General features: G+C 66.6%; 105 protein-coding genes and 1 rRNA gene (1 of these 106 only partly in view). 60 read left to right on the forward strand and 46 right to left on the reverse strand.

Annotated features, from left to right (window positions below):
* The first annotated feature begins 1 nt into the window (after position 1).
* Positions 2-116, forward strand: a 5S ribosomal RNA gene (gene rrf / locus AC5P98_RS16540).
* A gap of 314 nt (positions 117-430) precedes the next feature.
* On the opposite strand, the gene AC5P98_RS16545 is transcribed toward rrf, so the two are convergent.
* Positions 431-2,140 (reverse strand): M28 family metallopeptidase, encoded by a 1,710-nt coding sequence (locus tag AC5P98_RS16545; protein WP_049408406.1) that lies wholly within the window; start codon positions 2,138-2,140, stop codon positions 431-433.
* A gap of 86 nt (positions 2,141-2,226) precedes the next feature.
* Complete coding sequence (locus AC5P98_RS16550) at positions 2,227-2,889, reverse strand: DUF4097 family beta strand repeat-containing protein (protein WP_014645682.1); 663 nt, start codon at positions 2,887-2,889, stop codon at positions 2,227-2,229.
* 176 nt (positions 2,890-3,065) lie between these two features.
* Here AC5P98_RS16550 and AC5P98_RS16555 point away from each other — a divergent pair, with 176 nt between their 5' ends.
* Both AC5P98_RS16555 and AC5P98_RS16560 read left to right on the forward strand, forming a co-directional pair.
* Positions 3,066-4,286 (forward strand): murein hydrolase activator EnvC family protein, encoded by a 1,221-nt coding sequence (locus AC5P98_RS16555; protein ID WP_257473507.1) that lies wholly within the window; start codon positions 3,066-3,068, stop codon positions 4,284-4,286.
* Between the two features lie 108 nt (positions 4,287-4,394).
* Positions 4,395-5,831 (forward strand): S41 family peptidase, encoded by a 1,437-nt coding sequence (locus AC5P98_RS16560; protein ID WP_049408403.1) that lies wholly within the window; start codon positions 4,395-4,397, stop codon positions 5,829-5,831.
* Between the two features lie 83 nt (positions 5,832-5,914).
* On the opposite strand, the gene AC5P98_RS16565 is transcribed toward AC5P98_RS16560, so the two are convergent.
* Positions 5,915-6,607, reverse strand: coding sequence for a rhomboid family intramembrane serine protease (locus AC5P98_RS16565; RefSeq protein WP_005414994.1), 693 nt, complete (start codon positions 6,605-6,607; stop codon positions 5,915-5,917).
* Between the two features lie 227 nt (positions 6,608-6,834).
* Here AC5P98_RS16565 and AC5P98_RS16570 point away from each other — a divergent pair, with 227 nt between their 5' ends.
* The 3 genes from AC5P98_RS16570 to AC5P98_RS16580 all read left to right on the forward strand — a co-directional run bounded on the left by AC5P98_RS16570 (position 6,835) and on the right by AC5P98_RS16580 (position 10,035).
* Positions 6,835-8,262 (forward strand): outer membrane protein transport protein, encoded by a 1,428-nt coding sequence (locus AC5P98_RS16570; protein ID WP_049419231.1) that lies wholly within the window; start codon positions 6,835-6,837, stop codon positions 8,260-8,262.
* 113 nt (positions 8,263-8,375) lie between these two features.
* On the forward strand, positions 8,376-8,975 hold the full coding sequence (pnuC, locus tag AC5P98_RS16575; protein WP_049408399.1) for a nicotinamide riboside transporter PnuC: 600 nt from the start codon (positions 8,376-8,378) through the stop codon (positions 8,973-8,975).
* Positions 8,962-10,035 carry an AAA family ATPase gene (locus AC5P98_RS16580; protein ID WP_049408397.1) on the forward strand — a complete coding sequence of 358 codons (1,074 nt, stop codon included), beginning with the start codon at positions 8,962-8,964 and terminating at the stop codon, positions 10,033-10,035. The genes pnuC and AC5P98_RS16580 overlap by 14 nt, the downstream gene beginning before the upstream one ends.
* Before the next feature lie 89 nt (positions 10,036-10,124).
* Here the strand turns inward: AC5P98_RS16580 and putA are convergent, their stop codons facing one another.
* Entirely contained in the window at positions 10,125-13,343 is a 3,219-nt protein-coding gene (putA, locus tag AC5P98_RS16585; RefSeq protein ID WP_014645688.1) for a bifunctional proline dehydrogenase/L-glutamate gamma-semialdehyde dehydrogenase PutA, read from the reverse strand.
* Positions 13,344-13,617: 274 nt separating this feature from the next.
* Between putA and AC5P98_RS16590 the strand changes: the two genes are divergently transcribed.
* Genes AC5P98_RS16590 through AC5P98_RS16615 form a run of 6 tightly spaced genes read left to right on the forward strand, consistent with a single transcriptional unit; the run spans position 13,618 to position 18,411 of the window.
* Positions 13,618-14,094: a DUF2244 domain-containing protein gene (locus AC5P98_RS16590; RefSeq protein WP_004153894.1), complete on the forward strand. Its 477-nt coding sequence runs from the start codon at positions 13,618-13,620 to the stop codon at positions 14,092-14,094.
* A gap of 11 nt (positions 14,095-14,105) precedes the next feature.
* Complete coding sequence (gene coxB / locus AC5P98_RS16595) at positions 14,106-15,059, forward strand: cytochrome c oxidase subunit II (protein ID WP_049408390.1); 954 nt, start codon at positions 14,106-14,108, stop codon at positions 15,057-15,059.
* Between the two features lie 59 nt (positions 15,060-15,118).
* Positions 15,119-16,726, forward strand: a complete 1,608-nt coding sequence (gene ctaD, locus AC5P98_RS16600; protein WP_004153896.1) for a cytochrome c oxidase subunit I — start codon at positions 15,119-15,121, stop codon at positions 16,724-16,726.
* Between the two features lie 8 nt (positions 16,727-16,734).
* A complete protein-coding gene (locus tag AC5P98_RS16605) occupies positions 16,735-16,935 on the forward strand; it encodes a hypothetical protein (protein ID WP_049408388.1) in 201 nt (66 codons plus the stop codon).
* Positions 16,932-17,522 carry a cytochrome c oxidase assembly protein gene (locus tag AC5P98_RS16610; protein ID WP_049408386.1) on the forward strand — a complete coding sequence of 197 codons (591 nt, stop codon included), beginning with the start codon at positions 16,932-16,934 and terminating at the stop codon, positions 17,520-17,522. The genes AC5P98_RS16605 and AC5P98_RS16610 overlap by 4 nt, the downstream gene beginning before the upstream one ends.
* Before the next feature lie 13 nt (positions 17,523-17,535).
* Positions 17,536-18,411, forward strand: a complete 876-nt coding sequence (locus tag AC5P98_RS16615) for a cytochrome c oxidase subunit 3 (protein WP_014035726.1) — start codon at positions 17,536-17,538, stop codon at positions 18,409-18,411.
* A 20-nt stretch (positions 18,412-18,431) separates the two neighbouring features.
* Here the strand turns inward: AC5P98_RS16615 and AC5P98_RS16620 are convergent, their stop codons facing one another.
* Positions 18,432-18,650, reverse strand: a complete 219-nt coding sequence (locus AC5P98_RS16620; protein WP_005412025.1) for a twin transmembrane helix small protein — start codon at positions 18,648-18,650, stop codon at positions 18,432-18,434.
* A 57-nt stretch (positions 18,651-18,707) separates the two neighbouring features.
* Between AC5P98_RS16620 and AC5P98_RS16625 the strand changes: the two genes are divergently transcribed.
* From AC5P98_RS16625 to AC5P98_RS16645, 5 genes are all read left to right on the forward strand, one after another.
* A complete protein-coding gene (locus AC5P98_RS16625) occupies positions 18,708-19,424 on the forward strand; it encodes an SURF1 family protein (protein WP_032957758.1) in 717 nt (238 codons plus the stop codon).
* 109 nt (positions 19,425-19,533) lie between these two features.
* Positions 19,534-20,103, forward strand: coding sequence for a redox-active disulfide-containing membrane protein (locus AC5P98_RS16630; RefSeq protein ID WP_032957760.1), 570 nt, complete (start codon positions 19,534-19,536; stop codon positions 20,101-20,103).
* 10 nt (positions 20,104-20,113) lie between these two features.
* A complete protein-coding gene (locus AC5P98_RS16635) occupies positions 20,114-21,277 on the forward strand; it encodes a COX15/CtaA family protein (protein WP_041863006.1) in 1,164 nt (387 codons plus the stop codon).
* A 4-nt stretch (positions 21,278-21,281) separates the two neighbouring features.
* On the forward strand, positions 21,282-22,175 hold the full coding sequence (gene cyoE, locus AC5P98_RS16640; RefSeq protein ID WP_049408383.1) for a heme o synthase: 894 nt from the start codon (positions 21,282-21,284) through the stop codon (positions 22,173-22,175).
* Positions 22,176-22,311: 136 nt separating this feature from the next.
* Positions 22,312-23,121: a TraB/GumN family protein gene (locus AC5P98_RS16645; protein WP_049408381.1), complete on the forward strand. Its 810-nt coding sequence runs from the start codon at positions 22,312-22,314 to the stop codon at positions 23,119-23,121.
* A 30-nt stretch (positions 23,122-23,151) separates the two neighbouring features.
* Here the strand turns inward: AC5P98_RS16645 and AC5P98_RS16650 are convergent, their stop codons facing one another.
* From AC5P98_RS16650 to rpsU, 6 genes are all read right to left on the reverse strand, one after another.
* Complete coding sequence (locus AC5P98_RS16650; protein ID WP_049408380.1) at positions 23,152-24,123, reverse strand: bile acid:sodium symporter family protein; 972 nt, start codon at positions 24,121-24,123, stop codon at positions 23,152-23,154.
* A gap of 28 nt (positions 24,124-24,151) precedes the next feature.
* Positions 24,152-24,652 carry a protein tyrosine phosphatase family protein gene (locus AC5P98_RS16655; protein ID WP_049408378.1) on the reverse strand — a complete coding sequence of 167 codons (501 nt, stop codon included), beginning with the start codon at positions 24,650-24,652 and terminating at the stop codon, positions 24,152-24,154.
* A 27-nt stretch (positions 24,653-24,679) separates the two neighbouring features.
* Positions 24,680-26,419, reverse strand: coding sequence for a DNA primase (gene dnaG, locus AC5P98_RS16660; protein WP_032957772.1), 1,740 nt, complete (start codon positions 26,417-26,419; stop codon positions 24,680-24,682).
* Positions 26,420-26,480: 61 nt separating this feature from the next.
* Positions 26,481-27,401, reverse strand: a complete 921-nt coding sequence (locus AC5P98_RS16665) for a YihY/virulence factor BrkB family protein (protein ID WP_032957774.1) — start codon at positions 27,399-27,401, stop codon at positions 26,481-26,483.
* A gap of 105 nt (positions 27,402-27,506) precedes the next feature.
* Positions 27,507-27,950, reverse strand: coding sequence for a GatB/YqeY domain-containing protein (locus AC5P98_RS16670; protein WP_014645703.1), 444 nt, complete (start codon positions 27,948-27,950; stop codon positions 27,507-27,509).
* Positions 27,951-28,083: 133 nt separating this feature from the next.
* On the reverse strand, positions 28,084-28,299 hold the full coding sequence (gene rpsU / locus AC5P98_RS16675; RefSeq protein WP_002808376.1) for a 30S ribosomal protein S21: 216 nt from the start codon (positions 28,297-28,299) through the stop codon (positions 28,084-28,086).
* A 166-nt stretch (positions 28,300-28,465) separates the two neighbouring features.
* Here rpsU and tsaD point away from each other — a divergent pair, with 166 nt between their 5' ends.
* Positions 28,466-29,491, forward strand: a complete 1,026-nt coding sequence (gene tsaD, locus AC5P98_RS16680; protein ID WP_049408373.1) for a tRNA (adenosine(37)-N6)-threonylcarbamoyltransferase complex transferase subunit TsaD — start codon at positions 28,466-28,468, stop codon at positions 29,489-29,491.
* 33 nt (positions 29,492-29,524) lie between these two features.
* Here tsaD and AC5P98_RS16685 read toward each other — a convergent pair whose 3' ends face one another.
* Positions 29,525-30,190 carry a hypothetical protein gene (locus AC5P98_RS16685; protein ID WP_041863013.1) on the reverse strand — a complete coding sequence of 222 codons (666 nt, stop codon included), beginning with the start codon at positions 30,188-30,190 and terminating at the stop codon, positions 29,525-29,527.
* 357 nt (positions 30,191-30,547) lie between these two features.
* Between AC5P98_RS16685 and folB the strand changes: the two genes are divergently transcribed.
* From folB to AC5P98_RS16705, 4 genes are all read left to right on the forward strand, one after another.
* A complete protein-coding gene (gene folB / locus AC5P98_RS16690; protein WP_005407807.1) occupies positions 30,548-30,901 on the forward strand; it encodes a dihydroneopterin aldolase in 354 nt (117 codons plus the stop codon).
* Positions 30,902-30,963: 62 nt separating this feature from the next.
* Positions 30,964-32,235 carry a mechanosensitive ion channel family protein gene (locus tag AC5P98_RS16695; RefSeq protein ID WP_046428231.1) on the forward strand — a complete coding sequence of 424 codons (1,272 nt, stop codon included), beginning with the start codon at positions 30,964-30,966 and terminating at the stop codon, positions 32,233-32,235.
* 128 nt (positions 32,236-32,363) lie between these two features.
* Complete coding sequence (locus tag AC5P98_RS16700; protein ID WP_049408371.1) at positions 32,364-34,538, forward strand: glycoside hydrolase family 3 N-terminal domain-containing protein; 2,175 nt, start codon at positions 32,364-32,366, stop codon at positions 34,536-34,538.
* A 128-nt stretch (positions 34,539-34,666) separates the two neighbouring features.
* On the forward strand, positions 34,667-35,218 hold the full coding sequence (locus AC5P98_RS16705; protein WP_049408369.1) for a hypothetical protein: 552 nt from the start codon (positions 34,667-34,669) through the stop codon (positions 35,216-35,218).
* Between the two features lie 110 nt (positions 35,219-35,328).
* On the opposite strand, the gene AC5P98_RS16710 is transcribed toward AC5P98_RS16705, so the two are convergent.
* Complete coding sequence (locus tag AC5P98_RS16710) at positions 35,329-36,495, reverse strand: PQQ-dependent sugar dehydrogenase (RefSeq protein ID WP_049408367.1); 1,167 nt, start codon at positions 36,493-36,495, stop codon at positions 35,329-35,331.
* Positions 36,496-36,663: 168 nt separating this feature from the next.
* Between AC5P98_RS16710 and yiaA the strand changes: the two genes are divergently transcribed.
* The gene (gene yiaA, locus AC5P98_RS16715) at positions 36,664-37,116 is read left to right on the forward strand and encodes an inner membrane protein YiaA (protein ID WP_014645710.1); all 453 of its coding nucleotides are present in this window, start codon (positions 36,664-36,666) and stop codon (positions 37,114-37,116) included.
* Between the two features lie 107 nt (positions 37,117-37,223).
* Here yiaA and AC5P98_RS16720 read toward each other — a convergent pair whose 3' ends face one another.
* From AC5P98_RS16720 to AC5P98_RS16745, 6 genes are all read right to left on the reverse strand, one after another.
* Positions 37,224-37,547, reverse strand: a complete 324-nt coding sequence (locus tag AC5P98_RS16720; protein ID WP_495230119.1) for a hypothetical protein — start codon at positions 37,545-37,547, stop codon at positions 37,224-37,226.
* A gap of 110 nt (positions 37,548-37,657) precedes the next feature.
* Positions 37,658-38,959, reverse strand: coding sequence for an APC family permease (locus tag AC5P98_RS16725; RefSeq protein ID WP_049408363.1), 1,302 nt, complete (start codon positions 38,957-38,959; stop codon positions 37,658-37,660).
* Entirely contained in the window at positions 38,956-39,717 is a 762-nt protein-coding gene (locus AC5P98_RS16730; RefSeq protein ID WP_049408409.1) for a L,D-transpeptidase family protein, read from the reverse strand. The genes AC5P98_RS16725 and AC5P98_RS16730 overlap by 4 nt, the downstream gene beginning before the upstream one ends.
* Before the next feature lie 15 nt (positions 39,718-39,732).
* Positions 39,733-40,581 carry a MurR/RpiR family transcriptional regulator gene (locus AC5P98_RS16735; protein WP_032957791.1) on the reverse strand — a complete coding sequence of 283 codons (849 nt, stop codon included), beginning with the start codon at positions 40,579-40,581 and terminating at the stop codon, positions 39,733-39,735.
* 514 nt (positions 40,582-41,095) lie between these two features.
* Positions 41,096-42,190 (reverse strand): dipeptide epimerase, encoded by a 1,095-nt coding sequence (locus AC5P98_RS16740; RefSeq protein WP_014645715.1) that lies wholly within the window; start codon positions 42,188-42,190, stop codon positions 41,096-41,098.
* Positions 42,187-43,626 carry a C40 family peptidase gene (locus tag AC5P98_RS16745; protein ID WP_049405525.1) on the reverse strand — a complete coding sequence of 480 codons (1,440 nt, stop codon included), beginning with the start codon at positions 43,624-43,626 and terminating at the stop codon, positions 42,187-42,189. The genes AC5P98_RS16740 and AC5P98_RS16745 overlap by 4 nt, the downstream gene beginning before the upstream one ends.
* A gap of 132 nt (positions 43,627-43,758) precedes the next feature.
* Here AC5P98_RS16745 and AC5P98_RS16750 point away from each other — a divergent pair, with 132 nt between their 5' ends.
* The 9 genes from AC5P98_RS16750 to hglS all read left to right on the forward strand — a co-directional run bounded on the left by AC5P98_RS16750 (position 43,759) and on the right by hglS (position 54,788).
* Positions 43,759-45,231, forward strand: a complete 1,473-nt coding sequence (locus AC5P98_RS16750; protein WP_049405524.1) for a transglutaminase-like domain-containing protein — start codon at positions 43,759-43,761, stop codon at positions 45,229-45,231.
* A 51-nt stretch (positions 45,232-45,282) separates the two neighbouring features.
* A complete protein-coding gene (locus tag AC5P98_RS16755; protein ID WP_049405521.1) occupies positions 45,283-48,282 on the forward strand; it encodes a TonB-dependent receptor in 3,000 nt (999 codons plus the stop codon).
* Complete coding sequence (locus AC5P98_RS16760; RefSeq protein ID WP_049405519.1) at positions 48,270-49,856, forward strand: serine hydrolase; 1,587 nt, start codon at positions 48,270-48,272, stop codon at positions 49,854-49,856. Before AC5P98_RS16755 ends, AC5P98_RS16760 begins: the two co-directional genes overlap by 13 nt.
* Positions 49,789-50,502 carry a M15 family metallopeptidase gene (locus AC5P98_RS16765; RefSeq protein ID WP_041863017.1) on the forward strand — a complete coding sequence of 238 codons (714 nt, stop codon included), beginning with the start codon at positions 49,789-49,791 and terminating at the stop codon, positions 50,500-50,502. The genes AC5P98_RS16760 and AC5P98_RS16765 overlap by 68 nt, the downstream gene beginning before the upstream one ends.
* 378 nt (positions 50,503-50,880) lie before the next feature.
* Positions 50,881-51,252 (forward strand): hypothetical protein, encoded by a 372-nt coding sequence (locus tag AC5P98_RS16770; protein ID WP_049405516.1) that lies wholly within the window; start codon positions 50,881-50,883, stop codon positions 51,250-51,252.
* Between the two features lie 232 nt (positions 51,253-51,484).
* A complete protein-coding gene (locus AC5P98_RS16775) occupies positions 51,485-51,895 on the forward strand; it encodes an EF-hand domain-containing protein (protein ID WP_014035758.1) in 411 nt (136 codons plus the stop codon).
* Positions 51,896-51,990: 95 nt separating this feature from the next.
* Positions 51,991-52,743 (forward strand): HAD family hydrolase, encoded by a 753-nt coding sequence (locus tag AC5P98_RS16780; protein ID WP_049397778.1) that lies wholly within the window; start codon positions 51,991-51,993, stop codon positions 52,741-52,743.
* A gap of 31 nt (positions 52,744-52,774) precedes the next feature.
* A complete protein-coding gene (locus tag AC5P98_RS16785; RefSeq protein WP_049405514.1) occupies positions 52,775-53,263 on the forward strand; it encodes a hypothetical protein in 489 nt (162 codons plus the stop codon).
* Positions 53,264-53,423: 160 nt separating this feature from the next.
* On the forward strand, positions 53,424-54,788 hold the full coding sequence (gene hglS, locus AC5P98_RS16790; protein WP_049405512.1) for a 2-oxoadipate dioxygenase/decarboxylase HglS: 1,365 nt from the start codon (positions 53,424-53,426) through the stop codon (positions 54,786-54,788).
* A gap of 110 nt (positions 54,789-54,898) precedes the next feature.
* On the opposite strand, the gene scpC is transcribed toward hglS, so the two are convergent.
* Positions 54,899-56,413 (reverse strand): succinyl-CoA:acetate CoA-transferase ScpC, encoded by a 1,515-nt coding sequence (gene scpC / locus AC5P98_RS16795; protein WP_032960979.1) that lies wholly within the window; start codon positions 56,411-56,413, stop codon positions 54,899-54,901.
* Between the two features lie 386 nt (positions 56,414-56,799).
* Here scpC and glnE point away from each other — a divergent pair, with 386 nt between their 5' ends.
* A complete protein-coding gene (glnE, locus tag AC5P98_RS16800) occupies positions 56,800-59,595 on the forward strand; it encodes a bifunctional [glutamate--ammonia ligase]-adenylyl-L-tyrosine phosphorylase/[glutamate--ammonia-ligase] adenylyltransferase (RefSeq protein ID WP_049405508.1) in 2,796 nt (931 codons plus the stop codon).
* 171 nt (positions 59,596-59,766) lie between these two features.
* Here the strand turns inward: glnE and AC5P98_RS16805 are convergent, their stop codons facing one another.
* From AC5P98_RS16805 to AC5P98_RS16825, 5 genes are all read right to left on the reverse strand, one after another.
* Positions 59,767-60,327, reverse strand: coding sequence for a queuosine precursor transporter (locus AC5P98_RS16805; protein WP_049405506.1), 561 nt, complete (start codon positions 60,325-60,327; stop codon positions 59,767-59,769).
* A gap of 75 nt (positions 60,328-60,402) precedes the next feature.
* On the reverse strand, positions 60,403-60,918 hold the full coding sequence (locus tag AC5P98_RS16810; protein WP_049405504.1) for a hypothetical protein: 516 nt from the start codon (positions 60,916-60,918) through the stop codon (positions 60,403-60,405).
* A 31-nt stretch (positions 60,919-60,949) separates the two neighbouring features.
* Positions 60,950-61,453, reverse strand: a complete 504-nt coding sequence (locus AC5P98_RS16815; RefSeq protein ID WP_049405502.1) for a hypothetical protein — start codon at positions 61,451-61,453, stop codon at positions 60,950-60,952.
* 19 nt (positions 61,454-61,472) lie between these two features.
* Positions 61,473-62,324, reverse strand: coding sequence for a DUF2145 domain-containing protein (locus AC5P98_RS16820; RefSeq protein WP_032960988.1), 852 nt, complete (start codon positions 62,322-62,324; stop codon positions 61,473-61,475).
* Between the two features lie 161 nt (positions 62,325-62,485).
* A complete protein-coding gene (locus tag AC5P98_RS16825; protein WP_049405498.1) occupies positions 62,486-63,445 on the reverse strand; it encodes a mitochondrial fission ELM1 family protein in 960 nt (319 codons plus the stop codon).
* A 126-nt stretch (positions 63,446-63,571) separates the two neighbouring features.
* Between AC5P98_RS16825 and AC5P98_RS16830 the strand changes: the two genes are divergently transcribed.
* Positions 63,572-64,162 (forward strand): malonic semialdehyde reductase, encoded by a 591-nt coding sequence (locus AC5P98_RS16830; protein WP_049405496.1) that lies wholly within the window; start codon positions 63,572-63,574, stop codon positions 64,160-64,162.
* An 86-nt stretch (positions 64,163-64,248) separates the two neighbouring features.
* Positions 64,249-64,956 (forward strand): YceI family protein, encoded by a 708-nt coding sequence (locus AC5P98_RS16835; protein WP_005415047.1) that lies wholly within the window; start codon positions 64,249-64,251, stop codon positions 64,954-64,956.
* A gap of 157 nt (positions 64,957-65,113) precedes the next feature.
* Here AC5P98_RS16835 and AC5P98_RS16840 read toward each other — a convergent pair whose 3' ends face one another.
* On the reverse strand, positions 65,114-65,515 hold the full coding sequence (locus tag AC5P98_RS16840; RefSeq protein WP_014645734.1) for a hypothetical protein: 402 nt from the start codon (positions 65,513-65,515) through the stop codon (positions 65,114-65,116).
* Between the two features lie 209 nt (positions 65,516-65,724).
* On the opposite strand from AC5P98_RS16840, the gene AC5P98_RS16845 reads away from it, so the two are divergent.
* Positions 65,725-66,558 (forward strand): hypothetical protein, encoded by an 834-nt coding sequence (locus AC5P98_RS16845; RefSeq protein WP_049405494.1) that lies wholly within the window; start codon positions 65,725-65,727, stop codon positions 66,556-66,558.
* 161 nt (positions 66,559-66,719) lie between these two features.
* Here the strand turns inward: AC5P98_RS16845 and AC5P98_RS16850 are convergent, their stop codons facing one another.
* Positions 66,720-67,517, reverse strand: coding sequence for a siderophore-interacting protein (locus tag AC5P98_RS16850; protein WP_049405492.1), 798 nt, complete (start codon positions 67,515-67,517; stop codon positions 66,720-66,722).
* A 60-nt stretch (positions 67,518-67,577) separates the two neighbouring features.
* Positions 67,578-68,138 carry a PadR family transcriptional regulator gene (locus AC5P98_RS16855; RefSeq protein WP_049405490.1) on the reverse strand — a complete coding sequence of 187 codons (561 nt, stop codon included), beginning with the start codon at positions 68,136-68,138 and terminating at the stop codon, positions 67,578-67,580.
* A gap of 545 nt (positions 68,139-68,683) precedes the next feature.
* Here AC5P98_RS16855 and aceE point away from each other — a divergent pair.
* The 3 genes from aceE to AC5P98_RS16870 all read left to right on the forward strand — a co-directional run bounded on the left by aceE (position 68,684) and on the right by AC5P98_RS16870 (position 73,742).
* The gene (gene aceE, locus AC5P98_RS16860) at positions 68,684-71,371 is read left to right on the forward strand and encodes a pyruvate dehydrogenase (acetyl-transferring), homodimeric type (protein WP_012478970.1); all 2,688 of its coding nucleotides are present in this window, start codon (positions 68,684-68,686) and stop codon (positions 71,369-71,371) included.
* 72 nt (positions 71,372-71,443) lie between these two features.
* Positions 71,444-72,826 carry an AAA family ATPase gene (locus AC5P98_RS16865; protein WP_108242554.1) on the forward strand — a complete coding sequence of 461 codons (1,383 nt, stop codon included), beginning with the start codon at positions 71,444-71,446 and terminating at the stop codon, positions 72,824-72,826.
* On the forward strand, positions 72,816-73,742 hold the full coding sequence (locus AC5P98_RS16870; RefSeq protein ID WP_141098904.1) for a hypothetical protein: 927 nt from the start codon (positions 72,816-72,818) through the stop codon (positions 73,740-73,742). The genes AC5P98_RS16865 and AC5P98_RS16870 overlap by 11 nt, the downstream gene beginning before the upstream one ends.
* A 43-nt stretch (positions 73,743-73,785) precedes the next feature.
* On the opposite strand, the gene AC5P98_RS16875 is transcribed toward AC5P98_RS16870, so the two are convergent.
* Positions 73,786-73,974: a hypothetical protein gene (locus tag AC5P98_RS16875; RefSeq protein WP_141098905.1), complete on the reverse strand. Its 189-nt coding sequence runs from the start codon at positions 73,972-73,974 to the stop codon at positions 73,786-73,788.
* Positions 73,975-74,222: 248 nt separating this feature from the next.
* Between AC5P98_RS16875 and AC5P98_RS16880 the strand changes: the two genes are divergently transcribed.
* Positions 74,223-74,390 (forward strand): hypothetical protein, encoded by a 168-nt coding sequence (locus AC5P98_RS16880; protein WP_154583311.1) that lies wholly within the window; start codon positions 74,223-74,225, stop codon positions 74,388-74,390.
* Positions 74,391-74,625: 235 nt separating this feature from the next.
* On the opposite strand, the gene AC5P98_RS16885 is transcribed toward AC5P98_RS16880, so the two are convergent.
* The 4 genes from AC5P98_RS16885 to AC5P98_RS16900 all read right to left on the reverse strand — a co-directional run bounded on the left by AC5P98_RS16885 (position 74,626) and on the right by AC5P98_RS16900 (position 78,005).
* A complete protein-coding gene (locus AC5P98_RS16885) occupies positions 74,626-74,994 on the reverse strand; it encodes a hypothetical protein (protein ID WP_032961012.1) in 369 nt (122 codons plus the stop codon).
* Between the two features lie 487 nt (positions 74,995-75,481).
* Positions 75,482-75,697 carry a hypothetical protein gene (locus tag AC5P98_RS16890; RefSeq protein WP_172412071.1) on the reverse strand — a complete coding sequence of 72 codons (216 nt, stop codon included), beginning with the start codon at positions 75,695-75,697 and terminating at the stop codon, positions 75,482-75,484.
* A 91-nt stretch (positions 75,698-75,788) separates the two neighbouring features.
* Positions 75,789-77,114 (reverse strand): XVIPCD domain-containing protein, encoded by a 1,326-nt coding sequence (locus tag AC5P98_RS16895; protein WP_032961016.1) that lies wholly within the window; start codon positions 77,112-77,114, stop codon positions 75,789-75,791.
* A gap of 21 nt (positions 77,115-77,135) precedes the next feature.
* Positions 77,136-78,005 (reverse strand): hypothetical protein, encoded by an 870-nt coding sequence (locus tag AC5P98_RS16900; protein ID WP_049406951.1) that lies wholly within the window; start codon positions 78,003-78,005, stop codon positions 77,136-77,138.
* A 215-nt stretch (positions 78,006-78,220) separates the two neighbouring features.
* Here AC5P98_RS16900 and AC5P98_RS16905 point away from each other — a divergent pair, with 215 nt between their 5' ends.
* The 3 genes from AC5P98_RS16905 (at position 78,221) to AC5P98_RS16915 (ending at position 81,665) form a co-directional block, all read left to right on the forward strand.
* A complete protein-coding gene (locus tag AC5P98_RS16905; RefSeq protein ID WP_032961020.1) occupies positions 78,221-79,147 on the forward strand; it encodes an XVIPCD domain-containing protein in 927 nt (308 codons plus the stop codon).
* Between the two features lie 190 nt (positions 79,148-79,337).
* Positions 79,338-80,309, forward strand: coding sequence for a DUF3427 domain-containing protein (locus tag AC5P98_RS16910; protein ID WP_080354535.1), 972 nt, complete (start codon positions 79,338-79,340; stop codon positions 80,307-80,309).
* Positions 80,310-80,519: 210 nt separating this feature from the next.
* Positions 80,520-81,665, forward strand: a complete 1,146-nt coding sequence (locus tag AC5P98_RS16915) for a YncE family protein (protein WP_032960173.1) — start codon at positions 80,520-80,522, stop codon at positions 81,663-81,665.
* Between the two features lie 50 nt (positions 81,666-81,715).
* Here AC5P98_RS16915 and AC5P98_RS16920 read toward each other — a convergent pair whose 3' ends face one another.
* From AC5P98_RS16920 to AC5P98_RS16930, 3 genes are all read right to left on the reverse strand, one after another.
* Entirely contained in the window at positions 81,716-82,777 is a 1,062-nt protein-coding gene (locus AC5P98_RS16920) for an MrcB family domain-containing protein (RefSeq protein WP_141098906.1), read from the reverse strand.
* A gap of 294 nt (positions 82,778-83,071) precedes the next feature.
* Positions 83,072-83,464 carry an XVIPCD domain-containing protein gene (locus AC5P98_RS16925; protein WP_049406956.1) on the reverse strand — a complete coding sequence of 131 codons (393 nt, stop codon included), beginning with the start codon at positions 83,462-83,464 and terminating at the stop codon, positions 83,072-83,074.
* Between the two features lie 75 nt (positions 83,465-83,539).
* Positions 83,540-84,019, reverse strand: a complete 480-nt coding sequence (locus AC5P98_RS16930) for a nuclear transport factor 2 family protein (protein WP_049406946.1) — start codon at positions 84,017-84,019, stop codon at positions 83,540-83,542.
* Between the two features lie 221 nt (positions 84,020-84,240).
* Between AC5P98_RS16930 and AC5P98_RS16935 the strand changes: the two genes are divergently transcribed.
* Positions 84,241-85,053, forward strand: coding sequence for an alpha/beta fold hydrolase (locus tag AC5P98_RS16935; RefSeq protein WP_049406943.1), 813 nt, complete (start codon positions 84,241-84,243; stop codon positions 85,051-85,053).
* A gap of 293 nt (positions 85,054-85,346) precedes the next feature.
* Here AC5P98_RS16935 and AC5P98_RS16940 read toward each other — a convergent pair whose 3' ends face one another.
* A complete protein-coding gene (locus AC5P98_RS16940; protein WP_049406942.1) occupies positions 85,347-86,027 on the reverse strand; it encodes a hypothetical protein in 681 nt (226 codons plus the stop codon).
* Positions 86,028-86,165: 138 nt separating this feature from the next.
* On the opposite strand from AC5P98_RS16940, the gene AC5P98_RS16945 reads away from it, so the two are divergent.
* Both AC5P98_RS16945 and AC5P98_RS16950 read left to right on the forward strand, forming a co-directional pair.
* Positions 86,166-86,810, forward strand: a complete 645-nt coding sequence (locus tag AC5P98_RS16945; RefSeq protein WP_014645753.1) for a hypothetical protein — start codon at positions 86,166-86,168, stop codon at positions 86,808-86,810.
* Positions 86,811-86,874: 64 nt separating this feature from the next.
* Positions 86,875-87,843 carry a polysaccharide deacetylase family protein gene (locus AC5P98_RS16950; protein ID WP_049406939.1) on the forward strand — a complete coding sequence of 323 codons (969 nt, stop codon included), beginning with the start codon at positions 86,875-86,877 and terminating at the stop codon, positions 87,841-87,843.
* Positions 87,844-87,846: 3 nt separating this feature from the next.
* Here AC5P98_RS16950 and AC5P98_RS16955 read toward each other — a convergent pair whose 3' ends face one another.
* Both AC5P98_RS16955 and AC5P98_RS16960 read right to left on the reverse strand, forming a co-directional pair.
* Positions 87,847-88,767: a class I SAM-dependent methyltransferase gene (locus AC5P98_RS16955; RefSeq protein ID WP_306813912.1), complete on the reverse strand. Its 921-nt coding sequence runs from the start codon at positions 88,765-88,767 to the stop codon at positions 87,847-87,849.
* 65 nt (positions 88,768-88,832) lie between these two features.
* Positions 88,833-89,249 carry a hypothetical protein gene (locus AC5P98_RS16960; protein ID WP_049406933.1) on the reverse strand — a complete coding sequence of 139 codons (417 nt, stop codon included), beginning with the start codon at positions 89,247-89,249 and terminating at the stop codon, positions 88,833-88,835.
* Positions 89,250-89,339: 90 nt separating this feature from the next.
* Here AC5P98_RS16960 and AC5P98_RS16965 point away from each other — a divergent pair, with 90 nt between their 5' ends.
* Positions 89,340-89,624 carry a hypothetical protein gene (locus AC5P98_RS16965; RefSeq protein ID WP_032961769.1) on the forward strand — a complete coding sequence of 95 codons (285 nt, stop codon included), beginning with the start codon at positions 89,340-89,342 and terminating at the stop codon, positions 89,622-89,624.
* An 88-nt stretch (positions 89,625-89,712) separates the two neighbouring features.
* Here AC5P98_RS16965 and dmeF read toward each other — a convergent pair whose 3' ends face one another.
* Complete coding sequence (dmeF, locus tag AC5P98_RS16970; RefSeq protein WP_049418877.1) at positions 89,713-90,675, reverse strand: CDF family Co(II)/Ni(II) efflux transporter DmeF; 963 nt, start codon at positions 90,673-90,675, stop codon at positions 89,713-89,715.
* Positions 90,676-90,723: 48 nt separating this feature from the next.
* On the opposite strand from dmeF, the gene AC5P98_RS16975 reads away from it, so the two are divergent.
* Positions 90,724-91,008, forward strand: coding sequence for a metal-sensing transcriptional repressor (locus tag AC5P98_RS16975; RefSeq protein ID WP_021204443.1), 285 nt, complete (start codon positions 90,724-90,726; stop codon positions 91,006-91,008).
* Between the two features lie 76 nt (positions 91,009-91,084).
* Here the strand turns inward: AC5P98_RS16975 and AC5P98_RS16980 are convergent, their stop codons facing one another.
* The gene (locus AC5P98_RS16980; RefSeq protein ID WP_014645760.1) at positions 91,085-91,456 is read right to left on the reverse strand and encodes a MerC domain-containing protein; all 372 of its coding nucleotides are present in this window, start codon (positions 91,454-91,456) and stop codon (positions 91,085-91,087) included.
* A 69-nt stretch (positions 91,457-91,525) separates the two neighbouring features.
* Here AC5P98_RS16980 and AC5P98_RS16985 point away from each other — a divergent pair, with 69 nt between their 5' ends.
* A complete protein-coding gene (locus tag AC5P98_RS16985) occupies positions 91,526-92,851 on the forward strand; it encodes a GTP-binding protein (protein ID WP_049406924.1) in 1,326 nt (441 codons plus the stop codon).
* Between the two features lie 186 nt (positions 92,852-93,037).
* Here the strand turns inward: AC5P98_RS16985 and AC5P98_RS16990 are convergent, their stop codons facing one another.
* A complete protein-coding gene (locus tag AC5P98_RS16990) occupies positions 93,038-94,645 on the reverse strand; it encodes an ATP-binding cassette domain-containing protein (protein WP_049406921.1) in 1,608 nt (535 codons plus the stop codon).
* A gap of 212 nt (positions 94,646-94,857) precedes the next feature.
* Positions 94,858-95,757, reverse strand: a complete 900-nt coding sequence (locus AC5P98_RS16995; RefSeq protein ID WP_049406919.1) for a LysR family transcriptional regulator — start codon at positions 95,755-95,757, stop codon at positions 94,858-94,860.
* Positions 95,758-95,987: 230 nt separating this feature from the next.
* Here AC5P98_RS16995 and AC5P98_RS17000 point away from each other — a divergent pair, with 230 nt between their 5' ends.
* The gene (locus AC5P98_RS17000; RefSeq protein WP_049406916.1) at positions 95,988-97,166 is read left to right on the forward strand and encodes a serine hydrolase domain-containing protein; all 1,179 of its coding nucleotides are present in this window, start codon (positions 95,988-95,990) and stop codon (positions 97,164-97,166) included.
* Positions 97,163-98,347 carry an MFS transporter gene (locus AC5P98_RS17005; protein WP_049406914.1) on the forward strand — a complete coding sequence of 395 codons (1,185 nt, stop codon included), beginning with the start codon at positions 97,163-97,165 and terminating at the stop codon, positions 98,345-98,347. The genes AC5P98_RS17000 and AC5P98_RS17005 overlap by 4 nt, the downstream gene beginning before the upstream one ends.
* A 218-nt stretch (positions 98,348-98,565) precedes the next feature.
* Here the strand turns inward: AC5P98_RS17005 and AC5P98_RS17010 are convergent, their stop codons facing one another.
* On the reverse strand, positions 98,566-100,182 hold the full coding sequence (locus AC5P98_RS17010) for an EAL domain-containing protein (protein ID WP_495230120.1): 1,617 nt from the start codon (positions 100,180-100,182) through the stop codon (positions 98,566-98,568).
* 230 nt (positions 100,183-100,412) lie between these two features.
* Here AC5P98_RS17010 and cycA point away from each other — a divergent pair, with 230 nt between their 5' ends.
* Entirely contained in the window at positions 100,413-101,786 is a 1,374-nt protein-coding gene (gene cycA / locus AC5P98_RS17015) for a D-serine/D-alanine/glycine transporter (protein ID WP_032962245.1), read from the forward strand.
* Between the two features lie 162 nt (positions 101,787-101,948).
* The gene (locus tag AC5P98_RS17020; protein ID WP_049406906.1) at positions 101,949-102,725 is read left to right on the forward strand and encodes a lytic transglycosylase domain-containing protein; all 777 of its coding nucleotides are present in this window, start codon (positions 101,949-101,951) and stop codon (positions 102,723-102,725) included.
* Positions 102,726-102,822: 97 nt separating this feature from the next.
* Here AC5P98_RS17020 and AC5P98_RS17025 read toward each other — a convergent pair whose 3' ends face one another.
* Positions 102,823-104,343: a hypothetical protein gene (locus AC5P98_RS17025; RefSeq protein ID WP_049406903.1), complete on the reverse strand. Its 1,521-nt coding sequence runs from the start codon at positions 104,341-104,343 to the stop codon at positions 102,823-102,825.
* A 165-nt stretch (positions 104,344-104,508) separates the two neighbouring features.
* Here AC5P98_RS17025 and AC5P98_RS17030 point away from each other — a divergent pair, with 165 nt between their 5' ends.
* Positions 104,509-106,590 (forward strand): NHL repeat-containing protein, encoded by a 2,082-nt coding sequence (locus tag AC5P98_RS17030; protein ID WP_049406900.1) that lies wholly within the window; start codon positions 104,509-104,511, stop codon positions 106,588-106,590.
* Here AC5P98_RS17030 and AC5P98_RS17035 read toward each other — a convergent pair.
* Positions 106,568-106,975, reverse strand: a complete 408-nt coding sequence (locus AC5P98_RS17035) for a YciI family protein (protein WP_012479004.1) — start codon at positions 106,973-106,975, stop codon at positions 106,568-106,570. The genes AC5P98_RS17030 and AC5P98_RS17035 overlap by 23 nt on opposite strands.
* 712 nt (positions 106,976-107,687) lie before the next feature.
* On the opposite strand from AC5P98_RS17035, the gene AC5P98_RS17040 reads away from it, so the two are divergent.
* From AC5P98_RS17040 to AC5P98_RS17065, 6 genes are all read left to right on the forward strand, one after another.
* A complete protein-coding gene (locus AC5P98_RS17040; RefSeq protein ID WP_014645771.1) occupies positions 107,688-108,101 on the forward strand; it encodes a YciI family protein in 414 nt (137 codons plus the stop codon).
* Between the two features lie 67 nt (positions 108,102-108,168).
* The gene (locus AC5P98_RS17045; RefSeq protein ID WP_032959273.1) at positions 108,169-108,591 is read left to right on the forward strand and encodes a VOC family protein; all 423 of its coding nucleotides are present in this window, start codon (positions 108,169-108,171) and stop codon (positions 108,589-108,591) included.
* A gap of 36 nt (positions 108,592-108,627) precedes the next feature.
* Entirely contained in the window at positions 108,628-109,038 is a 411-nt protein-coding gene (locus AC5P98_RS17050) for a VOC family protein (RefSeq protein WP_014645773.1), read from the forward strand.
* 23 nt (positions 109,039-109,061) lie between these two features.
* Entirely contained in the window at positions 109,062-109,418 is a 357-nt protein-coding gene (locus AC5P98_RS17055; RefSeq protein ID WP_014645774.1) for a DUF1428 domain-containing protein, read from the forward strand.
* 45 nt (positions 109,419-109,463) lie between these two features.
* The gene (locus AC5P98_RS17060; RefSeq protein WP_049408538.1) at positions 109,464-110,726 is read left to right on the forward strand and encodes an RNA polymerase sigma factor; all 1,263 of its coding nucleotides are present in this window, start codon (positions 109,464-109,466) and stop codon (positions 110,724-110,726) included.
* 106 nt (positions 110,727-110,832) lie between these two features.
* On the forward strand, positions 110,833-111,813 hold the 5' portion of the coding sequence (locus AC5P98_RS17065) for a hypothetical protein (RefSeq protein WP_049408539.1). 216 nt of this gene lie beyond the right edge of the window; only the first 981 of its 1,197 coding nucleotides appear in the window; its start codon is at positions 110,833-110,835; the stop codon falls past the right edge of the window.

Below are 111,813 nucleotides of genomic sequence, written 5' to 3' on the forward strand. Positions count from 1 at the left end.
CCCTGGTGAAATTAGCGCTGTGGAACCACCCGATCCCATCCCGAACTCGGAAGTGAAACGCAGCTGCGCCGATGGTAGTGTGGCTCAAGCCATGCGAGAGTAGGTCATCGCCAGGGTTTACACCCAAAACCCCGCTGCTCATGCAGCGGGGTTTTTCTTTGTGCGCAGGAAATCCCGGTAGTGCCGGCCGCTGGCCGGCAATCCGATGGCGTTGCATTGCCCGGTAGATCCACGCCATGCGTAAGTGCTCCGCGAGGGGCATGGCGCCAACCAGGGTTGGCCGCTACCAATCGATTGCCGGCCAGCGGCCGGCGCTATCGGCAGATCCACACCAACCGTGGATGAGCCGCCGACGGTACGCAAAAGAAAAGCGGCGCCCCGTGGGGCGCCGCTCTGCTCTCAACAGTGCTCAGTCGAGCATGGCCCGACTTTACTTGGCCGGGACCTTGTCCTTCATCATCGCGTCGCGGGCTGCCTTGAACGGATTGCCTGCATACCAGTTCGGCCAACGATCGCCACCGGCCAGTTCCTTGCCCACGCCGTACATCAGCTGCAGGTCTTCGACGGTGCCGTCCAGCTTCCAGGTGGCGGCGTCGAACTCGTCCTTCGGGCCGTGGTAACGGTTGGCGCCGTAGTCCGCCGCCGCCTTGCGGCCCGCTTCCACGCCACCCTCGCGCAGGTCTTCGCCGCCATCGGCGTACAGGGCCGGCACACCCGCTTTTGCGAAGTTGAAGTGATCGGAGCGGAAGTAGAAGCCGCTCTGTACCGAGGTCTCACCGTGCAGGGTGCGGTCCTGGGCGGCGGCCAGCGGCTTGAGGATGTCCTCCAGCTCCGAGCTGCCGAAGCCGGTGACGGTCACGTCCTTGGCACGGCCGGCCACCGACATCGCATCGATGTTGATCACACCGGCGATCTTGTCCAGCGGGAAGGTCGGGTGGGCGACGTAGTACTTGGAACCCAGCAGGCCGGACTCTTCCAGGGTCACCGCCAGGAACACCACCGAACGCTCCGGCTTCGGCTCCTGGTGGGCCATGGCTTCGGCCACTTCGAGAATGCCAGCCACGCCGGTGGCGTTGTCGACCGCGCCGTTGTAGATGTTGTCGCCGGTCTCACCCTCATGCTTGCCCAGGTGGTCCCAGTGCGCCATGTACAGGACGGCCTCGTCAGCGCGCTTGCTGCCCGGCAGCACGCCGACCACGTTGCGCGACTGCTTCTGTGCGATCTGGCTCTTCAGGTCGACCGCAGCGGTGGCCTTCAGCGGCACTGGCTTGAAACCGCGCTTGCTGGCGTCCTTGTAGGCCTGGGCGAGGTCCAGGCCGGCACCGGCGAACAGCGCCTTGGCCGCGTCGGCGCTCAGCCAGCCCTGTACCGGGATGCGCGCTTCCGGGTCATCCTTGGCGGGCAGGTCGTACTGCGGGCCAGCCCAGGAATTCTTCACCACGTCCCAGCCGTAGGACGCGCCGGCGGTGTCGTGCACGATCAGCGCGGCGGCGGCGCCCTTGCGGGCGGCCTCCTCGAACTTGTAGGTCCAGCGGCCGTAGTAGGTCATGCGCTTGCCGTCGAACAGCTTCGCGTCGTCGACGTGGAAGCCCGGGTCGTTGACGAACATCACGACCGTCTTGCCCTTCCAGTCCTGACCGGCGTAGTCGTTCCACTTCTGCTCCGGCGCATCGACGCCATAGCCGACGAACACCAGGTCGCTGGCATCGACCTTCACCTCGGCCTGGCCGGTACGGGTGCCGACCACCATGTCGGTGCCGAACTTCAGTTCGGTGGTCTTGCCGCCCTGGGTGATCTTCAGCACGGTCGATTCATCGGCCGTGGTCTCGGTCATCGGCACATCCTGGAACCAGCTGTCGCCGTTGCCGGGCTGCAGGCCGATGCGCTGCATCTGGTCGCGGATGTAGTTGACCGTCAGTTCTTCGCCCTTGCTGCCCGGGGCGCGGCCTTCGAACTCATCCGAAGCCAGGGTCTTGACCATCTCGGCGAAGTCGCCGGCGTTGATCTCCGGTGAGAACTGATGGGCGGCCGGCTTCGCGGCAGCGGTATCGGTGGGCGGCGTGGCAGCCGGCGTGGATTCGCCTTTGCAGGCACTGAGCGCGGCCGCGGCGGCCAGGCACAGGAGGAGTTTGCGGGGCATCGTCGATTCCTGGAGAACAAAGGGCGGTCGCATCTCATGCGCGACCGGTAAACGCGAGTATCACCGAAGCGGCGGGTGCGACGGGTTCAGTCGGCCGGCGCGGTTTCGGTATCGAACGGGATCGGCTCGGCCCCGGTGACCGGGCCGATGCGTGCGGTGCGATGCACGTACAGCACCACCTCGCGCTCGAACTGCAGCGGCCCACTGACGACCGCGTTGGGGCCGATGATCACGCGCGGCTTGCGGCTGGCGGTGAGCGAGACACTGAAGTTCGGCTTGCGCACATGCACGCCGCCGTTGACCTGCGAACCGATGCCGACGGTGATGTCACCGTTGACGGTCTCGACGTCTTTGCCGACGCGGCTCTCGACCAGGCCGATGCCGCCGTTCACGGTCTCGACGCCGCCTTCGATCTGGCTGCCGCGATCAGTGAAGATGCTGCCGTTGACGGTGCTGACGCCACCGCTGGCGATCACTTCGCGACCCAGGCGGACACCGCCGTTGACCGTTTCGATCTTGCCGGTGCGTGCGCGGTCGGCAACCTTCACCCCGCCGTTGACGGTGTCGATGCTTCCGGTCTCGACGCCTTCGCCGACGCGGATGCCGCCGTTGACGGTGTCCAGCTTGCCGTAGCGTTGGCCGGGTTCGGCGCTGATGCTGCCGTTGACCTTGCTGATGTTCTCCTGGGCGCAGACCGGCCCGGTGACCAGCAGTACGCCCAACAGCAGCGGAATGGATAGAGTTTTCATGGGGACCTCGATGGATGTGCGGCTGGCAGGCCGCGTGCGGAGATGTCACCATTCCCCGGTACCCCCCGCAACTGCCTGAAGTCACTGGAAAGCCCTTGCGCGACAACGCCTTCCCATCACGCCGACATCACATCGCCGCCGTACGCGGCGGGCGCTGGCTGCTGCTGGGGCTGGCTATGGCGCTGGCCCTGCCCCTGCCGGGTGCTGCGCAGACCACCCGCGAGACCGAGCGCAAGCTGCAGAAGCTGCGTACCGAGCTGAAGGGCGTGGCGCAGGAGCGACGGCAGATCGAAGGGCAGCGTGGCCAGGCATCGCAACAGCTGCGCGAGGCCGACGAGAAGGTGGCACGCACCGGCCGTGCGCTTGCGCAGACCGAAGCGGCGCTGCGCGAGCAGGCCCAGGCCCTGGCCCAGGCCGAGCAGCGCCGCAGCAGCCTGCAAACCAACCTGGCCCAGCAGCACCGCGAACTGGCCGGCCTGCTGCGCGCGGCGTATCAGCTTGGCAATCACGCACCGCTGAAGCTGCTGTTGTCGCAGGACACGGTGGCCGATGCCAATCGCGCCCTGGCCTACCATCGTTACCTGCAGCGCGAACGAGCGCAGCGCATCACCACGCTCACCGCCGACCTGAAGGAACTGGAAGCGCTGCAGGCGCAGATCGCCGAGCGCAAGCAGAAGCTGCAGGGGGCGCAGCAGGACCAGAAGCAGCAGGCAGCGGCGCTGGCGGCCGACCGCCGTGACCGCGCGCAGACCGTGGCCTCGCTCGACGAACGCTTCAAGGACCGGCGCGAGAAGGAACAGGCACTGGGCCAGGATGCCAAGGCGCTGGAAACGCTGCTGGCCAATCTGCGTGCCGCTGCCGCACGGGCCGAAGCCGAGCGTCGCGCGGCGGCACGTCGAGCTGCTGCCGAAAAGGCCGCTGCCGAGCGGGCCGCACGCCAGGCGGCCGCACAGGGCCGGCCACCGCCGCCGGCAACCAAGGTTCCACCTGCGGTGGCGTCGGCACCGGCACCGAAGGTCGGCGGCCTGGGTTGGCCGTTGTCCGGCAACCTGCTGGCCCGCTATGGCGGCAAGCTGCCCGATGGCCGTACCAGCAGCGGCGTGCTGATCGGCGCGCCGGCCGGCAGCACCGTCACGGCCGTGGCCGACGGCACCGTGGTGTTCTCCGACTGGATGACCGGCTACGGCATGATCCTGATCGTCGACCACGGCAATGGCTACATGAGCCTGTATGCCCACAACGACACCCTGCTGAAGGATGCCGGCGCACGGGTCAGCCGCGGTGATGCGGTGGCCAAGGTCGGCAATTCCGGTGGCCAGGGCGTCACCGCGCTGTACTTCGAGCTGCGCCGTGGCGGGCAGCCGGTCAACCCGGACAGCTGGCTGCAGCGGCGCTGAATCCAGGCCTGCCGGATGCGGGTTGGATTCAACGGGAATTTAGCTGTGCTTCGCGCATAATCGGTGCATGTGCCTTGGGCACGATGCCAACGTCGACAGGAGTGATCCATGCGCGCAGCCCGTACCGCCACCCTCTTGCTGGCCCTGTTGCCAGCGCTGTCCTGGGCGCAGCAGACCGCGCCCGCCCCGAGCCAGGAAACCAGCGGGCAGGCAGCGAACAGCGAGGAGGCGGTGACCTCGAAGGTGCCGCTGGAGGACATCCGCCGTTTCGTGGCCGTGTACAACGCGGTGCGCGCCGCCTATGTCGATCCGGTCGATGACAAGAAGCTGATGCAGTCGGCCGTGCGTGGCCTGCTGCTCGACCTTGATCCGCACAGCACCTACTTCAACAAGGAAGACGCGCAGGCCTTCGACGAGCAGGCCAATGGTGCCTACGAGGGCATCGGCGTGGAGCTGCAGCAGCAGCCGGACAACGCCAGCATGAAGGTGATCGCGCCGATCGACGACACCCCGGCGGCCAAGGCCGGCATCCTCGCTGGTGACCTGATCATCGCCATCGACGGCAAGCCGATCAGTGCGATCGATGCCAGCGAGCCGCTGCGCGGCCCGGCCGGCAGCAAGGTGGTGCTGACCATCGTGCGCGAAGGCAAGCCCAAGCCGTTCGACGTGAGCCTCACCCGCCAGACCATCCGCGTGACCAGCGTGCGCAGCCGCCTGCTGGAACCCGGCTATGGCTACATCCGCCTGAGCACCTTCCAGGCCGATACCGGTTCGGACTTCCAGAAGCACGTGCAGCAGCTGCAGAAGCAGTCCGGTGGCCAGCTCAAGGGCCTGGTGCTGGACCTGCGCAGCAACCCGGGTGGCCTGCTGACCGCTGCCGTGCAGGTGGCCGATGATCTGCTCGACAAGGGCAACATCGTCAGCACCCGTGGCCGCATCAGCATCAGCGATGCACGATTCGACGCGACCCCGGGCGACCTGCTGAAGGGCGCACCGGTGGTCGTGCTGGCCGATGCCGGTTCGGCCAGTGCATCGGAAGTCCTGGCCGGCGCGCTGCGCGACAACAAGCGCGCGCGCGTGGTCGGCAGCCGCACCTTCGGCAAGGGCTCGGTGCAGACGGTGCTGCCGCTGGACAATGGCGATTCGGTGAAGCTGACCACCGCGCGCTATTACACGCCCAGCGGCAAGTCGATCCAGGCCACCGGTATCGTGCCGGACGTCGAACTGAAGCCCGCCGCCACGCCGGCCGAGGATGCACTGCCAGCCAGCCTGAGCGACTACAGCGAAGCGACCCTGCCGGGCCATCTGCGCGGCGATGACGAAGGCACGGAGGGCTACCACGCCGGTGCGGTGCTGCCGGGCGATGGCCCGATCAACGACGCGCTGGCCGAGCTGAAGAACCCAGGCTCGGTGGCCGCACGGTTGAAGGCCGAGGCCGCCAAGGCGGATGCGGCCAAGGCCGCGAAGGCCGCTGCGGCAAAGCCGGAAGCAAAGCCGGAAGCAAAGCCGGAAGCAAAGCCCGAACCCGTCCCGGCCAAGCCTTGATTTTGTAGAGTCGAGCCATGCTCGACTGATCTACGAACGAGCGGGTGAGCGTGGAGCCGGCCAGCGGCCGGCACTATCAGGGGTCAGAATCCGTGCCGCTTGCGCAGGCGGCGCGCGATCGCGGCGCGCACGTACACGCCATACACCACGCCGAACACGAAGCCGCCGATGTGCGCCCACCAGGCCACCATGCCGAAGCTGGGGCCGATATGGGCGAACACCACCTGCAGCGCGGCCCAGACGCCGATCAGCAGGTAGGCCGGGGCGCGCACGAACTCCAGGAACAGGCCCAGCGGGATCACCACGCCCAGCCGGGCACCGGGGAACAGGGCCAGATAGGCGCCGATCAGCGCCGACACCGCGCCGCTGGCGCCGATGATGATCTGGTCCGGGCTGCCCATGGTGTAGATCGCCACCAGGTTGGACACCGCGCCGCCTACCAGGAACAGCAGCAGCAACCGCCAGGGTCCCAGCACCCGCTCGGCGGGGAGGCCGAAGATCAGCAGGAACACCAGGTTGCCCAGCAGGTGCGACCAGTCGGCGTGCAGGAACAGCGCAGTGAACAGGCGCAGCACGCTGCCGTCCTGCAGGGTCGCCCACCAGTCCAGCGGACGGGTCAGGCCGGTGGACAGGGCGCCCCAGTCCAGCCAGAGACTGCCGCGGGCATCGTCCGGGCGCGAGATCGACCACAGGAATGCCAGCCACAATGACGCGAACAGCACGGGCGTGGCCCAGCGCAGGGCCGCCTTCTTGCGCGACGGGAGGGAGACGAACATGCCAATAGCCTAGCGTGCGGCCACGTTCGGTGGGGACGGTCCTGTTCAGCTTTTGAGACGAAAAAACCGCCTGCGCTGTTATTGTTTCATTAACAGCTCTGGGTAATACTCGCATACGGCGTCGTATGTCGGGAGGGGAATCCGGCGCGCTCCGAAGGGCTTCAGGGCCGGTCGGGCGCAGGCGCACTCAGAGCACCATCACCGCTTACCGGAGAGAGAGAACTACGATGCAAACCGCTTCCACCATTGCCCGACTGACCCTGCTGGCCGTCGGCGTTGCCGGTGCGCTGGCCGCTGCCGATGCCAATGCTGCCGCCTTCCAGCTGAAGGAAAACAGCGCCAAGGGCCTGGGCCGCGCGTTCGCCGGCTCCACCTCGACCGAAGGTGACGCCTCGGTCATCGCCACCAACCCGGCCTCCATGCGCCTGCTCGACGGCACCCTGGTCCAGGGCGACGTCAGCGCCATCAGCTTCGGCGCCAAGTTCCGCGGCCAGGGCAAGTACGCCAACGGCGCGCCGATTTCCGGTGGCAACGGCGGCGACGCCGGCATGATCGCCCCGGTTCCGGCCGCGTACTTCCACGTGCCGTTCGGCGAGAACGACAACATGCACTTCGGTGCTTCGCTGACCGTGCCGTTCGGCTTCAAGACCGAATACGACCGCGACTGGGTCGGCCGCTACAACGGCGTCAAGACCGAGCTGCAGGCCATCGACCTGGGCGTGGCGTTCTCCTATGACGTCAACCCGTACCTGTCGTTCGGTGCGTCGGTGTTCGCCGAGCGCCTGAACGTCGACCTGACCAGTGCTGTCGACACCGGCACCGCGATCAACGCCACTGCCCAGCGCACCGCTGCGGCGCGTGTGTTGGCTGCCGGCGGCACCGCAGCCCAGGCTGCGGCGGCCTCGCAGGCCGCTGCACGCCAGGCCGCCCAGCTCGGCTTCTCGCCGGGCACCGCCGATGGCTACCTGCGCATCAAGGGCGATGAAGTGTCGGTCGGCTACACCCTGGGCATGACGGTCACCCCGGTGGAAGGCACCAACATCGCGTTCAGCTACCGCTCGAAGGTCGAGCACAAGATCACCGACGGCAAGGCCGATTTCACCATCCCGCAGAATGCGGCGGCCTTCCTGGCCACTGCTGCCCCGGGTACCTTCATCGACAGCAACGGTCGCGCGACCATCACCCTGCCGGCCAGCGCCACCGTGGGCTTCACCCACCGTGTGAACGACCAGTGGCAGATCATGGCTGAAGTCACGCGCACCGCGTGGAGCAAGTTCGACCAGGTCGTCGTCGATTACGACTCCAACCAGCCGGACAGCGTGCTGCCGTTCCACTACCGTGACACCACCTTCGCGTCGATCGGTACCGATTTCCGCGTGAACGACAAGCTGACCCTGCGCGGCGGCCTGGCCTATGACCAGACCCCGACCACCGATGCCCACCGCGACGTGCGCGTGCCGGACACCACCCGCAAGTGGCTGTCGCTGGGCATGACCTACGCCGCTTCGGACAAGATGGAATACAGCGTGGGCTACACCCACCTGTTCACCAAGGATCCGAACATCACCTCGACCTCGGCCACCGGCAACACCGTGACCGGCAAGTACAAGGTCAGCGGCGACGTGCTGGCGGCTTCGATGCAGTACAAGTTCTGATTCGGGCGATTGCCTGAAGCAGTACGAAGGAGGCCCCGCGCAAGCGGGGCCTTTCTTTTTGTGGGGACGGGCCGGGGCGTCCACGCAGCGCACGGATCCACGACAATAGCGACATGAACCTGTCCGATCCGAACTTCCAGCTGGAGCTGGCTGCCAACATCGCCGTCGCCGGCTCGATCCTGCTGGCCGGCCGCAACAACGTGCACACCTGGTGGCTGGGCATCGTCGGCTGCGCCTTGTTTGCTGCCGTGTTCGAACGATCGCATCTGTATGCGGACATGGTGCTGCAGTTCTTCTTCATCGCCATCAGCGTGCTGGGCTGGTGGCAGTGGCTGCGTGGTGACCATGGCGCGCCGTTGCCGATCACTTCATTGCGGCCGCGCGCCTGGGCCTGGCTGGCGCCGCTGGCGGTAGTGGCCACGTTCGGCTACGGCTGGATGCTGACCCGCCTGACCAATGCCTATGCGCCGTACATCGATTCGGCGGTGCTGGTGTTGAGTGTGATCGCGCAGATCCTGATGATGCGACGCAAGCTGGAATCGTGGTGGCTATGGCTGCTGGTGAACACCGTTGCGGTGCCGCTCTACTACAGCCGAGGCCTGCACCTGACCTCGATCCTGTATGTGGGCTTCTGGATCAACGCGCTGGTGGCCTTGCGCCATTGGCGGCACCTGATGCGGGACGAGGCCAGGGCAGCCGATGCCGCTGCCTGAGCGCGTTGCACGCGGCCTGGTGGTGGGCAAGTTCTGCCCGCTGCATCTCGGCCATGAACGACTGATCGACTTCGCCGCCACGCGCTGCCAGCGGCTGCTGGTGATCGGCTGGTCGCGGCCGGGCTTTGCCGGCTACAGCGCTGCGCGCCGCGAGCGCTGGCTGCGTGCGCGTTTCCCGCAGGCCACGGTAGCGGTTCTTGACGACGCGCGACTGGCCGCATTGTGCACGCAGCATGGCTTGCCGGTGCGAGCGCTGCCGCAGGACAGTGATGACGAACAGGTGCAGCGTGACTTTACCGCCTGGCTGTGCCTGAACCTGTTCGGTGGGCCGGTGCAGGCGGTGTACACCGGTGAGGACTACGGTGACGGCTTCGCGCAGGCACTGGCCACGCACTTCGGTGCGCCGGTACGCCATGAGCGGCTCGAACGCGCATTGGACGTCGGGCAGGCCTGCGGCACCCAGCTGCGCAGCGATCCGCATGCGCATCGCCATGGGCTCGCACCGCAGGTGTATGCCGACCATGTACAGCGCGTGGCCTTCATCGGTGGCGAGTCCAGCGGCAAGACCACGCTGGCCCGCGTGCTGGCCGAGCGTCTGCAGACCGTCTGGGTGCCGGAGTATGGCCGCACGCTGTGGGAGCAGCGAGGCGGAGAGCTGACGCCGGGCGACCTGCTGCGCATCGCAATGACACAGCCACAGCACGAAGACGAGGCTGTGCGGCGTGCGCATCGCTGGCTGTTCTGCGATACCACGCCGCTGGTGACGCTGGGCTACAGCGGCTGGATGTTTGGCACGGCGCCGCAGCCGCTGCGGCAAGCGGCACGACGACGCTACGACCTGCTGTTCCTGTGCGCGCCGGATATTCCGTTTGACCAGGATGGCACGCGCGTGGGCAAAGCCTTCCGGACGCAGCAGCATGCGTGGTACCTGGAGCAGCTGCAGGCAGAGGGTGTCGAGCATGTGCTGCTGGAAGGCGATCTGGAGACGCGCATCGCACGCGTGCAGGGCGAGTTGGCGAAGCGGGCGGACAATCGGTTCAGTGTGGCCCAGCCTCTGTAGAGCCGAGCCCATGCTCGGCTCAGCAGGAACCCAAAGCACAAAAAACCCCGCGTTCGCGGGGTTTTTTGTTTACTGCATCAAGCAGGCGATCAGTCGCCCAGGGTCAGCAGCGAGGCGTTGCCGCCGGCGGCGGTGGTGTTCACCGTCACCGTCTTCTCGGTAGCGAAGCGCAGCAGGTAGTGCGGGCCGCCGGCCTTCGGGCCGGTGCCGGACAGGCCCTGGCCGCCGAACGGCTGCACGCCGACCACCGCGCCGATCTGGTTGCGGTTGACGTAGACGTTGCCGACGTGGACGCCGTTGCTGATGCGATCAACGGTCTCGTCGATGCGCGAATGCACGCCCAGGGTCAGGCCGTAGCCGGTGGCATTGATCTGGTCGATCACCGCGTCGAGCTGGTCGCCCTTCCAGCGGATCACGTGCAGGACCGGCCCGAAGATTTCCTTGTGCAGCTGGCCCAGGTCCTTCAGTTCATACGCGCGCGGTGCGAAGAAGGTGCCATTGGCCGCTTCGGCGGACAGCTCGGCGGCCGCGATCAGGCGCGCTTCGCGGTCCATGCGCTCGGCGTGGTCCTGCAGGATCTTCAGCGCGTCGGCGTCGATCACCGGGCCGACGTCGGTGGACAGCAGGCCCGGGTTGCCGACCTTCAGTTCCTTCATCGCGCCGGCCAGCATGGTCATCACCTTGTCGGCGATGTCGTCCTGCACGAACAGCACGCGCGCGGCCGAGCAACGCTGGCCGGCGGAGGTGAAGGCCGAACCGATCGCGTCCTTGACCAGCTGTTCCGGCAGCGCCGAGGAGTCGGCGATGAAGGCATTCTGGCCGCCGGTCTCGGCGATCAGCACACCGATGGCGGCGTCACGCGCGGCCATGGCGCGGTTGATCGCACGTGCGGTGTCGGTGGAGCCGGTGAAGGCCACGCCGGCCACGCGCGGGTCGGCGGTCAGTGCGGCACCGACGGTGGCGCCGTCGCCCGGCAGGTACTGCACCACCTCGGCCGGCACGCCAGCTTCGTGCAGCAGCTTCACCGCGTAGTAGCCGATCAGGTTGGTCTGTTCGGCCGGCTTGGCGATGACGCTGTTGCCGGCGGCCAGTGCAGCAGCGACCTGGCCCAGGAAGATCGCCAGCGGGAAGTTCCACGGGCTGATGCAGACGAACACGCCGCGGCCGTGCAGCTGCAGCTCGTTGGACTCACCGGTCGGGCTGGGCAGCTTCTCGGCGTGGCTGAACTGCTCGCGCGCCTGCTTGGCGTAGTAGCGCAGGAAGTCCACGGCTTCGCGCACTTCGGCGATGCTGTCGGGCAGGCTCTTGCCGGCTTCCTTCACGCACAGCGCCATGAACTCCGGCATGCGCGCTTCCAGCTGGTCGGCGGCGTGCTCGAGGATGGCGGCGCGGCTGGCGGCCGGGGTGCGGTTCCAGGCCGGCTGCGCGGCTACGGCATTCGCCAGCGCCTTCTGCACGGTGGCGGCATCGGCGGCCAGCCACTGGCCGACCACTTCGCGGGTGTCGGCCGGGTTGGTCACCGGCAGCGAGGCGCCGGCCGGGTTCGCACCCGGTACCAGCGGGGCGGCCTGCCACGGCTTCACGGCCGCGTTGAGCTGCTCGGCGAGGGCGCGCAGTTCGTTGTCGTTGGCGAGGTTGGCGCCCATGGAGTTCTTCCTGTCGTGGTTCTGGCTGCGCAGCAGGTCAACCGGCAGCGGGATCTTGGGATGCGGAATCGAAGCGAACGAGGCGACCATCTCGACCGGATCGCGGATCAGGTCGGCGATCGGCACGCGCTCATCGGTGATGCGGTTGACGAAGCTGGAGTTGGCGCCGTTTTCCAGCAGGCGGCGCACCAGGTACGGCAGCAGGTCTTCATGCGAACCGACCGGGGCGTACACGCGGCAGGGCAGGCCCAGGCGATCGGCCGGCACCACTTCGGCGTACAGGTCATCGCCCATGCCGTGCAGCTTCTGGTGCTCGTACACGCCACCGTTGGCGATGCTGCGCACCGCAGCGATGGTGTGCGCGTTGTGCGTGGCGAACATCGGGTAGATCGCGTCGGCATGGGTGAACAGGCGCTTGGCGCATGCCAGGTAGGACACGTCGGTGTTCTGCTTGCGGGTGAACACCGGGTAGCCCGGATAGCCTTCGATCTGCGCGCGCTTGATCTCGGCATCCCAATAGGCGCCCTTGACCAGGCGCACCTGCAGGCGGCGACCGGCGCGGCGCGCCATGTCGGCCAGGTGGTCGATCGTGTACGGCGTGCGCTTCTGGTAGGCCTGCACGACCACGCCGAAGCCGTCCCAGCCGGCCAGCGAGGCGTCGGAGAACACCTGCTCGATGATGTCCAGCGACAGTTCCAGGCGGTCGGACTCTTCGGCGTCGACGGTGCAGCCGATGCCGTAGCTCTTGGCCAGCTGCGCCAGCTCCAGCACGCCCGGCACCAGGTCCTTCAGCACGCGCTCGCGCTTGGCGTGCTCGTAGCGCGGGTACAGCGCTGACAGCTTAATCGAGATGCCCGGTGCGTTGTTGACGTCGCCATCCGGGCGGCCGCCGCGGGCCTTGTGATCACCGCCGATGGCGTGGATCGCGCGACGGTAGTCTTCCAGGTAGCGCAGCGCGTCCTTCATGGTCAGCGCGCCTTCGCCCAGCATGTCGAAGGAGTAGCGGTAGTTCGCGTTGTCGCCCTTGTGCGAGCGCGACAGCGCCTCGCTGATGGTGCGGCCCATGACGAACTGGTGGCCCATGATCTTCATCGCCTGGCGCACGGCCAGGCGCACCACCGGCTCACCGACGCGGCCGACCAGGCGCTTGAACGCGCTGGGCGCATCGGCGCGGGTGGCGTCGTTCATCTGTACCAGCTTGCCGGTCAGCATCAGGCCCCAGGTGGAGGCGTTGACCAGCACGGAATCGCTGCCGCCCAGGTGCTTTTCCCAGTCGGCATCGGCCAGCTTGTCGCGGATCAGCTTGTCGGCGGTGTCCTGGTCCGGAATGCGCAGCAGCGCTTCGGCCACGCACATCAGCAGCACGCCTTCTTCGCTGCCCAGGTCGTACTGGCGCATGAAGGCTTCGATCGCGCCCTGGTCCTTGGCACGCACGCGCACGCGGCCGACCAGGTCGGCGGCCAGCGCCTGCACCCTGGCCTGCTCGTCGGCCGGCAGCCGGGCCTGCGCCAGCAGCTCGCGGACGTGGCTGGCCTCGTCCTTCAACCAGGCATCGGTGATGGCCTGGCGGAACGGGTTGGGGGGCGCCGGCAGTTCCGGCGACAGCAGCACGCCGGGACGCTGGGCGTCGCTGGCGGCAGGGGAGGAGGAAGGTGCGTTCATGCCGGTCCGGCCAATGGAAAACTTGGCGATTTTAATCATTTTTGCGGGTTGCGGAAGTGCCCCACAGCCACCTTCGTGAAGGGCTGATAGCCCCTAACGGTGGTGTATTCAGCGTGTTCAGCAAGCCCGGCAATATTTGTGCTGAATTCGGCATTCGCGCCGCCGACCCCATGCTGTGTTGCAGCATGGGAAAAAGTGTGAATGCACCCTTGCTACCGGCGAGAGGGCGGGGCTACCATCGAGACGTTTCCCGCGGCAGGAACGCGGTTGCGACATGATCGAGGTGCTTCCAGCTCCGGATGGGTCAGGTACGCAGCTGCGGCTGCGTCCCCCACGGGCGCTCGATGCCCGGCAGTTCGTCCTGTTGTTCACCGTGTTGTCGGGTGCGATGTGGCTGGTGTCCGCCCTCGGGTGGTTGGCCGGCAATGCATTCGCCCCCCTGTTCGCGCTGCTGTACAGCCTGGTGCTGGCGGCGGCGCTGCGTGCCTTGTGGCGCAGCGGTGAACGGCAGGAGGAGATCCGGGTGGTGCCGGCGTACGTGGAGGTCATCCCCGTACCCGGTGGATCGCCGGTGTTCCGGGCCCACCCCCACTGGGTGCGCCTGCTCACCGACGATGAGAGGGTCCGGCTGGCATCCAGCGGCCGGCAGGTGGAGGTGGGGAGTTTCCTCGCGCCGGCCGAACGTCAGACGCTCGCAGAGACACTTGAAAGCTTGCTCGCCGCCAGCGATGGCGGCAACCGACGACGCTAAGGGTCTAGGCAATGAAGCAAAGCAGCAGGTGGGGCACGAAGTGCGTTGCAGTGGTCACCGCCATGGTGGCCGGGGGACTGATGCCGGCGTTGGCCTGGGCCCAGGCGGCCGATCCCAAGCCGTGGCAGCTGAACATGGGCAAGGGGGTGACCCAGACCTCGCGCCTGGCCTGGGAATCGAACAATCTCTCGTTGATCATCTGCACGGTGATCGGCGTCATCGTGTTCGGCGCGATGGCCTACGCCATCTTCAAGTTCCGCAAATCCAAGGGGGCAGTCGCCGCCACCTTCAGCCACAACACCAAGGCCGAGATCATCTGGACGGTGATCCCGGTGATCATCCTGATCGTGATGGCGTGGCCGGCCACGGCCAACCTGATCAAGATGTACGACACCCGCGATGCCGAGATGACGGTCAAGGTCACCGGCTACCAGTGGATGTGGAAGTACGAATACCTCGGCGAGAACGTCACCTTCACCAGCCGCCTGGACCGCGAGTCCGACCGCGTGCGGCAAAGTGGCATCGTGCCGACCCGTGAAAGCCATCCGCACTACCTGCTGGATGTCGACAACCGGCTGGTGCTGCCGGTCGACACCAAGGTGCGCTTCGTCATCACCTCCGACGACGTGATCCACGCCTGGTGGGTGCCGGCGCTGGGCTGGAAGCAGGATGCCATTCCCGGCTTCATCAACGAAGCCTGGACCAGCATCGAGCAGCCTGGCGTGTACCGCGGCCAGTGCGCCGAGCTGTGCGGCAAGGACCACGGCTTCATGCCGATCGTGGTCGAGGCGGTGTCCAAGGAGGAGTTCAAACAGTGGCTGGCGCAGCGCAAGCCGGCGCCGGCTGCCGCGCCGGCCACGCCTTCGGCACCTGCCGAACCGGCTGCACCGGCGGGCGAGGCGCCGGCTGCGCCTGCTGCTGCAGAAGCGGCCAGCGCACCTGCCACCGCAGCCAGCGGCGCGTGATGTAAAGCCCGCGGCCGCCCGCGGCCGTGGTGACAACCGATTCTGAGAGGTGTTTTGCAATGGCGCACTCGGCAGTTGGGCACGACGATCACCATCACCAGCAGAGTTTCTTCGAGCGTTGGTTCTTCTCGACCAACCACAAGGACATCGGCACGCTGTACCTGGGTTTCAGCTTCATCATGTTCATCATCGGTGCGGCGATGAGCGTGGTGATCCGCGCCGAGCTGGCACAGCCCGGCCTGCAGTTCGTCAAGCCCGAGTTCTTCAACCAGATGACCACCGTGCATGCGCTGGTGATGATCTTCGGTGGCGTGATGCCGGCCTTCGTTGGCCTTGCCAACTGGATGATCCCGCTGCAGATCGGCGCGCCGGACATGGCGCTGCCGCGCATGAACAACTGGTCGTTCTGGTTGCTGCCGGTGGCCTTCAGCCTGCTGCTGCTGACCCTGTTCCTGCCCGGTGGTGCGCCGGCTGGTGGCTGGACGCTGTATCCGCCGCTGTCGCTGCAGGGCGGCTACAACGTGGCCTTCAGCGTGTTCGCTATCCACGTGGCCGGCATCAGTTCGATCATGGGTGCGATCAACATCATCGCCACCGTGCTGAACATGCGTGCGCCGGGCATCGACCTGCTGAAAATGCCGATCTTCTGCTGGGCCTGGCTGATCACCGCGTTCCTGCTGATCGCGGTGATGCCGGTGCTGGCCGGTGCGGTGACCATGCTGCTGACCGACAAGTTCTTCGGCACCAGCTTCTTCAACGCCGCCGGTGGCGGTGACCCGGTGATGTACCAGCACATCTTCTGGTTCTTCGGGCACCCCGAGGTCTACATCATGATCCTGCCCGCCTTCGGCGTGGTCAGCGAGATCATCCCGACCTTCAGCCGCAAGCCGCTGTTCGGCTACCAGGCGATGGTATACGCCACCGCGGCGATCGCGTTCCTGTCGTTCATCGTCTGGGCCCACCACATGTTCACCGTGGGCATGCCGCTGGGCGGCGAGATCTATTTCATGTTCGCCACCATGCTGATCTCGATCCCGACCGGCGTGAAGGTGTTCAACTGGGTCAGCACCATGTGGCGTGGCTCGCTGACGTTCGAGGCACCGATGCTGTGGTCGGTGGCCTTCGTCATCCTGTTCACCATCGGTGGCTTCTCCGGCCTGATGCTGGCCATCGTGGCCGCCGACTTCCAGTACCACGACACCTACTTCGTGGTCGCGCACTTCCACTACGTGCTGGTGACCGGTGCGGTGTTCGCGCTGATCGCCGCGGTGTACTACTGGTGGCCGAAGTGGACCGGGCGCATGTACAGCGAGAAGTGGGCCAAGGTGCACTTCTGGTGGTCGATCGTGTTCGTCAACCTGCTGTTCTTCCCGCAGCACTTCCTCGGCCTGGCCGGCATGCCGCGCCGCATTCCCGATTACAGCGTGGCGTTTGCCGACTGGAACCTGATCAGCTCGATCGGTGCGTTCGGCATGTTCGTCACCCCGTTCATGATGGCCGCGATCCTGCTGTCCTCGCTGCGCAACGGCGAGAAGGCCGAAGCGCGTTCCTGGGAGGGTGCACGCGGCCTGGAATGGACGCTGCCGTCGCCGGCACCGGCGCACACCTTCACCACCCCGCCGACCATCCGTCCGGGGGATCTGGCGCATGACGACATCACGCATTGAGGTGGGGCATGCATAACGAGAGCCCGCTGCAGACCTGTAGAGCCGAGCCATGCTCGGCGGATGAGAAGCAGCCGACCAGCGGTCGGCTCTACCAGGGCGGAAGCATCGAGCAGCAGCGCCAGCGTGCGAAGCGCACCGCGATGTGGGTCGGCGCCATCGCTGTGCTGGTCTACGTCGGCTTCATCCTCAGCGGGGTGATCGGCCGATGAGCGGGGCACCGGCCAGCACACCGTCACGCAGTGCCGGGCTGCCGCGCCTGATCGGCGTGGCGGTGGCGGTGTTCCTGCTGACGTTCTCGCTGGTGCCGCTGTACCGCATCGCCTGCGAGAAGGTGTTCGGCGTGCGCCTGGAACGCGGTCCCGGTGGCGAAGCCAGCGCAGGTGCCGCGGCCGGCAAGCGCACCGTGCGGGTGGAGTTCGATGGCGGCGTCAATTCGCGACTGCCGTGGTCGTTCCATCCTGAGCAGCTGACCATGGACGTGGTGCCCGGCGAGCTCAACGAGGCGCTGTACTTCGCCCGCAACGACAGCGCAGCTGCCGTGGTCGGCAGCGCGGTGCCTTCGGTGGCACCGGCGCGTGCGTCGGGCTTCTTCAGCAAGACCGAGTGCTTCTGTTTCACCGCGCAGACGCTGCAGGCCGGCGAGAAGCGCGACATGCCGGTGCGCTTCATCGTCGATCCGGACCTGCCGCCGGAGATCAGGACGATCACCTTGTCCTACACCTTCTACCGCAACGACGCGCTGTCCGATCGGCTGGCCCCGGCCGCCACCTCGGACGGCGCGCACGCCGCACCCTGACCCGGATACCGACATGGCCCAGACACCGACCGACGCCAACGTGTACTTCGTCCCGGCCCAGAGCAAATGGCCGTTCGTGGGTTCCATCGCCATGATGGTGACCATGGTGGGCGTGGCCAGCTGGCTCAACGATGCCAGCTGGGGACGCTGGACGTTCTACATCGGCATCGCGATGCTGGTGCTGACCCTGTTCTGGTGGTTCAGCGACGTGGTGCGCGAATCGCAGGCCGGCAACTACAACCACCAGGTCGACGGATCATTCCGGATGGGGATGATCTGGTTCATCTTCTCCGAGGTGATGTTCTTCGGCGCGTTCTTCGGCGCGCTGTTCTACACCCGCAACCTGGGCCTGTCGTGGCTCAGTGGCGAAGGCCGTGGGGTCATGACCAACGAGCTGCTCTGGCAGGGCTATTCCGCCGGATGGCCGACCAATGGCCCGGCGGCGATCGGTGGCGCGTTCCAGACCATCCCGGCCTGGGGCCTGCCACTGATCAATACGCTGATCCTGTTGACCTCCGGCGTGACCCTGACCATCGCCCACCACGCACTGAAGGCCGGCAACCGCCGCCAGCTGCTGATCTGGCTGGGCCTGACCGTGGTGCTCGGCCTGGGCTTCCTGACCCTGCAGGCAGAGGAGTACATCCATGCCTACAAGGAACTGAACCTGACGCTCGGCTCCGGCATCTACGGGTCGACGTTCTTCATGTTGACCGGCTTCCACGGCGCGCACGTGCTGCTGGGCACGATCATGCTGATCGTGATGTGGCTGCGTTCGGCCAAGGGACACTTCACCCGCGACAACCATTTCGCTTTCGAAGCCGCCGCGTGGTACTGGCACTTCGTCGACGTGGTGTGGCTGATGCTGTTCCTGTTCGTCTACGTGCTTTGATCAGGCGCGCATCGGTGGTCTCAGCCGCCGATGCCGTGTGGTTTGATCCAGCCCATGTAGATGCTCACGATCACCAGCAGGATCAACGCTACCGACACGGCGATGCGGCGCGTCAGTGCATTGACCGTGCGCTTGGTCTGGCCGCGGTCGACCAGCAGGTAGTACAGGCCGGCGCCCAGATTCCAGACGATGACGATCAGAAACGCGATTACCAGCAGGGTCTTCAGCGAATCACTCATGCGCGGCTCGAGGGCAGGGTGGATGTGCCTATCTGACCGCGTTTGCGCGGACTTGTCATGATGCGCCAGCACACGCGCGTGTTCGGATGGTTGCTGGCCGTGCTGGCGATGGCCGGATTCACCGCATTGGGGCTGTGGCAGCTGCAGCGCATGCATGCCAAACAGGCAATGTTGGATGCACAGGGTCCAGCCGTGGCACAGGCGTTGCCGCTGTCGCAGGCCCTGGCGGCGCCCGGCGCGTTGCACGGCGTGGCCGACCACGGCCGCTTCCTGCCCGGCGTGGTACTGCTGGACAACCAGATCCGGCATGGCCGCGCCGGCGTGAAGATCTATCGCCCGTTCCGCAGTGACGACGGCAGCGTGCTGCTGGTCGACCTCGGTTGGCGTGCGCTGCCGCCGGATCGCACGCTTCCGGAGGTGCCGTCGCCGCCTTCGCCGGTGGCCGTGCGCGGGCTGCTGGCACCGCCACCGTCGGCGGGACTGCTACTGGGCCCGGCGTTCTCTGCTACCGGTGAGGCCGGGCGCTGGCTGGCCAGCCGGTTGCCGGACGACGGCCTGGCGCGCGCGCTGGGGCTCCAGGCGCTACCCGACCGCGTGCTGAGGCTGGACCCGGCACTGCCCTTTGGCGACGAGCGCGATCTGGACCTGCTGCCGAACACGCTGCCGCCTCAGCGCCACCTGGGCTACGCCGTGCAGTGGTTCGGGCTGGCCCTGACCGTGCTGGTGGTGGCCGTGGTGCTGGAGCGGCGGCGGAGGCGCGTGATTACCCCGTAGTGCCGGCCGCTGGCCGGCAACCCTCCGGATTCCGGGAAGCCGGCCAGCGGCCGGCACTACCGCGGGATCACACCGGCATCCCCTACCCAACCATGAGAAAATGCCCCGCATGAACTCTGCTACGTCCCCGCAGGCGCGCGGTTCCGGCCGCCGGACCCTGGTGCTGCTGTTTGCCGTGTTCTTCGGGGCGATGGCACTGGCCGCCGTGCTGCGCTTCTCCGGCTGGCAGCCGACCGGGCACCGCAATGCCGGCCAGCTGCTGAAGCCGCCGGTGGACCTGCGCCAGCAGGCGCCGACCCTGGCCAGCGGCCAGTCCTACCCCTGGAACCCCGAGGCCCGTACCTGGCGCCTGCTGGTGGCGCCGGCCGGTGCCTGCGACGCGCAGTGCGTCACTTTGTCGCAGGGACTGGGCAAGGTGTGGCAGCTGTTCGGCCATAACGCCGATAATGTCGAGATCCTGTGGCTGGGTACGCCACCGGCGTCGATCGCCTCGCTGCCCGCGCTGCGGCCGCTGGCTCCGTCGCCAGCCCTGCGCGCGGCGTTGCCGGGCGTCGATGATCCGGCGGGACTGCCGGTCTACGTGATCGATCCGAACGGCTTCGTGATCATGCGCCATGCCCCGGGTTCCGACCTCGGTGGCCTGCGCAAGGACATGGCCACGTTGCTGAAACTGAAGTGAGTCCCGTTTGATGAGCCTTTCCGCGCGTCCGGCGCTGCACCGCAATTTCCACCGCCTGGCGTGGTTCGCCATGATCATGACCGCGAGCACGATCATGTTCGGCGCCTTCGTGCGCCTGTCCGATGCCGGCCTGAGCTGCCCGGACTGGCCGACCTGCTATGGCCAGGCCACCTGGCCGCAGCACGTGGAAGAGACCATCGGCCACCCGGCGGCGGAGATCCGCCCGCTGGAGACCCACAAGGCCTGGCGAGAACAGGTGCATCGCTTCCTGGCCGGCGCGCTGGGCATCGAGATTCTGACCCTGGCGCTGCTGGCCACGCGCAAGCGACGATTCGGAAGCACGGCGGTGGTGACCGCCTGCGTGCTGGTGGCCGCCGGCATACCGCTGTACATGATGGGCTGGCACGGCACCGCCAGTGCCCTGGCCTTGACCGGCGAGGCGATCCTGCTGATCGCCGCGCTGCGCTGGAGCAACATCGATCTCGCACGTGCGGCGCTGCTGACCTTGGCGGTGGTGATCTTCCAGGCCCTGCTGGGCATGTGGACGGTGACCCTGCTGCTCAAACCCATCGTGGTGATGGGCCATCTGCTGGGCGGCATGCTGATGTTCGGCCTGCTGGTGTGGATGGCCTGGCGTGCGACGCACATGCCGATCACCCTGGCTGAAGCGCCGAAGCTGAAGTGGCTGATGCGCATCGGCGTGGCAGTGCTGGTTACCCAGATCGCGCTGGGTGGTTGGGTCAGCGCCAACTACGCCGCACTCGCCTGCGGCGGTGGCAGCGCCTCGCTGGACAACTTCCCGCGCTGCGCCAACCAGTGGTGGCCGCAGCACAACTTCGTCGAAGGCTTCACCCTGTGGCGCGGCATCGGCGTGGATTACGAAGGTGGCGTGCTGGATGGTGCTTCGCGCATCGCCATCCAGATGGCGCATCGCCTGTTCGCGGTGGTGGTGGCCGTCTACCTGCTGTGGCTGGGCGTGCGCCTGTTCCGGTTGCCGAGCATGCGTGGCTGGGCCAGCGCGCTGATCGCGCTGCTGGTGCTGCAGGTCACCCTCGGCATCCTCAACGTGAAGCTGGCGCTGCCGCTGGAAGTGGCGGTGGCCCACAACGGCGTGGCCGTTGCCCTGTTGTTCGTACTGGTCAGCCTGCTGGCCCGCCTGCGTGCCCCGGACTGATTCCATGTTTTCCAATTACCGCCAGTACTGGGACCTGACCAAGCCCAAGGTCGTCGCCCTGATCGTCTTCACCGCCCTGGTCGGCATGGTCCTGGCCATCCCGGGCGTGCCGAGCTGGGAGCAGGTGCGCGCCGGCCTGCTCGGCTTCCTCGGCATCTGGCTGGCGGCCTCGGCCGCGGCCGCCATCAACCAGCTGCTGGACGCGCACATCGATGCGCAGATGGCGCGCACCTCGTGGCGTCCGCTGGTGGTGGGCAAGGTCAAGCCGTGGCAGGTGCTGGTGTTCGCCGGCGTGCTGATCGTGCTGTCGATGACCCTCCTGGTGCTGTGGGTGAACCTGATCACCGCGGTGCTGACCTTCGCCTCGCTGATCGGCTACGCGGTGATCTACACCGTGTACCTCAAGCGTGCGACCTCGCAGAACATCGTCATCGGTGGCCTGGCCGGCGCGATGCCACCGATGCTGGGCTGGGCCGCGGTGACCGGCATGCAGGGTTCATCGGACTGGGCGTACTCGTCGCTGCTGGTGCTGATCATCTTCATCTGGACCCCGCCGCACTTCTGGGCGCTGGCGATCTTCCGCCGCGAGGACTACGCGAAGGCGGAGATCCCGATGCTGCCGGTGACCCACGGCGTGGTGCATACCCGCAAGCAGATCATGGTGTATTCGGTGGTGCTGGCGCTGGTGTGCCTGCTGCCGTACCTGGTGGGCATGAGCGGTGCGTTCTACCTGGGCGGCGCGATCGTGCTCAACGCCGTGTTCCTCTGGTACGCCTGGCGCATGCTGAACCCGCCGGACGAGCTGTTCTCGATGAAGATGTTCTATTACTCCATCGTGTACCTGATGGCGCTGTTCGCCTTCCTGCTGGTGGACCACTGGATCCTGCCCTGGCTGTGACCTCGGGGTCGGATCCCCGAAGGGGCTCTGACCCCACCTGATCGCGCGGACATCCTCGCATGACGTGGATCACCTTGAACCGCCGTCTCGGCGTCGCCATTGCTGTTCCTGACCCCAGGGAAAGGAAGCAGCAGGGATGCATTCGTTCTTCCGTTGGACCACCGCGCTGATGCTGGCGCTGGGCATGGCCTTGACCGCGCATGCCGACGACACTACCGCGCAGATCCGCCAATACGCCGCTGGCCATCGCATGCTGGTGCTGGGCGAATTCCACGGCACACGCGAGACGCCACTGCTGGTGCGGCAGCTGGTGGACGACTACAGCCGCAATGGCGCGCCGGTCCTGCTGGCGCTGGAACTGCCACGTGCCGAGAATCCTGTGCTGCGCGACTATCTGGAATCCGATGGCGGGGCCGCGGCGCGCCAGCACCTGCACGGCCGCGCGTTCTGGACCGTACGCGACGACCAGCACGATGGTCGCCGCAGCCGCGACATGCTGGCGATGATCGAAGGCCTGCGCGCGCTGAAGGCGCAGGGCCGCGCGATCGAGGTGGTTGGCTACGACGTCAATCACAGTAACGGCGGTAGCCAGGCCCGCGATGACCGCATGGCCGCCGAACTACGGCGCCTGTACCAGCGCCTGCCCGATGGCGCACGGATGGTTGTGCTGACCGGCAATGTCCACGCCATGCTGCAGCGCCCCGCCGATGCTCCGCCGGAAATGCAGACCCAGCCGATGGCATCGGTACTGCGCGACCTGGATATCTACAGCGTGCGGCTGGAAGCGTTGCGCGGCCACTTCTGGGGATGCATGGACCGCTGCAAGGCGCTGGCGCTGCTCGAACGGCCCGCGCGTGCGCCGGAGGTCAACACCCACGCCGGCCGCGAGTACGACCTGTGGGTGTGGATGCCGCAGCTGAGCGTGGGCACGCTGGTGGAGCCGTGAATCCACGCCACGCGTGGATGGATTTCCGGGTCAGGGCTTGCGCCGCGCATACCGCTGCGCGATCACACCGCAGACGATCAGCTGGATCTGGTGGTAGATCATCACCGGCAGCACGATGGCGCCGAGGCTGCCGCCGGCGAACAGCACCTTGGCGATCGGCACGCCGGTGGCCAGGCTCTTCTTCGAGCCGCAGAACACGATGGCGATCTCGTCCTCGCGGTTGAAGCGCAGGCGACGGGCGATGAAGGTGATCAGCGGCATGGCGATGCCCAGCAGCACGGCGGCCACCACCGCCACAGCCAGCAGCGACAGCAGCGGGGTCTTGCTCCACAGGCCTTCGGTGACGGCTTCGCCGAACGCCGAGTACACCACCAGCAGGATGGTGGCCTGGTCGGTGTAGCGCAGCAGCGCGCGCTGGCGTTCCACCCAGCCGGCAATCCACGGCCGCAGCAGGTGGCCAGCCACGAACGGCACCAGCAGCTGCAGCATGATGCCGCCGATCGCATGCAGCGGATCATGGATGCCGCCCGAGGTGCCGGCCAGCGCGGTCAGCAGCAGCGGGGTCAGGAACACGCCGAGGATGCTCGACAGCGAGGCGCTGCACACCGCTGCGGGCACGTTGCCATGCGCCATCGAAGTGAACGCGATGGACGACTGCACGGTGGAGGGCAGGGTGCACAGGAACAGCACGCCCAGGTACAGCTCCGGGGTCAGCAGCCAGCCCGACAGCGGCTTGAACATCAGCCCCAGCAGCGGGAACAGGATGAAGGTGCAGGCCAGGATGGTCAGGTGCAGCCGCCAGTGCAGCATGCCGCCGATGATCGACTCACGTGGCAGGCGCGCGCCATGCAGGAAGAACAGTGCAGCGATGGCGACGGTGGTGACATCGTCGAGGACGATGGCGGCGGCGCCCTTCATCGGCAGCAGCGAGGCCAGGCCGACGGTGCACAGCAGGGCGAGGGTGAAGTTGTCCGGTCGCAGGCGCGACCACCAGCGGGTCATGGTGGGCAGAGTCCTTGGTGCGGAGGGTTCAGGGCGAGGTGACCGGCGTGGCCAGGCGTTGGCGGGTGGCGGCTTCCAGCGACCTCAGGCCAGCACGCTGGCCCAGCTGAAGGGCCTGTTCGGGGCTGGCATGTTCGTACCGTGCATTGACCAGGCCGAGCACGGCGCCGGCGCGGTTGCCGGACGCACAGTGCAGCAGCACCGGCCCCTGGCTCTGCTGCAGGGCCAGGTGCACGGCGCGCACGTTGGCCGTATCCAGGCCATCGGCGCCGGCCACCGGAATGCGCACGTAGCGCAGGCCCAATGATTCGGCGAGGCGGGTTTCATCGAAGCCCCGGTCCTCGCCGGGCTGGCGCAGGTCGATCACAGTGCGCACGCCCTGTGCAGCCAAGGCCTGCAGCTGTGCGGCGCTGGGCTGGCCGCCGGCATACAGGCCGGGGCGGACTTCGTTGAGGGGCGCGTCTTCGGCCAAGGCCGTCAGTGGCAGGCAGAGCGACAACAACAGCAGGCAGGTCAGGCGCAGCAGCATGGTCTTCTCCGTGGAAACGTTCTGCCGCTACAGGCGCAGTCCGGCGCGCGCCTTCAGCAGCTCGCGCAGCTCGTACTTGTCAGTATCGTCCAGGCCCTGCTGGCGCTGCTTTGCCAACAATTCCTCCAGACGTTGCACCAGCAGCTGTTTCTCCAGCTGTGCCACTGCGTCGTGCAGTTCCTGGGTCCAGCTGGCCTCGGTGCCGGGCAGCGTCTGTGCGGCCAGGGTATGCAGCGAGGCCTGTTCCTCGCGCCCGTCGAAGTGTTCCAGCAGGGCGCCGGTACTGATGTCCGGGCGCTGTTCGACCAGCCCCAGCAGCTCCAGCAGCAGTTCCACGCCGGGCAGGCGCAGGCCCTGGAAGTGGTGCTTGCCGCCCAGCGTCAGCGCCAGCGACGGCTGCTGCAGCAGCACGGCGATCGCGCCGCGCACCAGGCTGCGCTTGGCCACGGGCTGGATCGTCCGCTGCGGCTGGCGTTGCGGCATCGGCGCGCGCGTGGCCTGGGCAGTACCGCCCAGGCCGGTCAGCTGCGCCAGCTGCTGCTTCATCAGGTCGCCAAAGGCGCCGTCGGGAATCTGCGCCAGCATCGGCTTGGCGCGTTCGGCCAGGCGTGCCTTGCCATCGAGCGTGCCCAGGTTGATCTCGCGGGTCAGTTCGTCGAAGAAGAACTGCGACAGCGGCGTAGCCTGCTTCAGGCGCTCGTTGAACGCTTCGGCGCCTTCCTTGCGCACGATGGTGTCCGGGTCTTCGCCATCGGGCAGGAACAGGAAGAAGGCCTGGCGGCCATCCTTCATGCGCGGCAGCACCGACTCCAGCGCCTTCCAGCCGGCGCGGCGGCCGGCGGCGTCGCCGTCGAAGCAGAAGAACACGTCCGGTGCGTTGCGGAACAGCAGCTCGGCATGGTCCGGCGTGGTCGCGGTACCCAGCGTTGCCACCGCCTGGGTGACGCCGAACTGGAACAGCGAGACCACGTCCATGTAGCCCTCGACCACGATCAGCCGCTCGATCTTCTGGTTGGCCTGGCGCACCTGCCACAGGCCGTACAGTTCGCGGCCCTTGTGGAACAGCGCGGTCTCGGGCGAGTTGAGGTACTTGGGGCCGTCGTCCTTCTCGAACACGCGGCCGCCGAAGGCGATCACCCGGCCACGGCGGTCGAAGATCGGGAACATCACCCGGTCGCGGAACTTGTCGTAGACGTGGCCGCGGTCGTTCTTGGAGAACAGGCCGGCGCGGTCGAGCAGCTTCATGCGCCGCTCGTCCTTGCCCAGCGCGTCGCGCAGGCCGCTGTAGCCATCCGGCGCGTAGCCGATCTGGAAGCGCGCGCGGTTCTCTTCGTCCACGCCACGGCCATCCAGGTAGCTGCGGGCCTTCTCGCTGCCCTCCAGATTCTTCTGGAAGAACTTGGTCGCCGCGTCCAGCGCCGAGTACAGCTCGCGGCTGTCGTCCTGCTGCTGCGGGCTGCGCGGATTCTCGTTGCGCGGCACTTCCATGCCGGCACGCTTGGCCAGTTCATCCACCGCGTCGAGGAACTCGAGGCGGTCGTAGTTCATCAGGAAGCTGATCGCGGTGCCGTGCGCGCCACAGCCGAAGCAGTGATAGAACTGCTTGGTGGGCGAGACCGTGAACGACGCCGAGCGCTCGTCATGGAACGGGCAGCGCGCGGCGTACTCCTTGCCCTGGCGCTTCAACGGCACGCGGCTGCCCACCACCTCGACGATGTCGGTGCGGGCGAGCAGGTCGTCGATGAAAGCGTCGGGGATACGGGCCATGGGCAACAGGGCAGGGCGCGGTGCAGGACCACGCGACGGAACCGGGGGCGGTCGGCCTAGTTTACCCCCTGTCGGGCACCTGGCTGGCGGTTGCCGGATCAATGCCGGCTGCGGCCAGGTGATGACGCGCGCGCAGGCGCTCATCGATCACCGCCGTCATCAGGGCGCCAACGAAGAACACGACGGTGGCGTAGTAGATCCAGACCAGCGAGATCACCAGCGCACCCATCGAGCCGTAGGCACTGCCGGGGGCCACGGTGGCGATGTAGACGCCGATGCCGTAGCGGCCCAGTGCGAACAGTGCCGAGGTGATGACGCCGCCGATGAAGGCCTGGCGCCAGGCCACGCGGCGGTCGGGCAGGTAGTGGTACATGAAGGCGAAGCCGACTGCGTAAAGCAGCAGGCTCGTGACGTACCCCAGCGCGGGCAGGATCGATGGCAGCTGGGCGAAGGCCACCTGCAGTACCGTGGTGGCCGTCATCGACAGGATCAGCAGGAAGCCCAGGGCCAGCACCACGCCGAACGAGAACACGCGCTTGCGCAGCCAGGCCTTGAGGCCTTCCAGGCGCTCGCCGCTGGTGCGGAAGATCAGGTTCAGTGCGTTCTGCAGTTGGGCGAACACGGCGGTGGCGCCGACGAACAGCAGCAGCGTGCTCCACACACCCGCCAGCGAGCCGACATCCGGCTGGTTGTCGGCGTTCTTCAGAACGGTTTCGGCCACAGTAGCCGCGCTGCTGCCGGCCACCGAGCTGATCTGGTCGATCAGCGCCTGCTGGGCCGGTGGGTACAGCGAGGCGGTCAGCCACAGCAGCAGCACCAGCAACGGTGCCATCGACAGCAGGGCGTAGAAGGAGACGGAAGCTGCCTGGGTCAGCACGTCGACGTCGATGAAGCGCTTGGCCACCGCCATCGGAAAGCTGTCCTGCAGGCGCTTGAGGTACTTGTGCAGGGACACGGGAACGTTGGGCTCGGGTTCAACCATGTGTGCGGTTGTAGCAGGCGACCGACGAAGGTGCGGTGAAGCGGGTGCATCAATGGGGTCAGAGCCCTTCCGCGCTGCGGAAGGGATCCGACCCCAGGTGCTGGATTACGCCAGCAGCTGCTTGACCAGCTTGGAGACCAGGCCCATGTCGGCCTGGCCGGCGAGCTTGGGCTTCAGCGCGCCCATCAGCTTGCCCATGTCGGCCGGGCCGGCGGCACCGGTCTCGGCGATGGCGGCCTGGATGGCGGCCACGATCTCGGCCTCGCCCATCTTGGCCGGCAGGTAGGCTTCGATGACCACGATCTCGGCGCGCTCGATCTCGGCCAGGTCTTCGCGGTTGGCGGCTTCGTACTGGCTGACCGAGTCCTTGCGCTGCTTGACCATCTTGTCGAGCACGGCGATCACGGCGGTGTCGTCCAGCTCGATGCGCTCGTCCACTTCGCGCTGCTTGATGGCAGCGTTGATCAGGCGGATCACGCCCAGCTTGTGCTTCTCGCCCGCCTTCATGGCGGCCTTCATGTCTTCGGTGAGCTGCTGCTTCATGCTCATGAGGAACCTCGTGGTGGTAGGTGGGGCGGGGCGGCTGCCCGAACCCGGAAACGCAAAAAGCCGGCGACGCTCGCGCGTGCCGGCTTCGGCTCCATCGCGACAGGCAGGCCCGCCGCAATGAAGATGCGTCCGATCAGTACAGGCGCTGACGCTTGGTGACGTCGCGCGACGAGCGGCGCAGCTGACGCTTCACAGCAGCGGCGGCCTTGCGCTTGCGCTCCTGGGTCGGCTTTTCGTAGAACTCGCGCTTGCGGGTTTCGGCCAGCACACCGGCCTTTTCGCAAGTGCGCTTGAAGCGGCGAAGAGCAAACTCGAAGGGCTCGTTCTCGCGGACTTTGACGCTGGGCATGGAATCTCCGGGACACAGTAGAACCGGGTCACGCCCGGCGAGCCGCACATTATAGCGGCGAAACGACAAACTGCAAGCGGCCAACCCTGAATACGGGCCGGGGGTTCGAAAGCAGTGAGATCTGCACGTCCCCCGAGGGGGCGGCAGGGGCGTCATAATAGCAGGCATGCGAGTCCTTGGCATCGAATCTTCCTGTGACGAGACCGGCGTGGCGGTGTATGACACCGACCTGCCCGGCAGCGCGGCCCTGCGCGCCCATGCGGTCTATAGCCAGATCGCCCTGCACGCCGAATACGGTGGTGTGGTGCCCGAACTGGCCAGCCGCGACCATGTCCGCAAGCTGCTGCCACTGGTACGCCAGACCCTGGCCGACGCCGGCCTGGGCGTGGGCGATATCGATGGCGTGGCCTACACCGCCGGTCCCGGCCTGGTCGGCGCGCTGCTGGTGGGCGCTGGCGTGGCGCGTTCGCTGGCCTGGGCGCTGGAGGTGCCGGCCGTGGGCGTACACCATATGGAAGGCCACCTGCTGGCCCCGCTGATGGAAGACGACCCGCCGGAAGCGCCGTTCGTGGCGCTGCTGGTGTCCGGTGGCCACACCCAGCTGGTGGCGGTGGATGCGATCGGCCAGTACCGCCTGCTGGGCGAGACCCTGGACGACGCGGCCGGCGAGGCCTTCGACAAGACCGCCAAGCTGATGGGCCTGCCGTACCCGGGCGGCCCGCAGCTGGCCAGGCTGGCCGAGCAGGGCACGCCGGGCGCGTACCGCTTCGCGCGGCCGATGACCGACCGCCCGGGGCTGGATTTCAGCTTCTCCGGCCTGAAGACCCAGGTCCTGATGGCCTGGCGCGACAGTGACCAGAGCGAGCAGACCCGCGCCGACATCGCCCGGGGCTTTGAGGACGCGGTGGTCGAGACCCTGTCGATCAAGTGCGAGCGCGCACTGGAAGCGGCCGGGACCAACGTGATCGTGGTGGCCGGCGGCGTCGGCGCCAACACGCGCCTGCGCGCCCGCCTGCAGCAGATGGCCGAGCGCCTCGGCGGCCGTGCCTGCTTCCCGCGGCCGGCACTGTGCACCGACAACGGGGCGATGATCGCCTTCGCCGGCGCGCTGCGCCTGCAGGCCGGCCAGCACAGCCCGCCGAAGGTGGATGTGACCCCGCGCTGGGACATGGCGACCCTGCCGGCGGTCTGAGCCGGCGGCGCCGGGCCATGCCCGGCGGACGCATTACCGATGCACTGCCAACGGCGACGCCGCCAGCACGGTTGTCGCCCGCTCATGGCGCTGCAGCCAGCCCAGCGTGTGTGGGCAGCGGGCATGGATCAGCCGCCCGATCGCGGCCAGGTCGGCGCCGATGTCACGTTCCAGGACCGGCTCGTGGTGGGCGATGCGGTTGCGCAGGTGGCGGATGCGTCCGATATCCGCATGGATGGCTTTCCTGACGGCACTGGGATGAGCAGAGGGAGCATGCTGCAGAACCCTGCTGAGTGCGGGTATCCAAAGCGTGGAGTCGAAGCGACAGGTGAAGAGCTGCTGCCAGAACACCATCGGCAGGTTGGCGACGATCCCGGGTGTATCGGTTACGCGGCTGGCAAGTTGTTCCAGTACCGTGCGCGGAGAAGTACTGGATGAGGTTGGCAGCCTCCGTCGGAAGGCACCATTCCAGGGCCAACGCGGGCCATGCTGCCTGGCGAGCACAGCTGCAGCGGCGTTGCGGGTGACCACTTCGCACAGATGGACCGGCATCATCAGTGCACTGCACATCCGCATGTTCCACAGGTACAGGGATTCGGCTGTGACGTCGGGGCTGCAGCTCGATGCGATTCTCTCGTAAGTAGACAGACGCTCCGCTGACAACGCGCGCCGCAGTACATCGTATGGAGCCATCGTCATGTGCGGTGGTGAAGGAGGAATCGATGTTCGCGAGAGTGGGCGGCGGCGACCATCAGGGAACGTCCTTGTCCGCGCGGCTGATTTTCTGCGTTTTGCCTCGGACGAATACCTGACCTGTCCTGTCGGATTTGGCCTTGACCGGCGATCTGGTCCTTGCCTAATCTGCGTGCCTGCGCCACCGGGACTCGCGGCTGGATTCCAGCTCCCCCCGGGGACAAACGGTAGTACCAAAGGGCCCCGCTAGCAGGGCCCTTTGTCTTTTCCGGGCCGCCCCACGCCGGTAGCCCGCCGCCCGTTCCGGGCAGGCTCACCGCCGTGCCGTTACCATGGCCGCCTGTATTCGTGCCGGTAAGCGCAATGGACAAGGTTTTCATCGAAGGGCTGACGATCGACGCCCTGATCGGTATCTACGATTGGGAACGACGGATCCGCCAGGACCTGGTGTTCGACCTGGAAATGGGCTTCGACAACCGTCGCCCCGCGGCCACCGACGACATCGCCCACACCCTGAACTACAAGGCGGTGAGCAAGCGCCTGGAACAGTTCGTGCGCGAGTCGGAGTTCGGCCTGGTCGAGACCCTGGCCGAGCGCTGCGCGCAGATCGTGCTGGACGAATTCGACGTGAAGTGGCTGCGCCTGAAGCTGAGCAAGCCGGGCGCAGTGCGCGGCGCGCGCGCGGTGGGCGTGATCATCGAACGCACGCGGGACTGACCCGGTCGTGCCGGCCGCTGGCTGGCAACCTTGGCAACAACGAAACAGACAGGAGGCAACTGATGGTGGACGCGGTGGTGGCGGTACAGTGGCTGGAACGGCTGCAGAACACACTGGAACCCTATCCCGGCGCCTACCTGGCGTTGATGATCTCGGCGCTGCTGATCGCCGCTGGCCTGGCCAACTGGGTGACCAAGCGCATCCTGCTGCGCGGGCTGCGGCGGCTGCTGAGCCGCCTTCCGGGCGCTGACACCGGCCGCGGCAGCCACCTGATGCGGGTGATCTCGCGCCTGTCGAACGTGGTGCCCAGCCAGGTGATCGCCTCGGGCATCCGCATCGTGCCGGACCTGCCGCCGGGCCTGGTCAGCTTCATCATCGGCGCCTGCCAGGCGTGGGCGATCCTGACCGTGGTGCTGGCCATCTCGCATGCGCTGGATGCGGCCAACGATCTGTACGAGCGCCGCCCCGAGGCACGCAACAAGCCGATCAAGGGCTACCTGCAGGTCGCCAAGATCGTCCTCTTCGTGATCGCCGGCCTGTCGATCGTCGCTACCCTGGCGGGCGTCGACCTGCGCTATCTGGTCACCGGCCTGGGCGCGGCCACGGCGGTGCTGATGCTGATCTTCCAGGACACCATCCTGTCGCTGGTGGCCAGCGTGCAGATCAGTGGCGATGGCCGCGTGCGCATCGGCGACTGGATCGAGATGCCCAGCCAGAACGCCGACGGCGACGTCATCGACATCGCGCTGCACACCATCACCGTGCAGAACTTCGACAAGACCATCACCACCATCCCCACCAAGAAGCTGGTGACCGAGTCGTTCAAGAACTGGCGCGGCATGCAGGAGGCCGGCGGGCGCCGGATCAAGCGCGCGCTGTACCTGGACCAGCACAGCGTCGGCTTCCTGGACGAGGGTGACCTGGCCTTCCTCGGCGAGTTCGCGCTGCTGCGCGACTACCTGCGCGACAAGGAACAGGAGCTGGGGCAGTGGAACGGGCGCCTGCGCGAGCAGGGCGTGGCCGAGGTCAACAGCCGCCGCGTGACCAACCTGGGTACGTTCCGGGCCTATGTGGAGCGCTACCTGCGCAGCCACCCGGGCATCCATACCGACATGACCCTGCTGGTACGGCAGCTGCAGCCGACCACCGAGGGCCTGCCGCTGGAGCTCTACTGCTTCACCCGCAGCACTGCCTGGGCCGAGTATGAGGCGGTGCAGTCGGACATCTTCGACCACCTGCTGGCGATCCTGCCGGCCTTCGGCCTGCGGGTATTCCAGGCCTCCAGTGACGCCATGTTGATGGCCGGGCAGCGCCAGTTGGCCGGCTCGGAGTAAGCTGCGGTGCCCCCGGCGGGGCCATACGGACCCCGCTGGTGGCTGAAACTGAATGAAGAAACCTCTCGCCAAACGGCTCGGGATCGCTAGAATGCCGGGCTTGTAAACGTTTTCATCAAGGACTGCCGGTGGCCTCCGATCGCATCGAATCCCTCATTGCCCAGATGACCGTCGAGGAAAAGGTCGGCCAGCTGGGTGTCTTCGCGGACATGGTCCGCCCGTTCGCCCCGGACGTGAACCCGGAAGCCAACGTGCGCAATGCCGACCAGGTGCTGCAGCAGGTGCGCGAGGGCAAGGTCGGCTCGCTGTTCAATGGTGTGGGCGCCGAACTGGGCCGCCGCATCCAGCAGGTCGCCACCGAGGAGAGCCGCCTGGGTATCCCGGTGATCCTGGCGGCCGACGTCATCCACGGCATGCGCACCGTGTTCCCGATTCCGCTGGGCGAGGCCGCCAGCTTCGAGCCGGACCTGGCCGAGCGCACCGCGCGCGCCACTGCGATCGAAGCCACCGCCGCGGGCCTGCATTGGACCTATGCGCCGGCCGTGGACATCGCCCGCGACCAGCGCTGGGGCCGTGGCGCCGAAGGTGCCGGCGAGGATGTGGTGCTGGGCTGTGCGTTCGCCGCCGCCCGCGTGCGTGGCTTCCAGGGCAGCGACCTGCGTGCGGCCGATTCGCTGCTGGCCACGCCCAAGCACTTCGCCGCCTACGGCGCGGTGATGGCCGGCATGGAATACAACATGGTGGACATCTCGCCGCAGACCCTGCGCGACGTGCACCTGCCGCCGTTCAAGGCCGCCTTCGAGGCCGGCGCGATCACCGTGATGTCCTCGTTCAATGACATCAATGGCGTGCCGGCCAGTGCCAATGCCGAACTGCTGACCGACATCCTGCGCGGCGAATGGAAGTTCCCGGGCGTGGTGATCTCCGACTATACCGCCGACATGGAACTGGTCGCGCACGGCTATGCCGCCGATGACCGCGATGCCACGGCCAAGGCGTTCACCGCCGGCCTGGACCTGAGCATGCAGAGCGGCTTCTATGCCGAACACCTGCCCGGCCTGGTCGAGAGCGGCGAGGTGCCGATGGCGGTGCTGGATGAAGGCGTGCGCCGCATCCTGTGGCTGAAGGAGACCATCGGCCTGTTCGACGACCCGTACCGTTCGCTGGACCCGGCGCGCGAAGCGGATACCCCGCACATTGCCGCGCATGACGAACTGTCGCGCGATGCCGCGCGGCGTTCGATCGTGCTGCTGAACAACCGTGACAACGTGCTGCCGCTGCAGAAGACCGGGCAGAAGATCGCGCTGATCGGCCCGTTCGTGCAGGACCGCGAGAACATCGAAGGCTGCTGGACGCTGTTCGGCGACAAGCAGCGTTACGTGGACCTGGAAACCGGCGTGCGTGCCGCCATCGGCGACGAAGCGCTGCTGGAAATCGTGCCGGGCTGCGAACTGGAAGCCGCGATTCCGGGCGGCACGGAAGCCGCTGTGGCTGCCGCACTGCGTGCCGACGTGGTGGTGCTGGCGCTGGGCGAACCGCAGCGCTACAGCGGCGAAGCACAGTCGCGCGTGGAGATCACCCTGCCGCCGGCACAGCAGGCGCTGGCCGAGGCCGTGGCGATGACCGGCAAGCCGCTGGTGGTGCTGCTGCGCAATGGCCGCGCGCTGGCATTGCAGGGCGCAGTGCGCAATGCGCAGGCCGTGGCGGTGACCTGGTACCTGGGCACGCAGACCGGCCATGCCGTGGCCGATGTACTGTTCGGTGACTACAGCCCGTCCGGCCGCCTGCCGGTCAGCTTCCCGCAGGTGTCCGGCCAGCAGCCGTACTTCTACAACCACCCGCGCACCGGCCGTCCGGAACTGCCGACCATGTCGGAGTTCAAGGCGCGCTGGCGCGAGATTCCCAATGAACCGCTGTACCCGTTCGGCCATGGCATCGGCTACACCACCTTCGCCTACGGCGTGCCGCAGCTGAGCACGGCACAGCTCGGCTGGGACGACACCCTGACCATCACCACCGTGCTGACCAACACCGGCCGCGTGGCGGGCGAGGAAGTGGTGCAGCTGTACATCCACGATCGCGTGGCCAGCCGCGTGCGTCCGGTGCGTGAACTGAAGGACTTCCGCAAGGTGGCGCTGCAGCCGGGCGAGTCAGCCGAAGTGGTGTTCACCTTGACCCGCGAGCAACTGGCCTTCACCGGCCGCGACGGCGTGCTGCGTGCCGAGCCGGGCCAGTTCGACCTGTGGGTCTGTGCCTCGTCGGCCGCCGGCGAAGCGGTGCAGTTCGAGCTGCTGAAGGCCTGATCGAAAAAAGGGGACGGAGGGGATTAAGTCGTTTGTGCCAAAACGACTTAATCCCCTCCGTCCCCTTTTTTGTGGTCCTCACTGTGGCGGCGCTACCATCGGGCCTCCTGTTCCAATGGAGTGCGCGCATGCGCCGGATGGCCTACCTGATTCCCGCCCTGCTGCTGGCGGCCTGTTCGCAGCCGGCGCCGCCGGCCGAGCCTGCAGCGGATGCGCCGCCGCCGATGGAGGCCAGTGCTGCTTCGACACCTGCGGCTGAACCGGCGGCGCCGGCTGCCGAAGCCGCCGCTGCACCTGCCGCACCGGCAGCCGAGGTGTCCGCCGAGGATGCGCGTGCGCGCATCGAGTCGCTGCTCGGCGATGCCGCGCAGTTCGAAAAGGTCTTCAATGCGTTCAAGGCCGCCGTGGTCGGCGGTGATCGCGCTGCGGTGGTCGAGGAAGTGCGATTCCCCTTGAACATCAGCGGCGGAAAGAAGATCTCCGGCCCCGGAGAGTTCCAGCGCAACTACGAGAAGATCATCACGCCGGAGGTGGTCAAGGCGGTGTCCGGGCAGGACTTCGGCAAGGTGTTCGTCAACCAGCAGGGCGTGATGATCGGCAGCGGCCAGGTGTGGTTGAGCGGCCAGTGCCTGGACCAGGCCTGCACGAAGACCGAGGTGAAGGTCATCACCATCCAATGAATGCAGACGCCCCGCGTGCGGGGGCGTTTGGCAAGGGTAGTGCCGGCCGCTGGCCGGCAACCGCAGGATGCCGGAAGGATCCACGGTGCCGGCCGGCGGCCGGCACTACCTCAGGCCTTCGGCGTGAGCTTCAGCAGGCGCGCCTTGCTGCCGTCTTCCAGCAGCCACAGCGCGCCGTCCGGGCCCTGTTCCACTTCGCGGATGCGCTCGCCCATGTTGAAGCGCTCGGCTTCGCGCGCGCTGTCGCCATCGAAGGCCACGCGCACCAGCGAAGTGGACGACAGGCCACCGATGAAGCCGCTGCCCTTCCACTGCGGGAACAGGCTGCCGCTGTAGATCACGAAGCCGGCCGGCGAGATCACCGGCGTCCAGGTCACCTTCGGCGCGGCGAATTCCGGGCGCGTGTCGTGGTCGGGAATCGGCCGGCCGTCGTAATGGTCACCGTTGGAAACGATCGGGTAGCCGTAGTTGGCGCCACGCACGATCAGGTTCAGTTCGTCGCCGCCGGCCGGGCCCATCTCGTGCGCCCACAGCTTGCCGTTAGCATCGAAGGCCATGCCGAGGATGTTGCGGTGGCCCAGCGACCAGACCTGTGCGGCCACCCCGCCCTGCGACGCGAACGGATTGTCGGCGGGCAGGCTGCCATCGTCGTTGAGGCGGATGATCTTGCCGAGGTTGCTGCCCATGTCCTGGGCCGGATCGAACTTCTGGCGCTCGCTGGAGCTGATCCACAGCTTGCCGTCCGGGCCGAAGGCGAGGCGATGCCCGTAGTGACCCTCACCGCTGACCTTGGGGCTCTGCCGCCAGATCACCTTCAGGTCCTTCAGCTGGCCACCGCCGTTGGCATCCAGTGCCAGCGTGGCCCGGGCCACCGCGGCACCGCGGGTATCCAGCGTGCCTTCCTCGGCATAGCTGACGTAAACGACATGATTCCGGGCGAAATCCGGGTGCAGGATGATGTCGCCGAAACCACCCTGGCCACCATAGGCGACCTTCGGAACGCCGGTGATCTCGTGCTTCTGGCCGCTGGCCGGGTCCAGGTGCTGCAGCTTGCCGCGCTTTTCGATGACCAGCAGGCTGCCGTCGGGCAGGAAGGTCATCGCCCAGGGCTGGTCGAAGCGGCTGACTTCGGTGGCGTTGAACGGGCGCTGGTCGGTGGCGGCAGAGGCCGCCGTGGCGGTCTGCGCACCGTTGGCGGCCGGATCGGCGGCATTGCAGGCGGAGGTGGCAAGGATCGGCACGAGGCCGAGGGCGAGCAGCAGGGGCGTGCGGGTCATGGGTATCTCCAGTGCGGGGATGCGGATGGCCGGGCTGTCCCTTGTATACCACCGGCGCCGTGAGCGTCGTGGCCCGAAGGTCCTGCGCCCCCTGTGCGAGCGCGGCGGGATCGTCTAGGGTGGGCACGCCCGGGCAAAGCGTGCCCGCCTGCCTGCCAAGGACCTGCAATGAACACTGCCATGCCCCACAAGCCGTCCACCGCCTTCATCGCCGCCTCCTGGGTGGCCCTGCTGCTGGGGGCGGCGGCGTACCTGATCGGCCTGTTCAACGCCACGATGGCGCTCAACGAGAAGGGCTACTACCTGACCCTGCTGCTGTTCGGCCTGTTCGCGGCGGTGTCGCTGCAGAAGAGCGTGCGCGACCGCGTCGAAGGCATTCCGGTGAGTGGCCTGTATTACGCGCTGTGCTGGTTCGCGCTGCTGTCGGCGCTGATGCTGCTGCTGGTCGGCCTGTGGAATGCAACGCTGGCGCCGAGTGAGAAGGGCTTCTATGGCATGGCGTATGCACTGTCGCTGTTCGGCGCGGTGGCGGTGCAGAAGAACACCCGCGACCTGATCGCCGCCGGTGGGGGCGAGAGCAAGCGCAGCGCGATCGTGCCGCCGCTGCCGGAACAGGAGTGATCGATCCGGTGTAGAGCCGGGCCATGCTCGGCTCAGTCGAGCGTGGCTCGACGTTACAGACGTGGTGCGAGAGCCGAGCGTAGGCTCGGCTCTACAGAAGCATGGCGCTATCGCTTCAACAGCGGGTCCGTCAGGTGCGCTTCGTCCCAGCCACGACGCACCGCATTGCGTGCCTGCGCCCAGTCCAGGCGGCTGCGGCCGCGTTCGTTGGCCCAGCGTGATTCGAGCTCGGCCTCGACCTGTTCATAGGCGCGGATCATGTCCTGTGCACGCGCGGCGTGGCCGATGCGGTAGGCCGGCTCGTAGTCCTCGAAGAACAGCTGGTCGTCGTAGTACGGCTCGGCCGTGTAGCGCTCGCGCCAGTAGTTGCTGACCGCGTCGCGCGGCGTGCTGTCGTCCGGTACGCGGCCGGGGATCTGGTACTCGGTCATGGAAGGCTCCGTTGTGGACGAAGCCCGATCGTGCCTGTGTGGCGGTTAACGGCCCGGTCCGGCAGCGTGATCACCAGATCAATCCGCCGGGCATGGCCCGGCGCTATCGGTTATCCGGCATCGGTATCTTTTCGCGGCAGCGTGTAGATCACCGCGCCGATGGCGAATGCCACCAGCGCAGCAGCGATGTTCTGCCAGCTGGCACTGGCGAACAGCGCCAGGCACAGCAGCAGCGCCAGCACCGGAATCAACGGCCCACCGGGCAGCTTCAACGCGCCCGGGCGGTCGGCGTAGCGCTTGGCCAGTACCAGGACTGCTGCTGCAGTGCCGATGTAGGCGAACAGGCGCGTCGTCATCGACAGCAGGGCCAGCTGCACGAACGAACCGGACAGGGCCAGGCCGAGCGCGATCAGGCCCTGGCACAGGATCGACGCGGCCGGGGTGTGGAAGCGGGGATGCACCTGCGCCAGGATCTTCGGGCCGTAGCCATCGCGGGCCAGTGCGAACAGGAAGCGTGGGCCCATCATCATCGTGTTGCTGTTGGTGCCGAGGATGGAGATGGTGGCACCGACGGTCAGGACCAGCGCCAGTGCTTCGCCACCGAAACCGGCGGCGGCATCGGCCAGTGGCGTGGCCGAGCTGGACAGGCCGGCCAGCGTGCCCTGCGCCACCACCTGCACCGCGCCGTAGATGACGGTGACGGTGATGATCATGGTGATCAGGGCGAACGGAATGTCGCGGCGCGGATTGCGGTACTCGCCGGCGGCGGCCGGGATGTTCTCGAAGCCCGCGTAGGCGTAAAGCAGCAGCAAGGCGGCTTCGCCCATGCGCTGCAGGTCATGCGGGTCCGGGCGTTGGCCGGAGAAGGCCAGCTGTGGGTCGATGTAGAACGCACCGATGGCCACGAACAGCAGCAGCGGCAGCATCTTGCCGATCACCAGCACCACGCCGGTACGCGCGGCCGAGCGCACGCCGATGATGTTGATCCCGGTGAGGAAGCCCAGCGATACCACGATCACCGCGATGCGGCCCAGGCCGGCATCGGCCCACGGCCAGAAACGCGCAACCGCGTCGGCCAGCGCGTTGCTGAGCGCAGCGGCCGAGCTGATGCGGGTCAGCCAGATCATCCAGCCGATCTCGAAACCGGCGAAGCGCCCGAACGCCTCGCGTGCATACAGGTAGCTGCCGCCGGGTTCATCGAAGTAGCTGGCGGCCTGCGCGTAGCACAGCACCAGCAGCGCGACGACGATGCCAGCGGCGACCACGCCCCACAGGCTGAAGGGGCCGAGCAGGGCGACGGTGGCGGCCGGCAGCAGGTAGATGCCGCTGCCGATCACATCGTTGATCGACAGGCCGACGATCTGCCAGCGGCTGACCGCGCGTTGCAGCTGCGGTTCGTCCTGCGTGCTCAACGGACGTCTCCGGCCAGCGCGGGCAGTTGCCACTGCGCCTGCAGGCGCTTGTACTCCGCGCGCGGCAGGAGCACGAAACGCGGCGCGTCCTGCGGCCGCAGCCAGTCCAGCAGTGCCTGCATGCGTTCCTGCGGCATGGCCGTGCAGCCGGCGGTGGCTTCGCCGGGCTGGCGCCACAGATGGGCGAAGATGCAGCTGCCCTTGCCGGGCTGGTTGTCCGGGTTGTGGGCGATGACGAAGCCTTCCCGGTAGCGCACGTCGCCCTTGTTGTGCAGGTCCAGCCGCATCGGCTCGGTGGAGCCCTTGACCGCTGCATTGCCGACCTTCTTTTCATCGACGATGCGGTTGTAGAACGGCGAACCGGGTACGTCCATGCAGTAGCTGCTGTCCAGCATCGGCTGGTAGGGCATGGCAGTGCCGCGGCGGGTGACGGCATAGCCGAACGCACTGCCGAGCGCGAATATGCCGGCCGGGCTGCGGCCATCGCCTTCCTGCTTCTGCGGGCCATCGGCCTGCGCCGGATGCAGGCCCAGGCCCCAGGCGCTGCCGGTGCGGCCAAGCGCCACCGGGAACGCCTGGCCATGCGGGTGCCAGCCCTGGCCGTCGCGCACATAGGCCTGCAGTTGCCCCTGGGTGCTGTCCCAGCCTTCGCTGGTGACCACGATCAGCTGGCGCGCGCCATCCAGCGGCGCCGCGTGAACGGACACCGCCGCGGCGAGCAGCAGTGCAGTGGTGGCAAGGCGGACCAGCGATCTCATCAACATGCGCTCCGGTCAGGAATCCAGCAGGTGGTCGATCCGCTCCAGGTTCACCGCAAGCTGCTGCTGGCGATCCGGATTGGTGTGGCAGAGCAGCACGAACAGGAAATCGAGCAGGGCGTGCATGGCGCTACGGTACAGCAGCTGCGCGACCTGTGGCGTGCGGTCGTGGGCGCAGACCGCCAGTGCCGCATCCGCATGCGCGCGCAGCGGGTTGGCGGTGTGGCGGGTGATGGAAATCACCTTGCCACCCATGTCCTGGAACTGCCGCGACAACTGTGAAAGCTGGGGCAGGTTGCCGAACTCGGAGAACATCAGCAGCGCATCGCCGGGGCGTGCGGCCGAGAGGTTGGCCAGCATCAGGATCGGATCGGTATGCGGCACCACCAGCAGTCCGAGCAGCGACAGCCGCATGGCGAACTCGCGGGCGAACAGGCCGTCGTCACCCAGGCCGTAGACGAACAGCTTTGGTGCGCCGTCGAGCAGCTGCACGATGCGCTCGATCTCCCCGCGTGGATTGGCCTGGCGTGTTTCCTCCTCGGCCTGCGCCTTGCTGCGGCGCAGGGCCTCGCCCAGGCGCAGGTAGTCATCGCCGCTGTCGGGTTCGTCGGGCGCCTGCTGCGGATCGGCACCTGCGCGGGCCACGTCCTGGCCGATGGAGTACTTCAGGTCCGGGTAGCCCTTGAAGCCAAGCTTCTGGCTGAACTTCACCACGCTGGACTGGCTGATGCCGAGCGCGCTGGCCAGCTGCTGGGAGGAGTAGTCGCGCAGCAGGTGGGCGTTGTCGAGGATGAAGTCGGCGATGCGGCGCTCGATGGCCGACATCTGCCCACGCTCGGTGCGGATCTTCAGCAGGGGCGGCATGCGGGGTGTCCGGGGGTCTGCAAAGGCGTTGCGGTTGGCCGCATAAAGCGAATTATGGGGTGGGTCGGGCGGGTGGGGATTGCGGGGGACGCCGCAAGTACGTCCGTGTAGGCTTGGCCGCGGCATCCATGCGGCGGACACCCCCGCAAGCCCCACCCGCCCGACCCTGGACACATCGCGCGCGTGCCAGCCGCGAAGGGATTACGGGGTAGGGCAAAAACAAGCGCTTCCACGCGTGACGTGGATCTACTGGGTGCAGCTGTTGCATTGGACGTTGAGTCCGCCTTGTAGCGAGCCGAGCACCGCAGGTGCGGCGAGGGCGAAGAGGCGCGGGTGTCTGAGCGCAGCGAGTTCCCGCGCCGTCCCTCGACGGGCCGAGGAGCGCAGGGAACCGGTGCGTAGCACCGGCTCGCGGTCGGCGGAGCGCTTCTTTTGGTTACTTTTCTTTTCGCGAAAGGAAAAGTAATGCCCGACCCAACGTCAGTGGCAGGCAACGTCAGCCGCAAGGCAGAAATCAACCCAGCATCTCCAGCCCGCGCACTTCGGTGATGCCCAGCCCCGGCACGTCGCTGATGCTGATCTCCGATTCGTTGAAATGCACGCCGCCGCTGACCGGATCGAACTGGCCCAGCGAGGGGCCGTCCAGATCGACCTTGGTGATCACATCGCTCTTGGCCACGGCCAGGTGCACGGCGGCGGCCACGCTGATGCTCGATTCGATCATGCAGCCGATCATGCACGGCACGCCGTAGATGCCGGCAATGTCGGCGATGCGGATCGCGTTGGACAGGCCGCCGGTCTTCATCAGCTTGATGTTGATGATGTCGGCCGCGCGCTGCTGGATCAGGTCCATCACCTGGCTCGGGCTGAACACGCTCTCGTCGGCCATCACCGGCGTGTTGACGCGGTCGGTGACGTACTTCAGGCCGCTGATGTCGGCCGCTTTCACCGGCTGCTCCAGCAGTTCAAGCACCACGCCGGCGTCTTCCAGGGTACGCATCGCATGCACTGCCTGCTTGGCGGTCCAGCCCTGGTTGGCGTCCAGGCGCAGCAGGGCGCGGCCTTCCACGGCGGCATGGATCGCCTTGACCCGTTCGATGTCCAGGCCGATGTCCTTGCCGACCTTGATCTTCAGCGACTCGAAGCCGCGTTCGATTGCCGACAGCGAGTCGGCCACCATCTTGTCGATGTAGTCCACGCTGATGGTGATGTCGGTGGTGATCACCGGGTCGCCACCACCGAGCATCTGGTACAGCGGGGCGCCGTGCAGCTGCGCCCACAGGTCGTACAGCGCGATCTCCACCGCCGCCTTGGCGCTGGTGTTGCGCTCCATCGCGGTCTGCACCAGCGTGCACAGGTGGTTGAGGTTGACCACGTCCTGGCCGATCAGGCGCGGGGCAATGAAGTGGCGGATCGCTTCGATGATCGAGCCGTGCGTATCGCCGGTGATCACGGCGGTGGCCGGGGCTTCACCATAGCCGGTGTTGCCGGTGTCGGTGCGGATCAGCACCACCACGTCTTCCACGGTTTCCACCGTGCGCAGGGCGGTCTTGAACGGTGTCTTCAACGGCACGCGCAGCATGCCCAGTTCGATGGCGGTGATCTTCATTCAGGAGTCTTGGCCCGCAGGCGCTGGATGTTGGTGATGCGGTCGATGTAGCGGACGGTATCGCTGGCCATCATCGGCTCCAGCGGCGTGACCGAAACACCATTGAGATGGGCCTGCACGCGCGTGCCGTCGGCACCGAACCAGCTGCCGCCCGCCGTATCGTGGATCACCCACGTACGGCCGTCGACGTGGCCGATGGCCATCATCACGTGGCCGGGGATGTAGACCAGATCGCCGACCTTCAGGTCGGTGACGGCACGGTCGCGCAGTGCCTTGCCGTCCTTGCCGGTGAACGGCAGGCGATCCAGCGCCGGGCTGACCGCCTGTGCACTGGTATTGCGTGGCAGCAGCACGCCGAAGCTGCGGTAGATCTCGGAGACGAAACCGCTGCAGTCGCGGGTGTCGTAGTCGTGGCCCCAACCGTAGCGCTCGCCGAGGAACTTGAAGGCCTGCTGCAGCAACAGGCGCGGGGTCAGGGCCAGGTAGTCGGCGGCGGTGTCCTGCGAGCGCGGCAGCAGGGCCGGTACCAGTTTCAGGCGACCATCTGCCTCGCGTACCGGCAGCTGCACCACCCATGATGCGTGCGCCTGCTGGCCGTTCACCGGTTCTGACGCGGGCCAGTCGGCCAGCACCGGCAGGCGCACGCCCATGTCCAGTTGCAGGCGCGAGACACGCGGTTCTTCCGGGGTGTAGGCGGTCTGCGCGGTGGCACCGGTGATGATCCGGTAGGGTCCCTTCGCGCCGTAGCCGAGCACCGTGGCCTTGTCGCCGCTGGCGATGGCGTCGGCTTCGATCCACGCGCTGTAGCGCTCGCTGTGCACGAACAGCCAGCGGCCGTCGGCACTGCGGTGGACCACGGCGACCTTGTCGCCGGGGAACAGTGCCGATTCCTGGAAGCGGTCGATGTCGGTGTCACCGACGGTGCTGAAGACGCGCTCGCGGGTGGGGAAGGTGCGCAGTGCGGCACGCTTCACCACCAGCCCGTAGGCCGGTGCCACCTGGGCGGGGATTGCATCAAGGCCGAGGTTGGCTTCGATCGCGCTGCGCAGGGCCGGCGCGATGGGCGTGCCCTTGTCGCCATAGAGGGTGCGCGTGGGCCAGCTCGACAGCGCGGTGATGCTGGCACGCACCGTCGCCGCATCAAGCTGGGCTGGCAGCGCCGCGATGTCGCGGATATGGCTGTCCTGCGCCCGCATCCGTGCGTTCTGCGCCTCGATCTGCGCGCGATCCAGGATCGGCGCATCGGCGTTGTCCAGACGCGCCGCCCAGTACTGCGGCGTCAGGTAGGCCTCGTGCAGGCCGATCACATAGGGCAGGGGTGCGCCGGGATCGGGCGCCGGGGCGGCCTGTGCAAAGGCCGGTGCGGCCAGCAGGCACAGGGCCAGGGTCAAGCGGCGCGGCCAATGCCGGTGCCGTTCGCGGGAAGCCAGGCTCATGCGGTGCACACCCTCCTCGAATGCCTTGTGGAATATTTATTCCTTTCGGCATCGAAAGCAAGAATAAATTATTGACCGGCATCCCGGCCCGTGTTACACAGCCGTTACCACCCGCGCTGGGGAAGTGTCGCTGTGGATCCTGCCATTCGCAAACCGCGTCTGCCTGCTGCTGCCGGCCTGTGTGCCGCGCTGCTGCTGTGGGTGTCGGTCACGCAGGCGGCAGACGGGCGCAGCAGCCAGCAGCGTGCGCGCCAGGCGCAGGTGATCGACCTGATCGACGGCGGCCGCTTCAGCGACGCCGATGCGTTGCTGGCGACAGGGAGCGATGCTGCCGAAGGCGCGTTCCAGCGTGAGCGCATGCGCCGCATCCGCCTGGATCTTTCCCTCGACGAAACCGCCGCCAAGTCTGCCGTGCGCCGCTGGATTCCCGACCTGACCGACGAGGAATTCGCGCGCTGGGACCAGCTTGGCCTGATCGAGCATCTCGATATCGATGGCGAGCGTTGGTACTTCAAGCGCGCACCGTCGAACCTGTTCCTGCTCAGCGACGAAGCACGCGCACGCCGCGGTGCGGATGCACCGATGCCGCCTCCAGGACCCAACGAAGTGCTCAACGCGCACCACACGCGCGTGGTCGCCGCGGCCGAACAGAGTGGCCGGGCGTCGGTGCTGCCGCAGCGTATCGAATTCACCCAATCGCTCACGGTGAAGGCCGATGCCGTGCCGGCCGGCGAAACCGTGCGTGCCTGGATTCCGTACCCACGCGAGATCCCCGGCCAGCAGGAGCAGGTGCAGTGGCTGGGCAGCAGCCCAGGCAAGGCGCGGGTGGCACCGGCCAGCACCTTGCAACGCACGGCCTATCTGGAGGCCAAAGCGGTGGCCGGGCAGCCGACCCGCTTCGAGATCCGCTACGCGGTCACGATCTTCGCCCGGCACACCGCGATCGACCCGGCCGTGGTGCAACCGGCCCCGGCCGATACGGCGTTGAAGCCGTATCTGGCCGAGCAGCTGCCGCATGTGCGCTTCACCCCTGCGTTGAAGCTGTTCTCCGACCAGGTGCTGCAGGGCGAGACGCGCCCATATGAAGTGGTGCGCAAGCTGTTTGCTGCGGTCGACCGTATTCCCTGGGCCGGTGCGCGCGAATATTCCACGCTCAGCAACATCAGCGATTACGCGCTGCGTTCCGGCCATGCCGATTGCGGGCAGCAGACCCTGCTGCTGATCGCGCTGCTGCGCCTGAACGGCATTCCCGCGCGCTGGCAGTCGGGCATGGTGTTCTCCGACGACGGCAGTGGCTACAACAACCTGCATGACTGGGGACAGGTCTACCTGGCGCCGTATGGCTGGCTGCCGATGGACGTGACCACCGGCGCACTGGCCAGCGATGTGCCGGCCTTGCGCAACTTCTACCTGGGTGGCCTCGATGGCTACCGCATCGCCTTCAACGATGATTTCGGCCAGCCCCTCGTGCCGGCCAAGCAGCACTTCCGCTCGGAAACGGTCGACTCGCAGCGCGGCGAGGCCGAGTGGGCAGGCGGCAACCTGTACTTCGACCAATGGAGCTACGACTTCCAGTGGCGGGTACTGCCAGCCAGGCAACGCTAGCGCGACACATCGCATTCCACACCATTCAATTCTTGCAGGAGAGAGCAGGGGATGAAGGCTTACAGCATCAAGCGGGCGGCGTTGTGCGTCGCTCTCGGGGCGTGTCTGGGCGTGATCGCGCCCAGCGCATTTGCACAGGATGGTTCAGTGGTCGGCCGGCTGGTCAGCGATGCCGGCCAGGTACCGGCCGGTGCCACGGTGACCGTACGCAACCCGGCAACGGGCTTCGTACGCTCCGTGCAGGCCGAAGCCAACGGCAGCTACCGCATTCCGCTGCTGCCGGTCGGCACCTATGACATGGAGGTGAGCCTGCCGGGTGGAGGCGCCAGCCGTGTCGGCCAGGTGACGGTCAGTCTCGGCAGCGCGACCACGGTGAACGTGCCGCTGGGTGCGGTCAGTACCCTGGGCACGGTCGAAGTGCGGGCGCCGCAGGTGGTGTCGATGGTGGATGTGAAGTCCACCGAGTCGGCCACCAACATCACCCGCGAGGAACTGTCGCGCCTGCCAGTGGACCGTGACATCACCGCGGTGGCGCTGCTCGCGCCGGGCGCGGTGAAGGGCAAGGGGTCGCTGGGCGGGCAGGGCATTTCCTTCGGCGGTTCGTCGGTGGCCGAGAACACCGTCTACATCAATGGCCTGAACGTCACCGACTTCTACAACCGGGTCGGCTTCTCGTCGGTGCCGTTCTCGTTCTACCAGGAATTCCAGGTCAAGACGGGCGGCTACTCGGTGGAGTTCGGGCGCAGCACCGGCGGCGTCATCAACGCGGTGACCCGCTCGGGCAGCAACGATTTCAAGGCCGGTGCCGAACTGGTCTTCGAGCCGCGCGCGTGGCAGTCGCAGGCACGCGACCGCTACGACGGCAGCGGCAGCCGCTACATCACCGCCAGCCGCGACGACTACAGCCGCAGCGCGCTGAATGTGTTCGCTTCCGGTGCGCTGGTGCAGGACCGCCTGTTCTTCTTCGGCATGTACGAGGCGCGCGACTACCGTCCCACCTCGACCAATGATGCCGGCACGCGCCTGAGCCAGGGCAAGGCCGATGATCCGTTCTGGGGCGGCAAGATCGATTGGCAGATCACCGACAACCAGATGCTGTCGCTGTTCGGCTTCTCGGACAAGAGCAAGACCCTCACCGACGTCTACGCCTACGACTACGCCACGGGGCAGACCGTGGGCGAGCGCAGCAACCAGATCTACAACACGGTGGGTGGCAAGAACTGGTCCGGTACCTACAGCTGGCAGGTCAACAACGACCTGACCATGAAGCTGATGTACGGCGAGAACAAGCGCAACCGTGTGCAGAGCTCGTTGATGGACCAGAACTGCAACCGCGTGTTCGACAACCGCACGGCCGGCCAGGGCGTGCCGCCGTCGCTGCAGGGCGACCGCAGCTGCACCAGCAGCTCGCAGTTGGAGTCGGCGCTGGACACGCGCAAGGCCGCGCGCGCGGACTTCGAATGGACGTTGGGCAACCACCTGCTGCGGTTCGGCCTGGATCGGGAAGAGAACACCTCCGATTACAGCCGCGCCTATCCGGGCCCGGGCGGCTTCCGCTACGACATCTACTACCGCACTCCCGGCAGCTCGCTGAACGGTGGCGTGGTGCCGGCCAGCGGCGTGGTCGTGCGCACCCGTCGCTATGAAGTGGACGGGGCCTTCGAGACGATCAACTCGGCCTACTACCTGGAAGACAACTGGCAGGTGACGCCGAATCTGCTGCTGAACATGGGCCTGCGCCTGGAAGCCTTCGACAACAAGGGCGGCGACGGCAGCAGCTACATCAAGATCGACGACATGCTGGCCCCGCGCCTGGGCTTCTCCTGGGACGTGCGCGGCGATGGCACGACCAAGGTGTTCGGCAACCTGGGCCGATACTTCCTGCCGGTGGCCAACGTCATCAACATCAAGCAGGCCGGTGGTTTCCTCGACGAGCGCACCTGGTACGAGTTCCTCGGCTACACCGGCGCAGCCAACAACATCCCCAACCTGGGCGCGCAGATCGGCCCAGTGGACAACTCGCAGGGCGACGGCAGCGTGCCGGACCTGCGCGCGGAAGTGAACCGGGACATGGACCCGGTCTACCAGGATGAAGCGATCCTGGGCTTCCAGCAGATGATCAACGAGGCCTGGTCGGTGGGCGCCAGCGTGACCTACCGGCGCCTGCACAATGCCATCGATGACATGAACATCACCGCGACCGGCCAGTGCGGCGCCATCGACAGCGTGTGGATCATGGGCAACCCGGGCCGCACCAACACCGTATGGGGTGACACCGACTGCGACGGCCGCAACGATGGCTGGATCAGCATCGACACCTCGAAGGAAGGTTGGGCGCTGTATGACGACAACGGCAATTATGTCGGCCAGCGCGGCTGGGTGAAGCCCAAGCGTGACTACAAGGCGCTGGAACTGCAGGTCGACCGCGCCTGGGACGGCAAGTGGGGCTTCAACGCCTCCTACACCCTTGCATACGGTCGCGGCAACGCAGAGGGCCCGGTCAACTCCGATACCGACTTCGCCGATGCAGGGCGCACCGAGAACTTCGACAACCCCTGGGTCAACTACGGTGGCTACGGCTACCTGGCCAATGATCGCCGCCACCAGTTCAAGTTCCGTGGCAGCTACGCGCTGACCGAGAACCTGAGCGTGGCCGCCACCCTGGGCGTGCAGTCGGGCAGCCCGATTACCCGCTTCGGCGCCGGCAACCCGTTCGACGACACCGACTTCCACAGCTACTACGTGTGCGTGTCCAACTGCCAGGCGACGGTTCCGTCCCAGCGCGTGTTCGTGCATTCGCCACGCGGTGGCGATGGCCGCACACCCTGGACCTATGACCTGGACGTGAGCGTCTCGTACAAGGTGCCGATTCCCACCGATCTGCGCCTGAAGCTGGCGGTGTACAACGTGCTCAACCAGCAGCGCGTGGTGACCGTGGACCAGGACTACGAGCCGCAGGACAGCATCGGCACGCCGAACCCGCTGTACCGCTACGGCACCGGCTTCCAGTCACCGCGCTATGCGCAATTGACCGTGACATGGGCCTACTGAAGCCCGCACGGCAGGCTCGAAACTGCGTCTGCGCGGCGGCGCTGGCGGTGTTCCCGGTTGCGGTGGCACAGACTACCGCGACCGCCTCCCTCGATGCCGATGTCGCTGCCGTCGTCCAGCACGAGCACCTGCCCGGGCTGGCGATGGCGGTGGTCGACAACGGGCAGGTGGTCTATCGCCACGCCGAGGGCGCGCGTGGCGATGGCGGCCGCATCGACGAGGACACGCTGTTCGAGATCGCCTCCAACAGCAAGGCGATGACTGCTGCACTGCTGGCGCGGCTGGTGCAGCAGGGCAGGCTGCGCTGGGATGATCCGGTGCAGCGGCATCTGCCGGACTTCCGCATGCACGATGCGTGGGTGGGCCAGCAGATGCAGGTGCGCGACCTGCTGATCCACAACAGCGGCCTGGGCCTGGGCGCCGGCGACCTGATGCTGTGGCCGGAACCGAACGCGTTCACCCGTGCCGACATCATCGCCGCATTGGCGCATCTCAAGCCGGTCAGCAGCTTCCGCAGCCACTATGCCTACGACAACCTGATGTACGTGGTGGCCGGTGAAGTGGCCGCTGCGGCGGGCGGCAAGCCGTATGACCAGCTGATGCGCGAGCAGGTGTTCGAACCACTGGGCATGACGCGCTGCCAGGTGGGGGCGTGGTCGGTGAAACGCGTGGGCAACGTAGCGCAGCCGCATGCCTGGCGTGGCGAACGCAATGAAGTGGTGAACGCCGATGGTGAAACCAGCCCGGACGTGCCGTCGATGGCGGCCGGCGGCATCCGTTGTTCGTTGCGCGACATGACGCGCTGGATGCAGGTGCTGCTGGATCCCGCGCTGGTGCCGGACTGGCTGGGCAGCGAGCAGCGGCGCACGCTGTGGACCCTGCACATGCCGATGCCGCTGGGCGAGCGCCAGCGGCGCTGGGACAACGCGCATTTCTACGGCTACGGCTATGGCTGGCGCGTGTCTGACATGGACGGCCAGTGGAAAGTGGCGCACACCGGCACGTTGTCGGGCATGTACTCGTCGCTGGCGCTGCTGCCTGATCGCCGGGTGGGCGTGGTGATGCTGATCAACGGCGAAGGCGAGGACGCACGCATGGCCCTGATGCAGGCCGCGCTGAAGCGCTTCACCGCAGCGGACGATGCGCGCCCGGCGATGGACTACCTGGCCGAACTGAAGGCTGACCAGGCAACGCGGGCCGCGACCGGCCATTCGCGGCCATCCACCGCGGCGGCGCGGGAGACGAGCCGTACGGACCTGTCCCGCTGGCAGGGCCGCTACCGCGATCCGTGGCTGGGCGCGGCCTCGCTCTGCCCGGGCAAGGACGGCCTGCGTTTCAGCGTGGACAAGTCGCCCAGGCTGCAGGCCACGGTGCTGCAGCTGCAGGGGCGCTGGCTGCTGCGCTGGGATACGCTGGGCGACGAGGCGCAGGCGTGGCTGCAGCCGGGCGAAGCCCCGGCACCGACGCTGGACCTGCGCGCCATCGACCCGGACATCGACTTCAGCTATGACTTCCAGGACCTGCATTTCACTCGTACTGGCGACTGCGCTGGCGGCGACCACCCGCGCCGCTGAGCCACCGCGCGTTTCACCGGCAGCCGACGCGGCCAGCGCCGGACTGGTGGAGATCCGCACGTTGTCGCCGCGCATCGACCTGGATATCCGCTATGCCGGTGCCAACAACTTCACCGGTGCGCGCGTGCCCGGCTACGAGGCGCCATCGTGTTATCTGCTGGCGCCGGTGGCGAAGGCGCTGGCACAGGTGGAACAGGACCTGCGCGGCGATGGCTTCGGCCTGCGCCTCTACGACTGCTACCGGCCGGTGCGTTCGGTGCAGGCCTTCATGGCCTGGGTGAACGATCCGCGCGAGCGCTCGCGCAAGGCACAGCAGTACCCGGACCTGGACAAACCACGGTTGCTGGCCGACGGCTACATCGCCGAGCGCTCTGGCCATAGTCGTGGCGCCACGGTTGATCTGGGCCTGCTGGATTGCCGCAGCGGTGCATGCACGCCGCTGGACATGGGCACCGACTTCGATTTCTTCGGTCCACGCGCGCATACGCAGGCAAGCGGATTGAGCGATGCGCAACAGGCCAATCGCCAGCAGCTGGTGCGTGCGATGGCGCGGCGGGGCTTCGTCAACTATCCGCAGGAGTGGTGGCACTACACCCTGCAGCCCGAACCGGATCCCGGCACCGCGTACGACGTCCCGGTACGGTAGGGGCATCGGCAGGGCTCGCCCTGCACCCGCGGTAGTGCCGGCCGCTGGCCGGCAACATCAGACGCAACAGCAACAGCTTGCTTTCCGTGGGTTGGCGGGGCGGTGCCGGAGTGCGGGGACGCCGTAAATCCGTCCATGGAGGCTTGGCAGCCGCATCCATGCGGCTGACACCCCGCATTCCGGCACCGCCCCGCCTCTGACAGTTTCCCGCGTGGTCCGTTGTAGAGCCGAGCCCATGCTCGGCTGCTCCTTGTTCAATCGTCGAGATATTCGATTTGGATGGAGATTCATCCACGCATGGCGTGGATCCACTGTGGCTGCCGATTGGGTCCGGCGCAGATCCCTTACACTGGCCGCCTTCTCATCCCAGCCCACCCGATGAACCTTCCCCTGCACTTCGGCCTGCTCGGCACCCTGGAAGCCGGCGCCATCGCCCTGCTGGTCGGGCTGCTGGTGTACTTCCTGTGGTCGCGACTGTGCCGGCTGCTGCACTGGTCGATGGGCCACGCCATCGGCTGGGCCTGCGTCATCTCGGTGGTGGCCTCCGCTGGCATCGATGCGTGGAAGCTGTTCTACATGGGCATCGTGCGACTGGAGTCACCGCTGTACGCGCGCCTGTTCCTGGCCACCATCCACGATCCGAACGAGCTTGGCAGTCGCGTGGTGCTGGAAATCGCCGGCGCGCTCGCCGGTGTCGCCTTGGGATGGGTGTTGTTCAGTTCGCGGTCATCGGAAAAAACCGTCGACTGACGCAGGTTTTTCGTTGCCTGCCGGTTAAATGCAGAGGCGCTGAATGCGCATCTTATGAGCCGCTCACTCCTCGCTAACCAGCGCGCTAAAGCATGTATGGATGCGAGTGGTTAATCGTGCGTGTGGAGGCCGGTCGCGGCCCAAAATCGATTCAGAAACGCGGTGGCAGGGTAGGTGCCGTGCGGAAACAACAGGCCGCGCAACACCACCCAATATGCAGGAGACACCCCTGATGACTATTCGCAACCGCAAGCCCCTGATCGCCCTGATCGTCGCCGCTGGCAGCGTGCTGGCCATTCCGGCGATGGCCCAGTCGGCCAAGCAGCAGGCCGCACATGCGCAGAATGAAGCGGCGCAGGCCCAGCAGGCGGCAGCACAGGCCGGGCAGGCGGCTGACCAGGCGACCGATGCGGCCGCAGCGGCCTCGGCGCAGGCCAACGGTGGTGGCCAGACCTGGGCCAGCATCGATACCGATGGCAACGGCACCATCAGCAAGACCGAGGCGCAGGTGAACGCCGGCCTGGCCCAGGTGTTCGACCAGGCCGATACCAACAAGGACGGCGAGCTGAGCGCCGACGAGTACAAGGCCTACGTGGCCGCGCAGCAGGCCGGTGCGGGTGCCGGCGCGGCGCAGGGCCGCTGATCCAGACCTGATTCGGGAAGACCGGTGCATGGGGACCCGGGCGGCTGCGGCCGCCCGGGTTTTTCTCGTCATCGCCACCCCTGTATCCTTGGCCGATGAACACGTCCACGCCTGCGCCGTCGCGCGCCATCGGCCTGGTCGGTTTTGACGGTGACGACACGCTGTGGAAGAGCGAGGACTACTACCGCAAGGCCGAGCAGGATTACCTTGACCTGCTGTCGCGCTATGTCGACGTGCACGACACCCAGACCGCGCGCCACCTGCTGGAAGTTCAGCAGCGCCACCTGGGCACCTTCGGCTACGGCGTGAAGAGCATGACCCTGTCGATGATCGAAGCGGCCATCGACATCACCGGTCAGCGCATCGAGGCCAAGGACATCCAGCGCATCCTGGATATCGGCCACGATACCCTGCGCCACCCGGTGGAACTGATCGACGGTGTGCGCGAAGCCGTGGCGGCCATCGCCGAGCACTACCCGGTGGTGCTGATCACCAAGGGCGACCTGTTCCACCAGGAAGCGAAGATCAAGGTCGCCAACCTGGCCGAGCTGTTCCCGCGCATCGAGATCGTTTCCGAGAAGGACCCGGAGACCTACGCCCGCGTGCTGGCCGAATTCGACCTGCCGATGCAACGCTTCGTGATGGTCGGCAACTCGCTGCGCTCGGACATCGAGCCGGTGGTGACCCTGGGTGGCTGGGGCGTGCATACCCCGTACGCGGTGACCTGGGCCCATGAGACCCAGCACGGCGTGGCCGACGACGAACCGCGCATGGTCACCGCCGATACCGCCCACGACTGGCCGGCCGCACTGGCGGCGATCGAGGCCAAGGCCGCTGCGGCGGCCTGACAGGGCCCGGCAGCTGCGGCAGAATCGTGGCATGAACGTCCGACTGCGCGCGCTGTTGTTGTCCCTGCTGCTGGCGCCGGCCACCGTGCTGGCCCAGCAGACCGCCGAGCGTTCGGCTGCGTATGAGGTGGCAACCGGTGACCGCTGGATCGATGCCCAGTTGCAGGACATCAACCATTACGCCGAACGCTACCCCGATGCCTTCCTCGATGAAGTGTCGCGCTACGCCGATGTCCCCCGCGGCTACATCAATGCGCTGTTCACCACCCATGGCTGGCAGGCCGGGGATATCTATTTCGCCTGCTTCTGGGCCAAGGCCAGCGGCCAGACCTGCCGCGACAGCGTGCGCGCCTTCAGCCAGGACCCGGAGGGCGGCTGGGAAGCGGTGGTGAAGCGCATGCCGGCCAAGCCGGACAACCTGCATTACCGCGCTGTGCGGCATGCCATCGTGGCCAGCTACCAGCACTGGGACCGGCCGATCACCCTGGATGCCACCCTGAAGCGCCAGTTGAAGCGGTAGTGCCGGCCGTTGGCCGGCAACTGCACCCTTACAGGCATCAGGAGGTTGCCGGCCAGCGGCCGGCACTACCCGGCCATGTTGCTCTGCGTATCGCCGCCGCCGCGCGCTCCGGCGACAATACGGGTCCGAGCTGTTCCCCGTTCCCGTAATCGAGTGACTGATGAGCGCCTCTTTCGTTTCGCCTGATGTGATCCGCCGCCTGTTCGCGCAGGCCATGTCCCGCATGTACCGCACCGAAGTGCCGCTGTACGGCACGCTGGTGGAACTGGTGGAGCGGATCAACGCGCAGGTGCTTGCCCAGGACCCGGCACTGGCCGCGCAGCTGCAGCGCAACGACGAGCGTGCGCGCCTGGACGAAGAGCGCCATGGCGCGATCCGCGTCGGCACCGCGCAGGAGCTGGCGACGCTGCGCCGCCTGTTCGCGGTGATGGGCATGTACCCGGTCGGCTACTACGACCTGTCGGTAGCCGGCGTGCCGGTGCACTCCACCGCGTTCCGCCCGCTGACCGGCGCCGCGCTGGCGCAGAATCCGTTCCGCGTGTTCACCTCGCTGCTGCGCCTGGAGCTGATCGAAGACGAAACCCTGCGTGCCGAGTCGGCGAAGATCCTGGCACGCCGCCGCATCTTCACCGACGGCGCACTGGCGCTGATCGACCAGGCCGAGCGTGACGGTGGCCTGTCGCAGGCCGACGCCGAGCGCTTCGTCGACGAAGCACTGGAAACCTTCCGCTGGCACGGCGATGCCACGGTCGATCTGCCGACCTACCACGCGCTGCACAATGCGCACCGCCTGGTGGCCGACGTGGTCAGTTTCCGTGGCCCGCACATCAACCACCTGACCCCGCGCACGCTGGACATCGACGCAGCGCAGGCGGCAATGATCGAGCACGGCATGGCGGCCAAGGCGGTGATCGAAGGGCCGCCGCGCCGCGCCTGCCCGATCCTGCTGCGCCAGACCAGCTTCAAGGCGCTGGAAGAGGCCGTGCATTTCCCGGATGCGGACGGTGGCGATGCCGGCACCCATACCGCGCGCTTCGGCGAGATCGAACAACGCGGCCTTGCGCTGACCCCGAAGGGCCGCGCGCTGTACGACCAGCTGCTGTCGCAGGCACGCGATGCCGGTGGCGAAGGCAATACCGGTGGCGACTACGGGCAGCGCCTTCAGGCGGTGTTCGCCGGCTTCCCGGATGACCATGACACGCTGCGCCAGGAAGGATTGGGCTACTACCGCTACCAGCTGACCGACGCCGGCCGCGCCGCGCCGGAACGCGTGGCCGATCTGCCTGCCGAAGTGCTGGTGGCCGCCGGCCTGGCCACGGCCGATCCGATCGTCTACGAGGATTTCCTGCCGGTCAGTGCCGCGGGCATCTTCCAGTCGAACCTGGGCGGCGAAGAACAGCGCGCGTATGCCGCGGACGCCAACCGCGAGGCTTTCGAGCAGGCGCTGGGCGTGGCGGTGAATGACGAGTTCGAGATCTACGAGCGGCTGCAGGCCGAATCGCTGGCGGCGCTGCGCACCGCGTGAAGGTAGAGCCGGCCGCTGGCCGGGCGCACCGCGTGAGGTAGAGCCGGCCGCTGGCCGGCTGTAGGGGAAGCCGGCCAGCGGCCGGCTCTACCCGATGTCCGGACCCGGGGTCAGCCCTTCATCGTGCCCGTATCCAGCCAGCGCTGGTGCCACGACAGTGCTTCGGGCAACAGGTGCGGGGTGTGCTTGCCGTAGCTTTCGCGGCTGGCTCGGTCGAAGTAATCCTGCAGCTGCGGGCGGAAATCCGGGTGCGCGCAGTTGTCGATCAGCACCTGCGCGCGCTTGCGCGGGGTCAGGCCACGCAGGTCGGCCAGGCCCTGTTCGGTGACGATCACCGACACGTCGTGCTCGGTGTGGTCGACATGGCTGGCCATCGGCACGATCGCCGAGATGGTGCCGTTCTTGGCAGTGGACGGGCTCAGGAACGCCGACAGGAAACCGTTGCGGGCGAAGTCACCCGAACCGCCAATGCCGTTCATGATCCGCGTGCCCATCACGTGCGTCGAGTTGACGTTGCCGTAGATGTCCACCTCGATCATGCCGTTCATGCCGATGCAGCCCAGACGGCGCACCAGTTCGGGATGGTTGGAGATCTCCTGCGTGCGCATGATGATGCGCTCGCGGTAGAAATCGATGTTCTCCTTGAACGTCTCGTTGGCCTGCGGGCTCAGCGCGAAGCCGGTACACGAGGCGTAGCTCAGCACGCCATCGCGCAGCAGGTCGAGCATGCCGTCCTGGATCACTTCGGTGAACGCGGCCAGGTCGCGGAAACCACTCCTGGCCAGGCCGGCCAGCACGGCGTTGGGGATGTTGCCCACGCCCGACTGCAGCGGCAGCAGGTTCGGCGGCAGGCGGCCCTTCTTCACCTCGTGCTTGAGGAACTCGATCAGGTGCGAGGCGATCTGTTCGCTGGTCGCATCGATCGGACTGAACGGGCTGTTGCGGTCCGGGCCGTTGGTGCGCACCACGGCCACGATCTTGTCCGGGTCGCAGCGCAGCGCGGTGTCGCCGATGCGGTCGTTGGCGTTCACCAGCGGAATCGGCTTGCGGTGCGGTGGCAGCGCGGTGCCGTAGTAGATGTCGTGCATGCCGTCGACGCCGGCCGGTTGCCATTCGTTGACCTCGACGATCACCTTCTTGGCCAGGTCCAGCCAGGTCTTGTTGTTGCCGACCGAGGTGGAGGGCACCAGCGAGCCATCTTCGCGGATGGCCGAGACTTCGATCACGGCGGTATCGATCTCGCCGTAGAAGCCGAACCACACGTGCTGGGCGACGTGGCTGAGGTGGATATCGATGTAATCCAGCTTGCCCTCGTTGATGCGGTTGCGCGCATCCGGATCGCTCTGGAACGGCATGCGCATGGCGATGCCATCGGCCTTGGCCAGCGCGCCATCGAGTTCCGGCGCGGTGGAGGCGCCGGTCATCAGCTTGATCTGGAAGGGCTGGCCCTGGGCGTGCACCGCTTCGATGCGGCGGGCCAGTTCGACGGGAACGGCCTTGGGATACCCGGAGCCGGTAAAGCCGCTCATGGCCACGGTTTCACCGGGCTGGATCAGCGCGGCTGCGGCCTCGGCGGAGACCACGCGGTCACGAAGACGCGCGTTGGCGATGCGATCAACAGACATGACGACAGTGTTTCTGGGGGGAAACCCGATTATCGGCCATCCTCATCCGTACGGGGGGTTCTACCTTCGTGGAATGGCTTTTCCCCACCGGGGTCACCCATACCCACCGGTTTTGTTTTGCAGTGCAGCGTGCAAAGTGCTTTCGCAGCCCGCACGATGGCCCTGCATCCCGACGTGGGGGAGGGAGCAGAGCCCGCTGGCAGTTCGCTGCAAGCGGGCTTTTTTATTGCCTGCCGCCCAGAATGAATGCGCGGCACCCCTTCGGGGTCGGATCCTTTTGCCAAGGGCAAAAGGCTCTGACCCCAGCAGCGGCATCAACCGGCGGCACCTCGGGGTCAGAGCCCTTCGCCGTTGGCAAAGGGATCCGACCCCGCGAGAATCAGCGCATGACCCTCGCCCCCGCCGATCTGCCCGCCACCCTGCAGCCCCTTGCCGACCGCGCCCTGGCGCGCCTGGCCCAGGTCCTGCCCGAGCCCGTTCCGGCCGAGCTGCTGCCGCTGCTGACCCGGCTGGCGGTGGCCAGCGACTTCGCGCTGGACACCCTGGTGCGGCAACCGGCGCTGCTGGCGCAGCTGGCCGCGCCCGGCTGCCCGCCGATCCCGGCGCCGGTGCTCGATCCGCTGCAGCCCAGCGACTGGCCGGCACAGCTGCGGCGCTGGCGCACCGCGATGTCCACGCGGCTGATCTGGCGCGACCTGGCTGGGCTGGACGACGTGGCGCAGACCCTGGCCGGCGCCACCACCCTGGCCGAGGATTGCCTGCGGCTGGCACTGGACGCCCTGCAGCAGGAATTCGCACAGCGGCACGGCGTGGTCCGTGATGGCGCAGGCGTCCCCCAACAGCTGGTGGTATTCGGCCTGGGCAAGCTCGGCGGTGGCGAGCTCAACTTCAGTTCCGATATCGACCTGGTCTATGCGTACCCGCAGGGCGGCGAATCCGACGGTCCGCGCGCGCTGGCCGCCGAGGAGTATTTCGCCCGCCTCGGCCAGCGCCTGGCCAAGCTGCTGGACGAAACCACGGTCGATGGCTTCAGCCACCGCGTCGACCTGCGCCTGCGCCCGTTCGGCAGCGCCGGTCGCGTCGCGCTGTCGTTCGCGGCGATGGATCAGTACTTCCAGCGCGAAGGCCGCGACTGGGAGCGCTATGCGTGGCTGAAGGCGCGCGCGGTGGCCGGCGACATCGACGCCGGCGAAGCGTGGTTGCAGACCCTGCGCCCATTCGTATACCGCCGCTACCTGGATTTCACCGCGCTCGACGGCCTGCGTGAGATGAAGGCGGCGATCACCGCCGAAGTCGCGCGCCGCGAGCTGCACGAAGACATCAAGCGCGGCGCCGGTGGCATCCGCGAAATCGAGTTCCTGTGCCAGGCGCTGCAGCTGATCCGCGGTGGCCGCGAGCCCGCGCTGCGCGAGCGCCGCCTGCTGGTGGCACTGGACGCGCTGGTGGCCGCCGGACAGATTGCGCCCGACGATGGCGCTGCGCTGCGCGAGGCCTACCTGTTCCTGCGCCGGTTGGAGAACCGCCTGCAGATGCTGCGCGACGCGCAGACCCACGTGCTGCCCAGCGACGCGCTGGACCGCGCGCGCATTGCCATCGGCCTCGGCTACCCGGATTGGGAGGTACTGCGCGCGGCACTGGCCGAACAGCAGCAGCGGGTCAGCACCGAATTCGCCGCGCTGCTGGCGCCGCGCAAGGGCCAGGCCGCGCCCGACGCGCTGGCCAACTACTGGCGCAGCCTGCCCGAAGGCAGCAACGCACCACTGCTGGCCGAAGCCGGCTTCCTCGATGCCAACGGCGCCGACCAGTCGCTGCGCGATTTCGCCCAGGGCACCGGCGTGAAGTCATTGTCCGATGCGGCGCGTGCGCGGCTGGATCGCGTACTGCCCGCGTTGCTGCATGCGGCCACGCGTTCGCCGCAGCCTGATGCCGCGCTCAAGCGCGTGCTTGGCCTGCTGCAGGCGGTGCTGCGCCGGACCAGCTATCTGGCGCTGCTGGACGAACAACCGAGCGCGCTGGCGCGTCTGGTCGATGTGCTGGCGCGCAGCGCGCTGCTGGCCGAGCGGCTGGTCGCGTATCCGCTGCTGCTGGATGAACTGCTGGATGTGCGCGTGTCCGGGCCGATGCCCGATGCGGCCGGCATGCTGGCCGAATGCCAGCAGGTGCTGGCGGTGGAAGATCCCGAATCGGCACTGCGCTGGCTCAACGAGACGCGGCTGGCGCTCAGTTTCCGCATGGCGATGGCCACGCTGGACGGCCGCCAGGGCGCGGTGGACAGCACGCGGCAACTGGCCGAACTGGCGCAGGCGGTGGTGGTCACCGTGCTGGCGATGGCCGAGGCGGACATGCGCGCCGCGCACGGCGCGATTCCCGGTGGACGTTTCGCGATCATCGGCTACGGCAGCCTCGGCGGGCTTGAACTGGGCTTCGGTTCCGACCTGGACCTGGTATTCCTGCACGACAACCCGGCCGGCGTGGAGGCCAGCGACGGCGCGCGTCCGCTGGAGCCGGGGCGCTGGTATGCGCGGCTGGCGCAGAAGGTGATGGCGCTGCTCGGTGCGGTCACCGCCGCCGGCCGCCTGTACGACATCGACGTGCGCCTGCGCCCGGATGGCGGCAAGGGGTCGCTGGTGTCTTCGCTGGCCAGCTACACCGAGTACCAGCGCGAACGTGCGTGGACCTGGGAACACCAGGCGCTGGTGCGCGCGCGTGGCGTGGCCGGCGATGCCAGCCTGCTGGCCGATTTCGAGCAGGTGCGTGCACAGACGCTGGGGCGTGAGCGCGACATGGGTGTGCTGTATGCCGACGTGCTGAAGATGCGCGGCCGCATGCGCACCGAACTGGACCGCAGCGACGCCGCACGGCTGGACCTGAAGCAGGGTGCGGGCGGCGTGGTGGACCTGGAATTCCTGCTGCAGACCGGTGTGCTTGCGCGCAGTGCGCGGCACGTGGCGTTGCTGCAGCCGCGCGATACGCCGTCGTTGATCGATGCGTTGGCTGGTGCTGGTTTCCTGCCGGATGCCACTGCGCAGGCGCTGCATGGCGCGCACGCCACGCTGTTGGACGTGGGCCTGGCCTGCACGCTGGACCGCCGCCCGCGGCTGGCCCCGACCACGCCGGCGATTGAAGAGGCGTGTGCAGCGATTACGGCGGCGTGCAGAGCGGCAGAGCTGCCGTTCGCCTGAGTGCCGGATGGCGGAGGACTGCAGTTGGTAGATGCCAACCTTGGTTGGCATGAATGCCAAGCGCCAACCAAGGTTGGCGACTACCGGATCAATGGCCCTGCGATGCCCGCTCCTGGTGGGTGCCGACCGTTGGTCGGCACAATCTGTCGGCACCCACCGGATCAATGGCGGTCAGCTGGTGGCGCGCAACGGCGCCATCTTCCACAACAACGCGCGGAACGGGGCTAGCAGGCAAATACCGATCGCCAGCTTCACTGCCAGGTCGCCGGCGGCCCAGCTCACCCACGGCAAGGTAGAACCGGCAAACGCGATCGACCAAAAAATGGTGGTATCCACCGTCGCGCTGCAGGTGGTGGCCACCATCGGTGCGCGCCACCAGCTGCCGCGGCGCAGGCGGTCGAACACGGTGATGTCCAGCAGCTGGGCCACGATGAACGCCGAGCACGAGGCAATGGCGATGCGCGGGGTGGCCACCCAGATCGACAGCAGCACCGCCACCGCGAAACCGATCCACGCCACGCGGCGCGCCGGGCCCGGGCCGAAGCGGCGGTTGATCAGGTTGCTGACCAGGAACGCGACCGGATAGCTGAAGGCGCCCCAGGTCAGCCAGTCGTTGATCGGGTACTGCACCAGCACGTTGGACAGCAGCACCACTGCACCCATGGCCAGTACCGCCAGCACCAGGGCGCGCGGGGTCAGCGGGGCAAACAGAGGGGCAGGACGCACGGACATGGCGAGCCAGGGGGACAGAGGGGATCGCCCATTATCCGCCCGGCCTGCGGCAAAGCCAAAACCGCTCGTTCAGCTTTACAGCGCTTCACTCATCACATCACCGGCGGCATAGGCCGTCGGCACATAGGCCAGGGTCTGGCCCTGCGCGCTCTTCACGTTCCAGCCGGCACCGGCCTCGGTGGGGTCGAAATGTACCCGTTGCCCGACCACGAAGGCTGCAGTCGGGTTCTCGCCCGGCGGCTGCACCGGCCAGCGCAGGGTGGCGGTGTGGTCGGCCTTGTCCGGTACCTGCAACTGCACCTGGCGTTCGCCCGTGGGCGTGGTCTCCACCTTCTTCACTTCCATTGGCGGCAGCGGCACCGCCTTGGTGCGGGTCGCCCTGGCATTGCGTTCGCTGGCCTTGAGCGGCGCCTTGGACAGTTCGGACAGGCCCATCGAGGCCGCCATCGGCAGCGACAGCACCACGAACGAGGTCACGATCACGCTGGCCTCGCTGCTGTTCAACTGCGGCGCGGCGCCGGCATGGACGGTGGGCACCAGCAGCGCCGAAAGCAGCAATGCAGTGGTGGGAGCGCGCAGGCAACGGAACATGGAGACCTCCTGGTCAGCGTGGGGCGGCGGCTCAGCGCCGGGTATCGAAGATGTCGCGCGGGCCGGTAGCTTCGGGCAGGTATTCCAGCGGGCGGCCCTGGTTGTCCTTCAGCTGCCAGCCCTGGTCGTTGCCGGTTGGCTCGAAGTTCACGGTCTGGCCCACGGTGAACTGCACGGCAGGATCGCCGATGCCGCGCGGGTACTGCATCGATGCGGTGTTCTGCGGATCGTTGGCATCGCGCAGCAGCACTTCGCGGCGGCCGTCGACGGTAGTGGCAATCGCGCTCACCTCCATCTGCGGCAGCTTGATCTGCTGCGGGCGGGCCAGCGGCTGGCCGGCATCGGCGGCATCCTGGGCTTCCTTCGCCGCGGCGGCGCGGACCGAGGCCACCATCTGCGTGGACATTTCCAGGCTCGGTCCCTGCGGGCCCGGGTCATGGATGATCACGATGCGGCGTTCGGCATGGGCGGCCGATGACCAGGCCAGCGCGGTGACGATCAGCATCGATACCAGGGAGTTGTGCAGCAGACGCATGTCGTTCTCCTTGCGGGATTCAGGGCGAGGCGGCGGTGGCACCGGCCACCGGCACATGGGGGATCACCAGTTCCTGCTGCAGCTGGCTGCGCTGGTGCAGGAAGTCGAACACCGATTCCACCGTCACCACCGAATAGTTGCCGGAGATGCGTTCGCCGGCCGGATGGTCGGTGGTGGTGGCGTTGGCCACGAACAGGCGCGCACCCACGCGCTTGCCCAGGCCGATATGCAGCACGCTGGGCTGGTACTTCTGCTGGCGCAGCCACTGCTGTGCCTGTTCGCGCTTGACGATGGCCGGCGCGCCTTCGGCCTGCGCCATCGCCGCCGCCAGCACTTCCAGCACCCACTGGTTGGAGTTCTGATAGTCGGTGGCGAACGGGTAGGCGACCACGTTGTACTTGGTTTCGTGCAGCGCCTTGGGCTGGATCGAGGGCGGCACCAGCATCGCGCGCAGTGCGGCACGCAAGGGGGCCGACGGCACGCCGATGCGCAGGTCGGTATGGCCGCCGCTCTCGCCGACGAAGTTGCCGAGGCCCTCGTGGTACAGCTGCGAGCTGTCGGTCTTGCAGCGGTTGAGCAGGTGCATCGCGCGCCAGCGGCCGTCGTCCTCGCGCAGCAGGAAGGCCAGGTGGCTGTGGCGCAGGCCGTAGCGGCTCAGGTCCTGGCCACCGCGCGCGGCCACCACCACGTCCACATCGGGCAGCGCGTCCAGGCTTTCGGCGGTGGTCCAGGCCACGTCCAGCATCGCCGCCTGCGATGCCACACTGGGGTAGCGCTCGCGGCAGGCGGTGCTGTTGGCCCAAGCCGGTGCGGTCGCCAGCAGGCTGGCGATCAGCAGCGCGGCGCGGGGCAGGCGGGAAAAACGATCCATGTCGGTACCTTCAACGGCGGGCAGGCCCGCGCGCCGATCATACGCTGCTCAGCGCAGCGGGCGATCCACGCCCTTGCGCCGCGCAATCGGGTAGTGCCGGCCGCTGGCCGGCAACGGCAGGGTTTGGCAATGCATGCAGCGTTGCCGGCCAGCGGCCGGCACTACCGTGATGCCAGGCGCTGTTTCACTTCCGCCGCCACCCGCGCGGTTTCGCGCAGCGGCTCGATGCGGTCGTACTGCCAGTCCAGCCAGTGCGCCTGCAACCGCCCACGTTCGCGCAGCTGCTGCTGGAAGCGCGCCAGGCGGCCCTGCGCTGTGTCGGCCAGCGCCACCATCACCGGCATGCGCGTGGCGCAGGCCTCCGAGAGCAGGTTCACCGAATCGGGCGAGACCACCACGCGGTTGGCCCAGCCGAGCAGGCCGCCATAGGGATTGGTGCCGTCGCCACCATCGCCCCAGATCACGTGCGGCAGGTCGGCGAACGTCGCGCGCAGGATCTCCGCCAACGCCGGCGGCGTGCGTCGCGAGGTGGTGGCCAGCAGGCTGCCGCCTTCGCTGCGGATCTGCTCGGCCAGCGCCTGGAACACGCCGACCATCGCCGTCTCGTCCCAAGGCGCCAGCGGCGTCGGCCCACCGACCAGCAGTGCAGTGCGCGGGCCGGGCAGGGTGCTGAAGCCGGCGAACGCAGCGCGGCCCCAGGCCAGCCAGTCATCGTCCACCGGGTTGAGGCTGCCGAGCAGGGTCAGCACGTTGCTGCCGCGCAGGGCGTCGTGTTCGGGCACCACCACCACGTCCCAGTGGCGCGCGCCGATGCGCGGGTCGAGGATCTGCACCACCTGGGTGCCGCGTGCGCGCAGCACGCGCAGGGCGCCAGCGGCCTGGCGGCCACAGCCGATCGCCAGCGCCGGGGCGTCGGCAGCCAGCGTCGCGAAGGCCTCGCCGTAGCCGTTCACATCGCCGGGCAGGCGCCGCGGCGCCAGCCAGCGCCAGGGCGCGCGCGGTTGCAGCAGCAGCGGTCGGTGGGTGCCCTGGCGCAATGCCGAGGCCAGCGCGACCGCCTGGCGGACATTGCCCGCGCGGCCGTCAGTGACCGTCCAGGGCGCGCTCGATCGTTTCACCATTGGCATTAATTCGTTTCAGTCCTGCTGGGTGTTGCAACAGTCGCGACACTCTACACTGCGGCTCGTCGTTTCGCCCCGCGCCGCCCGCGGGCACTGACTTCCCTTAGCCGTCCTGGAGATCCACCGATGTCCCACGCGCTCGACGCCGCCGCCCTCGACCAGCTGTTCCGTACTGCCCGCACCCAGAACGCCTTCCTCGACAAGCCGGTCCCGGCCAGCCTGCTGCAGGAACTGTACGACCTGGTGAAGTGGGGCCCGACCGCCGCCAACACCACGCCGGCCCGCTTTGTCTTCGTCACCTCGAAGGAGGCCAAGGACAAGCTGGCCCCGGCGCTGTCCGAAGGCAACCTGGCCAAGACCATGGCTGCGCCGGTCACCGTCATCATCGGTTTCGACCTGGACTTCCACGAGAAGCTGCCGTACCTGTTCCCGCACACCGATGCCAAGGCCTGGTTCGACGGCCCACAGGAAGGCCGCCACGAAGCCGCCATCCGCAACGGCAGCCTGCAGGGCGCCTACCTGATCCTGGCCGCGCGCGCGCTTGGCCTGGATGCCGGCCCGATGTCCGGCTTCGACCCGGCCAAGGTCGACGAAGCCTTCTTCGCCGGCACCTCCATCAAGTCGAATTTCCTGGTCAACCTGGGTTACGGTGATCCGGCGGGCCTGTTCCCGCGCCTGCCGCGCCTGTCGTTCGACGAAGCGGCGCGCATCGCGTAAGTCGCTGTATCGGTTTCGGGCCCGCCGTCGTGCGGCGGGCTCTTGCTGCACCGTGTACCCACCCTACGATCCGGAGAGTTCCTCAGATGAGCGCCACCCGTAAACTGCTGCTGCCGCTGGCCCTGACCCTGGCCATCGCCGCCTGCTCCAAGCCGGCCGACACCGCTGCCCCGGCGGCCGATGCCGCCGCCCCGGCCACCACCGAGCAGGCCGCCACCCCGGCGGCTGATGCCGCCGCTGCTGCGCCGGCCGCCGAAGCGATCAAGATCGCCTCGGGCACCTACAAGCTGGACCCGAGCCACACCGACGTGCTGGCGCAGTGGAGCCACTTCGGCTTCTCCAACCCGAGCGCGCACTTCGGCAACGTCGAAGGCACCCTGGTGTACAACGCCGAAGACGTGACCAAGTCCACCGTGGAAGTGAAGCTGCCGCTGAGCGGCCTGAACAGCTTCACCGCCAAGTTCGACGAGCACCTGAAGAGCGCCGACTTCTTCGACGCCGCCAAGTTCGCCGATGCCACCTTCAAGAGCACCAAGGTGGAAGCGGCCGGCACCAACAAGCTGACCGTCACCGGCGACCTGACCATCAAGGGCATCACCAAGCCGGTCACCCTGGACGTCACCGTCAACGGCGGCGGCGAGCACCCGATGGCCAAGGTTCCGGCCGCCGGCTTCGATGCCACCACCACCCTGAAGCGCAGCGATTTCGGCGTCGGCGCGTATGCTCCGAATGTCAGCGATGAAGTGAAGATCCGCATCACCACCGAAGCCACCGGCGAAAAGCCGGCCGCTTGATGCACCCCGCTCACTCGTCGTGAGAAGGCAGAAGGCCCGCTGAAAAGCGGGCCTTCTTTTTGGGTGCCGGGGAACGCGCGTTGGTAGATGCCAACCTTGGTTGGCACATGGGCACTCCGCAGGCCAACCAAGGTTGGCCACTACCGGGTACGTGCCCTCAGCGCAACGCGCCCAACCATGCCACGCACGCTTCGCTCGGGCTCTGCTTGGCCTTCACCGCCAGCCCGCTTACGCGCACGAAGGTCTGCGCGGCCTGCGCCACCACCTGGCGTGCGATCAGCGCCGCCTGCTTGGTCGCGGCCTGCTGCTTGCGCAGCTGCACGATGTTGATCGAAGGCCGACCGACCGGCGCATATTTCTGGTCGCGGCGCAGCACGTCGGCCACCTGGGCCACTTCGAATTCGGCCTGCAGGTAGCGGTGCTGTGCCGCCACCAGCTCGCGCAGCGGCGCGCGCAGTACGGCGGTGTCGGCGAACGCGGCCAGCGCCGCATCGCAGGCGGCGTCATCGGCAAAGCGGGTACGCAGCGCATCCACGCTGGCCAGGGTCAGTTTGGCCATGTGGGCCTCGTTGCTGCAGGAAAGGAGCGCGATTGTCGCATTGCCTGGCGGCTGATGCGTTGAACCGGGTGTCGGAATCCGTGTAGAGCCGAGCCCACGCTCGGCTCATCGCGCGCAGCGCGAGGGTTTTCCGATGGCGGAGCGGAGAGCAGCCGAGCGTGGGCTCGGCTCTACAATGGCCCGCTGTATCACCCACGGAAGGAAGATCCATGCAGGACGCGCAGTACTGGTTGAACGAATTCTGGTCGGGCCTGAGCGTGCTCGATCTGCTGGGCGGCAGCGTGCTCGGCACGTTGCTTGGCCTGGTGCTGGGCATCTTCGCCTGGCGCTGGCTGCACCGCCGCGGCTGGTTGCAGCGGCGCAAGCGCTGGCATCACTGGCTGCTGGCCAGCTACGTGTTGCTGCTGCCGCTGGCCACCGCCTTCTTCGGCCTGCAGCTGGGCTTCACCGCCGGTGCGCACCGCGCGCTGTTCAAGCAGCTCGATCATTTCCAGCCGCACCTGCAGACCCTGGTGGAAGGCTGGAGCGAAGGCTTCACCGACTCGCTGGACGACCCGCGCATGCGCGAGGCATTGCGCCGCCAGGGCACGGTGGGCGATGTGGCCGACACCATCGCCTCGGCCTACCTCAGCGAACATCCGCTGCCCGGCCTGGACCGTCTTGGCAACGGCCCGTTGGCGCGCGGTACCGGCTGGGTGATCGGCAAGGTGCGCGAAGGCCTGCTGCGCGGCATGGTGGAAGACACGCTGGTGGACAAGGCCGGCACCCTCGGCCTGGAACCCAAGGTGGTGCGCGAGGCGCTGACCATGCATGTGGATGAGCTGCTGCACACCCGTGGCGTGCTGCGGCTGGTGAAGGCGCAGATCAACGGCATGATGCCCGGCGTGTATTTCGGGCTGCTGTTGCCGCTGCTGATCATCGCGCTGCTGGTGGCGCTGGAGATCTGGGCCGCGCAGCGGTTCGGGTGGGTGCGGCAGGTGGCCAAGCCGCCGGTCGCGGTCCCTCCTGTAGAGCCGAGCCCATACTCGGCTCATCGCGCGTAGCGCGATGGGTCCATCGGTGGCCGAGCGGAGAGCAGCCGAGCGTGGGCTCGGCTCTACACAGTCAAAGGCGTGCGGACCAACGGTCTGCACCCACCAGGCAGATTCTGGTGCATGGGGTCAGATCCCTTTTCCACAGGAAAAGGGATCTGACCCCGAGCCGGTCAATCGCCGTCGGCTTCGTCCGGGTGGGCCTTCCAGTAGCCGGTCGAGCGGATCCAATCGCGCGGCACGCCCAGGTGGCCTTCGATGAACTTGCGCATCATCCGCGCGCGGCGCGATTCGGTGGCGATCCAATAGAAGACATCGCCGTCCGGTGCCTCGAAGTCGGTCAGCATGTCTTCCAGCAGCGTGCTGCTGGCCGCCGGGAAGCCGTTGCGCTCCAGCCAGTGGATGCGCACGTTCTCGTACTGCGGCAGGTCCTGGCGCTCGGCCTCGTCGCGCACTTCGATGAAGGCCTGCACCTCGGCACCGTCGGGCAGCACGTCCAGCCAGCGGGCGATGGCCGGCAGCGCGGTTTCATCGCCGATCAGCACGTAGGCGTCGTAGGTGTCGGCCACCACGAACGAGCCGCGCGGGCCGCCGATCACCAGCGTGTCGCCCGGCTGTGCGCGCTCGGCCCACGGCCCGGCAATACCCTGGTCGTGCAGCACGAAGTCGATGGCCAGCTCGCCGGTTTCGTGGTCCCACCAGCGCGGGGTGTAGTCGCGCGACGGCGAGGGCTCCTTGCCGGCCGGATAGCTGCGGCCTTCGGCGGTCAGCACCGGCAGCACCATCTCGCCGCTGGCGTTGGGGAAGAACAGCTTGATGTGGTCGTCGGCGCCGGGCGAATCGAAGCCGGCCAGATCGTCGCCACCCAGCACCACGCGACGCATGTGCGGGGTGACCTCTTCGGTGCGCAGCACGGTCAGTTCACGGAAGCGCACATCCAGGCGCAGGCGCGTGTTGTTGTGTTCGGTCATGGGGATACCTGTAAAGGTGTCGCGCGGGGGCGCGCGGCATGGGGGAGGACCTGGCTGGATTCAGTCTGGCTGGGTCGTTGAAAACGGTGGGCTCTCGCTACCGGCGGTACCGTTGAGCAGGGCCGAGGCCCGCGTCAGCAGCGCCGCCACTTCGTCCGCCTCGCCCTCGGCCCAGCGGCCGTGGTGATGCACCAGCGCCCGCTTGAACTCGCGCAGGGCGGTGGCCAGCGGCGGCGGCAGCGAGGCCTTGGTGATCTCGCGGGCGCGGTCGAAGGCTCGCCGTTGCGCCAGACGCACCTGGGTGCGCTGCACCTTCAGCTCGAACTCGCCGGCAGCGGTGATGCGGAAGATCCGCTTGCCATCCACTTCCTCGGCCTCGATCCAGCCGGCCTGCTCGAAGCTGGCCAGCAGCGGGTACATGGTGCCGGCGCTGGGCGTATAGGCCTGCATGAACTGGTTGCTGATCAGCTGCATCAGCTCGTAGCCATGGCGCGGCTGCTCGCCGATCAGGGCCAGCACCAGCAGGCGCAGGTCGCCGCGGCTCAGCACGCGTGGCTGGCCGTTGCGGCGGGGCACCGCCGGATCGGTGGAACGGGCTCTGGGGGAAGGGGGGCGGCTCATTTCGATATATCGGTAAACGAGTGTGCAAACGATATATCGATATATCGAAGCCGGCAATCATCGATCCGGCCACAAGCAGGTCCGTTTTGGGCCACGGGCGGCCGCGTGCACAGCAAAAGGGGCGCCCCTTGCAGGGCGCCCCGGCGATGCTGTGGAAGGGAGCAGGGCCGCCAGGCCCCTCACTCGCGGCCCACGCTGGACCCGCAGCCAGTACCGATCCAGAGGCAGGTGCGACATGTTGTCGCCGGTTCAGTACCGTTGCCCGAACCGCCCCTACAGCGGTGCCGGAGTTGCCCTACAACCGTCATCGGCAGCGGTAACACTGCGTCCTGCACATGGGCGCAGCGGCCCGCAAGCGACAGCCCGCGCAGCCACCAAGGCCCGCCGCAGGGCCGTCAGCGGGCCCGGCAAGCCCCTTGCGGACACTGGCCGGTTGCATCCATACGCCTGCGTAGCCAAGTGACGAAAGCCCTTGGTGCGCTACACTTTGCGGTCTAGAAATCTATACAACAGTCGCGCGCGTGCGTGCGGTAATGGGAGCGCTAATGAACTGGTTGAACGAGGTGCTGAACAACGACCCGAATCCTGTGGAAACCCAGGAGTGGATCGAGTCGTTGAAGGCCGTTATTGATGTCGAGGGCTCCGAGCGCGCGCATCAGCTGCTGGAAGGCATGGTGGAACTGACCCGTCGTTCGGGCGCCTACCTGCCGTTCTCTCCCACCACCGAATACGTCAATACCATCGAACCGCAGTTCGAGGCCAAGAGCCCGGGCAACGCCGAGCTGGAATGGCGCATCCGTTCGATCATCCGCTGGAACGCGATGGCCACCGTGGTCCGCGCCAACCGCAAGCCGGGTGACCTGGGCGGCCACATCGCCTCGTTCGCCTCCGGCGCCACCCTGTACGACGTGGGCTTCAACCACTTCTGGCGCGCCCCCAGCGAAAACCACCCGGGCGACCTGCTGTTCATCCAGGGCCACAGCGCCCCGGGCATCTACGCGCGTTCCTTCCTGGAAGGCCGCATCAGCGAAGAGCAGCTGGACAAGTTCCGCATGGAAGTGGACGGCGGTGGCCTGTCCTCGTACCCGCACCCGTGGCTGATGCCGGACTACTGGCAGACCCCGACCGTGTCGATGGGCCTGGGCCCGCTGGCCGCCATCTACCAGGCGCAGTTCATGCGCTACCTGGAAAACCGTGGCCTGATCGAGAAGTCCGACCGCAAGGTGTGGTGCTTCATCGGCGACGGCGAGAGCGACGAGCCGGAAACCCTGGGTGCCATCGCGCTGGCCGGCCGTGAAGGCCTGGACAACCTGATCTTCGTGGTGAACTGCAACCTGCAGCGCCTGGACGGCCCGGTGCGCGGCAACGGCAAGATCATCCAGGAACTGGAAGGCGTGTTCCGTGGCGGCGGCTGGAACGTGATCAAGCTGCTGTGGGGCGGTTACTGGGATGCCCTGCTGGCCAAGGACACCAATGGCGTCCTGAAGAAGCTGATGATGGAAACCGTCGACGGCGAATACCAGAACTGCAAGGCCTTCGGCGGCGCGTATACCCGCGAGCATTTCTTCGGCAAGTACCCGGAAACCGCTGCGATGGTCGCCGGTCTTTCCGACGACGACATCTGGCGCCTGAACCGTGGTGGCCACGACCCGCACAAGGTGTACGCCGCCTACCACCAGGCCGTGAACACCAAGGGCATGCCGACCGTCATCCTGGCCAAGACCGTGAAGGGTTACGGCATGGGCAGCGCCGGTGAGGCACTGAACCCGACCCACCAGACCAAGAAGCTGGACGACGAAGCGGTGCGCCACTTCCGCGACCGCTTCAACATTCCGGTAACCGACGCGCAGCTGGCCGATGGCCAGGTGCCGTTCTACCACCCGGGCCCGGATTCGCCGGAAGTGCAGTACCTGCAGGAACGCCGTGCCGCGCTGGGCGGTTACCTGCCGCAGCGCCGCCGCAAGGCCGACAAGACCTTCGTGGCGCCGAAGCTGGAAGCCTACGAGCGCCTGCTGAAGAGCAGCGGCGAGCGCAGCTACTCCACCACCATGGCCTTCGTGCAGAGCCTGAACATCACCCTGCGCGACAAGGAACTGGGCCCGCACATCGTGCCGATCGTGGCCGACGAAGCCCGTACCTTCGGTATGGAAGGCCTGTTCCGCCAGATCGGCATCTACGCGCCGTTCGGCCAGAAGTACAAGCCGGTCGACGCCGACCAGCTGATGTTCTACCGCGAAGACCAGAGCGGCCAGGTGCTGCAGCAGGGCATCAGCGAGCCGGGTGCGATCAGCTCGTGGATGGCCGCCGGTACCAGCTACTCGGTCAGCAACGTGCCGATGCTGCCGTTCTACATCTACTACAGCATGTTCGGCTTCCAGCGCGTGGGCGACATCGCCTGGCAGGCCGCCGACATGCGTACCCGCGGCTTCCTGCTGGGTGGCACCGCCGGCCGCACCACGCTGAACGGTGAAGGCCTGCAGCACGAAGATGGCTTCAGCCATCTGGTGGCCGGTGGCATCCCGAACGTGCGCAGCTACGACCCGACCTTCGGCTTCGAAGTGACGGTAATCCTGCAGCACGGCACCAAGCGCATGATGGAAGACCAGGTGGACGAGTATTACTACGTCACCCTGATGAACGAGAACTACACCCACCCGGAAATGCCGGAGGGCGCGGCCGAAGGCATCGTCAAGGGCATGTACCTGCTGACCGACGCCGGCAAGCCGAAGAAGGGCGAGCTGCGCGTGCAGCTGCTGGGCTCGGGCACCATCCTGCGCGAAGCCATTGCTGCCGCCGAGCTGCTGGACAAGGACTTCGGCGTGACCGCTGACATCTGGAGCTGCCCGAGCTTCAACGAACTGCGTCGCGATGGTTTCGACGTGGAACGTGCCAACCGCCTGCATCCGGAAGGTGAGCAGCGCAAGGCCTACGTTACCGAGCTGCTGGAAGGCCGCCAGGGCCCGGCGATTGCCGCCACCGACTATGTGCGTGCGTATGCGGACCAGATCCGTGCGTTCGTGCCGATGTCGTACACGGTGCTGGGTACGGATGGCTTCGGCCGTTCGGATACGCGTGCGAACCTGCGCCGGTTCTTTGAGGTGGATCGCTACTACATCGCGCATGCCGCGATTGCAGCGCTGGCGAAGGAAGGGAAGATGACCGCGAAGGATGTGGCCCGAGCGATCAAGCAGTACAAGATTGATCCGGAGAAGGCTAATCCTGTTGGGGTTTGATAGATCCGAAATGACCTAGAAGGGGGGGGGCATAAATAATGCCCCCCCTTCTTTTTATATGGATATTGCCTGATGATTTATTCATTCCTATATCATGAGCGGGTAGTAAATATTGTGCCAATCGGCGTGCGAGAAGGTGCATTGCCGAACATCTATGAGTCTGACTCGATGACATTAGTAGTTGGGCCAAATAACTCAGGAAAGACCGAGTTGCTGGCTCAGCTCTGCAGGGCGATCGCGTCACGAGACCAAACCGCGCTTGAAATTGATGGCGATATAGAAGATGTTGGAGTTGTTTATTTCAGTCCGGCGTCCTTCAGAAAAAGCAGGTTCCCCCAGAGACATCCTAGAGTAAAAGTTATTTCTCAAAAGGGGGTTGACGTTTCGACCGACGGCCACGAGATCGTAAGAAGGTTGCGTGATGATTTCGGCTTCACCGGTCGGCTTGTGGTAAAGCTCAAGCACTCTCCGGTAGATGCGGTTAGAGCACTATTAGCTCGCGCGATGGAAATACCGTCTCGCATTCCACGTTTTAGCGAGCTGGATAAGCTGGTCGAAAATTACCAGAAAGCCTCAATGAACTGGAGGTCAGAGGAGATCGAGAGTTCGCCCACCAGCCGAGAGAGGCAGGAGGCAATGAATTTCGCCCAACGTGAGCTGAGGCTCGGAATCCAGTATCTGGTTGAAGAGAGGCTGGGGCACAATGCAAATGTTTATCTGATAGCCCTTGCCGTTCTTCTTGCCAAAGGAAGGCGAAGTAAGCAACTTGCACAGGAGTTCTTCGAGTGTCTTAATGGTAGGCCGTGGAGCGACGGTTTCATGGACACTGTTTCTACGGTTGAGGGTGTCTCCGCTGTGTACACTCTCGAGGAGCTTATCGTCGGCGTTGATGTCGCTTGGCACCAGCAAGCAGATTTCCTGGATGAAGGGAGCATACTTTCCGTCGAGCTTGATGGCCTAAGTTCTGGCGCAGAAGCACTGGTGGCGCAGTTTGTTCGTATATCCAGTGCAGTGCGGGAGCTCTCAAATTACGGGTCGTCAAAAATCATTTTGTTGATTGACGAGGGCGATGCATTCCTGCATATCGCGTGGCAGCAGCTCTACATAAAAGTCCTTGATGATTTCGCAAAATCAATCTGTCCGAATTTTGCGACCATCCAGGTTGTGGTTGCAACTCACTCGCCTGTTCTAATGTCTGACTTTCCTAGGGACTTTATATTAAGAGTATCTCCAGATTCTGGTGGTGTTGCTGAGGGGGAATTGGTCAGCTTCGCCGCGCCTCTTGAGAACATTGTGGCTTCAACCGCTGGTGCTGGATCTATTGGGAAGAAGGCAACTCAAATCATCCGAAGAGAGTTGGAGAGGGGGAGGGCGGCGGATATGAGAATAATAGATTGGATTGATGATCCGTTGTTGCGAAAGTATTTGATGGAGCAAATAGAACATGCTGGTTAAGGTGAACGACATGTGGCCACGCTCTGTGGAGATTGCCCATTCGCTTTACACTGAAGGATTGATTGAGCTCGAGGAAAAAAGGGCGCGGCCTTGGGGTGGGGCTGTTCTTGGAAAGTTTGTAAATGAAAACAAGCGAGCCATAACAACGGGTGGTGTTGAGGAGATATTAACTGCTATCGCTAGTTTTGACGATCTTTGTGGGCGCCACGGTGAAGATTGGAGGGCGAGGAGTCTTAAAAAGCTACAGGCGATTTTTGATTATGGGAAGTTTGTTCGGGCGTCGGGGGGGGCATGGGGGGCATACGAACTTTGCTCAAGGGCGAAATACGGGGTTTGCCCGTACTGTCAGCAGTCACTTTCGCTAACAGTGGTTCGCGATAACAATCTCAAGTGCTTCCGTCCAACGTTAGATCACTATTTTTCGAAGTCGGATTACCCATTCCTTGCTCTTTCTCTAAATAATTTGGTCCCTAGTTGCTATGCCTGTAATAGCTCGCTTAAGGGGTCGGCTAATTTTTATAGGAATAGGCATAAGCACCCGTATCATGATGAAGAGTGGTTAACTTTCTCTATGGATATGGATGCTTATTTTCGCGGGCGATCAGAGGGTTCAGGTGTTTGGAAAATTAGTATTTCATACGACGGCAGGGATAAGTGCCAGGTCAACACCATGAAAACTTTTGCGATTAAGGAGCGTTATGCAAAGCTTGAGTGGATGTTTGAGAGATTTGCTGAGCGAGCCTGTGATTATTATTTGAACGGTGGCGGTCGGTATCGTGAGCTGTTCAATAATACTGACTATGACGCTGTTGCTGTTGTTCGCCTTGATTTTGATGAGGCGAACTATAAAGGGGAACTTCTCGGTAAGATGAAGAGGGATGTCTGTATGAAAATCAGGGCTTCGATTGGGGTGTAAAAAGTGCTAACTTAGTTTGTTTAAATTCATTGCTTTATTTCCATTAATTTTCATCGAGAAGCGCGCCGCCGAACTGGGCGTGGCGAGCCACCTCACCAAAATTTGAAGTTCTTGTGTCTTGGGGTGCTGTGCTTGGGTTTTCCTTTCGGTTCTTTTTTGATTTCTTGTTGTTGTCGGATTGGTGGTCGTTAATTGATATTGTTGGAATTACTTTTGTGGACGCAGCTTGCATGCTAAATTTCTAATTTTTATGATTTTAGGTTTAATGGATGTCCGGTGGTAGCGATTTTCTTTAAAGGATGCATGGTTCACGCAACTCAAGTAAGTGAAGTGCAAAGTGGTCGAATGAGGGGCAAAGAGATCAAGGGCTGCGCTGGTCCTTGAGATCATCTGGGGCAATACCACCGTGGCCGCTGTTAGCCGCCAGTTCGGCCTGCCCCGAAGGAGAGTGAAAGCGGGGGCAAGGAGGGTCAGCGCAGCATGGAGAGCGCCCTGCAGGCCATGCCTGAGGAACTAGGCGCCATATTCGACAGCAGCGTCCCCCAGTGTATGGTCGAAAGCGCGATTCACGACTATGCCTTCGGCAAACTAGTGTTTGTCTCGTTTCAGAATTTTATCTTCCAGTTTCAAGCAGAATCAGTCCAGTGAGCCGAATGGGGGCCATGGAGTTTCGTCCTGCATACGCTGATATGCCGGCCCCTTTTCGACGGGGTAGCGTCAGAGCACCTCGCATGTGACACCTTTGGCGGAGCCATAGGTGCGGACAAGGTCGCCATCGGGACTACGGGTATGCCTTCTTCGCGCGGCTGCGATTGGAGCGGTAAGAAGCGCTGAGGGAGATTCATAAGGGACGTTTGGTGCTCAGGACCGCCGGCGGCCGTATCTACTCCCGCACCTGCAACCGCTCAATAGCCTGCGCAGTCAACGCCACACAAGCCATCTTCAGCCCTTCCATCACCCGATCCCCCAGGTACTCCTCGGACGCGCCGTTCTGCCGCGTGCGCTCCGCAGCCAGCATCAGCTCCGCCACCACGCGCAGCCCCGCCAGCGCGCAATCCGCGTCCGCCAGCTGAAGGCAACGCCCAGGCAGTTGATGCCGCTCTGGCCAAGGCTGGCCGTCTGCGGCCGCACCGGTGCCGATGCGATGCAGCGTGGCGACGAAGGCGTTGGGATCGACGGACGGTTCGCGCTCAGGCTCGGCGTTGTCCGGATCGTATTGCGCGTGCAGTGAACGGAAGTCCGATGTGTTCATGGCAATGCTCCGTACAGGACAGATAGCAACGCCACCCATAGAGGCGGCGGACGGTGCGTGGTTCGAAAGCCGGACAGTAACCAAGCCGGTGGGTCCGAAGACCCCCACGCACCGCCCGCCATGGAACGCGAACGGATTGCCAGCCGGCGCCACACAAAAGGTGACGCCGGCTGACAAGCGCAAAACACAAGGCTACTGAGCGGGCTTTCGAACCCCGCGCCACCCTTTTCCGGTGGCACGCCAAGGTGTACTCGCATGGTTGCGAGATGCCAAGGAACCGTAGGCCGCAGAGACCGCAAATGCTGACGCTTACGGCATTGTTGCATGGCGAGCGCGTGGCAGAACCCTTGCGGTGCAGTGGTTTCGGCCGGTGTTAAGTTACCGCCCGGATGCGCTTCAAAAAGTACGGTTTGCAGCCGTGTAGGATCCCAAAAGCGACACCTAGCCCGCTGGGCTGATACGCGCAGCGTGCCGATTGCGACACGGCTTAACTTTGCAGCGCCACGCCCGGCCGTGGCCACAGCGCATCGTCGCGCTCCAGGTCGTAGTCGCTGCCGAACGCCAGCGCCGCGTCGCGTGGCGGAAGGTCTGCGTAGCAGCCCAGCAGGTACTCATCCATGCCTGCGTCGCCATGATCGATGGCGAACAAGTAGAGAAGTTCCCTGTCGAAGGCTTCCAGCCATACGGGGTCGATCTTGGTCATGGTCATCCTCCCGAAGCAGGGGAGGATGACCTGGGGAGGTCCCAGGGGCTGCGACCTCTGGCCCGGAGGAAGGCCGCCTCGACCTGGGCGATCAGCCCATGCGCATGGCGTGGCTCTGCTGTTCCTGCGTACGTGCATCCAGCGCCTGCTGCGCATTCTGGCGGGCGAGCTCGCGCTGATCGCCCACCACAGCCAGTTGCTGCAGCGACTCAGCCACCGGCGTTTGTGCAGCCACGGCAGTGGGCATCCCTGCACGCAGGTGGGCGGGGTCAGATAGGTCGCCTTGTACAACAAAGATGGTGTGACCCGCCGGCTGATTGGCCGTGGCGTTGCTCAGCACCACATGGTCCACCTGTTCCAGACCCTGCTCGCGTGCCTTCACTGTCAGGCTGGCGGCGAGGTTCTCACTGGTCGCGTCGAAGGGGCGGCCGTGCTTCTCGTCCAGTGCAGCGACGCCCTGGCGAATCTGCTGATGGAGCGCGTAGTCCGGGCTGCCCGGCTCTATCGCTGCGATTCGGCGACCTTCCGTAAAGAGAGGCTCGGGTTCCTGCGTAGACACCACGCGTGGGCTCTTGGCGATCTCTCTGTAGGGATCTTCAGGATGAAACTGCTTCGCCTTGGCCTCGCGTTCCAAGCGAACTTCGCGGGTCTCGTTCAACGCGGAAATCTCGGCGGGATCGGTCTCTTTGGTTGTTCTATCGAGCGGGGGAACGCCCACTGTGCGGTTCCAGCTGCCGTCCCTGGGGTCGTAGCTGTGATAGTCGAACTTGGTACCAATCACGTTCGGATCGACGGCGTCGCGCTGCAGGAGCGCTGCGCCCTCGAACTTGCTCAGCTCAACGAAGTAGAAATGTCCAGCGGGCTGCGGCATATCCAGGTGCACGCTGACGGCCGTCTTGCCGGCACGGAATGCGCCGGCAGCGCTGTTGTCCAACATGTTCTGCCAGACCTTCTCGGCTGCCTGCTCACCGCGTTTGTGCTCCGTGGACACCAGCAGCAAGCGCGGCGTCCAGCAGTTCACATTGAGGTCGTTCTTTTCGAACGAAACATCGTGGGATTTGAGCGTGCTGGTGTAGGGCAGGTTGAGTGCCAGATCGGGCCTGCCGGCCTCCATCCAACTTCTGCGCTCCGCCAGGTCGTTCCTGATCAGATCCTGGCCGAAGGTTTCTTGCCTGCGTTCGGTGAACGCTACGTTCTTCTCGTTGCCGAACAGTATGGCCTGTTGCTCGGCAACGGCGGTTGCAAAGCTGTTGGCCACCCGGCCGGGGAGGCTGTCGTTGCGCACAACACCCAACGCCAGCAGTCCGTAGCCATCATTATCGGGAAGCTGCGCGAGATAGTTCCAATACAGCTCACGGTTTCCCTCCTTCGCGTAGGAGGACAGGACACGAATGTCCTTATCGGTAAGTCCGCTCATGATTCATCCTTGAGATGCGGTTTACGGCTGAACGCGATAGCGGCTCAGAAGATCACGAACGCTAGTTTCCAGGCGCTGCCAGTCGCTCAGCATGACGCGTGCATAGTTCATCTCGATGGCGATGCTGTCGCCAACTTCCACGATGGAATGGCGGCACATTGCGATCTGGCCTTCTCCTGCGCGTTGAAGTGTCTTGCCCTGAATCGTGAGCCCGTCAGGAATGCGATCTGCCGGGTCGCAGCTGATGAAGGTTGCCAGTTGGCCGTCCGCGGCGCGCGCCACATACCAGTCTGGTTCCATCCCCGGGTTGTGCACGTAAGGCCTGCCCAGCGCAGCCTCCGAATCCTTTGCATAGGCTGCCATCAACGATGGGTCGATCGCATACGGCGTCAAGCCCCAGCGTTCGGGTTGTGCAACGCGCAGCGCAAGGTTCTCTACCGGGTCCCTTCGCTCCAGTGATCCCGGCGCGCTGGTGGCTTCGCTACTGGAACGACGCGCCAGATAGTTCTGGATGGGAACGCGATCGATGTACCTAAGCTCGACCAGCACCTGCCGCCGGCTGTCCTGCGTGCTGCGCACCGGGCGATCACCGGGGGGCGCTGCATCGAAATCCGGCCAGAACACCGTGAGCATGACGCCCCCATCGGCCAGGGGGCCCGTCTGGTTGTAGTAGAGGTTGGCCGGGAACATGAAGCGGTGCGGGCCAAGCCGAGCTTCCACCGGCTGCGTCGTGTAGGTCTGTCCGCCCACCGTACGTGGGCTGGTTGCGGTTTCGGACATGGGGGTTCCGTTCGGGTCCTTTTCCGTGGATGGGGCCTTCGCGCAGGCGGTGGTGCTCAACACGGCCACCAGGGCGAAGGAGGCAAGCCGGCAAGCCGGTGCTCTGCTCATGGGCGATTCCCTTGCATGATCGAAACGACTATAGATCGGTGGAAAGGCAAGCTCCAGTCGTTGCCGGGACCTTGCTCGCGCCAAGGTCCATTACTGCATTCTGGCTCACATATTCAGCAAGTCGTGATCAACGCTTTCTATCCCTCCACCTGCTCCCCATCCCACCTATGCCATCATCCGTCCAGGACCGCAGTACCCAACAAGGCTGAGCAGGCATGGAGCAGGCAACACGCTACACGGTAACCCTTTATCTGGCCGCCCCCGGCACCCCGCTGAAGAGTGGGGGCATCTCGCCGCGCGGCCACATGTACCTGCAGGTCGCTGCGGGCGACGAGGCCCACAGCTACGGCTTCGCACCACCGCGCCAGGCACCGGGCGAAACCCGCACCGGCGTGCAGTACGCGCAGGTGCTCCACGACGATGCCGACGAACATCTGGACCCGTACTACAGCCGCACCCTGGAAATCACCGAGGAGCACTACGGCTGCCTGCGTGATTTCGCCGAGGAACCGGCCGAGTTCGAATTCGATGTGGATCGCCCGGCCACCATCAACCGCTGCAGCGATTTCGTCTGGGCCGCGCTGCATTACGCCGGGCTGCATCCGCTGCCGACGCCGCTGGATGGGGGCAGCAACCTGGGCGAGTTCGCGGTGCTGTTCAACCTGCCAGAGATCCAGTGCATCGCCGCGCCGTTCCCGGGCAGCGATCTGAATGCCGAAACCCACAACGCGATGCCCGAGCACGAGGCCGAGCACCATCGCCAGGGTGACCGTGCCAGCGATGAGCCGCCGCCGACGCCGATTGAAGTGGCCGGCACGCTGCTGGACCCCTCACATCCGGACCATCGCCTGTTCTCGCAGCTGATCCAGAAAGTGGCCGAACTGGACGCCGCGCACGGCCGCCCGTTCGATGCGGCCAGCCAGCGCATCAGCGCCAGCCTGCTGGTGCTGGCCAAGCAGAACAATCTCTCGCGCGTGGACCACGTGCTGCTCAGCCAGCCGACCAGGAACAGCCACGCCGCCGAGAGCATCTTCATCGTGCAGGGCGACCGCAACGACCCAGGGCACCGCCGCGCCAGCATCGCCACCGAGGTGGCGGCCAAGACCGATGTGGCCGATTCGCTGCGGTTGAAGAAGCAGTAGGGGCGGGTTCTCCAAGGCCAGCGGAAGTTGGTCCAGCTCCGTCAAAGTGGTGTCGCGCCAGGAGTAGGGGCCCTTCTGTCAGGGTCTGTCGGCTTTGCCTCTTGCAAATCGAAGCTTTGGGATCGCCAATTGATTGAGCCAATGGTCATGCCACCACTAGAATTCCCCCGTCTATGGGACGGGGTGGGTCATGGCTGCACAGCAGGAAGTGTTCAATTCGGATGGGTTGGTCATTGGCAAGACCTACAGCCGCAAGGAGATGGCTCATGCGGGTGGTGTAAAACCCCCTACTGAATCCCGTGATCCACGCTGGACGAATGGCGTAGTTTCCTTCAGTAACGCCACCTTGCTGCTTGTAACCCTGGAAAAGGGGGATGGCGGCTATGATGATTCCTTTGAGGGTGAGCAATTCCACTGGCAGAGCCAGTACCGCCAGAGCCAAACATCTAAGCGCATCGTTGCGTTGAAGAAGGGCGCCGTGAAGGCACTTCTATTCGTCCGCATCTATGCAAAACGGGGGCGGGACGCGCAGCCGTTCTACTACTGTGGTGAGGTCGTACTTCGGTCCATGGAGAGGAACAATCCCGTCGATTGCGTCTTCGATGTCAAGGAAGCTTTGCAAGGCAGAAGCGATGCGCTCGACGAGATTCTTCGTTGGCGCCCCATTCGTCCTGGGGACACGCTCGGAGCGGAGTTGTTTAGTGCGCAAGAGGCGGCAGAGCAGGAGGCGGAGGCTGCGGATGACACAGATCGTCGAAACAAGACGTTGCGGGCCATCTACGTACGCCGGGGGCAGCGAGCGTTCCGCCGAAAGCTACTGAAAAGCTACGACAAGACGTGTGCCGTAACGGGGTGCAAGATTGAGGCACTTCTGGAGGCGGCGCATATCAGCCCGTATCTTGGTGACCACACAAATTCCGTTAACAACGGATTGCTGCTCCGTGCGGACATTCATACGCTCTTTGACCTTGGACTACTTTGGATCGCGGAGGACTTCATCATTCAAGTCGCGAAATCCGCGCGGGGCGCTCCTTACGCCGACTTGCATGGCAAGCCTTTGAAACTGCCAAAGGCCGCAAACGATCGGCCTAGCCCGGAAAGGCTTCAACAGCATGCGAAGGTGGCTGCTGCGCGCAGAAAAAAGTACCGAGCCGCGCACTGAGCCTCGTTTGATGGGGTGGGGCGGTGAACTGAAGGGCGACGAAGGTCGAACGTCTGCCATGCCCGCGCCGGCGCACGCCACGCCCCCCCACCTGCTACCATTCCCCCGCAACCCCAGCCAGCCCACCCGCGCAGACAGATGCAGGTCGGGCCGTCGCAGTACGGCCCAGCGAGCCAGGACACCTTCCCGTGCCCATTCAAGGACGCTCGCATGTTCCGTAATCCTCTCTTCCGCTCGGCCGCCCTGGCCCTTGCTGTATCGCTCAGCCTCGGCGTGCCTTCGGCGTTCGCCGATAACGCGCCCGCCGCCAGCGCCACCACCGCCGTGCAGCGCCAGGCCGTGGCCAAGGGCCTGTACGAGCTGGCCTATAGCCCGAAACAGAACGCCGTGTTCGTGGCCTCCTCCGGCGGCTTCGGCGATGACGCCGGCCCGGCCCAGGTGCTGCGCCTGAACCCGGCCACGCTGGCCGTGGAAACCCGTATCCCGCTGGAGCGCAAGGCGTTCGGTGTGGTGCTGGATGACGCTCACAACCGCCTGTACGTAGGCAACACCGTGGATCTGTCGGTGACGGTGGTCGACACCGCGCAGAACAAGGCCGTCGGCACCATCCAGCTGATGGAGAAGAAGACCGGCAAAGATGGCAAGGCTGCCTACACCCACGACCTGCGCGAGCTGGTGGTCGACAGCGCGGCCAACCGCCTGTACGTGACCGGCCACAGCAGCCAGCCGGACGTGAGCAGCGTGCTGTTCGTGATCGATACCACCACGCTGAAGGTGATCAACACCATCGACGGCCTGGGCAATGCGAAAGCGCCGGGCCTGGCGCTGGATGCGGCCAACAAGCGCGTCTACACCAGCAACCTGCTGGCCGATCTGGTGGTGGTGGGTACCGATTCGAACAAGGTGGTGGCGCAGCACAGGATCGCCGCCGAGCAGCCGATGAACATCGCGCTGGATCCGGCCGGCAAGCGCCTGTTCGTGACCGACCAGGGCTCGGAATTCCTGCGTGGCTACCAGGCCAAGAGCAGCGGCCTGGTCAGCAAGCATCCGGGCCAGCGCGTGCTGGTGCTCGACCGCAGCACCGGTAAGGAACTGGCCAGCATCCCGACCGACGCCGGCCCGTTGGGTATCCTGCTGGACGCACCGCGCAAGCGCCTGTACGTCACCAACCGCGAAGCCGGTACGGTGACGGCCTACAACAGTGACAGCTACCAGAAGGTGGCGACCTACAAGGTGCCGACCCACCCGAACAGCCTGGCGCTGGATGCGAAGAACAACGTGCTGTTCGTGAGCATCAAGAACGGCGAGAAGGATGACAAGGGCGCTGACGAGAGCGTGGCGCGGATTCAGCTGTAACGAGCAAAAGTCGGCCGCGCTTGAGAGAGGCGCGGCCGATTCATTGGGTTCTACGCAATACGATATCGATAGGCGAGAGCTTGCAGGTTCGCATCTGAGATTTGCCACGGCTGCTGAATGTGCGCGGTTCCGCCGGCGCAAACGGGTATGCCGTCGTGCGACTGCAGTTGGATACCGTGGACGACGAACAGGCCGTTGTTCGGATGATGCTTTAGGTGGTGCTGCACTTCGTTCTTGGTGAGCACGATGTCCCCCAATCCGCCGGTGGTTCCCTTCACCTCGATGTAGTGAACCTGGCCTTCTTTTCTGATCTCTAGATCGTAAGAGGCGGTGGCACTCGTATCCTTGATTTCATATCCCGCGCTGCCGAAGTGCTCCTTGGCCAGTGCCATCGCCCGCAGCTCCACTGCACGGCGCTGAGGCTGAGTGAGCCCAAAGCCCTGTCCAGAATTCTTGCGACCCGAGGCGGCCTCTTCGATCGCCTCGACCACTGCAATAACATCCGGTGAAGTCTGGCCGCTACGCTTCTGTGCCGGCTCGCCTCGATAGATGCTCTTCAGTAGACGCGCCATCGTGAGCATGTCGGTGCGCAATTGGTCATCAGATGGAACGTGATCCTTGGCGTAGAAGTATGAAACTGCCGTCGTGCTTTCGTAAGCCTTGGCCAGGCGGTGTGCACCTAGTGCCATATTGGTGGTTAGGCGAGGGTCCTGCGCGATCTCTGGCGCAAGGATCTCGATCGCCCACTTGGTTAGGCGTTGTGTCTCATCATGCGATCGACCAACGAGCCGGCCGTCAACGTTCCTGGTAGAAGCGTGGGACAGCGCCAAATAGACTCCAGAACCGCCCTCTGTGAACAACCAAACTACGTACCAGCCAACAGTTGCGGAAGGTGAGTGTGTTTGGGATGAGAAGCGCGCCCAGGGAACTCTGGATTTTCGGGTAACCCCGTCTTTCCCCTCTACCAGGAGGTCGCTTTGACCAATGCCTACCGCGTTGCTGAGGCGCTCGCTGTCACTCCTGATAAGAGTGGGTAGCCGCTGCTTGATGATCTGTCCACGCGTCTGCATGGCAGCTGTCGGCAATGAACTGTATTGAGGCTGCAGTTCCATCACGTTCTGCAACTCGTCCCTGATACCCACGACGCCCCCTGCGCTCTTTTCGATAGGCGCAATTAATGCATGCAGGGGTATCGATCCGCAATGCGTATCAAGCTGGAGTCATTGGCGCCAAGGCTTGTCGTTTGTGGATGATTTGGCGCAGATATGGCCAGTAGCGCCCGTAGTTCGAGGTAAACGGGGCTACGGTCGGGATGGCTTGTGATTGGGCTGAGTCTCAAGTAGGGCGCTGCAGTTCAGCGGGCGCCCTGGTCACGTGTTGGCCGGCTCTGAGCAGCGCCGGCGTGGTTACCCCATCCGCGGAGTGGGATTCTGCATTTCCTGCGCCTGCGGCTCGACCTGCTGCTGCACACCCAGCCCCAACTTCTGCATCGACTGCTCCACCGGCGTCTGTATCGCCACAGCGGTCGGCATCATCGCGCGCAGGTGCGCCGGATTGGCCGGGTCGCCCTGCACCACGAAGACGTTGTGCCCGGCCGGGTGCTGGGCCGTGGCGTTGCTGACCAGCACGTGGTCGACCTGCTGCAGGCCCTGCTCGCGGGCGAGTACGGTCAGGCTGGCGGTCAGGCGCTCGCTGGTCTGGTCGAACGCACGGCCATGCTGGGCATCCAGAGCGGACACGCCCTGGCGGACCTGCTGATGGAGGCCATAGTCGGGGTGGTTGGGGGTGAGTTCTGCCATGGCGATCGAACGGTAGCGGTGGGTCGGGGTCAACCCCGCCAGTATAGATCCGGCCGGTGAAGGGCGCCGGAGAGGTCAGTCCGCCGGCCGGTGGTCATAGCTGATCACCCGTTCGGCCAGCCAGTGCCCGTCCACGCGGCGCCAGACCTGGATGAAACGGGCCTGGCCGACCCAGTGCTCCACGCCGTCCTTGCCGCGCTCGTGGAAGCGGTGGTCGCCGATTTCCAGCGCCCGCTCGTCGTGCAGCGGGAATACCTGCAGCGAGGAGTCCACCAGCTCGCGCCGCAGGCGCCAGCCGCCCTTGCGCGCGTTGTCGCACAGGTTGGCTACGCTGCGGCGGAAATCCTCGCGGTTGCTGGCCGACTTGCCGTCCTTGTCATGGAAGAACTCCATGTCTTCGGTGGTCATCGCGGCGGCCTTGTCGGCGTCGCAGGCCTCGAAGGCCATGGCGAATAGTTGGGTATCGGCCTGGCGGATCTGCTCGCGCAGGTCATCAGGCGGCGCTGGCGCGGCAACCAGGCCGGCGGCCAGCAGGGGCAGGGTGAGCAGCAGCATAGCAAGACTCCCGGGGATGGTCTGCGCAGGCTGCCATGCCGATGACCGCGGCGGTACGGCCCTGCGACGAAACCATCTGGGCGCGGTGCGAAGGCCGGCCAGGCCGGTGCGGCTTCGCGTGGCGGCATGTGCAGGCGATGTCATGAGGGGGCGCGATTCCCTCACGGCTGCCACAGGGCGCGGCCGCTAGCCTGCACTCCTCCCCTTCCACAGGAGCGCCCATGCCTGCTTCCCGCATCCGCCTGCATGTTGAAGATACCGGTGGCGACGGCCGCCCGGTGATCCTGATCCACGGCTGGCCGTTGTCCGCCGATGCCTGGAAGACCCAGGTGGCGATCCTGCGCGACGCCCAGTATCGGGTCATCAGTTACGACCGGCGCGGCTTTGGCCGCTCTGACAAGCCGGCCGACGGCTATGACTACGACACGCTGGCGGCGGACCTGGCGGGGGTGATCGAGGAACAGGACCTGCGCGATGTCACCCTGGTCGGTTTCTCGATGGGCGGTGGCGAGGTGGCGCGCTACGTGGCCAACCACGGCCAGGATCGCCTGCACAGTGTGGTGTTCGCTGCGGCGGTGCCGCCGTTCCTGCTGCGCAGTGACGACAACCCGGAGGGGCCGCTGACCCAGGACAAGGCCGATGAAATGCGCAGCGGATTGGAGAAGGACCGCGAGGCGTTCTTCGACGGCTTCACCCGCGACTTCTTCAGCGCCAATGGCCAGTTGATGGTGACCGAAGAAACGCGCCAGGCGGCGATCGCGCTGTGCCATCAATCCGACCAGACGGCGGCACTGGGCTGCATGCACGCGTTTGCCACTACTGATTTTCGGGATGACCTGAAAAAGATCACGGTGCCGACCTTGATCCTGCACGGTGACAGCGATGCCATCGTGCCGTTCGAGGGCTCCGGCCAGCGTACCCACAAGGCCATCAAAGGCAGCGAAGTGGTGATCCTGGAAGGCGCGCCACATGGCTGCAACACCAGCCACGCCGACCGCTTCAATCTGGCCCTGCTGAACTTCCTGAAGCGCTAAGCTGCGGCCATGCGTCAGACCAGAACACCCCCGTGGAAGAAGCCCAACCCCAAGGGCCAGACATCGCAACCGCTATCGGATGCGCAGAAGGCGGCGGCACGGCAACGTGCCGAGGAGAACGGGCGGCGCTATCCCAACCTGGTCGACAACATGTGGGCGGCGAAGCTGCCGCGTGGGTCGTGATTCAAAGGCTGGCTGTGGGCCTGGTGTAGCGCCGAGCCGATGCTCGGCTGGCGCGCGGGGCGCGGGCCAGCCGGAGAAGGGGCAAAGGGCAGCGGAGCATGGGCTCGGCGCTAAGGGCCGGGCAGTGGCTGCCAGCCCGACTCCCTCCATGGCGCAACCTCGCGTTGCTGTACGTCAATGGCCTCGATTGGCAACCCGGCCAGCCGTGCCAGTTCCGCACGCAGCATTTCGGTGTCCAACGGCAGCGCGACGGCCACCTGCAGGCGGTCGCCCTGCTGCCGGACCTGCACGGGCACGACCGCATGGGCTTCATGCTCACCGCCGGTGCGGCCGATCGGGTAGCGCATCGCCGTGGGCCGCCCCAGCTGTGCGAGCGCGGGTTGCCATGCCCGCAGCACGACGGGCTGTGCGGCCACGGGAACCTGCGCCTCGACGACGGTTCCCGCATAACCGGTGAGATTGTCCACCATCACCTGGAAGCGTGCGCCATCGGGGATGACCAGCACGGTGGCGATTAGCGCCATCAGCGAGAGGATGGCCGCAGCGATGTGCCAGCTGCGGGGTGCGGTGGCGGCGCGGGTTGCCGTACGCAGGCCCGGCTTGCGCCGCAGCTTGCGCGCGTAGATGCGTCGATCCTTCCTGCGGGGGCTGCTGCTGTGCTCCGGCAGGTTCAACGGGACGCGTGGCATCCGGGCGACGCGCGCATTGATCAGGCGCGAGAGCAGCCACCATGCGAGCACGAACGCCAGCAGTGGCAGCAGCGTTCGTACCACCAGATACAGCATCACCATCGGGAACATCCTGCTTGGCACACACGGATTCAATCAACCTCGTCATCGTAACGGCGCTGCGTGGTGCGTGTCGCATCCGCCAGCCGACACGTGCGAAGCGCTTGGTTAGGATGGCTCTTTGCTGTCATGGATGAACCGATGAGCGCCGCCACTTCCCGAATCCGCCGCATCTGTGGGCAGGGGCCGATCCTGTTGATGCTCCAGTGGGTCGCGCTGCTGTCTGTGGTGCTGGCTGCCGGCTTCTTCCATTACCGCGTGGAGCTGTTGCTGGAGCCGGTGACGGTGGCCTGTGGGGGCCCGGACGCGCAGGCGCGATTGCAGGTTGCCGAACAGGTGATGGCGCGTGCGGGCGCACTGGATGACTGGCAACCCCTGGGCTGGATTCCATGGGTAGGCCTGGTGCTGGCCTTGCTGGGGGCCATGGCGGTATGCGCAAGCCGTGCGCTGTGGCTGCGCGATCGGCTGCGCACGGCGAACGTGGCGCTTATGGTGCTGCACGGTGGCGCACTGGCTTTGGCCGGATGGGTACTGCACCTGTACGAGGATGCATGGAGTAATGTGGCGCGGCTGTCACCCACGGCGTGCCTGGTGGAGCTGGTGTCGGAGGGCGATGTACCGCTGGAGCAGGCGCAGCGCGTGGTGTTCCACATCCTGACGCGCGTGAACGCGCCACTGCTGCGTAATCCGGATGATCTGGCGCTGGTGTTGACGGTGCTGTTGTTGGCCGCGATGGCCGGCGGCGTTGCCCTGTGGCGTGCGATCGCGCGGGCCCGGGCCGGCTGAGCACGCTCGGCGGCGCGCGGCAATCGCGCTACAGTCGACGCCTCGCCACTCCAGGGAAGACCCGATGCGCTTGTTGCTGCGTGTGTTGCCGTTGTTGCTGTTGTCGCTGGCGGTGCATGCCGCCGAGGTGGACCGCCGTATCGCGGTGACCATCGATGATCTGCCGTGGGCACGGCTGGACCAGATCGTGCCGCCGGATCTGCAGGCGCGGCATGAGGGGTTGATGGCCCAGCTGCACCAGGCAGGCGTGCCGGTGGTCGGCTTCGTCAACGAGAACAAGCTTGAGGTGGAGGGACAGGTGCAGCCGGCGCGGGTGCAGATGCTGCGCGACTGGCGTGATGCGGGCTATGTGCTGGGCAACCACACCTACTCGCACATGGATCTGAATGCGAAGGGCCTGGCGGCGTTCCAGCAGGACTTCCTGCGCGGCGAGACGGTGCTGCGGCCGCTGCTGGCCGAGAAGGGGCAGGCGCCGCAGTGGATGCGCCACCCTTACCTGCGTGCCGGGCGCACCGCGGATGAGCGGGTGCAGATGGATGCGTTCTTCAAGCAGCATGGCTACCGCGTGGCACCGGTGACGGTGGACAACGGTGAGTGGGTGTGGGCGTTCGCCTATGCCAACGTGATGAACGAGCAGGCGGACTCGCCCGCGCGCGCGGCGACGCTGGCGCAGCTGCGCAAGGGCTACGTGCCGTACATGCTGAACAAGCTGGACTATTACGAGAAACAGTCGCAGGCGCTGCTGGGGTACGCGCTGCCGCAGGTGTGGCTGATGCACGCCAATGAGCTCAACGCGGCCACCTTCGCCGAACTGGTGGCGGCCACGAAGCGCCGCGGCTATCGCTTCATTTCGCTGGACGAGGCGATGCGTGACCCGGCCTATGCGCGGGGTGCCGAGGGCTACAACGGCCGCTATGGCCCTAGCTGGCTGCACCGCTGGGCGATGGCGGAGAGCAAGCCGAAGGATTTCTACGCCGGCGAGCCCGAGGTGCCGGCGTGGGTGATGAAGCTGGCCAAGGTCGATTCGGAGTAAGGCTCAGCGCTTGACGGCCAGCACGCCGTCCAGCGCCAGTTCGGCCTTGAAACCGGCCTTTTCCAGGCGCTTGGCCACTTCGCGCGGCACGTCGCGGCCGCTGGTCAGCTTGTTCGGCGCACCGGTGTAGTGGAACAGGCGGCCGCCCTTGCGGATCACGCGGGCGAGGTGGTCGTAGAACACCTGTGAGTACAGCTCGCCGGCGATGCCGAAGCGCGGGGGGTCGTGCAGGATTGCGTCGACACTGTTGCTGGCCACCTGTTCGATCTGCTGCGAGACGTCACCGTGGCTGAACTGCAGGCGGCCACCGGCGGCAGCCGAGTCCGGATCCGGCGACCACGGGTTGAGCGTGCGCAGCCACATCACATCGGTGTTCTTCTCGAACGAGCGGATCTGGCCGACACCGGCTTCCAGCGCACAGGCGGCGAAGTAGCCGAGGCCACCGCAGGTATCGAGGATGACCTTGCCGGCCGGGGCGACCAGCTCCACCTTGCGGCGTGCATCCTCGAACGGCGACAGCTTCGAGGTCGGCAGCATCTTGATGCCGTCGATCTCGAAGGTCGGTGCGCCCCATTCGGTCGGCACCAGCTTGATCAGCGAGCCGCTGTAGCGCGAGATCGGCGCGAAGTCCTCGCCATCCCAGTAGTACAGCGTGCGGTCCTTCAGCTTGCCCGGCCAGGGATAGGGCTGGCCCCGGAAGTGGAAGCCGTCCGCATCGAGCGCCACGCTGTCCTGGCTGCGCCCGAGGTCGAGCGAGCCCTGCCAGTCGGCGGCGCCCTTTTCATGGGCACGGCGCAGGGTATCGGCGCTGTCGCGGGTCAGCAGGGGGCCGGTGTAATGGGGCACGGCGGGTACCGGGGCGGTTCGGGGGAGGGCATGGTACCGCAGCTGTTGTAGAGCCGAGCCCGCCCTAGGCTCCACCATGCCTGCATCCACGCATGGCGTGGATCTACTGCAAACGTAGCCGAGCGTGGGCTCGGCTCTACAGTTCAATCGCACTTCACCGCATACACCGGCCCAGCCCCGATCAGCATCAGCGCCATGTAGTCGCTGTCGCTGGCCTTGCCCTTCAGCGTCGCGCCCTTGTTGAAGTGGAAGATGCCGAAGCCGCCGGACATGCGGATCAGGGCACTGTCGATCTGGTCGGCGTCGTCGCGAAAGTAGCGGCTGATCTCGCTGGACGTGGCCTTGTGCAGGGCGTTCGGTTCGCGCTGCCACTGCTCGCCACGGCTGAAGGAAACGAAGTACTGGCCGCCTTCCTTGTCGATGCGGAAGTCGGCGGCCTTGCGCGCGCCGGTGGCGAAGCAGCCCTGCAATGGGTCGGCGGAGAAGGGAAGCCGCGCATCGTCGCCGCAGGCAGTGAGCAGCAGGAGGGCACCGGGCAGCAGCAGGCGGAGCGTGCGCATGGGATGTCCCTACAGGGCAGGTGCGGCTAGTGTAGGCAGCACGCGGGCGTGGCCCGTACAGAAATTCGGCAAGGACACAGGGGTTTTCGGATGGCGCAGGGAAAGGCACCGTGGTGCGGCGTGGCCAGTTGGCTGGGGATTGCTGTGGGGTGGGGCGCGGGCACCGTGGCGGCGCAGGCAGCGGTGGCGGCAGGCGGCAATGGCATGGCCGCTGGGCTGGGCGTGGGCGTGCTGGGCGCGGCCTTGGTGGGCGGCGGCCTGGCAGTGGCCGCGCGCGTGCGTGGTGAGCGCTGGCCGTGGATCGGCATCAGCGGTGCGGTGCTGAGCGCGCTGCCGCTGCTGATGTACCTGCTGCGGATGATGCTGAAGCTCTAGCGGTAGTGCCGGCCGCTGGCCGGCAACTGCAGGTGGCGTGCAGTGTTCATGGGGTTGCCGGCCAGCGGCCGGCACTACCTGGCGTGGATCACTCGCTGCGGTGGATCTCCACCGTTACATGCACCAGTTCTTCGTGGATGGCCAGCGCGTTGCGCACGGTATCGGCATCCAGCGTGGCGTCACTGGTGACCACGCTGGCGCTGACCGCGTACTTGCCGCGACCCACCTGCCAGACGTGCAGGTCGGCCAGGCGTGCCGGCCACGGGCCCTGTTCGATCACTTCGCGCACTTCGGCCACCACCGGCGCGTCCATCTGCGCGTCGAGCAGGATGCGGCCACTGTCGCGCAGCAGGCCGACCGCCCACACCGTGACCAGCACGGCGCCGACCAGGCCCATCACCGGGTCCAGCCAGGTCAGGCCGAGCAGCTTGCCGCCGAGCAGGGCGACGATGGCCAGCACCGAGGTGGCGGCGTCGGCCAGCACGTGCACGTAGGCCGAGCGCAGGTTGAGGTCGTGACCGTGCGCATGCCCGTGGTCGTGGTGTTCGTGGCCATGCCCGTGGTCATGGCCATGGTGATGATGCGCGTGGCCCGGGCTGTCGTGCAGCCACCAGGCACACAGCAGGTTCACGCCCAGCCCGACCGCCGCGATGGCGATGGCTTCGTTGTAGTGGATCGGTGCTGGTACCCACAGCCGCTCCAGCGACTGCACGGCCATCAGCGCGGCCACGCCGAGCAGGGCGATGGCGCTGGTATAGCCGGCCAGGATCTCGATCTTCCAGGTGCCGAAGGCGAAGCGCGGGTCGTGCGCGTAGCGGCGTGCGCAGCGGTACGCAAACACCGAGAGGCCCAGCGCCAGCGCATGCGAACTCATGTGCCAGCCGTCGGCGAGCACGGCCATGGAGTTGAACCACCAGCCGCCGACGATCTCCACGACCATCATGCTGACGGTGAGCCACAGGGCGCGGCGGGTATTGCGTTCGGCCAGCGGGTTGCCGTCGTCGAAGCGGTGTTCGTGGCGACGGGCGGAGGCGAGGGCGTCCAGGTGCATGGGGGCGAGAGGTGGAGTGGATACCCCCATAGGGTATATGATTCCGGCATGGCTCATGTACACAAGCATCGAAAGCAGTTGCTGACCCGGGTGCGCCGCATCGGCGGCCAGGTGGCGGCGTTGGAGCAGGCGCTGGACAGGCCGGAGGGTGAGGCCGGCGACTGTGCGGACGTGCTGGTGCAGGTTGCCGCCGTGCGCGGTGCCGCCCACAGCCTGCTGATGGAGCTGCTGCACGAGCACCTGCAGGAACACGTGGTGGGCGCCGAAGACCCGCAGCAGCGGGCGGCCGAGGCCGAGGTGCTGGTCGAGCTGCTGCGCCGCTACGGCAAATGACCAGGTAGTGCCGGCCGCTGGCCGGCGACTGCAGGTTGTCTTCCCCGTTCATGAGGTTGCCGGCCAGCGGCCGGCACTACCCGTGGCGGTGTCGCGCGTTCCAGATATGCGTGGCGGCCAGCAGCAGGCTGCCGGTGACCGTCATCGGTGTTTCCCAGTCGTGCGAGGGCAGCGCCAACGCGCCGGCCAGCAGCAGGCCGAGCCCAGCGCCGGCGGTGGCCCAGGCCAGCACGGGCAACGGATGGCGGCGCTCGGCCCGCCACAGCGCGTAGCCGGTCAACGGCAGGGCGATGGCCACGAACAGCAGATGCACCCATTCCGCTTCGGCCCACGTGCCGAACAGCGGCAGCGCGGCGGCAAGCAGGGGCAGCGCCAGGCAGTGCAGCAGGCACAGGCTGGACAGGGCGACCGCGCCGGCATCAAGCAGGGCCGCAGAAGGCGACTTCATCGGGGGAGGTCCCTTGCGTAGCAATTGTTATACAGTAACATTTCCGTTCCGCAGCCAACCCGCTCCGACATGAACACTGTTTCCCGCGCCGACCGTCGCCTTCCGGTCACCGTGCTGTCCGGCTTCCTCGGGGCCGGCAAGACCACCCTGCTCAACCAGATCCTGCGCAACCGCGAGGGCCTGCGTGTGGCGGTCATCGTCAACGACATGAGCGAGGTCAACATCGATGCGCAGCTGGTACGCGAGGGCGGCGCCGAACTGCGCCGCACCGAAGAGACGCTGGTGGAGTTCAGCAATGGCTGCATCTGCTGCACGCTGCGCGATGACCTGCTGCAGGAAGTGCGGCGCCTGGCCGATGCGGGGCGCTATGACTATCTGCTGATCGAGTCGACGGGCATCGGTGAGCCGATGCCGGTGGCGGCCACCTTCGCGGTACGCGACGAGCAGGGCTTCAGCCTGAGTGACATCGCGCGCCTGGACACGATGGTGACGGTGGTGGATGGCAGCGCGTTCCTCGCCGACTTCGGCTCGACGCTGCGCCTGGCCGAGCGTGGCCAGCAGGCTGGGCCGGATGACGATCGCGGCGTGGTCGACCTGCTGTGCGAACAGGTCGAGTTCGCCGACGTGATCGTGGTCAGCAAGGTCGATCAGACCGATGACGAAGTGCTGCAGGACACGCTGGCCGTGCTGCGTGGCCTGAACCGCGACGCGAAACTGCTGCTGTCCAGCTTCGGTGACGTGCCGCTGGCCGAGCTGCTGGACACCGGTCGCTTCGATTTCGAGCGTGCGCAACGTGCGCCGGGCTGGGTAAAGGAGCTGCGTGGCGAGCACACGCCGGAAACCGAGGAGTACGGCATCGCCAGTTTCGTCTACCGCTCGCGGCGACCGTTCCATCCCGCGCGTTTCGCCCGCGCGTTGCAGTCGGGCATGCCGGGCGTGATCCGCAGCAAGGGCTGGTTCTGGCTGGCCAACCGCATGGACTGGGTGGGCGAGCTGAACACCGTAGGTGCCGCGACGCGGACGCAGGCGGCGGGATTCTGGTACGCCGCACGCGATCGCGTGCGTGCTGGGCTGGAGGACACGCCGCCGTTGCTGCCGCCCACGCCGCTGCCGTACAGCGACCTGGGCTGGGCGCGGCAGCAGGCCGATTGCTGGAGCGCACCGTTGCCGGGGCCGGAAGACTTCCCGGATGCGGCCGCGCACTCGGCGATGCAACGCCTGTGGCACCCGTTGTGGGGGGATCGCCGCCAGGAGCTGGTGGTGATCGGCGTGCACATGGATGAGCGCGCAGTGCGCGCAGAGCTGGATGGCTGCCTGCTCAACGACCAGGAGCTGCGTGCGGGCCCGCTGCTGTGGCATCAGTTGCCGCAGGCGTTCCCGGTGTGGAAGCGGTGACGGTGCACTGAGGATCCGTGGGTTGCCGGCCAGCGGCCGGCACTACCCCCGGTCGATATGCCATGCGTGGATGGATGCATGGCGGAGTCGAGCATGGCTCGACTCTACAATGTGATCCGTCGCGGCCAATCCTGTAGAGCCGAGCCCATGCTCGGCTGCTGCAGTAGATCCACGCATGGCGTGGATCTACAAGGCGTCACGCCACTGCCAACCCTCGGTGCTCACCTGCAGCACCTGCGTCGGCCGCAACGCCTGCAGCAGATGCCGGTCGTGGCTGACCATCACCAACGCGCCCGGCCAGGCCACCAGAAGTTCTTCCAGCGCCTGCAGGGCACCCAGATCCAGCGCATTGCCGGGCTCGTCCAGCAGCAACAGCTGCGGTGCGGGGTCGGCATACAGCACGCTGGCCAGCGCGCCTTTCACCCGTTCGCCATCGCTGAGGTGATGGGCTGCACGCTGGATGCGCTGCGCGTCCAGCCCGAGCAGGGCCAGCCGTGTGCGCAGTTCACCGGTATTGGCCGCCGGGTTGGCAGCCTGCACGGTGTCGAGAATGCTGCGTTCGCCGGAGAGCCCCAGCAGCTGCTGGTCGAGCAGCGCCAGTGGTGCATGCCGTTGTACGTTGCCACTGCGTGCAGGCAACTGGCCGGCCAACACGCGCAACAGCGTGGACTTGCCACTGCCGTTGTCACCAACCACGGCGAGGCGCTGGCCGCGGCGGATGTCCAGCTGCAACGGCGCGCGGCAGCCATGCGGCAGCACCAGCGACTCCGCCTGCAGCAGGCGTGCGCTGCCGCGTTCCCCCTCGCCGGCAAACAGTGCCAGCTCCGGTGTGGCGTGAACCGCCGAGGCTGCAGCGCGCAGCTGGTCTGCGCTGGCCTGCAGGCGCTCGGCCTGTACCTGCTGTGCGCGGCCGTGGCTGGCCTCTGCACGTTGTTTCTGCCGGCCGAGCAGGATCGGTGCCTGGTTGGCCTGCTTTGCATCGCGATTGCCACGTGCCTGGCGTTGCTGTTGCCGTTCGTGCTGTTCGCGCGCACTGCGCTGCTGCTGCCGGTGCTGGGTGCGGGCGTGGTCGAGCTGTGCCGCGGCCGCTTCGCGTTCGGCGGCACGCGCGTCGGCGTAGTGCTGCCACGGCCCGCCATAGCGATGCAGCCCGCGCGCGTCGAGCTCGACGATCTGCTGCATGTGCGCCAGCAGTTCGCGATCATGGCTGATCACCAGCAGGCCGCCGCGCCACTGCTGCAACCGTTCGTACAACTGCTGGCGATGGCGGGCATCGAGGTGGTTGCTGGGTTCGTCCAGGATCAGCCAATCAGCGCCGCTGGCCCAGGCGCCGGACAGCGCCACCTGCATGGCCTGGCCACCGCTGAGGCGCGCGGCGGGTTGGGCGGGATCGAGGTCGTCGGGCAGCCGTAGCGCCTGCCATTGCTGCTGCAGGCGCTCGCGCAGGTCCCAACGGTCGCCGACGCAGGCGAAGTCGGCCTCGTCCACGCTGCCGGCTTCGATGCGTTGCAGTGCGGCCAGTTCAGCGCCAACGCCGGCCAGTTCACCGACCGTGCCAGCGGGTGGATAGCCGGGCGTCGGCAACAGGAACACGCGGCCGCTGCCGCGTACCTGCCCGTTCTCTGGCTGCACCCGGCCGGCGAGCAGGCGTGCGAGCACGCTCTTGCCAGCGCCATTCGCACCGACCAGGCCTGTGGCGACCGGATCGAAGGAAAACGTCAGATCGGAAAACAGCGGGCGGCCGTCGGCCAGTCGATACGACACGCGATCGAGCGTGAGGGAATGCGGGGTCATGCGACCTCCATGGATGCCGGGTTCTCCCCTGCGCGCAGGGGCGGGAAGAGTCAGGCCGTCTGATGGGAAGACGGCGGCATCAATGGCGCATCGGTCGCGATGCCTCTTGGAGGAATGAGGGGCCAGTATAGCTGCGCTGGCTGAATGGTTGCGTGCAGCTGTAGAGCCGAGCCATGCTCGGCTGACCTTAAGCATCCACGCATGGCGTGGATCTACGGCACGGTGTCCAGGCGGGCGCCGACGAAGTCGATGAACACCCGCAGCTTCGGCAGCACATGGCGGCCCGAGGGCCACAGCAGGTGGAAGGTGCCGCAGGAGTGCACATGATCCTCCAGCACGGTGACCAGGCGGCCGTCGGCCAGCGCATCGCGCACCGAGTGCACCGGAACGAAGGCCAGGCCGACATCACGCAGTGCCAGCGCCACCCGCGCCTCGATGGTGTTGGCCACCATGTGCACCGGAAGTTCCTGCGGTGCTTCGTCATCGGGCCAGTGGATCGGCCACGGCTCCAGCTTGCCGGTGCTGGGGAAGCGATAGTGCAGCAGCGTGTGCTGCATCAGTTCCGCCGGCGTGCGCGGAACCCCGCGGCGCTGCAGGTAGCCCGGCGAGGCGATTACACGGCGCGGGAACACCCCCAGCCGGCGTGCGTTCATCCGCGAGTCGCTGGGTTCACCGACGCGCAGCACCGCATCGAAGCCTTCCTCGATGACATCGACCAGGCGGTCGCTGAAATCCAGGTCGAGACGGATGTCCGGATACGCCGCCATGAACTCGGCCATCAACGGCAGGGTGAGATCGCCGACCAGCGGCAGGCTGATGCGCAGCGTGCCGCTGGGCGTGGCATGCGGTTGTGCCAGCTCGGTGCGTGCGGCATCGCGCTCGTCGAGGATGCGCCGGCAGCGCGCCAGGAACAGCTGGCCCTCGGCGGTGAGCGTGATGCTGCGCGTGCTGCGGTGGAACAGGCGCACGCCCAGTGCATGCTCCAGCCGGGCAACGCACTTGCCGGCGGCAGATGCGGAGATGCCCTGCAGGCGCCCGGTCTCGACGAAGCTGCGCGTGTCGGCGGCGTGCACGAAGGTCTGCAGGTTGGCGAGATTGTCCAGGACTGACATCGGCGTAGGGGCAATGAAAGCGGCAGGGTAGGGGCGGCGTGATCACGGCGGGCGGCGCCGCCACCGCAACACTGTGGTGCAGGGTGGGGGCGCCTGCTGTTACGGCCTTGCAGTTCCGGCCATCATGCCGATTGCGGACTGCACGGTCCATGATGCCCGGAGCGGCAACCGGCTTTTTGCGCCGCGCCGTGCTGCCTAACGTGGCGGGCCTCTCCCCACGGATCACCGCGATGAATGCCGCTCTTTCCCTCGAACCTGCACCGATGCTGCCTTCGGTGCAGCGGCTGCTGCAGCAGGTCCACCCGACGCGCCTGGTCGGTGCGGTGGTGCTGGTGTGCGAGCACGGCGTGCTGCGCCATGCCAGCGCGACCGGGCAGGCCGATCGCGAGTCGGCCCTGCCGATGCAGCGCGATCAGCTGTTCCGGCTGGCATCGGTCAGCAAGCCGCTGTTGAGCACGGTGATCCTGCGCCTGGTGGCCGAGGGCGTGCTCGACCTCGATGCGCCGGTGCAGCGCTGGCTGCCGGACTTCCGGCCGGCGCTGGCCGATGGCCGCAGGCCGCCGATCAGCCTGCGCCAGCTGCTCAGCCACAGCAGCGGGCTGGGCTACCGTTTCCTGGAAGCCGATGCGCACGGACCGTACGCCCGGGCCGGCGTCAGCGATGGCATGGACGCCAACCCGGTGTCCCTGGCCGAGAACGTGCGCCGTATCGCACAGGCGCCGCTGCTGTTCGAACCGGGCAGCCAATGGCTGTACTCGTTGGGCGTGGACGTGGCCGGTGCAGTGGCCGAAGCGGCGACCGGTGAAACGCTGCAGGTGCTGTTCCAGCGTTTGCTGGCTGCCCCCCTGGGCCTGCGCGATACCGCGTTCGCCACGCGCGCTGCCGCACGGCTGGCCACGCCCTATGTGAGCGGCACGCCGCAGCCGCATCGCCTGCAGGAAGGGGAGGTGGTCGCGCCGTTCGAGGGAACGGTGGGCATCGAGTACAGCCTTGCGCGTGCCCTCGATGCCAGCCGTTTCGCTTCGGCCGGCGCCGGCCTGGTGGGTACTGCCGATGACGTGATGTCGGTGCTGGAGGCGCTGCGTGACGTGCAGCGCTCCGGCCTGCTGCCGCCCGCGCTGGCGGCAGAGATGGCCAGCCCGCAGGTGGGCGAATTTGGGCCGCCGGAACCGGCCGGCTGGGGCTTCGGGCTGGGCTTTGCAGTACTGCGCGAGGCCGCTGCCAGCGGCACGCCGCAGCGCGAAGGCACCTGGCGCTGGGGCGGCGCTTATGGGCACAGCTGGTTCGTTGATCCGGCGCGTGGGCTGAGCGTGGTGGCGCTGACCAACACCCTGTACGAAGGCATGGATGGCGCCTTTGTCGATGGCCTGCGCGATGCGGTCTATGCAGACCTGGAGGCTGCGCGATGAGCGGCCACGCCATCGATGCGGCCAGCCCGGCCGGTGAGGCCACGCGCTTGCCGTGGGCGGGCCTGCTGGCGCTGGCAGGCGGCGGCTTCATCACCCTGTTGACCGAGACCCTGCCGGCCGGCGTGCTGCGACCGATGGGCGACAGCCTGGGCGTGAGTGATGCGGCGGTGGGCCAGCTGGTGAGCGTGTATGCGCTGGGCTCGGTGATGGCAGCACTGCCGATGACGGCGTTGACCCAGCGCCTGCCGCGGCGTCCGCTCTTGCTGGCGGCCATCGCCGGCTTCGTGGTGGTCAACACGTTGACGGCGCTGAGCAGCAGCTATGCGCTGATCCTTGCTGCGCGTTTCCTGGCCGGCGTGAGCGGTGGCCTGCTGTGGTCACTGGTGGCTGGCTATGCCGCACGCATGGTGGTGCCGTCGCTGCAGGGGCGCGCGATCGCGGTGGCGATGGTGGGATCGCCGTTGGCGCTGTCACTGGGCGTGCCGGCCGGTACGTTGCTGGGCCAGCAGCTCGGCTGGCGCTGGGCGTTCGCGCTGATGAGCGTGCTGGGCGTGGGCCTGCTGGCGTACGCGCGCTGGGCACTGCCGGCGCTGCCAGCGGCCGGTGCCGGTCAACGTGCGTCGCTGGCCAAGGTCTGGCGCATGCCGGGCGTGCGCAGCGCGCTGCTGGTGATGGTGCTGTACGTTCTGGCGCACAACGTGCTCTACACCTACATCGAACCGTTGGCGGTGGAGGCGGGTGCCGGCCCGTGGCTGGACCGGCTGCTGCTCGCCTTCGGCGTGGCGGCGATTGCCGGCATCGGCATTGCTGGTTGGGGCGTGGATCGCCACCTGCGTGCGCTGGTGTGGGCGGCGGTGATCGGCTTCATCGTACCGGTGCTGGCCTTGCTGGTATGGCCCGGCGTGGCCAGCACGCTGCTGCTGGCGACGATCCTGTGGGGCGTGGCGTTCGGCGCGGTGCCGACCCTGTTCCAGACCGCCTTGGCACGACGCGCCGGGGCCGCTGCGGACCTGGCGCAGTCGATGCTGGTGACCGGCTGGAACCTGGCCATTGCGGCCGGCGGCGTGGCGGGCGGCGTGCTGCTGCAGGCCAGCGGCCCGAGCCAGCTGGGATGGTTGCCGCTGCTGTTGCTGGCGGTGACCGTCGCGTGGTTGCTGGCACGGCCGAAGGCGTGGGCGTAAGCGCCGATCAATGCTGGCGCGGTGCCGGCCAGCGGCCGGCACTACCGTGGGCCGCGCCATCCACGCATGGCGTGGATCTACCGAGTGCAGCGACCCGCGTTTGCTTTCTTCTGTTGATTCCGTGGTAGGACCGCCGCCGGAACCTGTCAGAGACCGTCCCGGCCAACGCCGGGATAGCTGTACGCGACCCACCACGAGGGGCTCTGCCGTTGGCCGTCCTACTCGATCCCTTCACGCTCGATCGGCACGCTGCGCGGGTTCTGCATGTGCTCGCGTGCAGCGCCGTACTGCTGCTGCCGCTTGTGGTGGAAGGCGACGAACTCATCACGCGGCAGCGGCCGCGAGAACAGCCAGCCCTGGCCGAATTCCACATGCCGGCTGTGCAGGTAGGCCAGCTGCGCTTCGGTTTCCACGCCCTCGGCCACCACCCACAGGCCCAGCTCCTTGGCCATGTCGATGATGTGCGGCGTGACCGGGCTGGTGGCGCTTTCGGTGCCGATCGCATCGATGAACGACTTGTCGATCTTCAGCGCATCCAGTGGCAGCTGCTGCAGGTACTGCAGGCTGGAGAAGCCGACGCCGAAATCGTCGATCGCCACGCTGTGGCCGGCGCGGCGGGCGGCGGCAAGCATGGTGCGCGCGCGGTCCAGGTCGAGGAAGCCACGTTCGGTGGCCTCCATCCAGATCTGCTGCGGCAGGATGCCGCTGCCGGCCATGTGCCGGGAAATCATCTTCAGGGCGCGGCCGCTGCTGATGTCTTCGGCGGCGAGGTTGATCGCGATGTGCGCGCTGCGGTCGGCCACCAGCAGCTCGCGCATGTCGCGCACCACGTTCTCGATCACCAGGTCGGTGACGTCGGCGATCATGCCGGCCTCTTCGGCCAGCGGAATGAGCAGGTCCGGCCGCACCTGGGTGCCATCCGGGCGTTGCCAGCGCACCAGCGCCTCGGCGCCGACGCAGATGCCGGTGTCCAGTTCGATGATCGGCTGGTAATGCAGGTACAGCTCGCGGCGGCGGATGGCGGTGGCGAGCTCACCGCGCAGCGACAGGCGGCGCCGCGACAGCCAGATCACCAGGCCGGCCCCGGCGGCGGCCAGCAGCAGGCCGACCGGCACGTACAGCCATGCCTGCTGGCGGAAGGCGGCGGCCAGCGCGGTGCGCGGCGTGGTGGCGATGGCCAGCCATTCCTCGTTGCGCGCGGTGGCGAACAGCGTGGCGTGATCCAGGCCTTCGCCGGGGTCGCGCAGCAGTGCCTCCAGCAGGTCCGGATCCAGGCCGGGCTGTTTGGCCAGCAGGCGTCCATCGGGGCTGGCCAGCGCCAGCCGCACGTTCGGGTCGGCAATGACATCGACGAAGCGGCGCGGGTCCACCAGTGCGTCGTAGGACCCATACAGGACCGCCAGCACCTGGCGGCGGCCGCTGATTTCCGGGCGCACATCCACTGCAATGCCTGCGCCGTCGCTGGTGACGTGGTCCGGCGTGGGTTGATCCACATCGGACAGGAACGGACCCCACGAGGTGCAGCGCAGCTTGCCACCTTCGAAGTAGCCCATCTGGTCGATCGATGGGGTGGTCATCACCAGGGTCTGCATGCGCCGGATGTGTTCGGGACTGCAGGGTACGTAGGCGCCGGCCTCGGCCGATTTCAGTGCCGCCAGCGCTTCCTGGTAGGACAGGTCGGAGCGGCGCAGGGTGCGATCGGCGATGTCGCGCAGGCGCTGCTGTTCGACGCTGATCGCGCGGTCCCAGGTGGCGTAGGCCATGACCGCGATCGGCAGCGCAGCGGCCAGCAGGGCCAGGGCGGTGCCGCCGATGATGACGCGCAGCCGGCTCATGGCCGGGGCTCCAGCGGGGCGGGCGGGGCAGGGCGCATGGTGGGCCGGTCCTTGGGCAGGTGCGGCTATCTGAGCATGGCGCCGGGCCGGGCGGAATGGGATCAATACGGTATTCGGTCACATTGTGGTGAAAGCGGCCCGCTTTGACGCAATAGGTCCGTTTGGCGCTGGCGCTCGGCGCCGCGGAGGACTACCGTCGAATGCTTCGCCCGCCCCTTTTGCCCGCGCCCATGACCGAGCCCGCAACGCCCCCCGAGCACCTGCGCCGCAGCCTGTCCAACCGCCACCTGCAACTGATCGCCATCGGCGGTGCCATCGGCACCGGCCTGTTCATGGGATCGGGCAAGACCATCAGCCTGGCCGGCCCCTCCATCGTCTTCGTCTACCTGATCATCGGCGCGATGCTGTTCTTCGTGATGCGCGCGATGGGCGAACTGCTGCTGTCCAACCTGCAGTACAAATCCTTCATCGATTTCTCCACCGACCTGCTCGGCCCGTGGGCCGGGTTCTTCTGTGGATGGACCTACTGGTTCTGCTGGATCGTCACCGCCATCGCCGATGTGATCGCCATTGCCGCCTACGCGCAGTTCTGGTTCCCCGGGCTTGAAGCTTGGAAACCGGCGCTGGCCTGCGTGATGCTGCTGCTGGCATTGAACCTGGTGACGGTGAAGCTGTTCGGCGAAATGGAATTCTGGTTCGCGCTGATCAAGATCGTGGCGATCTGCGCGCTGATCATCACTGGCGCCGGGCTGGTGGCGTGGGGCTTCACCTCACCCAGCGGCCACACCGCGTCGCTGTCGAACCTGTGGAATGACGGCGGCATGTTCCCGATGGGGCTGGTCGGCTTCTTCGCCGGCTTCCAGATTGCGGTGTTCGCCTTCGTCGGCATCGAGCTGGTCGGCACCACCGCCGCCGAAACCGCCGACCCCGAGCGCAACCTGCCCAAGGCGATCAACTCGATCCCGGTGCGCATCATCATCTTCTACGTGCTGGCGCTGATCGCGATCATGGCGGTCACCCCGTGGCGCCAGGTGGTGCCGGACAAGAGCCCGTTCGTGCAGCTGTTCGTGCTGGCCGGCATTCCCGCCGCCGCCAGCCTGATCAACTTCGTGGTGCTGACTTCGGCCACGTCCTCGGCCAACAGCGGCATCTTCTCCACCAGCCGCATGCTGTACGGCCTGGCCGAAGAGGGCCACGCCCCGCGCGGGCTGTCGAAACTGTCGCGCGCCGCAGTGCCGGCCCGTGGCCTGCTGTTCTCGTGCCTGTGCCTGCTGGGCGGCACGCTGCTGATCTACCTGATTCCCAACCTGGTGACCGCCTTCACCCTGGTGACGACGCTGGCGACGGTGCTGTTCATCTTCGTCTGGTCGCTGATCCTGGTGGCCTACATGGCCTATCGTCGTCGCTATCCGGAGCGCCATGCTGCATCGATCTTCAAGATGCCCGGCGGCGTCGCGATGTGCTGGGCCTGCCTGGTGTTCTTCGCCGCCGTGCTGGTGCTGCTGAGCCTGCAGGGCGACACCCGCCAGGCGCTGATCGCCAGCCCGGCGTGGTTCGTGCTGCTGGGCGTGGGCTATTGGGTGCGTCGGAGGACCGCGAAGTGATCCGAAGTGGGGTCAGATCCCGTTGCTCAGCAACGGGATGTGACCCCGGCAGGTCGCGGGAGGTTGCCGGCCAGCGGCCGGCACTACCACGGGTGCAGGACGCCGCCCTGCCGGCCCCCATTCACCCAACATTAGCGGGCACGGCCGGATCATCCGGCCGCCATGTCCCCTCGCCCCGTCCTGCTCGCGCTGTTGCTGCTGCCCAGCCTGTGGCCCGGGCTGGCCGCCGCGCGCACCGTCTACCGCTGCGTGCAGGGCAACACCGTCAGCCTGGCCACCGCGCCGGAGCCGGGATCGCGGTGCACGCCGAAGGAGATCGACGACAACGCCGTCCAGACCCCGAACCTGTGGGGCAACATGGGCGTGTTCAGCGGCGTGCTGTACGAGCGCGAACAGGACGGGGCGCTGGTCTACTCCACGCGCAACCTGCCCGGCTCGCGGGTGTTCCTGAAGTTCACCGTGGCCACGCCGCCAGGCGAGCCGGCGCACGAAGGCCTGGGCAAGGTCGGCACGCCGCAGCTGGCGCAGCACGCCAGGCAGTTCAAGGCCGCGTCCAGGGCCACCGGCGTCGATGATGCCTGGCTGCGTGCCATCGCCCACGCCGAAAGCAATTTCGACGCGCTGGCGGTATCCAGCAAGGGCGCACAGGGCGTGATGCAGCTGATGCCCGAAACCGCGCAGGAATACGGGGTGAGCGATCCGTTCTCGCCGCAGCAGTCGATCGAGGGTGGCGCGCGCTACATGCGCGCGCTGCTGCGCCGCTACAACGGCGACCGCCCGTTGGCGGCGGCCGCCTACAACGCGGGCATCGGTGCGGTCACCCGCTACAAGGGCGTGCCGCCCTACGCCGAAACCCTGGCCTACGTGGACAAGGTAATGGCGCTGTACGCACGCTACCGCGAAGCGATGGGCATCCGCACCGAAGTGCCGGCGCGCTAGCGGACGGTGCTGCCTGCACGTGGCGTTGTAGAGCCGAGCCGATGCTCGGCTGCGCCAATTGCAGCCGAGCATCGGCTCGGCTCTACACAAAAGCCGCTCAGCGCGAGGTGGAGGTGCTGACCAGGTCGTAGCGCTCGATGCGGCCGACGCGTGCCACCTCGGCCTGCACGTCGGCACGCTGCTTGAGTGCACGCCACGCGGCATCGATGCGCACATCGCCCGGCAATGACGGATAGGTTCGCATGTCCTGCAGGCTGGCCAGGGTTTCCCCGCGTTCGATGGGCGAGCGCAGCTGTTCGATCAGCACGGCGGCGGCACCGTCCAGGTTGCCTTCCTCCAGCAGCATTTCGCGATGGAACAGGCGGGCATCCTCGCGCTGGGCCAGGATCACCGCGCGTGCTGCGTCGCGCGCCTTGGCGTCACCGCGCTCGCGGGCGGCGGCGAACTGCAGCAGCGCCTGCGCGGCCTTGCCGTAGCCGGCGAGGCCCGGCATGTCATTCACTGCCTGCGCAGCGTCCTGCATGCGCCCCAGCGAACTGAAGACGAAGCCCACATTCATCTGATGCTCGACACCATCCGGGCCGAGCGCGCCGATGCGTTGGGCCTGTTGCGCCGTGGCCAGTGCCTCATCGGTGCGGCCCAGCCGGCGCAGTGCGGTGAGCCGGCTGTTGAGCAGCCAGGCCACCCATTCCGCTTCGGCGGCGGCAGGTGATTCGCCGTTGCTCGCGGCACCGGCCATGCCCTCGGTCAACGACAGCACTTCCTCGTTGCGGTCCAGCATGAGCAGGGTGGTGCTGAACTCGGCCATGCGCGCGTCCAGTGCACGGTCGAGCAGGCCGGAGACGCGCAGTTCATCGAGGTGGCGCTGCGCCGCCTGCACCGGATCGAAACGCGCATCGCCGCGATCGACATAACGGTCGAAGCGCTTGTCGCTGCGCAGGCGGATGATCTCGGCCGGGCTGTCGATGCGGGCCAGCGTGGCTGGAATGCCGTCGCCACGGCCATTGTCGGCCTGCAGCGTGGCCAGTGTCAGCCACAGCCCGGTGGGTTCCAGGCCGGCACTTTTCCAGCCGTTGTCAAACAGCGCCTGCAGCAGGTCCATGCGCTTCATCGGCTGGTCACGCAGGCGGTACTGCAGGTAGTTGATGGCATGGTGATCGACCGGCAGCGGCGCGTCGGCATGCTGCAGTGCCTTCACCAGGAAGGTGGTGGCTGCGGCCGGCTGGTTGTCCGACAGTTCCACCGACACCTGGGTAAGCAGGATCTGTGCATCCTCCGGCAGGGCCTCCTGCGCCCGCTGCAGGTAGCGGCGGGCCAGGGCCGGCTTCTTCTGCATCAGTGCGGTCCAGCCAGCGACCTGCGAGGCGCGGCCACGATGCTCGGCATCGAAGTCGTCCAGCAGGGGATCCTCCATCAGCCGTTCCATGCTGATCAGCGCGCCCAGCGTGTTGCCGCCACGCGCCTGCTGGATGGCTTCATCCCAGCGCGTGGCATAGGCCTGATGCATCGCATCGGCGGTGATTGACGGCTTCTGCGGCGCCACCGTGATCGAAGCAGTGGCGGATGTGCTGGCCAATGCGGCCAGCAGCAGGGCGGTGAGCGGGAGAACGCGGGGCATGGAGAATCTCCATCCGTGGGAACCGCATTGAACCTGCTGCAGCCAGCGAGGACAAGCACGACGAAGCGAATTCTGGCGTTCAGCCGCACAATCGGCCGTGGCGGATCGCACGCGCAGCGTCTATTGTCGGTGCCTCTTCAGACAGCAGGCAGGCAGCACAGCACGATGGCACGGTGGCAATGGATGGCGGCAGGCGTAGCGTTGGCGACGGTAGTGGCATTGGCTGCGACCTGGTGGGAGACACCGCTGCATACGCTGGCTGAACCGGCGGGTCCGGCTCCGACGCCGTTGGCGTGGACCGCGCAGATCGAACCGCTGGCCGGCGATGGCCACCCGGGTGACCGTGATGGCGCGTCCGCGCAGGCACGCTTCGCCGATCCGTACGCGTTGCTGCGCAGTGCCGATGGCAGCGTCTATTTCACCGATGCCGGCGACAACAACCGGATCCGTCGCCGCCTTCCCGATGGCCGCGTTGAAACGGTGGCCGGGCAGGGCGAGGGACGTGTCGATGGCCCTGCACTGCAGGCCAGTTTCAACACGCCTTCGGGCATTGCCGCCGACGCGCAGGGCAACCTGTATGTGGCCGACACCGGCAACCATGCGATCCGCCGCATCAGCACCGATGGCCAGGTGACCACGCTGGCCGGTGGCGAACAGGGCCACGCCGACGGCCCTGCCGCGCAGGCCCGCTTCGATGCGCCGATGGGCATCGCCGTGGATGCGCAGGGCCAGGTTTACGTGGCCGATACGTTCAACGATCGCATCCGGGTGATCGGTACGGATGGCAGCGTGCGCACCCTGGCCGGTGGTGATCGGCCGGGCCTTGCCGATGGCGTGGGCGCCGCTGCGCGCTTCGATACGCCGGTGGCGCTGGCCTTCGACGCGCAGGGCGCGTTGCTGGTGGCCGACCTGTTCAACAACGCCGTGCGCCGGGTGGGTGCCGATGGTACGGTCAGCACCGTGGTCGCCGCCGGTGGCGTGATCAATGGGCCGCTGTCGTTGGCCACCACCCATGACGGCGTGCTGTACGTGGGTGATCTCGATGGCCGCATCGTGCAGGTGACGCCGCAGGGCCATCAGATCGCGCTGGTCGGCAATGGCCGCCTGCCGCGCCTGGCCCGCCCCAGCGGATTGGCGCTGGATGCCGATGGCAGCGTGCTGGTGGCCGACGCCGCCAGCTACCGCCTGCATCGCCTGCGCCCGCTGCCGGTGGGCGACCTGCCGGCACCGGCACTGGTCGGCCCGGCTGCCGATGCCGCGCTGCCGAAGACCGGGGGCCGTTGGCCGCTGGCACCGCAGGACGGCTGGCACGAAGTGGTCGGCACCCTGGGCGAGGTGCGCGGCAACTTCACCGGTGAGAGCCGCCACCACCTGCATGGCGGCTTCGACGTGCGCGGTGATGTGGGCCAGACCGTGCTGGCGATCGCCGAAGGCAAGATCAGCAGCCCGGTGGCCGCCTGGAACCTGGGTGAGCAGGCCGAGGGCCTGGTCGTGGATCGCCTCAAGTACATCCACATGCGGGTCGGCCGCACCCCGCGCGACGAACCCTACGATGCGCGCTGGCAGGCGCTGTACGACGAGCAGGGCAGGCTGGAGCGGATGCGCGTGCGCCGCGGCATGCGCATCCACGTCGGTGACCGCCTGGGCAGCATCAACAACCAGGCGCACGTGCACCTGGCGGTGGGTACCGGCGGCTTCGAGACCAACGCGGTGGCGCTGGGCTTCCAGGGCTACGCCGACCACTTCGCGCCGCGCATCACCGATGTGGCCCTGCTGGATGACAACGACCAGCCGATGGCGGCGGGCGGCGATGGCGTGGTGATGGTGGCGCGCCAGGGCCGCGGCGTGCAGATCGTGGTCGAGGCCTGGGACCAGGTCGACAACAACCTGCCGCGCCGCCGCCTGGGCATGTACCAGGTGGGCTACCAGATCCTCGACGCCGATGGCCGAGCGCTGCAGGGCTATGAACAGCCACGCTGGAACATCGTGTTCAACCGCATGCCGCCGCAGAAGGAAGCGGTGCGGGTGGCCTACGCCCCCGACAGTGGTATCACCGTGCACGGCAGCGCGGTGACCCGGTTCCGCTACCTGGCCACCAACACCGTGCGCGACGGCCTGATGGAAACCGGGCGCTGGCAGCCGGCGGCGCTGCCGCCGGGCGAGTACATCGTGCGCGCCAGCGTGCGCGACTACAGCGGCAACGAAGGCGTCGGCCCGCGCGAGATCAGGGTACGGCTGCTGCCATAGCCGCAGCCGGGGCGCCGCAGCGTTCGCGCTCGGCGTCCATGTCTTCCAGCGGCCGCACTTCAATGCTGCCGAAGCGCGCCCACGGGAAGTCGCGGGCGATGCGCATGGCTTCGTCGCGGTCGCGGGCGACGATCAGGTTGAAGCCGGCCAGCAGTTCGCGGGTTTCGGCGAACGGGCCATCGAGAACACGGCTGTTGCCATCACGCACGCGCAGGGTCTGTGCAGTGTCGACCGGCTGCAGTTTCTGCGCGGCCAGCAGCGTGCCTTCGGCCTGCAGCTTGTCGGCGTGGGCCAGGCAGTCGCGCATCAGCGCGTTGAATTCTTCGATGGGCAGGGCCTGCAGCAGGGCAGGCTCGATGTAGATCAGAAGCAGGTACTGCTGCATGGCACGGTCCTGGCGGGGGCGGGGTGCCCATGATGGCGCAGGATGGCGCATGGGCATGTTGCAGCGCAGAAGCGCGCCTTCGGCGGGGACGGCGAACGGCGGAGCCCCTCCGTGGTGGCGCTACAACGTGATGCTGGGGCTTGGCCGGGTGGGTAGGCGGGTCGGGGGACGCCGTAAACCCATCCATGGGGGCTTGGCCGCGGCATCCATGCCGCGGACACCCCCGCCCCGCCTACCCACCCGGCCCTGGACAGTTTCCTGCGGCGTCCACCCCGGAAAATCACAAACAAGAGCAAAAGCGGGTCGCTTCGCTCGCAAAGCTGAGCCCGCCAGCCAACCGCCGTTGCTGTTGCTTTTGCTGTTGCTTTTGCCTTTTCTCTTGATTTTCCCGTGGTGGGGCAGCCGCAGAGATCTGTCTGGGGCCGGGCGGGTGGGGTTGGCGGGGTATCCGCGGCATGGATGCCGCGGCTAAGCCCCCACGGATGGGTTCACGGCGTCCCCGCCAACCCCACCCGCCCGGCCCACTCCCAGAAAACCAGCTTTCAGCGACCAACCCAAACCCACCACGGAGGGGCTCCGCCGTTCGCCGACCTCCGCCGAAGGCGCGCTTTCCACGGAAGAAATAATTTTCAGAGGACGTGTCGATTCCCAGCCCCCTGGTTCGTTGTACCCAATGAAGGGCACGCACCACGCGTCCCCACGGGAGACCGCAATGAAAGTGATGGTGATCGTGAAGGCCAACGCCGACTCCGAAGCCGGCCGCATGCCCAGCGAACAGGAACTGTCCGAAATGGGCGCCTTCAACGAACAACTGGTGGCCGCCGGCATCATGCTGGCCGGTGAAGGCCTGCACGCCACCCAGCGCGGCCGTCGCATTCACTTCGGCGGCGGGGCACCCCAGGTCGAGGCCGGTCCGTTCGGTCCTGCCAGTGAACAGATCGCCGGCTTCTGGCTGTGGGAGGTGCGGTCGCTGGACGAAGCGGTTGAATGGGCCAGCCGCGCGCCGTTCGGCAGTGGCGGCACGCTCGAACTGCGTCCCCTGATCTCCGCTGAAGACTTCGGTGAAGCCTTCACCCCCGAATTACAGCAGCAGGAACAGCGTCTGCGTGCACAGCTGGAAGGTTGACCCGATTCATCTCCACGCCGGGCACGACCCGGCGCTACCGCCCTGAACCACATCACGGAGTATTGCCATGAGACTGATTCCCTTCCTCGGCTTCAGCGGACAGGCCCACGAGGCGATGGCGTTCTACGCCAAGGCACTCGGTGGCCAGGTCACTTCGGAAATGAAATACCGCGACATGCCGCCCTCCGACGGCTCGCCGGGCTGCAACGAGATGCCGCCGGAAACCTTGGACCACGTTGCGCACAGCCAGCTGGAGATCGGCAACGCCATCGTGATGGCGGCCGACGGCCCCGGCGGCGGCGAGGGTGGCTCGACCACCATCAATGTTGATGTCGACAGCATCGAAGAAGCCGAACGCGTGTTTGCCGCGCTGGCCGAGGGGGGCCAGGTGCAGATGCCGATCGCCGAAACGTTCTGGGCGCACCGCTGGGGCATGCTGATCGACCGCTATGGCAAGCCGTGGATGGTCAACTGCATGAAGCAGCCCTGATTCCTCTCTTTCTTTCATCCCCAAGGAGCTTCACCGATGAGTGCACCGCAACCGCAGATGATCTTCGTCAACCTGCCCGTGCAGGATCTGAACGCATCCAAGACCTTTTTCGCAGCGCTGGGCTACAGCTTCAACCCGACCTTCACCAATGACGATGCCGCCTGCATGGTGATCAGCGAGAGCATCTTCGTGATGCTGCTGACCCAGCCGTTCTTCAAGCAGTTCACCACCAAGCCGATCGCCGACGCACGCAGCCAGACCGAGGTGATCACCTGCCTGTCGGCGGACAGCCGCAAGGCGGTGGACGTGATGGTGGACAAGGCTCTGGCGGCCGGCGCCAGTGAACCGCAGCCCGCGCGCGACTACGGTTTCATGTACCAGCGTGGCTTCCAGGACCTGGATGGCCATCTCTGGGAAATCGCACACATGGACGGCGAGCCGGGCTGACGGCCGCCGCAGGGAGAACCCGCATGGCTTACGTGGACGCTTACGTGCTGCCGTGCCCGCAGGACAAGGTGGCGGCCTACCGTCGCCTTGCCCGCAAGGCCGGTGCGGTGTGGAAGGACCATGGCGCGCTGCAGTACATGGAATGCGTGGCCGACGATGTGGAGCCGGGCAAGAGCACCTCCTTCCCGCGCGCGGTCAAGGCGAAACCGGGCGAGACGGTGATCGTCGCCTTCGTGGTGTTCCGCTCGCGCGCGGCACGCGACCGCATCAACGCAAAGGTGATGGCCGACCCGCGGCTGGCGTCGCTGGGCCCGAAGGACATGCCGTTCGATACCCGGCGCATGTTCTGGGGTGGCTTCAAGCCGATTGTTGAAGCGTGAGCTGCGGCGCTTGTGCGGGCCGGGCGTGCGTGCTGTGATCGGCGCATGCTCGAGCACGCACTGACGCAGCGTCTGGAAACCCTCTGGCGGATGGAGTCGCCAGTGCTGATTGCGCGCCTGGCGCGGCTGCTCGGTGGCGATGTCGGCCGTGCCGAGGAGCTGGCCCAGGACACCTGGCTGGCCGCGCTGGAGCGTTGGCCGGAGCAGGGTATCCCGGACAACCCCGGAGCCTGGCTGATGACCACCGCGCGCAACCGTGCCATCGATGTGCTGCGCCAGCACCAGCGGGTGGCGCAGCAGCATGCGCAGTGGGGCGAGGAACTGCATCCGGCGGCACTGCCGGCGCCGGATGACAGCCAGGCACTGGAGGACGACCTGGGCGATGACCTGCTGCGGCTGATGTTCGTGGCCTGCCATCCCGTGCTGCCGGCCGACGCGCGGGTGGCACTGACCCTGCGCCTGCTCGGTGGCCTGACCACCGTCGAGATCGCGCGTGCGTTCCTGCAGCCGGAGCCGACCATCGCCCAGCGCATCGTGCGCGCCAAGCGCACGCTGGCGCAGAAGCAGGTGCCCTATGAAGTGCCACGCGCCGACGCGATGCCGGAGCGCCTGGCCTCGGTGCTGGAAGCGATCTATCTGGTGTTCAACGAAGGCTACGCCGCCAGCGCCGGTGATGACTGGATGCGCCCGGCGCTGTGCGAGGAAGCGCTGCGGCTGGCCCGCATCCTGGCGCATCGGTTGCCGGTGCCGCCGGTACTGGGCCTGCTGGCGCTGATGGAACTGCAGGCCTCGCGCGCAGCGGCACGGGTGGACGCGCAGGGCGCGCCGGTGCTGCTGGACCAGCAGAACCGCGCGCGCTGGGACTGGCTGCAGATCGACCGCGGGCAGCAGGTGCTGGCGCGCGCGTTGGCCATCGGTGGCGACCAGGATCCCTATGTGCTGCAGGCGCGCATCGCGGCCTGCCATGCGGCTGCGCGGCGCGCCGACGCGACCGACTGGCCGCGTATCGCCGCGCTCTATGCACAGCTGCTGCAGGTGCAACCTTCGCCGGTGGTGGCATTGAACCGGGTGGTGGCGATCCTGCGCAGCGAAGGCCCGTTCGCCGCGTGGGCGCAGCTGCAGCCCCTGCTGGTCGACGCGCGCCTGCGCGACTATGCGCCGCTGCAGGTGGTGCGCGGCGAGCTGCTGCAGGCACTGGGGCGTGAGCAGGACGCACGTGACGCTTTTGGCCAGGCCGCTCGGCTCAGCCAGAACCAGGCCGAGCGCGGACTGCTGCGGCAACGGGCGGGCCTGCCCCCCACGGACTGAGCCGACAAAGGCAGCACTTGTCGCCGGCCGCCTGAGCGGCTATGTTTCGCGCCCAGCGGACGCATCAGCGTCCGCGATCCGTGCGTATTGACCGAGGAGCGGTTGGATGTATTCAAGGACGAAGAGCGCATCGCGCGCTTTTGCGCGCCTGCTTGCCTGTGCCCTGTGCGTGGCCGTATGGCCGATGGCCGTGCAGGCTGCGGACAAATCACAGCAGGCCTATTGGGCCGGTTTTGCCTATACCGCTGACGCCGCCGCCGTGCAGGCGACCACCCCGCATGCGCACGCGGTGCTGGAACGGCGTGGGCTGGTCCCGCTGAACCAGACGCTGGCACAGTCGCTCAAGCGCCACGCACCGGCCCACCTGGAGCTGATCGACCAGCCGGTGGCGATGCTCGACGGCACCACCAGTGCCACCGTGCTGGCCGCTGCGCTGGATCGCGAGCTGGTCTCGGTCGAACCGATCGGCGACCAGTACAAGGTGCTGGTGGAAGTGGCGCTGCAGGCGTTGTTCTTCGACTTCCGCGAGCGCCAGGTGATCGCCTCCTATCCGCTCACCCTGCAGCGCATCGACGTGCAGGACTACCGTCCGGACAACGACGATATCGACGCGATCGTCGCCGATCTGCTGTACGGCGGTGCCGATACCAGCCTGTCGCAGGTACTGGCGGCCAGCCTGGCGCAGGCCCGGTTGCCCGATGCCGCCGTGCGTCGCCTGCAGGTGGGCGGGGTGACCCTGTCCGACGCGGCACGCGCCAAGCTGCCCGATCCGAAGTGGGAAGCACCGCTGCGTGCCACGCTTGCGCACGAACTGTCCAAGACGCTGTCGTCCAACACTGGCGTTGGCCTGCTGCCGCCGGCCTCGGGCCAGGCGATCGGCGGTGCGATGGCCGCCCGCTTTGCCGACGGCAAGGTCTACCAGCTGAAGATTCCCGAACCCGACTACGTCATCCAGCTGCAGGTCGATGCACTGAAGAACGGCGTGATCGAGGAAACCCCGGCGATGAAGACGATGCTGTTCGGCGCCTTCTTCACCGCCAAGGTGAGCGAGCCGTTCTCGGGCAAGGTCTATTTCGAACAGCCGCTG

This window comes from Stenotrophomonas sp. YJH_SMC_135, from assembly GCF_059372355.1.

Coding starts and splice junctions, on each gene's coding strand:
- AC5P98_RS16545 (WP_049408406.1), bottom strand. CDS start 2,140: ATGCCCCGCAAACTCCTCCTGTGCCTGGCCGCCGCGGCCGCGCTCAGT.
- AC5P98_RS16550 (WP_014645682.1), bottom strand. CDS start 2,889: ATGAAAACTCTATCCATTCCGCTGCTGTTGGGCGTACTGCTGGTCACC.
- AC5P98_RS16555 (WP_257473507.1), top strand. CDS start 3,066: ATGGCGCTGGCCCTGCCCCTGCCGGGTGCTGCGCAGACCACCCGCGAG.
- AC5P98_RS16560 (WP_049408403.1), top strand. CDS start 4,395: ATGCGCGCAGCCCGTACCGCCACCCTCTTGCTGGCCCTGTTGCCAGCG.
- AC5P98_RS16565 (WP_005414994.1), bottom strand. CDS start 6,607: ATGTTCGTCTCCCTCCCGTCGCGCAAGAAGGCGGCCCTGCGCTGGGCC.
- AC5P98_RS16570 (WP_049419231.1), top strand. CDS start 6,835: ATGCAAACCGCTTCCACCATTGCCCGACTGACCCTGCTGGCCGTCGGC.
- pnuC (WP_049408399.1), top strand. CDS start 8,376: ATGAACCTGTCCGATCCGAACTTCCAGCTGGAGCTGGCTGCCAACATC.
- AC5P98_RS16580 (WP_049408397.1), top strand. CDS start 8,962: ATGCCGCTGCCTGAGCGCGTTGCACGCGGCCTGGTGGTGGGCAAGTTC.
- putA (WP_014645688.1), bottom strand. CDS start 13,343: ATGAACGCACCTTCCTCCTCCCCTGCCGCCAGCGACGCCCAGCGTCCC.
- AC5P98_RS16590 (WP_004153894.1), top strand. CDS start 13,618: ATGATCGAGGTGCTTCCAGCTCCGGATGGGTCAGGTACGCAGCTGCGG.
- coxB (WP_049408390.1), top strand. CDS start 14,106: ATGAAGCAAAGCAGCAGGTGGGGCACGAAGTGCGTTGCAGTGGTCACC.
- ctaD (WP_004153896.1), top strand. CDS start 15,119: ATGGCGCACTCGGCAGTTGGGCACGACGATCACCATCACCAGCAGAGT.
- AC5P98_RS16605 (WP_049408388.1), top strand. CDS start 16,735: ATGCATAACGAGAGCCCGCTGCAGACCTGTAGAGCCGAGCCATGCTCG.
- AC5P98_RS16610 (WP_049408386.1), top strand. CDS start 16,932: ATGAGCGGGGCACCGGCCAGCACACCGTCACGCAGTGCCGGGCTGCCG.
- AC5P98_RS16615 (WP_014035726.1), top strand. CDS start 17,536: ATGGCCCAGACACCGACCGACGCCAACGTGTACTTCGTCCCGGCCCAG.
- AC5P98_RS16620 (WP_005412025.1), bottom strand. CDS start 18,650: ATGAGTGATTCGCTGAAGACCCTGCTGGTAATCGCGTTTCTGATCGTC.
- AC5P98_RS16625 (WP_032957758.1), top strand. CDS start 18,708: ATGATGCGCCAGCACACGCGCGTGTTCGGATGGTTGCTGGCCGTGCTG.
- AC5P98_RS16630 (WP_032957760.1), top strand. CDS start 19,534: ATGAACTCTGCTACGTCCCCGCAGGCGCGCGGTTCCGGCCGCCGGACC.
- AC5P98_RS16635 (WP_041863006.1), top strand. CDS start 20,114: ATGAGCCTTTCCGCGCGTCCGGCGCTGCACCGCAATTTCCACCGCCTG.
- cyoE (WP_049408383.1), top strand. CDS start 21,282: ATGTTTTCCAATTACCGCCAGTACTGGGACCTGACCAAGCCCAAGGTC.
- AC5P98_RS16645 (WP_049408381.1), top strand. CDS start 22,312: ATGCATTCGTTCTTCCGTTGGACCACCGCGCTGATGCTGGCGCTGGGC.
- AC5P98_RS16650 (WP_049408380.1), bottom strand. CDS start 24,123: ATGACCCGCTGGTGGTCGCGCCTGCGACCGGACAACTTCACCCTCGCC.
- AC5P98_RS16655 (WP_049408378.1), bottom strand. CDS start 24,652: ATGCTGCTGCGCCTGACCTGCCTGCTGTTGTTGTCGCTCTGCCTGCCA.
- dnaG (WP_032957772.1), bottom strand. CDS start 26,419: ATGGCCCGTATCCCCGACGCTTTCATCGACGACCTGCTCGCCCGCACC.
- AC5P98_RS16665 (WP_032957774.1), bottom strand. CDS start 27,401: ATGGTTGAACCCGAGCCCAACGTTCCCGTGTCCCTGCACAAGTACCTC.
- AC5P98_RS16670 (WP_014645703.1), bottom strand. CDS start 27,950: ATGAGCATGAAGCAGCAGCTCACCGAAGACATGAAGGCCGCCATGAAG.
- rpsU (WP_002808376.1), bottom strand. CDS start 28,299: ATGCCCAGCGTCAAAGTCCGCGAGAACGAGCCCTTCGAGTTTGCTCTT.
- tsaD (WP_049408373.1), top strand. CDS start 28,466: ATGCGAGTCCTTGGCATCGAATCTTCCTGTGACGAGACCGGCGTGGCG.
- AC5P98_RS16685 (WP_041863013.1), bottom strand. CDS start 30,190: ATGACGATGGCTCCATACGATGTACTGCGGCGCGCGTTGTCAGCGGAG.
- folB (WP_005407807.1), top strand. CDS start 30,548: ATGGACAAGGTTTTCATCGAAGGGCTGACGATCGACGCCCTGATCGGT.
- AC5P98_RS16695 (WP_046428231.1), top strand. CDS start 30,964: ATGGTGGACGCGGTGGTGGCGGTACAGTGGCTGGAACGGCTGCAGAAC.
- AC5P98_RS16705 (WP_049408369.1), top strand. CDS start 34,667: ATGCGCCGGATGGCCTACCTGATTCCCGCCCTGCTGCTGGCGGCCTGT.
- AC5P98_RS16710 (WP_049408367.1), bottom strand. CDS start 36,495: ATGACCCGCACGCCCCTGCTGCTCGCCCTCGGCCTCGTGCCGATCCTT.
- yiaA (WP_014645710.1), top strand. CDS start 36,664: ATGAACACTGCCATGCCCCACAAGCCGTCCACCGCCTTCATCGCCGCC.
- AC5P98_RS16720 (WP_495230119.1), bottom strand. CDS start 37,547: ATGACCGAGTACCAGATCCCCGGCCGCGTACCGGACGACAGCACGCCG.
- AC5P98_RS16730 (WP_049408409.1), bottom strand. CDS start 39,717: ATGAGATCGCTGGTCCGCCTTGCCACCACTGCACTGCTGCTCGCCGCG.
- AC5P98_RS16735 (WP_032957791.1), bottom strand. CDS start 40,581: ATGCCGCCCCTGCTGAAGATCCGCACCGAGCGTGGGCAGATGTCGGCC.
- AC5P98_RS16740 (WP_014645715.1), bottom strand. CDS start 42,190: ATGAAGATCACCGCCATCGAACTGGGCATGCTGCGCGTGCCGTTGAAG.
- AC5P98_RS16745 (WP_049405525.1), bottom strand. CDS start 43,626: ATGAGCCTGGCTTCCCGCGAACGGCACCGGCATTGGCCGCGCCGCTTG.
- AC5P98_RS16755 (WP_049405521.1), top strand. CDS start 45,283: ATGAAGGCTTACAGCATCAAGCGGGCGGCGTTGTGCGTCGCTCTCGGG.
- AC5P98_RS16760 (WP_049405519.1), top strand. CDS start 48,270: ATGGGCCTACTGAAGCCCGCACGGCAGGCTCGAAACTGCGTCTGCGCG.
- AC5P98_RS16765 (WP_041863017.1), top strand. CDS start 49,789: ATGACTTCCAGGACCTGCATTTCACTCGTACTGGCGACTGCGCTGGCG.
- AC5P98_RS16770 (WP_049405516.1), top strand. CDS start 50,881: ATGAACCTTCCCCTGCACTTCGGCCTGCTCGGCACCCTGGAAGCCGGC.
- AC5P98_RS16775 (WP_014035758.1), top strand. CDS start 51,485: ATGACTATTCGCAACCGCAAGCCCCTGATCGCCCTGATCGTCGCCGCT.
- AC5P98_RS16780 (WP_049397778.1), top strand. CDS start 51,991: ATGAACACGTCCACGCCTGCGCCGTCGCGCGCCATCGGCCTGGTCGGT.
- AC5P98_RS16785 (WP_049405514.1), top strand. CDS start 52,775: ATGAACGTCCGACTGCGCGCGCTGTTGTTGTCCCTGCTGCTGGCGCCG.
- hglS (WP_049405512.1), top strand. CDS start 53,424: ATGAGCGCCTCTTTCGTTTCGCCTGATGTGATCCGCCGCCTGTTCGCG.
- scpC (WP_032960979.1), bottom strand. CDS start 56,413: ATGTCTGTTGATCGCATCGCCAACGCGCGTCTTCGTGACCGCGTGGTC.
- glnE (WP_049405508.1), top strand. CDS start 56,800: ATGACCCTCGCCCCCGCCGATCTGCCCGCCACCCTGCAGCCCCTTGCC.
- AC5P98_RS16805 (WP_049405506.1), bottom strand. CDS start 60,327: ATGTCCGTGCGTCCTGCCCCTCTGTTTGCCCCGCTGACCCCGCGCGCC.
- AC5P98_RS16810 (WP_049405504.1), bottom strand. CDS start 60,918: ATGTTCCGTTGCCTGCGCGCTCCCACCACTGCATTGCTGCTTTCGGCG.
- AC5P98_RS16815 (WP_049405502.1), bottom strand. CDS start 61,453: ATGCGTCTGCTGCACAACTCCCTGGTATCGATGCTGATCGTCACCGCG.
- AC5P98_RS16820 (WP_032960988.1), bottom strand. CDS start 62,324: ATGGATCGTTTTTCCCGCCTGCCCCGCGCCGCGCTGCTGATCGCCAGC.
- AC5P98_RS16825 (WP_049405498.1), bottom strand. CDS start 63,445: ATGGTGAAACGATCGAGCGCGCCCTGGACGGTCACTGACGGCCGCGCG.
- AC5P98_RS16830 (WP_049405496.1), top strand. CDS start 63,572: ATGTCCCACGCGCTCGACGCCGCCGCCCTCGACCAGCTGTTCCGTACT.
- AC5P98_RS16835 (WP_005415047.1), top strand. CDS start 64,249: ATGAGCGCCACCCGTAAACTGCTGCTGCCGCTGGCCCTGACCCTGGCC.
- AC5P98_RS16840 (WP_014645734.1), bottom strand. CDS start 65,515: ATGGCCAAACTGACCCTGGCCAGCGTGGATGCGCTGCGTACCCGCTTT.
- AC5P98_RS16845 (WP_049405494.1), top strand. CDS start 65,725: ATGCAGGACGCGCAGTACTGGTTGAACGAATTCTGGTCGGGCCTGAGC.
- AC5P98_RS16850 (WP_049405492.1), bottom strand. CDS start 67,517: ATGACCGAACACAACAACACGCGCCTGCGCCTGGATGTGCGCTTCCGT.
- AC5P98_RS16855 (WP_049405490.1), bottom strand. CDS start 68,138: ATGAGCCGCCCCCCTTCCCCCAGAGCCCGTTCCACCGATCCGGCGGTG.
- aceE (WP_012478970.1), top strand. CDS start 68,684: ATGAACTGGTTGAACGAGGTGCTGAACAACGACCCGAATCCTGTGGAA.
- AC5P98_RS16865 (WP_108242554.1), top strand. CDS start 71,444: ATGATTTATTCATTCCTATATCATGAGCGGGTAGTAAATATTGTGCCA.
- AC5P98_RS16870 (WP_141098904.1), top strand. CDS start 72,816: ATGCTGGTTAAGGTGAACGACATGTGGCCACGCTCTGTGGAGATTGCC.
- AC5P98_RS16875 (WP_141098905.1), bottom strand. CDS start 73,974: ATGCAAGCTGCGTCCACAAAAGTAATTCCAACAATATCAATTAACGAC.
- AC5P98_RS16880 (WP_154583311.1), top strand. CDS start 74,223: ATGGAGAGCGCCCTGCAGGCCATGCCTGAGGAACTAGGCGCCATATTC.
- AC5P98_RS16885 (WP_032961012.1), bottom strand. CDS start 74,994: ATGAACACATCGGACTTCCGTTCACTGCACGCGCAATACGATCCGGAC.
- AC5P98_RS16890 (WP_172412071.1), bottom strand. CDS start 75,697: ATGACCAAGATCGACCCCGTATGGCTGGAAGCCTTCGACAGGGAACTT.
- AC5P98_RS16895 (WP_032961016.1), bottom strand. CDS start 77,114: ATGAGCGGACTTACCGATAAGGACATTCGTGTCCTGTCCTCCTACGCG.
- AC5P98_RS16900 (WP_049406951.1), bottom strand. CDS start 78,005: ATGAGCAGAGCACCGGCTTGCCGGCTTGCCTCCTTCGCCCTGGTGGCC.
- AC5P98_RS16905 (WP_032961020.1), top strand. CDS start 78,221: ATGGAGCAGGCAACACGCTACACGGTAACCCTTTATCTGGCCGCCCCC.
- AC5P98_RS16910 (WP_080354535.1), top strand. CDS start 79,338: ATGGCTGCACAGCAGGAAGTGTTCAATTCGGATGGGTTGGTCATTGGC.
- AC5P98_RS16915 (WP_032960173.1), top strand. CDS start 80,520: ATGTTCCGTAATCCTCTCTTCCGCTCGGCCGCCCTGGCCCTTGCTGTA.
- AC5P98_RS16920 (WP_141098906.1), bottom strand. CDS start 82,777: ATGGAACTGCAGCCTCAATACAGTTCATTGCCGACAGCTGCCATGCAG.
- AC5P98_RS16925 (WP_049406956.1), bottom strand. CDS start 83,464: ATGGCAGAACTCACCCCCAACCACCCCGACTATGGCCTCCATCAGCAG.
- AC5P98_RS16930 (WP_049406946.1), bottom strand. CDS start 84,019: ATGCTGCTGCTCACCCTGCCCCTGCTGGCCGCCGGCCTGGTTGCCGCG.
- AC5P98_RS16935 (WP_049406943.1), top strand. CDS start 84,241: ATGCCTGCTTCCCGCATCCGCCTGCATGTTGAAGATACCGGTGGCGAC.
- AC5P98_RS16940 (WP_049406942.1), bottom strand. CDS start 86,027: ATGGTGATGCTGTATCTGGTGGTACGAACGCTGCTGCCACTGCTGGCG.
- AC5P98_RS16945 (WP_014645753.1), top strand. CDS start 86,166: ATGAGCGCCGCCACTTCCCGAATCCGCCGCATCTGTGGGCAGGGGCCG.
- AC5P98_RS16950 (WP_049406939.1), top strand. CDS start 86,875: ATGCGCTTGTTGCTGCGTGTGTTGCCGTTGTTGCTGTTGTCGCTGGCG.
- AC5P98_RS16955 (WP_306813912.1), bottom strand. CDS start 88,767: ATGGTGGAGCCTAGGGCGGGCTCGGCTCTACAACAGCTGCGGTACCAT.
- AC5P98_RS16960 (WP_049406933.1), bottom strand. CDS start 89,249: ATGCGCACGCTCCGCCTGCTGCTGCCCGGTGCCCTCCTGCTGCTCACT.
- AC5P98_RS16965 (WP_032961769.1), top strand. CDS start 89,340: ATGGCGCAGGGAAAGGCACCGTGGTGCGGCGTGGCCAGTTGGCTGGGG.
- dmeF (WP_049418877.1), bottom strand. CDS start 90,675: ATGCACCTGGACGCCCTCGCCTCCGCCCGTCGCCACGAACACCGCTTC.
- AC5P98_RS16975 (WP_021204443.1), top strand. CDS start 90,724: ATGGCTCATGTACACAAGCATCGAAAGCAGTTGCTGACCCGGGTGCGC.
- AC5P98_RS16980 (WP_014645760.1), bottom strand. CDS start 91,456: ATGAAGTCGCCTTCTGCGGCCCTGCTTGATGCCGGCGCGGTCGCCCTG.
- AC5P98_RS16985 (WP_049406924.1), top strand. CDS start 91,526: ATGAACACTGTTTCCCGCGCCGACCGTCGCCTTCCGGTCACCGTGCTG.
- AC5P98_RS16990 (WP_049406921.1), bottom strand. CDS start 94,645: ATGACCCCGCATTCCCTCACGCTCGATCGCGTGTCGTATCGACTGGCC.
- AC5P98_RS16995 (WP_049406919.1), bottom strand. CDS start 95,757: ATGTCAGTCCTGGACAATCTCGCCAACCTGCAGACCTTCGTGCACGCC.
- AC5P98_RS17000 (WP_049406916.1), top strand. CDS start 95,988: ATGAATGCCGCTCTTTCCCTCGAACCTGCACCGATGCTGCCTTCGGTG.
- AC5P98_RS17005 (WP_049406914.1), top strand. CDS start 97,163: ATGAGCGGCCACGCCATCGATGCGGCCAGCCCGGCCGGTGAGGCCACG.
- AC5P98_RS17010 (WP_495230120.1), bottom strand. CDS start 100,182: ATGAGCCGGCTGCGCGTCATCATCGGCGGCACCGCCCTGGCCCTGCTG.
- cycA (WP_032962245.1), top strand. CDS start 100,413: ATGACCGAGCCCGCAACGCCCCCCGAGCACCTGCGCCGCAGCCTGTCC.
- AC5P98_RS17020 (WP_049406906.1), top strand. CDS start 101,949: ATGTCCCCTCGCCCCGTCCTGCTCGCGCTGTTGCTGCTGCCCAGCCTG.
- AC5P98_RS17025 (WP_049406903.1), bottom strand. CDS start 104,343: ATGCCCCGCGTTCTCCCGCTCACCGCCCTGCTGCTGGCCGCATTGGCC.
- AC5P98_RS17030 (WP_049406900.1), top strand. CDS start 104,509: ATGGCACGGTGGCAATGGATGGCGGCAGGCGTAGCGTTGGCGACGGTA.
- AC5P98_RS17035 (WP_012479004.1), bottom strand. CDS start 106,975: ATGCAGCAGTACCTGCTTCTGATCTACATCGAGCCTGCCCTGCTGCAG.
- AC5P98_RS17040 (WP_014645771.1), top strand. CDS start 107,688: ATGAAAGTGATGGTGATCGTGAAGGCCAACGCCGACTCCGAAGCCGGC.
- AC5P98_RS17045 (WP_032959273.1), top strand. CDS start 108,169: ATGAGACTGATTCCCTTCCTCGGCTTCAGCGGACAGGCCCACGAGGCG.
- AC5P98_RS17050 (WP_014645773.1), top strand. CDS start 108,628: ATGAGTGCACCGCAACCGCAGATGATCTTCGTCAACCTGCCCGTGCAG.
- AC5P98_RS17055 (WP_014645774.1), top strand. CDS start 109,062: ATGGCTTACGTGGACGCTTACGTGCTGCCGTGCCCGCAGGACAAGGTG.
- AC5P98_RS17060 (WP_049408538.1), top strand. CDS start 109,464: ATGCTCGAGCACGCACTGACGCAGCGTCTGGAAACCCTCTGGCGGATG.